The organism is Brenneria nigrifluens DSM 30175 = ATCC 13028, from assembly GCF_005484965.1.
In the GTDB taxonomy this organism is placed as follows: domain Bacteria; phylum Pseudomonadota; class Gammaproteobacteria; order Enterobacterales; family Enterobacteriaceae; genus Brenneria; species Brenneria nigrifluens.
Genome location: NZ_CP034036.1, coordinates 1666531 through 1779209 on the forward strand (window position 1 = coordinate 1666531; position 112679 = coordinate 1779209).

Genomic DNA, 112679 nt, shown 5'->3' on the forward strand with positions numbered 1-112679 from the left:
CGCTGGGGGCGCTGGATGCGCTGACGCGCATCCGGCTGCAGGATGAACTGCTGCATATCTGGCAGCATGAGCGCACCAGCATGATCCTGGTGACCCACGATATTGAGGAGGCGCTCTATTTGAGTCACCGCGTGGTGGTACTGCAGTCGCATCCGGGGCGGATCGCCAGGGTGGTGGAGGTGACGCTGCCTTTACCGCGCGACCGCGCCAGCTATGCGTTTACCGACCTGCGGCGCGAAGTGCTGGCGGCGATGACGCCGGATACCGTGCGCCACGAAGCGGCGGTAGCCGGGTAGTTGACCCCCTCCCGGCCTCCCCCTTGCCAGGGGGAGGAGCCAAACTCCCTCCCCTGCGACTGTCTCTTATACACAAATCCAAGGAACCTCTAGAGGCCATGTGTATTCTGGTCTTGGGTTCATTCTTGGTTCTTTGTTTTTTGCTTTTCGTCGGCGTAAGAAATCACGCTGAGGTGGACGACCCCGCGAATGCGCCGCAGGGAAGCGGCGCAAGCCAGTGCCGCGTCGGACAAAAACGCCGGGAGCGTTTTTGAACAGCGCTTGCGCTGGCCCGGTAGGGCGAGTCTCAGGGATGAGACGAGTATTCCGTCACTGGCGGTTCGGGAAAGGGGGCGACCGCCGAAGGCATCGCGTCAGCGACGTGATTTCAGCCACAGCCCGGGTCCGGAGGGTGGTGGCGCTTGAACCACCCTGCGTCGGGCGCGTGCTGCGACATAGCAGAGAAATGACGGCCTTCTAGCGCACGAAATAGCGCTGAACTCACATATACCGTTAACAGTATATGTGACTAAGAGACAGCCCTTGCCAGGGGGAGGAGCTGACTGACTCTCTCCCCTGCGAAGGAGTGGGGTTAATCACTGCTCCCACCCTTATCCTCCCGCCGCCCAGGTGGGAGAATTACGATCCAGCTCACAATCTTATCGGTCAGGGTTGATCCCTACGACGCCCATGTCGGCGGGGGAGAGCGACAGGATTCCCTGCTTTGGTTTTGACGCCGCGACGAAAATCGAGGCTCTCCGCCTATTCGCGCCCACGCTAAAATGGTTGAAAAATATACAAATGTAAATATTAACAATACTAATGTTAATGATTTATTTGTAACCAATCCTAATGAAAATTATCTTCGGGCTCTCTACATTCAAGAACCCTATACAAAATAGCCAAACAATATTGCGACGTATTTACCTGATTATGGAGGAGATCATCATGCCATCAAGCGGCAACGCGCTGTTGAAAGAGGAAATAGAGTTTTCCCGATCGATTTTCGACGCGGATGGAAAGCTGACCTACGAAGAGAAGGCGGAGCGCGCCTTGCAAGCCGCGCTGGATATCAAGGATCAACTGTTGGATTCGCCCCAAAGGGTGGATACCGAACGCCTGATCCATCTGCTGGACGTCTACCGGAAATACGGCACCGAGCCAGCCATACGGTTAAGAGCTCGCGTGTTCGAGCAGGTTTTGCAAAAGAAGACGCTGTTTCTGGACAATAACCCCCTGGTGGGGTCGGTTACCTCGTATCCCGCCGGGGTCTATGTCTATCCCGAATACGGTTCGGAGTGGATCGCCGAGGAGCTTGACCAGCCGATCGTCTCCCATCTGGGCGAAGTTTCGCTTTCCAGCAGGGACCGGGAGCTGTTGGCCGAAGCGGCCGCCTATTTCGAGGATAAAAACGCCGAAGCCCGTTCCCGCGAACTGGCGCAGCAACTGTTGGGGCTTGATCCCAAAGAGGGCGTGGCGGCCGGACTGTTCACGGAGTCGGCGCGCTACACCGTCGGCGCCGGCAACGTCGATTACGCGAGCTTTATAGATCGCGGGCTGAAAGAGATCATCCGGGAAACCGAAGCGCGCCTGCGCGCGGTTCCCAGAACGGCTGAGGAGTCGGACAGAATCGATTACTACCAGGCCATCCTGATTACCTTCAGAGCGGTGATCGCCTTGGCGCATCGCTACGCCGATCTGGCGGAAAGCGAAGCGGGTAAAACCGGCGATCCCATACGTCGCGCCGAACTTCTGGAGATCGCCGAGGTTGCGCGCCACGTACCGGAAAATCCGCCCAGAAATTTCCGCGAGGCGCTGCAAAGCTGGTGGTTTATCCACCTGGGGATCCAGATCGAGCAAAGCGGCTGCGGTTCGTCCCCCGGTAGGCTGGGACAGTACCTGGATAAATATTACCAGGCGGACAAAAGCCAAAACGGCCTGACCGCCGATCAGGCGAAAAGCTGGCTCAAGGCGCTGTTCGTCAAGATTTTGTCCTACGGTTTCTATTCCGGGGTGATCGCCGCCCGTCAGGGATCGGGCCACACCGGCCATACCATCAATCTGGGCGGGCTGGACGCCGGCGGCCGGGACGCGACCACGGAACTGGATTACATTCTGCTCGATACGCAGATAGAGTTACAGACCATTCAGCCCACCATCACGATTCTTTACCATGACGGCCTGGCGGAGGATTTCCTGCTCAAGGCGGTCGATCTCGAGCGCACCGGTCTCGGCCAGCCGCAGTGGCTGAACAACCGCGTGGTCATCGAACGCCTGCTGACCCGCTACGCCAAGGTCGGCGTCACCATTGAAGACGCCAGAAATTGCATCAACATGAGCTGCGTCGCCACCGGCATCGCCGGCAAAACGGCGTTTCTGCACGAAGGCGGTTCGTTCAATCTGGCCAAGGCGCTGGAGCTGGCGCTTCACGACGGCGTCGATCCCGCCACCGGCCTGACAGTCGGCGCGAAAACCGGCGATCCGCGAAATTTTGCTGATTTCGAACAGCTTTACGCCGCCTACTCGCAGCAGGTTCTTCACCTTTTCCAGCAGATCCGGCCGTTGGGATCGCTGTCCAACAAGGCGTTGGGCGATACGGTTCCCGTACCGTTCCGTTCATCCCTTTACGAAGGCAGCCGCCGGCGCGGCAAGGACATTTACAAAGGCGGGGCGGATTATTACCTCTATTTCGTCATCTCGACGGCGGGGGTGGATGTCGCCAACTCGTTGGCGGCGCTCAAGCAGGTGATTTACGACGAGAAAGAGACCGGATGGGACGAATTGCTGGCCGCGCTGGCCGCCAATTTCGAGGGCTACGACGCGCTGCACAACAAATTAATTAAAGCTCCCAAGCACGGCAACGGCGACGCCGAAACCGACGCCCTGATCCGCCGCGTGTATGACGATGCGTGGACGCTTTTCCACTCGCTCGACGATCAGGATAATTTTTTCGGCGACAACGGCGCCAATCTGGAGGCGTTCTCGCTTTCCATCCACAATTACTTCGGCATCCTGACCGGCGCGTTGCCCAACGGACGCAAAAAGGGCACGCCGTTGACCGACGCCAGCGTCTCGGCCACCCCCGGTTCGGACCGCAAAGGCCCTCTCGCCCTGCTGACCTCCGCCGCCCAGGCTTTGGATACGGTGAAATACGGTTCGAATCATTTCAATATGAAGTTCCATCCGCAGGCGTTGGCGGGGATTGGCGGCGCCCGCAAACTCCTGGCGCTGATCAAGGACTATATGGACCGCAACGGATCGCATATCCAGTTCAACGTGGTGAGTTCGGAAACCTTGCGCAAGGCGCAGGCCAACCCTGAAGACTACAAGGGCCTTACCGTGCGCGTGGCCGGTTTCTCCGCTTATTTCACCCGGCTCCATAAAGGGGTGCAGGACGAAATTATCGCGCGGACCGAACTCTCGTTTTAACGGGGGGGTTAAAAACCGCAGAGGCGGTGCGGCAATCCCGCGCCGCCTCTCCTATCAGGGTTGACGCAATGGAACCGCAGGGCGTTATTTTCGACATTCAGCATTTTAGCTTGCACGACGGGCCGGGCGTGCGCTCGACCGTGTTTTTCAAAGGATGCCCTTTATCCTGCCTTTGGTGCTCCAATCCGGAATCGCAACGTAGAAAACCGGAATTGCTCTATTTCGCGGCGAACTGCGTCAGCTGCGGCGCCTGCGTCGCCGCCTGCAAGTCCGGCGCGCTTTCTTTGGGGGAAAAGGGCGTCGATATCGACCGAACCCTGTGCCAAAGCGGCGGGACCTGTGTTGCAGCCTGCCCCAACGACGCCCGCAGCTTATCGGGGCGCAAGATGAGCGTTGAGGAAATCGCGGACGAAGTGCGCCAGCATTGGCGGATTTTTATGCAAAGCGGCGGCGGCGTGACCTGCAGCGGCGGAGAAATTCTGTCTCAACCGGTTTTCCTGAAAGCGCTATTGCAGAAACTGCACGACGAAATCGGCTTTCATCTCTGTCTCGACACCAGCGGCTACGCGCCCTGGTCGACGCTGGAGCAGCTTTTGCCCCATGCCGATATGATCCTGCTGGATTTGAAACATATGGATTCCGCCCGCCATAAAGCGGCGACCGGGCGCGATAACAGACGCATTCTGGAAAACGCCCGCCATCTCGGCAAGCGCGGATTTCCCATACTGGTGCGCCTGCCTCTGATCCCCGGTTTTAACGACGACGACGACAATCTTTCCCGGCTGGGCGCCTTTATGAAGGAGGTCGCGCTGCCCGTCATCGAGATTCTGCCTTATCACGAATTCGGCTCTTCGAAATACGAAGCGTTGGGAAAAACCTACCACGTTTATACAAATAAACGCCCGCGCGTCAGGGAAGCCGGTGAGATTCTGTCCGCTTTCGGGCTGGAGGTCGTTCTGAGCAAACAGGAAAATAATCAAACCTACGCCTGACGCTTTGGTATGCGAAAGCGCGGGTTGATTCGGGCGGCAATAACCGCCTTCGGCGCGCATTCCTGTTTGCCGCCGTTTATTGCAGGGGGAGTGGGATAGGTAATCCTATAAATAGAGAGTCGCCGCTATCCCGTCATTATTATTTTATTCGTTTACCATGAGGTATTTTTGCCATGTCTAATCAGTCAGTGAATAACAAGAGGCATGCCGCCGCGCTGGTGGCGCTGAGCGCGACGCTGATATTGTGGCTGCAGACGGCGTCCGGCGCCGCGCAGCCGTTGAAAAGCATCACGCTGCAACTCGACCCCGCCACGGCGGTGGCGCAGGAAAAAGGCTTCTTCAAGGAAGCGTTCGACAAGATCGGCATCAACGAAGTGAAGCTGATCGCCTCCGGCAGCGCCGAACTGCTGGGCGCGGAGGCGGCGAACCTTAACCACGGCGGCATCGCGGTGGCGCAGCGCATGATCTATCCGGCGGTGGTGCACCACGCCAACGGGCTGGATGCGGTTATCGTCTGGGAGTCGGAGCCATCCGACAAATACCGTACGCCGATTATCGCCCGGGTGGACAACAAGGAGATTAACCAGGTTCAGGACCTTGACGGGCGTAAATTCGCCAGCAGCCGGGTGAGCTGCTACTGGACGGCGCCCACCGAGATCCTGGCCAAGGCGGGCTTGCCGCTGGACTCCCGTAAGCAGCAGGGGCGGGTGCGCTACCAGTCGATGGATAACAACGCCGCGGTATCCGCTGCCCTGTTAAGCGGCTCCATCGATGCCACGGCGGTGCATCTCGGCGCCTCCGGCGCGGCCGCGCTCTATACCTCCGGTCAGGTGAAAGTGATCGGACGCTCCCCGGACGACGGCGTCTACGTCAACGGCGCCGGCCGGGTCTCCTACTTCGCGATGCGTTCGTTTGTCGAAAACTACCCGCAGGCCATTCAGGCCTTTCTGGTGGCGGTCGATCGCGCCAAAGTCTGGGCGCGGGAGAACCCCGATGAAGCGGCGGTCATCGTCGCCAAAGCCACCCGCGTGCCGGAGCATATCGCCAAGTTCCAAATCACCGATCCGTCGCAGTACTTCTTTATGCGCGGTGAGGAAGACGCCGACAGCGTACGCGGCAATATCAAAACCTTCCAGGCCTGGTACATCGCGCAGGGGGACGACATCCTGAGCGAGCGCAATCTGAGCGATATCCAGGTCGATAAGCTGGTCGACGCGCGCTTTTTCAAAGGCGGCGCTTATTCGGTCTATAACTGACCTCCCTTTACCTAAACAGGACCGAGAACCATGAGCGATAACATTCTTGGCGGCGTGGCGACGGCAAAGCCCGTTCGGCGCCGGCGATCGGGGAACTGGATCGGCTTTATCCTGCCGCTGGCGATCCTGTCCGGCTGGCAGGCCGCGTCCCATTATCAGTGGGTCCCGCCGGTCTTTCTGCCGTCGCCGGGGCGAACGCTCGCCTCGTTCTGGGATCTGCTGACCAAACAGTCGTTCGAGCAGGATTTTTTTATTAGCATCACCCTGGTGTCGCAGTCATTCCTGCTTGGCGCGCTGGCCGCGCTGCTGCTGGGGATCGCCGCCGGCATGTCCCGCAAGGTGGAAAACTTCTTCGGCCCGACGTTCGACACTATCCGCCATATTCCCGGCATCGCCTGGCTGCCGCTGATTATTCTGTGGCTGGGGGTGGGGGCGCCGGCCAAGACGCTGGTGATCGCCAAGTCGGTGTTTTTCCCGGTGTTTCTCAATACGCTGCAGGGGATCCGCAACGTCGATCGCAACTACATTGAGCTGGGGGAGGTGCTGCGCCTGACGCGCTGGCAAACCCTGCGGCGCATCGTGATCCCGGCGGCCTTGCCTAATGTGATGGTAAGCCTGCGTTACAGCGCCGGGCTGGCGTGGGCGCTGGTGGTGGTGGCCGAGGGCATCGCGGGGCAGGTGGGGATCGGTTTTCTGATCTTCCGCGCCCAGTCGCTGCTGCTGACCGACCAACTGCTGGTCTGCATGGCGACCATCGGCATCGTCGGTTTTCTGATCGACCGGTTAATGCTGGCGCTGCAAAAACGCGCGCTGGTATGGAAGCAGGGCTATGAGGGCTAACCCATGACCGAGACACTGCATGTACGCGGCGTGACCAAACGTTATGCGCACGAGGGAGCCGCATCGCACGAGGTGCTGCGCGGCATCGATTTAACGGTGGAGCCGGGCGAATTCGTCAGCATCGTCGGGCCGAGCGGCTGCGGCAAGAGCACCCTGCTGCGGCTGATTGTCGGACTGGATCAGGACTACCAGGGCGAGATTACCCTGGGAAGTCGGCGCATTAGCGGTCCCGGCCCGGAGCGCGGCATCGTGTTTCAGGACCATCGTCTGCTGCCGTGGCTGACGCTGGAGGAGAACATCGCGCTGGCGGTGGAAAACGTCTCCTGGCCGGCGGCGCGCAAACGCGACGCGGTGCGCGAACATATTGAACTGGTCGGGCTGTCGGGCTACGAGCAGGCTTTTCCCCACCAGCTTTCCGGCGGCATGGCGCAGCGTGCCGCCATTGCCCGCGGGCTGGTGGCGCGTCCGGAAGTGCTGCTACTGGATGAACCGCTGGGGGCGCTGGATGCGCTGACGCGCATCCGGTTGCAGGATGAACTGCTGCATATCTGGCAGCACGAGCGCACCAGCATGATCCTGGTGACCCACGATATTGAGGAAGCGCTCTATTTGAGTCACCGCGTAGTGGTGCTGCAATCGCATCCGGGGCGGATCGCCAGGGTGGTGGAGGTGACGCTGCCTTTACCGCGCGACCGCGCCAGCTATGCGTTTACCGACCTGCGGCGCGAAGTGCTGGCGGCGATGACGCCGGATACCGTGTGCCACGAAGCGGCGGTGGCGGGGTAAAAGAGTAGGGAGGCAGAGCGCGGCCTAAGCCGCGCTCTTCGATCGAAAATAACGAGGAGATTAGAACGAGGTGCGTTTGTAGCTGCGGTACTGCGGTTGCCAGAAGTTGTCGGCAATGGCTTTTGCCAGCGCATCGCCGGAGGTCACCACCGCCACGCCCTGCAACTGCGCCGCTTTACCCACTTCCAGCGCAATGCGTTTCGATACTTCCTGAATATCCGCGATATCCGGCAGCAGCGCGCCTTCGCCGTGGTTCGCCAGCGGAGAGCAGTCCGCCAGGGTACGGCTGGCCGCCATCAGCATAACGTCGGTAATGCGGGTCGCGCCCGATGCCAGCGCCCCTAAACCAATCCCCGGGAAGATAAAGGAGTTGTTGCACTGGGCGATGGGGTAAACCTTATCCTGATAGTGAACCGGCGCGAACGGGCTGCCGGTGGCAACCAGCGCGGCGCCGTCCGTCCAGCGGATAATGTCTTCCGGGCGGGCTTCCACGCGCGACGTCGGGTTGGACAACGGCATCACGATGGGGCGCTCGCAGTGACTGTGCATCTCACGGATAATTTCTTCGGTAAACAGGCCGGGCTGACCGGAAACGCCGATCATCACGGTCGGTTTGGCGTTGCGCACCACCTCCAGCAGGGAGATCGCGTCGCTGGCGACTTCCCAGCGGGTCAGCAATTCGCTTTTCTGCACCAGCTTGCTCTGGAAGTCGAGCAGGTTCGGCAGCTTATCGGTCAGCAGGCCGAAGCGGTCCACCATAAATACCCGGGCGCGGGCTTCATCTTCGCTCAAACCTTCAGACTTCATCTGGGCGATGATTTGTTCCGCGATGCCGCATCCGGCGGAACCGGCGCCGAGGAACACCACGGTCTGGTCGCGCAGCTGGCTGCCCGCCGCCCGGCTGGCGGCAATCAGGCTACCGAGGGTAACGGCCGCGGTGCCCTGAATGTCGTCATTGAAGCTGCAAATCTCGTCGCGATAGCGATTCAGCAGCGGGGTGGCGTTTTTCTGGGCGAAATCTTCGAACTGCAGCAGCACGTTCGGCCAGCGGCGTTTAACCGCCTGAATGAATTCATCGACAAACGCATAGTATTCGTCATCGGTAATACGCGGGTGACGCCAGCCCATATACAGCGGATCGTTCAGACGCTGCGGGTTGTTGGTGCCGACATCCAGCACCACCGGCAGGGTATACGCCGGGCTGATGCCGCCGCAGGCGGTGTACAGCGACAGTTTACCGATGGGGATGCCCATTCCGCCGATGCCCTGGTCGCCCAGGCCCAGAATACGTTCGCCATCGGTAACCACGATGACCTTCACATTCTGTTTGGTGGCGTTTTGCAGCATATCGTCGATATGCGCGCGGTTGGGGTAGGCGATAAACAGGCCGCGCGCCCGGCGGTAGATATCAGAGAAGTGCTCGCAGGCTTCGCCGACGGTCGGCGTATAGATGATGGGCATCATCTCGCTGAGGTGGGCGTCCAGCAAACGATAGAACAGCGTTTCGTTGGTATCCTGGATATTGCGCAGGTATACGTGTTTTTCTATATCGTTTTTAAACTCCTGGTATTGACGCCAGGCTCGTTCGGCCTGTTCTTCAATGGTTTCGACGGCTTCCGGTAATAAACCATATAGATTAAAGTCGGCGCGTTCTTCTTCTGTAAAAGCGCTGCCTTTATTCAACAGGGGAAATTCAAGAAGTATTGGACCAGCATAGGGGATGTAGAGGGGACGTTTACTTTCGTATTCTAATTCCATGACTTTTTTACTCTTTGGGTAACAGAAACGAATTCGGGTGAATAATAAAAACGCTGTGGCCCGGATCTTAAATTACCCACAAAATATGTACAGAAAATGTTAATTAAAATAGTTACAGATGGCTTGCATCGGCGAATAAAAAAAGCTGTATCGATTCAATCAGTTCATTTAATCAGCGCCGTCACTGCATGAAATGGCGGATAACATTTTTACAGCCCAGGTCGTTCAGCAGCGCCGCGCACGATTCCCATTGGCTGATGACGGCGTCGCGGCGTTCGACCACGGCGGCCCGGCGTATCGCCGTATGCCGCTCGCCCGCCAGATTCATCAGGTTAAGCGCCCCCTGCAAAGGGGGCAGGCTGGGATTGAACGCCGCATTTTCAGCGTAGCGGCCGGTATAGATGGCGCCGCCGCGCGTTTCCAGCGCCACGCCGCTTAACGCCTGCGTGTATGGCGCGTGGCTGCGGTTGGCGGCATCCAGCGCGGCAAGGACCAGCGCGTCCTGATGCGCCAGCGCGCAGCCATGGTCGACCTCATCCATCAACCTGGCGCTGGTGTTCAGATCGCCGGGGCCGAAGGCGTCCGGCAGATAATGGCCGAGCAGGGCGGGCTGACGGCCCGGCAGTTGAATGCGCAGCGTGGAGGCGGCGTTAAGCTCATTCATAAACTGCCGGCAGTGGCCGCACGGCGTGTAGTTCACTGTTATCGCCGCCAGCCCCGTCTCATTGCGCGACCAGGCGTGGCTAATCGCGCTTTGTTCCGCGTGTACCGTGTGCTGAAGCGGCGCGCCGCTGAACTCCATATTGGCGCCGAAATAAAAATTGCCGCTCACTCCCTGGGCGATGGCGCCCACCTGAAAACGCGAGATCGGCGTCAGCGCACAGGCGGCGGCCAACGGCAGCAAGGCAAAGGCCAGCGCGTTGGTATCCATCCGGCCGGCGTCGGCCAGCCCGGCCGCTTCATCCGCGGTCAGCATGGCGGCAAAATCCTGCCGGTGCAGAATGGGCTCCAGGGCGGATTGCAAACGGGATGGCAACTGTTTCAGGGCGTTTTCAAAGCGTGGAAACATAGCGGCTTGCTCTTTTGTATTGATGAATAGGCATCATATTAAGTAGCAGATTAGCAATATATTGTGATTATTATCTCGTTATATATGTAAGGAATGAAAGGAATATTAAAAATATGTGATGTGTATTGGATTTTATTCTCTTGCGCCTGAGTAAAGAGGGCGGGAATAGGGCCAAAGGGTTAAGGTATCGGCCGCCTTAATCCATAACCGTAAAACGCCAAGCCGCGTTAACCGGCAAAATGAAGCAGCACCGGAAAAATAAACGGTGCCACCAGCGAAGTAATAATCCCGCAGATCACCAGCGCCAGCGAACTGAACGCCCCTTCCTGAAAATCGACTTCCGCGCAGCGCGCCGTGCCCAGGGCGTGTGAAGCGGTTCCCATCGACAAGCCGCGGGCGGCTTTGGTTTTAATGCCGATGCGGTCGAACAGACCGTGTCCCGCCACCGCGCCGACGATGCCGACAAAAATGACGCACACCGCGCTGATGGCGGGAATACCGCCGAGCGAGCTGGCGACCGCCATGGCGATCGGCGTGGTGACGGATTTCGGCAGTACCGAGGCGGCAATCTCCGGGGATGCGCCCATCCACAGCGCCACCAGGGTGCCGGAAACGATGGCGGCGAGGCTGCCGATAAAACAGACGCTGATGATGGATTTCCAGCGCGCGCGGATTTGGTGAATCTGCTCGTAGAGCGGAAAGGCCAGCGCGACCACGGCGGGCTGCAGCAGGCTGTTGAGCACTTCGCTGCCCTTGAAGTAGTGCTCGTAAGGGATACGCAACAGTAGCAGCAGGGGAATGATAATCGCCATCGACACCAACAATGGGTTCAGCAACGATATTTGTGTCACCGCCGCCAGCTTACGGGCGGCGAAAAAGACCAGCAGCGTGAGCGGCAACGACCACCACAAATAGGCGAACATCAGGGTTTGTCCTTGGTTGGCGGGGTATCAGCGGCGATGGCGCGTTCGCGCTGCATCAGCTGGGTGCTGAAACCGACGACGATCATCACCACAAAGGTACTGATCAGGCAGGAAACGACGATCGGCCCAAACTGCTGGCTAAGCAGATCGTAGTAGTTCATCACGCCCACCCCTATCGGCACAAACAGCAGCGCCATATGGCGAATAAACAGATGACAGCCGGGTTTCACCCAGGTGGCCGGCAGGATCTGCGAAGCGAGAAGCGAGAACAGAATCAGCATACCGATAATGCTGCCCGGAATAACCAGAGGGAGTAACGCGGATATCGCATTGCCTGCCAGCAGACAGAGATAAATCAATGCGAAAGCGCGTAAATACCGCCAACAAAGGGTGATCGTATTACGCATGGGAAAGTCCTGATTAACTGATACGGCCATGATAACGCTAATGGAATTAGTGTGCCACAGATCACAGGTTTTCCCGGCCGGTAAATCCGGATGCCGGCTCAGCCGGTAAACAGCCCGCGCTCGGAAACCGCTTCGCCGATGGTGTCGGTAAGGCGGCGTAGCTGTTCGGGCGGAATGATAAACGGCGGCATAAGATAGATAAGTTTGCCGAACGGGCGGATCCATACGCCGCGCGTCACGAAAAAGCGCTGCAGCCGCGCCATATCGACCGGGCGGCGCGTCTCCACCACGCCAATCGCCCCCAGCACCCGCACGTCCGCCACCTCGGGCGCGGCGGATAACGGCTTCAGCGCCTGAAGCAGCTGTTGTTCGATGGCGGAGACCTGGCTCTGCCAGCGGTTCTCCGCCAGCAGCGTCAGGCTGGCGTTGGCCGCCGCGCAGGCCAGCGGATTGCCCATAAAGGTCGGGCCGTGCATAAAGCAGCCCGCCGCGCCGTTGCTGATGGTGTCGGCCACCTGCCGGGTGGTGAGCGTGGCCGAAAGCGTCAGATAGCCGCCGGTGAGCGCTTTGCCCAGACAGAGGATATCCGGCGTGATGCCCGCATGTTCACAGGCGAACAGCCTGCCGGTACGGCCGAACCCGCTGGCGATCTCATCGGCGATCAGCAGCACGCCGTAGCGATCGCACAGTTCGCGCACCCGTTGCAGATAGCGCGGATGGTAAAAACGCATGCCGCCTGCCCCCTGGACGATAGGCTCCAGCACCACCGCCGCCAGTTGCGCGGCGTGTTGCGCCAGCTGCGCGTGCAGCGGGGCGATATCCTCCTCGCGCCATTGGTCGTCGAACCGGCACTGCGGGGCGTCGGCGAACAGATGCGCGGGCAGATAGCCCTGATACAGGCTGTGCATCGAGTTTTGCGGATCGCAGACCGCCATCGCGCCGAAGGTGTCGCCGTGGTAGCCGTGGCGCAGCGTGAGGAAACGCTGGCGCCGCTCCCCGCGCGCCTGCCAGTATTGCAGCGCCATTTTCAGCGCCACCTCCACGGCGACCGAGCCGGAGTCCGCCAGAAACACGCACTCCAGCGCGTCAGGCGTCATCGCCACCAGCCGACGACAGAGCGCCACCGCCTGCGGATGGGTAATGCCGCCGAACATCACGTGCGACATCCGAGACATCTGCTGCTGCAACGCCTGATTGATGGCCGGATGGTTATAGCCGTGGATCGCCGCCCACCAGGAAGACATGCCGTCGACCAGACGCCGTCCGTCGGCAAGCTCAAGTTCGACGCCGTCGGCGGCGACCACCGGATAAACAGGCAGCGGTTGGGTCATGGAGGTATAGGGATGCCAGATATGGCGTTGGTCGAAGGCGAGGTCGTCAGGCGTCATCATTGGTGTTGTAAACTAAAAATGTATTGAGTTGGTTGACAGTATAAAGGGTTAATTTAAACTGATGAAACGTTTTTATTTTGGAGACGCCGCCATGGCCGACCGCATCTACTGGACGCTTGAGCAAGCGCAAGAACTATTCGACAAGCCGTTTCTGGAGCTGATGTTTACCGCGCAGCAGATTCATCGTCAGCATTTTGATCCCCGTCAGGTACAGGTCAGCACACTGTTGTCGATCAAAACCGGCGCCTGCCCTGAAGACTGTAAATACTGTCCGCAAAGTTCCCGCTACCGTACGGGCATTGAAACCGAACGGCTGATGCAGGTGGAGCAGGTGCTGGAGTCCGCCCGTCAGGCGAAAGCGGCCGGCTCGACCCGTTTCTGTATGGGCGCCGCCTGGAAAAATCCGCACGAGCGCGACATGCCCTATCTGGAGCAGATGGTGCAGGGCGTCAAAGAGCTGGGCATGGAAACCTGTATGACGCTCGGCACCCTGGACGGCGATCAGGCGTCGCGTTTAGCCGCGGCCGGGCTGGATTTCTATAACCACAATCTCGATACCTCGCCGGAGTTTTACGGCAGCATTATTACCACCCGCAGCTATCAGGAGCGCCTGGATACGCTGGATAAGGTGCGCGGCGCCGGTATCAAGGTCTGCTCCGGCGGGATTGTCGGCCTGGGGGAAACGGTGCGCGACCGCGCCGGCCTGCTGGTGCAACTGGCCAATCTGCCGACGCCGCCGGAAAGCGTGCCGATCAATATGCTGGTAAAAGTAAAAGGCACGCCGCTGGCCGATAACGAGGACGTCGACGCGTTTGATTTTATCCGCACCATCGCCGTGGCGCGCATTATGATGCCGACCTCCTACGTGCGTCTCTCCGCCGGCCGCGAGCAGATGAGCGAACAGACGCAGGCGATGTGCTTTATGGCCGGCGCCAACTCCATCTTCTATGGCTGCAAACTGCTGACCACGCCGAACCCCAAAGAGGATAAGGATCTGGCGCTATTCCGCAAACTGGGGCTGAACCCGCGGCAGACCGAGGTGGAATACGGCGATAACCAACAGCAGCAGCGGCTGACGCGGCAGTTGACCCACGCCGATACGGAGCAGTTCTACAATGCCGCGCTGTAGCGCTCCGCACGCGCGGCGCCGGCGGCCATGAGCTGGCAACAACGCATTGCGCTGGCGCTGGAACAGCGCCGTCAGGATGATGCCTACCGCACGCGGCGGGCCAATCAGAGCGGCAACGGCCGCTGGCTGATGCAGGACGGGCGGCGCTACCTCAATTTTTCCAGCAACGATTATCTGGGGCTGAGCCGTCATCCGGAAATTATTCGCGCCTGGCGCCAGGGGGCGCAGCGCTATGGCGTCGGTTCCGGCGGCTCCGGCCACGTGACGGGTTATACCGACGCCCATGAGACGCTGGAGCAACAACTGGCGGAGTGGCTGGGCTATGCGCGCGCGCTGCTGTTTATTTCCGGCTATGCGGCGAATCAGGCGGTGGTCGCCGCGTTGACGCAGGCGGGCGATCGTATTCTGGCCGACCGGCTGAGCCACGCTTCCCTGCTGGAGGCCGCGGCGCACTCGCCGGCGACGCTGCGGCGTTTTAGCCACAATGACCATCAAGCTTTGCGGCGCCTGCTGGAAAAGCCAGCCGCGGGTCAAACCCTGGCGGTCACCGAAGGGGTGTTCAGCATGGACGGCGACAGCGCGCCGCTGCCGCAGTTGCATGCGCTGTGTCGTGAACGCGGCGCCTGGCTGATGGTGGATGATGCCCACGGGGTAGGCGTGCTGGGCGAGGAAGGGCGGGGAAGCTGCTGGCGGCGGCAGGTGAGGCCCGAGCTGTTGATCGTCACCTTCGGCAAGGCGTTCGGCGTCAGCGGCGCCGCCGTGCTGTGCGCCGAACCGCTGGCGGAATACCTGTTGCAGTTCGCCCGCCATCTGATTTACAGCACCGCCATGCCCGCGGCGCAGGCCTGCGCGCTAAGCGCCGCGCTGAACTGTGTCCGCCAGGGGGAGGCGCTGCGGGAGGCGCTGCGGCGCAATATCGCCCGGTTCCGCGCCGGTTGCGCTACCTCGCCTTGGCGGCCGATGGACTCCGATAGCGCCATTCAGCCGCTGCTGGTCGGCGACAACGCCCGCGCGCTGGCGTTGATGACGCGCATGCGCGCGCAGGGAATATGGGTAACGGCGATGCGTCCTCCCACGGTGCCGCCCGGCAGCGCCCGCCTGCGGATTACGCTGACGGCGGCGCATCGGCCGGAAGATATTGAGCAATTATTGACGGTGCTGCGCCATGCCGACTGAAACCCACGATAAACCGGCCATCGCCCGGGCGTTCGGCCGGGCGGCGGACAGCTACGACCGCTATGCGGCGCTGCAACGGGCCAGCGGCGCGCGCCTGCTGGAGATGGTCGCGTCGCATCATGGATCGCAGGTGCTGGACGCCGGCTGCGGCACCGGTCACTTCAGCCGCCGCTGGCGGCAGTTGGATAAGACCGTGACCGCGTTGGACCTGTCTTCCGAGATGCTGGCCTACGCCGGCGAGCAGCGGGCCGCGCACCGCTATGTGTTGGGGGATATCGAAAACCTGCCGCTGGCGGACGGCAGCGTGGATATCAGCTACAGCAATCTGGCGGTGCAGTGGTGCGACGATCTGCCGCGCGCGCTGGCCGAACTGTATCGGGTGACCCGCCCGGGCGGCGCCATCGCCTTTTCCACGCTGGCGGACGGATCGCTCAGCGAGCTGGCGCAGGCCTGGCGGCGCGTGGACGGCAGCCGCCGGGTGAACCGTTTTCTCTCCGTTCCCGCCATACGGGCCGCCTGCCGCCCTTACCGCCATCAACTTCACCAGGAGCGGGTGACCCACTGTTTTCCCGACGTGCTGGCGCTGCTGAAGTCGCTGAAAGGCATCGGCGCCACCTGGCTGCATCAGGGACGCGCGCCCGGTTTGCTCAGCCGGGCGCGTCTTGATGCGCTGGCGTCGGGGTATCCTCGGCGCCAGGAGGGCTATCCGCTCAGCTATCAACTGATTTACGGAGTGATTTATCGTGATTAAGCGCTGGTTTGTAACCGGAACGGATACCGAGGTCGGCAAGACCATCGCCAGCTGCGCGCTGTTGCAGGCCGCCAATGGGGCCGGATACCGTACCGCCGGCTATAAGCCGGTGGCCTCCGGCTGCGAAATAACCCCGCAGGGCGCGCGCAACGGCGATGCCTTGCTGCTGCAGGCCAACAGCGGCGTGCGGCTGGATTATCAGCAGGTCAATCCGCTGGCGTTTATCGAGCCGACGTCGCCGCATATCGCCAGCGCGGCGGAGCGGCGGCCTATTCACCTGTCAGCGCTCTCCGCCGGGCTGCGGGCGCTGGAACAGCAGGCGGACTGGCTGCTGGTGGAAGGGGCCGGCGGCTGGTTTACGCCGCTGTCTGGGCAGGAAACCTTCGCCGACTGGGTGGCGCGGGAGCAGTTGCCGGTTATTCTGGTGGTGGGCATCAAGCTGGGCTGCATTAACCATGCGCTGCTGACCGCGGGCGCTATCCGTCAGGCCGGATCAACGCTTGGCGGCTGGATCGCCAACGGCGTTGAAGCGCCGGGAAAGCGCCATCAGGAATATCTGCTCAGTTTGCGGCAGCGTCTGCCCGCCCCGATGCTGGGTGAAATCCCGCATCTGGCGCTGCCGCAGTCGCAGAATCTGGGGCGGTATATCGATCTATCGCGGCTGGGCTGAGGTTTCACCTGCTGATAATAAATACCCGGCTTTATCCCCGGATTGATAATTAGCCTGGTATTTATTCATCAATCAATAGAAAAAATATCTTGATTTTCCCCTTTAGCCCTTGCTACCCCTGAATGCGTTTCTGGAATCCGCGTTCCGTTTTTAGCATTTTTCAGTCTAATACTTATGAGATAAATCGCAGAAAAGGGGTGAAAAAAATCCGTATCGGCAATGATATTAGCTGAAGGTAGTATTTCTGTAACACAGAGCGGGTGCGGGGTTGTGGGAGTTATCCACTATTTCTGTGGATAACTGTGTGCATGAGCACTAGGAAAACTATGCCAGACGAGAGCTGACGCGGGTTTCCGTCGGGTTGACGTTATTCTCTGCTTTTTTTTAAATACCATTAAAATCATTATGTTATTTAAAATCAAGCGCCTTGATTGCGCTTGGCGCCCGCTGACATAAATTAGTAATCAGGCGCTAGCGGCAGGTTACCAAAATTAGCCGTTTGGGGATAAAAAGTCGCTAACTTTTTCTGGTGGATCGGCAACCTTTATGCTAGCGAATCCATGCGTTGGTTAATCATTCAGCCAGGCGATAATTTTCTTGATGCTGTTTTTATATCCAGTATCATGGCGGTGGTAAAGTCCGCGATTGCTTCCCATAATAACCTGAGGGTCAATAACGGCCGTTCAGTTCCATTCGCGCGTCATCCGATAGCCCATTCATGAGTAACGTATTCGACTATGAGTAAAGCATTCAAACTGAATTCCGAATTTAAGCCGGCGGGCGATCAGCCGGAAGCCATTCGTCGTTTAAAGGAAGGATTGGAGGATGGGCTGGCGCATCAGACGCTGCTGGGGGTAACCGGATCGGGCAAAACCTTTACCATCGCCAATGTGATCGCCGACCTGAACCGTCCCACCATGGTGCTGGCGCCCAATAAAACGCTGGCCGCCCAGCTTTACGGGGAAATGAAAGCCTTTTTCCCGGATAACGCGGTGGAGTATTTCGTCTCTTATTACGACTACTATCAGCCGGAAGCCTACGTGCCGAGCTCCGATACCTTTATCGAGAAGGATGCGTCAGTCAACGAACATATCGAACAGATGCGACTCTCGGCCACCAAGGCGATGCTGGAGCGGCGGGATGTGGTTGTGGTCGCCTCGGTTTCCGCCATTTACGGCCTCGGGGATCCCGACCTATATCTGAAAATGATGCTGCATCTGACGCAGGGGATGATTATCGACCAGCGGGCGATTTTACGGCGCCTGGCGGAATTGCAGTATGCCCGTAACGATCAGGCGTTTCAGCGCGGCACCTTCCGCGTGCGCGGCGAGGTGATCGATATTTTCCCCGCCGAATCGGACGAGGTGGCCCTGCGCGTCGAACTGTTTGATGAAGAAGTGGAGCGGCTGTCGCTGTTTGACCCGCTGACCGGGCAGATTCTGCACACCGTGCCGCGTTATACCATTTATCCGAAAACGCACTACGTGACGCCGCGCGAGCGTATTTTGCAGGCGATGGAAGATATCAAGGTGGAGCTGGCCGATCGCCGCAGGATACTGCTGGCGAACGATAAGCTGGTGGAGGAGCAGCGGCTGAGCCAGCGCACCCAGTTCGATCTGGAAATGATGAACGAGCTGGGCTACTGCTCCGGCATCGAAAACTATTCGCGCTATCTGTCCGGGCGCGGCCCCGGCGAGCCGCCGCCGACCCTGTTCGACTACCTGCCGGCCGACGGGCTGCTGGTGGTCGACGAGTCGCACGTCACCATTCCGCAGATAGGCGGTATGTATCGCGGCGACCGGGCGCGTAAGGAAACCCTGGTGGAGTACGGCTTCCGCCTGCCGTCGGCGCTGGACAACCGGCCGATGAAGTTTGAGGAATTCGAGGCGCTGGCGCCGCAGACCATTTACGTGTCGGCGACGCCGGGCAACTACGAGCTGGAAAAATCCGGCGGCGACGTGATCGATCAGGTGGTGCGTCCCACCGGCCTGCTGGACCCGGTGCTGGAGGTGCGGCCGGTGGCCACCCAGGTGGACGATCTGCTGTCGGAAATCCGTCTGCGCGCCGAGGTGAACGAGCGGGTGCTGGTCACCACGCTGACCAAGCGCATGGCGGAAGATTTAACCGAATATCTGGAAGAGCACGGCGAACGGGTGCGTTATCTGCACTCGGATATCGATACCGTCGAACGGGTGGAGATTATCCGCGATCTGCGGCTGGGCGAATTCGATGTGCTGGTGGGCATTAACCTGTTGCGCGAAGGGCTGGATATGCCGGAAGTGTCGCTGGTGGCGATCCTCGACGCCGACAAGGAAGGCTTCCTGCGTTCCGAGCGCTCGCTGATTCAGACCATCGGCCGCGCGGCGCGTAACCTGAACGGCAAGGCGATTCTGTATGGCGATAGAATTACCCCCTCGATGGCGCGGGCGATTAGCGAAACCGAGCGCCGCCGTGAGAAACAGCAGGCGTACAACCTGGAACACGGCATTGTGCCGCAGGGGTTGAACAAGAAAATCGCCGATATCCTGCAACTGGGGCAGCCGAGCAACAGAGGCAAAGGGCGCGGCAAGAAAGCCGCGGAGCCGGCGGCCGACTATCTGGCGCTGACGCCGAAAGCGCTGGAGCAGAAAATCCGCGAGCTGGAAAGCAGGATGATGACCCACGCGCAGAATCTGGAGTTTGAAGAAGCGGCCGGCCTGCGCGATCGGGTACAGGCGCTGCGCGCGCAGTTTATTGCGTTGTCCTGATGGATGATGCGAGCAGAAAGTTTTGAGGGATCGTTATGGATGTTGCTATACCGGGTGTAGATGTCTTGTTTGTTGCAGGTTTTGGCCCCATCGTAAAATCAGCTCCGGCCAGCTATAGGCTCTACGTTGACACGCTGGGCCTGCCGTTAAAGCCGCTGGAGGGCAATAGTGATTATTTGACCACGGATAAGCTGGTCGGCGTGACCCATACGCCCTGACTGCGCGATGGAAAATCTGACGCATAACGAATCTCACCCGTAGCCGCCGCTGCATTTCCATCTACGTAAGCAATCGCAGGAGATTAAGACGTATTGCGTTTTTCCGCCTCTGAGCGCACGCGCCGGGTTGCTTCCTGTTTCAGCGTCTGGCGATCGATTTTGTTGGTGCCGGCCAGCGGAAAACGCTCGAGCAGCCAGATATGGCGCGGATGCAGATAGGCCGCGCCCTCGCGCAGCGTAAAGGCTTTAAGCTCCTCGACGCCGACCTGTTTGCCGGGACGCAGCACCACCCAGGCCGTGGGTTTATGGCCTTTAATCTCGTCGGCGACCGGCACCACGCAGGCCTGCTGCACCGCCGGGTGGCGTTCCAGCAGATGCTCCACTTCGCTCGGATAGATATTTTCCCCGCCGCAGACGAACATATCGTCATAACGGCCGATAAAGGTGTAGAACCCTTGATCGTCCTGACGGAACACGTCGCCGGTAATGTAATAGCCGTCCGGCGTGAAAGGGGCAATATCCGGCCGTTGGTGGTAGCCGAGCATCAGCGCCGGGCTTTTCAGCTCCAGCACGCCGCGGCGGGAAAGCTCTCCGTCTTCGCCGCGCAGCCGCAGCTCAACCTGCGGATGCGGGTAGCCGGCGGCCAGCGGCGGCAGCGGGCGCCCTTGCGGATGCGGGCCGAACACCACCGGCCCGCCCTCGGTGGTGCCGTAGGCGTTGATAATCCGCGCCTGCGGCAACAGCCGGCGGATCTGGCTTATCAGGCTGGCGCTCACCGGCGCCGACCCCATGCGCACCGCCCGCACGCAGGATAGATCGCTTTGCGCCAGCAGAGCTTTTTCCCGCAGCATCATGGCGATCATCGGCGGCACCGCCGTCAGCCAGCTACAGCGATGGTGGTGAATGGCGCGAATATAGTCCGCGGCGCTGAACTGCGGCAGGATCACGGCGGTGACGCGGCTTGCCAGCGCCAGCAGGATCAGCGCCAGCGCGTTCATATGGTAAAACGGGGCGGCGATAAGCACCCGTTCATCATGCAGTTCCCGCGCCGCCAGACGCGTCTCTATCACCCACAGATGGCTGTGGTGGCTCAGTTTGACCCCTTTGGGCACGCCGCTGGAGCCGGAGGTATACAGCAGCAGCGCCACGTCCTTCGGGCCGGCCTGCCAGGGCGTCAGCGGGCCGGGGTCGCTAAATGCCGTCATGGCGTCGTCGTCAAAAGGGATATGCGGCGGCGGGTTGGCGAGGCGCGCCAGCTGCGCGCCGTCGCCGAACAGAAAGAGGGCGCCGCTGTCCTGCAAAATATGCTCGATGGCGGCGACCGGCAGTTTGATATTGATGGGCACCGCCACCAGCCCGGCGCGCAGGATCCCCAGCAGCGCGGCGACATAGTGCGTCGAGTTGAGCGCCAGAATGGCGACCTTGCTGCCGGGGGGAAATCCGCGCGCCAGCAGGGCGCGTCCGATGGCGTTGGCCTGCGCGTCGAGCCGGGCATAGCTGAGCGCCTGCGCAGGCTGCCCGACGCGCGGCGCAATCAGCGCGGGCTGCTCGCCGTCGCGGCGTTCGGTAAACAGTACGCCAAGATTACGACCGTTCATGGCAGAAACTCGAACAGGCTATTGAACGCCGGCAGCGCCACCAGCAGGCGTTGCGGCTGTTCGCTGAGCGGCAGATCGAGCGCGCGGGCCCGGTCGGCGAGCAGCTTGCGGTCGCCGCCGTGCAGGCGCAGCGCGGCAAACCGGCTTTTACGCGCCGGGTCCGGTTGCAGCAGATGCTGATAGTGCCGGGCGAAAGCGTCGTGATGCAGGAAAGCCAGTGCAAAACCCGGCGCCAGCGCGCCCAACGCCTGATAGTCGCCGGCCAGCGCTGCGGGATCGTCGCCGACCACCGTCAGCTGGCTGATGCGCGTCACGCCGTTGCGATGCCGCAGCCACTCATCGCGCCACACCAGCTCCGGCGTGTGATGCTGGCAGAAATAGATCCGCCCGGCGCTGAAACTGCCCGCCGCCAGATGCACCGTGCTAAAGCGCGCCTGCTGCCGCTGCCCGTCGATATCCACCGGGCGGGAGAAGGTGCGCACGGGCTGCGCGGCAAAGCCGGCCTGGCGGATCGCCTGCGCGCTGGCGGCGATATCCTGACTGGCGAACACCAGCCCGTCGAGGCCGGGCGGGCCGTCCAGCAGTTCCCGGCGCTGCACCGGCTCGCCGGGCGGCAGGCCGAGAATTTCCAGATAGTGGCGCTCGAAGATAATCAGATGGTTAATCGACCCCATGGAGTGATAGCCGCGCGGCGTCAGAGTGAACCCCAGTTGCTCCAGTAACGATGCGGCGCGATCGGTCTCGAATTGTGCGTTAAGCACCACATGGTCGAGAGAGAGAGACATGGCCGGCTCCTCAGGCGGTGGCGGTGGAATAGAGGCCGCGTCCGCTGGCGACCAGACGCCCCTCGCTGTCGAACACGTCGGCTTCGGCGCAGGAGACCTGTTTACCGCTTTTGATCACCCGGCCGCGGGCGGTGAGATCGCCGCGCGCCGGACGGTGGTAATCCACATGCAGATTCAGCGTCGGCACCCCCCGGCCGGTAAAGGCCACCAACGCCCAGTCGGCGGCCAGATCGATCAGCGCGGCGAGGATACCGCCGTGGGTATATCCTCCGGCGGCGTTGACCACCCATTCTGCGCGCCAGCGCGCGGTTAATTCGATTTCCCCCTCTCCCAAGGCGGTCACCTGCAGACCGAGCCATTGGTGATAAGGCCCTTGTAGCAAACGCGCCTGCACATCGGCGGCGCTCAGCGGTGTGGATTCAGCCATTAGCATTACCTTTTATCGTGATGATGTTGTTTTCAGGGCGTGACGATAACCTTGCCCAGCACTTCGCGATCGCGGATAAGCCGCAGCCCTTCCGCGGCCTGTTCCAGCGGCAGGACGCGGTCAATCAGCGGATCGATTTCGCCGCGCGCCACCATCTCCAGCAGGGCGGAGAGGTTGTCGGCGTAGAAACTGTTGGAGCCTTTGACCGTCAGCTCGAAGCTCCAGATATAGCGCAGATCTTCCTGCGGGTCGTAACCGGCGGTGGCGCCGCACACCAGCAGCGTTCCGCCGCGTTTCAGGCAGCGCAGCGACGGACGCCAGGTCTCGCCGCCGGTGAAGTTGATCACCACGTCGACGCCCCCTTCATAAGTGCGGCGCTGCGGTTTGCCGTAGGCGGAGATGGCCCATTTGGCAAAATCGGTTTCCCGGTAGTTGACCACCTGGTCCGCCCCCAGCGCTCTGAGCGCCTCGGCTTTTTCCGCGCTGCCGGCGCAGGCGATAACCTCCGCCCCCAGCCGCTTGGCCAGCACCACGCAGGCGCTGCCCACGCCGCCGCTGGCGCCGAGGATCAGCACCCGGTCGCCGGCTTTAATGGTGTTGTGGGTGACCAGCATACGGTGCGCGGTGCCGTAAGCCACCGGCAGGGCCGCCGCCTGCGCAAAGCTGACCTTGTCCGGCAGGGGGATAAGCTGGGCGGCGTCCGCCAGCGCATATTCCGCCATGCCGCCGTCGATCATCTCGCCCATCAGCCCCACGGCCGGTTTCAGCGGATTGACCAGTATGCGATCGCCGATTTTCCAGCCGTCGACCCCCTCGCCGACGGCGCTGATTGTTCCGGCCAAATCCAGGCCGGGCACCACCGGCAGCGGAATGGTAATGCCCGGCATCCCGCGTACGGTAAACACATCGTGATAGTTAAACGATGCCGCCCCGACGCGAATTACCACGTGGCCGGGCTGCGCCGTCGGTCGCGGATGATTATCGATTACCCGCAGCCGATCGAGGTCGCCGTGCTGCGTCAGTACCAGTGCTTTCATGGTGTCGCTCACAAGTTGTCTCCTGTTGGGCTGGCGGTTATTCGGCCAGCGGGGGGATGGATTTCGACTTCTGATAGGGGCCGGTGACAAACAGGCCGTCGCTGAGATCTCCCTTGATGGCGCCGCTTTCAACGAACACCTTATGCTGCAATTTCAAGGTATCGATATCAGCCTGCTCGAACGAAACCCGGTTCATGCTCTCCCAGCGGCTGACGTAGACTTCGGCGTCTTTTTGCGGCAGGTTGGCTTTTTTCTGCAGGATCTTCACTACCTCATCAGGATGCGCCCGTCCCCAGGCCAGGGTGTCGCGCAGCGAGGCGATCACCCGGGCCACGGTATCCGGCTGTTTATCGATCAGCTCGCTGCGCACCGCGCCGATGCCGATATAGGGAACGGCGTCGCTGTGGGTGAGCTTGCGCCACTCATCGGCAAAGCTGCCCAGGGGTTTGACATGCAGCTCATCCAACTGGGCGATGGTCACCGAGCGCAGCGCGGCGGCATCCACCTGCTTCTGCGCCAGGAACTGCGCCAGCCGCGATTCGTTGCCGCCCACCAGCGAGAAATCCGCCGCTTTGATGTCGTAGTTGCCGGCCAGAATGGCGCCGGCGATCACCGCCACCGACGAGCCCGCCGGGGACATGCCGATCTTTTTGCCCTTCAGTTGGGAAAGCTGGGTGATGGGAGAATCGCTCGGCACCACAAACTGCACGTCGGCGGGCTGGGTGGCGGCAAAGATTTTTACCGGCACCCCCTCGGCGGCGGTGCTGAGGATGCCGGCCAGCGGCGCGCCGAACGCCAGATCGATGGAGCCGGAAGCCAGCGCTTTTACCGGCGCGTTGACGTCCGGGAAGTGGATAAACTCGGCGTCGATGCCGTGACGGGCGAGAAAATCGGTGCTTTCCAGCACCGCGCCATAGCCGAGGCTGACGCCGCTGGTCCAGTAGCCGATGCGGACTTTTTCCGCCGCAGCGAGATTTTGGGCAAACAGCGCCCCGGCGACCATCAGGGCCGCTGCAATGATATTTTTCATGGCGTTATTCCTGTGTGAGTTGTTTCCAGCGGAACAGACGGCGTTCCAGCGGTTTCAGAATGCCGCTCTCAAGCAGCAGCATGAGCGCGACCAACAGCACCGTCCAGGCGAACACCTGATCGGTTTGCACCAGATCGCCGGCCTGCCGCAGGCGATAGCCGATGCCGTTTGACGACCCCAGCGTTTCGGCCACCAGCGATACGCGCCAGCCGAAGCCGAAAGCCAGACGGGCGCCGGAGAAGAAATAGGGCAGAATGGTGGGCAGGTAGATTTTCAGCAGCGTCTGCCAGCGGTTCATGCGGAAACTGCGCGCCAGCTCGACGTACTGGGATTCCACCGTCTGCGCCCCTTGCCAGACGTTGGTCAGGATCAGCGGCATGGCGGTCATAAACACCACGAACACCGTGGTGGCGTTGGAGATGCCGAACCAGATGATGGCGAAGATGGCCCAGATGGCCGACGACACGCTGTTAAACACCGCCAGCAGCGGTTCGAAGAACTGCGCCAGACGACGGCTGGCCCCCAGCGCCAGCCCCAGCGGGGTGCCGACCAGGGTGGCGAAGGCGAAGCCCATCGCCACGCGGGAGAGGGTAACGCCGATGTCGTTGAGCAGCGTGCCGTTATGCCACAGCAGTTGCAGCGCCAGCCAGGTTTTTTGCGGGCCGGGCAGGATAAAGGCCGGCATCTGCAGGGCCGCCAGCCACCAGATAAGCAGAAACAGCAGCAACAGGGACAGGCGTTGCAAGAGCAGCGTCGACAGCGAACGGGCACGGGACATATCAGATCTCCAGGCGCAGCAGGCGTATCTGCTCGCTGACCGCCCGGCTGGTGGGCAGGCGAGGGCGCGGCAGCTCAATGGTTTGAATATGGTGGATATGTCCCGGATGGGGTTTGAATATCACCACCCGGTCGGCCAGCACCACCGCCTCTTCCACATCGTGGGTGACCAGCACGATCGACATCCCGGTCAGGCGCTGGATGCGCAGGATTTCGTTATGCATCACGCTGCGGGTTTGCGCATCGAGCTTGGAAAACGGCTCATCCATCAGCAGAATTTCCGGCTCCGTGACCAGACTGCGCGCCAGCGCCACCCGGCTGCGCATTCCGCCGGAGAGCTGGTGTGGCCAGTAGCGGGTAAAATCGGTCAGCCCGACCAGATGCAGCGCGTCCGCCACCCGCCGGCGCCGCTCGGTCTGGCTGAGGGGCAGATTCTCCAGCCCGAAATTGACGTTCTGTTGTACGCTGCGCCACGGCAGCAAGCGATCTTCCTGAAACAGATAGCCAATGCGCTGCCAGTGGCGGAAGTGCGCGGCGTCGGCGCCCTGAATGGTCAGCGATCCGCTGTCGGCGCTCAGCAGGCCGGACAAAATATTCAGCAGCGTGCTTTTACCGCAGCCGGAAGGGCCGAGCAGCGCCAGGATCTCGCCCGGATTAAGGGTTAAATCAACGTCGCGCAGCACCTGCAGCGCGCCGAACGCTTTGCTGATGCCGGTCGCCCGGATCAGCGGCGCGGCGGCGGGTGCTGGCGCCGTCTCCTGCAACAGCGCGCTCATTGCTGCAGCCTCCGTTCCAGAATGGGCAGCACGGCGCCGTCCCGGCTCAGGGTGGCGTAAACCTTTTCCAGCGTCATCGCCTGGAAGGTTTCGATATGGCGGCGGGCAATCAGCTCGACCCGCTTGCCGTCGCCCTGACTGAACGCCTCGATCATGGCGTTGTGGTCGTGCTTGATTTCCGGCTTGGTTCCCTGCACGTTAAAGCCCAGCGCCACCAGACGCGACATTTCGTCCATCAGGCTGGAGAGCGTGCGGATCAGATGGTTGTTGCCGGAAGCCTGGGCGATGGTGAGATGAAAGCGCTTATTGGCGTTCATAAACACGTTGATCTGTTGCGACAGCGGCGCGCGGATCTCTTCCCGGCAGGCGGCCTCCAGCCGGCGCAGTAAATCAATGTCCACGCGGCCCACCGCCAGCCGGGCGGCCAGCGGTTCAAGCTGGGCGCGGATGGTGAAAATCTCTTCCACGTCCTGCACGGTGACCGGCGCGATCTGATACCCCTTGCGCGGGCGCGACCGCAGCAGATTTTCATGGCACAGACGGGCCAGCGCCACGCGGCAACTGCTTTTGCCAATCTCATAACGTTCCATCAGCGCCTGTTCGGTGATCATGGCGCCGGGAAGCAGCCGGCAGCACAGTACATCGTGACGAATACGCAGCCAGGCGGTATCGCCCTGCGACAAGGCGGCATTTTTTTCGGATGAAATCGTAGCCATCTGGAAATCCTTAATACGTGCTGTGAGCAGCTCACAGGAGGAGACTAGGATGCTTAACTGCAGGCAGTTTATGAAGCAGGCTAATAATTAGCCAATATGAAATTTGGCTTTGGATATGAGGAAAAAACATCAACTGAGCTGCTTACTGCAGGGAAAACCCATGAGGGGATTGGCAGAGGGAAGCGGTCGCCGAAGGTAAACCGTGATGGAGAACGGGGGCGACCGGCGAGAGTCAGACTAACGCGGCCAATGCTTTTTCAATGGCGGCGTAAAGTAATTGGCGGTCGTGGCGGTAGGGGATATCGGCGGCTTCCAGCGGCTGTTGAATCAGCATGCGGCCGGACGGCGCGGCGGCCGGGCCGGGAGGTTGGATCACCACGTCAATCCGCCGCCCGCCCAGGTGTTTCTCCATCATCTCCAGCTTCTGCGACAGCGTCATGCCGGCGGCGGACGGGCTGAGCTCGCGGCCGAGATTGTCGATATAGATAATGGGGGCGGCGGTGTCGCGCAGAGCGCGGCTGAGATCGTCGATCAGCAGCGGCGGCATCAGGCTGGTCAGAAAGCTGCCGGGACCAATCAGGATCAGGTTGGCATCGGCCACGGCCTCCAGCGCTTCATTAGGGGCGGAGACCGGAGGATAGAGCGTCAGATCCTGCGGCAACGCGGCGAGCTGATCGATATCCACTTCGCCGTATACCGGGTTGCCCTGTTCATCAATGGCCATCAAATCAACCGGCTGCTCGGACATGGGGATTAAAAAAGCGTCGACTTTTAGCAGATCGCGCAGCAGGTTGATGGCCTCTAACGGGCGAACGCTCAGATGGTCGAGCGCTTTCAGCATCAGATTACCCAGATTATGGCCCGCCAGTTCGCCGCTGCCGTTGAAACGGTACTCAAACATGGCGGAGGCGACGCTCGGGGTGGTAATCAGCTGATTCAGGCAGTTACGGGTATCCCCCCAGGCGATCCCGCCCTCCGCGCGGCGTATTCTTCCCGTCGAGCCGCCGTTATCGGTGGTGGTGACGATGCCGGTCAGGCGCGAGCCGAGGGAGGAGAGTGAAGACATTACCCGACCCAGGCCGTGCCCGCCCCCCAGGGCGACGACCCGATCGACATCGGCCAACGTACGAATGCGCATAATAACCCTTATTGCTGAACTGAGGCGGTAACTGCCGCCGGTAAGGTAGCCGATTTCGCTATAAAAGGCGAAAAATCATCGTGCTGCTGTGAGCTGAGACAATGTCCGCCGCTGATTTTCCACTTATGCTATGCAGGATAAAGTATTGAAAATCCGTTATATATTAAATTATACATCGTTTTTTTAAGTGACTATGCGCCGCCATTGGCGGTAAGCTTTTGATGAAATTCATGGTTCCGCGTCCGCCTTGTCTGACCCTGTTAGTCAAATAATAGACCGGAATCAAACTCCTAGCCCTGGCGCCTAAGTGATGCGTATACGACGCATGATATGGCGCCCCGGCCGTGGCCGGAACGGTCACCAGGGTGCGAGGTAGAAATGCCTGCATCTCCCGTATTTGGAAAGGTGTTTATGGCGAGTCAACTGACCGATGCGTTTGCGCGCAAGTTTTACTATTTGCGCCTGTCTGTAACCGATGTCTGCAACTTTCGTTGCACCTACTGTCTGCCGAACGGCTATAAGCCCGATGGCGCCAACCCGCACCGTTTTCTCTCCCTCGACGAGATCCGCCGCGTCAGCCGCGCGTTCGCCGAATCAGGCACGGAAAAAGTCCGTATCACCGGCGGGGAACCCTCGCTGCGCCGCGATTTCGTCGATATTATCGCCGCCATCCGGGAAAACCCGGCGATCCGCACGCTGGCCGTCACCACCAACGGCTACCGCCTGGCCCGCGACGTGGCCCGCTGGCGCGAAGCCGGTCTGACGGCGCTGAACGTCAGCGTGGACAGCCTCGACGCCCGCCAGTTCCACGCCATTACCGGGCAGGATAAATTCCGTCAGGTGATGGACGGCATCGACGCGGCGTTCGCCTGCGGTTTCGCCAAAGTAAAGGTCAATACCGTGCTGATGCGCGACGTCAACGACGGCAGCCTGCAAACCTTTCTTGAGTGGATCAGAGCGCGTCCGATTCAGCTGCGCTTTATTGAACTGATGGAAACCGGCGACGGCGGCGCGCTGTTTCGCCGCCACCATATTTCCGGCGAGGTTATCCGCAGGCGGCTGCTGCGGCAGGGGTGGTTCGAACAGGCGCGCGGGCGCAGCGATGGTCCGGCGCGGGTATTCAGCCACCCCGATTATCAGGGGGAGATCGGGCTGATTATGCCCTACGAGAAAGATTTCTGCCTGAGCTGCAACCGCCTGCGCGTTTCCGCCATCGGCAATCTGCATCTTTGCCTGTTCGGCGATCAGGGCATTCCGCTGCGCGATCTGCTGGCCGACGACCAGCAGATCGCGGCGCTGAAAATGCGTATTTCCGGCGGCCTGGCGACCAAGAAACAGAGCCATTTTCTGCATCAGGGCAACAGCGGCATTACGCAGAATCTGTCGTTTATCGGCGGCTGACGCCGCCGTTCAACCTATCCGTAAGGAGCTTGCCATGAGTAAGGTCAGTAGCGAATTTATTCCTCTCAATATCGCGGTGCTTACCGTATCCGAGCGGCGCACCGCGGCCGACGATACGTCGGGCGATTATCTGCGCGAAGCGGCGCAGTCCGCCGGGCACCAGATCGTCGCCAGCAGGATCGTCAGAGAAAATCTTTACCAGATCAGGGCGCAGGTATCCGCCTGGATCGCCAGCGACGAGATTCAGGCGATCCTGATCAACGGCGGAACGGGATTTACCGCCGGCGACCTGGTGCCGGAGGCGATCGGCGTGCTATTCGACCGGGAAATCGAAGGTTTCGGCGAACTGTTCCGTATGCTGTCGTATGAAGATATCGGCACCGCCACGATCCAGTCGCGGGCGGTCGCCGGGCTGGCGAATCAGACGGTGATTTTCGCCATGCCTGGCTCGACCCGCGCCTGTCATACCGCCTGGGAGCGCATCATCCAGGAGCAGTTGGATGCGCGCCAGAAGCCCTGTAATTTCCACCCCCATCTGAAAAAGTAACCTGTCTATGTCACAACTGACCCATATCAATGCCGCCGGCGAGGCGATGATGGTGGACGTTTCCGCCAAGGCCGACACCGTGCGCGAAGCGCGGGCGGAAGCCTTTGTCGAAATGGCGCCGCACACGCTGGCGATGATTATCGATGGCCGCCACCATAAAGGCGACGTGTTCGCCACGGCGCGTATCGCCGGTATTCAGGCGGCGAAACGCACCTGGGAGCTGATCCCGCTGTGCCATCCGCTGCTGCTGAGTAAAGTGGCGGTTGAACTGGAGGCGCAGCCGCAATACAACCGCGTGCGCATTGAAACGCTGTGTCGCCTCGCCGGCAAGACCGGCGTGGAGATGGAAGCGCTTACCGCCGCGTCGGTGGCGGCGCTGACCATTTACGATATGTGCAAGGCGGTGCAGAAAGATATGACCATCGGCCCGGTGCGCCTGCTGGCGAAAAGCGGCGGCAAGTCGGGCGACTTCAGGGCGGAGGAATGAGGAATAATGATTAAGGTGCTGTTTTTCGCCCAGGTGCGCGAACTGACCGACACCGATAGTCTGACTCTGGCGGCGGAGTACGCCACGGTGGACGATCTGCGTCAGGCGCTGAGCGCCAGGGGCGACCGCTGGGCGCTGGCGCTGGAGTCCGGCAGGCTGCTGGCGGCGGTCAACCAGTCGCTGGCGGAGCCGCAACATGCGCTGCGGGACGGCGATGAGGTGGCCTTTTTCCCGCCGGTAACGGGGGGATAATCATGACCGAGACGCGAATTCGCGTAGGCGAAGCCCATTTCAACGTCGGCGATGAATATCAGTGGCTGGCGCAGTGCGATGAAGACGGCGCGGTGGTGACCTTTACCGGCAAGGTGCGCAATCATAATCAGGCGCGCGACGTTAGCGCGCTGACCCTGGAGCACTACCCCGGCATGACCGAAAAGGCGCTGGCGGAGATTGTCGGCCAGGCGCGCGAGCGCTGGGCGCTGCCGCGCGTTAGCGTTATCCATCGGGTCGGGGCGCTCTATCCCGGCGACGAGATTGTGTTTGTCGGCGTCAGCGCCGCCCACCGCGGCGACGCCTTTGATGCCGCGCAGTTTATTATGGACTATCTGAAAACCCGCGCGCCGTTCTGGAAACGCGAAGCCACGCCGGATGGCGAGCGCTGGGTGGAGGCGCGCGACAGCGACGAGCAGGCGGCCCGGCGCTGGTAGCGGTTTCGGCCGAATGAACGGTTATGTGTTAAGATAGAGGCAGGTGAGGCGTAACGCCTCTTAGGTATATACCCAAAATAATTCGAGTTGCAGGAAGGCGGCAAGGGAGGGAGTCCCGATGAGCTTACTCAAGTAAGTGATTCGGGTGACTGAGCGTAGCCAACGCATCTGCAACTTGAAGTATGAGGGATATAAATGACTTAATACAAAGGTAGCGTCATGGATAGGTATCCTCGTTCGGGTGATTCGATTGTTGAACGCGCGCAGACTGGCCTTCAGGCTTATATGGCGCAGGTCTATGGCTGGATGACCTGCGGGTTGCTGCTGACGGCGTTTGTGTCTTGGTACGCCGCCAATACGCCGGCGGTGCTCAATTTTATTTTCTCCAGCCAGATTATCTTCTTTGGCCTGATCATCGTCCAACTGGGGCTGGTATTCGTGATTTCCGGCATGGTGCAGCGCCTGAGCGGCGGAGTGGCCACCGGCCTGTTTATGCTCTATTCGGCGCTGACCGGGCTGACCATTTCCAGCATTTTCATCTTGTACTCCGGCGAGTCCATCGCCAGCACCTTTGTGATCACCGCCGGGATGTTCGGCGCCATGAGCCTGTACGGTTATACCACCAAGCGTGATTTAACCGGCCTGGGCAGCATGCTGTTTATGGCGCTGATCGGCATTATCCTGGCGTCGCTGGTGAATATCTGGCTGAAAAGCGAAGCGCTGATGTGGGCGGTGACCTATATCGGGGTGGTGGTGTTCGTCGGGCTGACGGCGTATGACACCCAGAAACTGAAACGCCTGGGCGAACAGCTGTCGGTCGACGACAAGGATAACTTCCGCAAATACTCCATCGTCGGCGCGCTGACGCTCTATCTGGACTTTATCAACCTGTTCCTGATGCTGCTGCGGATTTTCGGCAACCGCCGCTGAGTGCTGCTTTTCCCCTCCTTCCCCGGATACCGTGCGGCGTCCGGGGATGCCATCCCCAATCAGTCTCCGACGCTTTACTCTCTGCGCAGGCAATACTGTATCAGCGCCTCTCTGATGCTTTGTCTGGTACTCAGAAAAAGCATCCCAAAAACCACGCCGTTCGCCGCATCTATACGATAAATCACCCGCAGTTGCAGCTTGGGATACACATAGTCATGGTAATGGGTTAACCCAAGATCCGCGGTTTCTTCGCAGATTGGCGCACTCTGCGGGTAATCAGCGATACGGGCTTCGAAATTGCCGATGAATCTTTCCAGTAGCTCTGCCGATGCCTCCGGCCCGATATGCCTGGTCAGATAGTGGAACCGATCGTACAGCTGATTCTTGAAGGTCTGCGTATAGTGAATTTTATGTGGCGTCACGCTTTACCTGACTCCGCAGACCGTCAAGAAGATCGGCGGATGATACCGTCCGGCCCGCTTTGACATCCTTCTCCGCAAAGGATAAAAGGCGCATCAACGCCATTTGCTCCTGCTGCATCTCAAACTGGCGCGGATCCTGGACGACATACAGAGGCTCGCCATTTTGGGTGACCATCACGGGTTCGGAGACATCCATTGATGCCAGCTCTTTCTTGAATGCCGATACCGTGGTGATGCGCAAACCTGTTGCTGGGGGCATATCAGACTCCTGGTTGAATGGTCGGGGCGGCTATGGACAAGAATACACCAACGGCTGAGCGGTTGTCCAAATATGGACCAAATATGGATAACGCGATTGGCGGCGGATAAAACCCCCATTGTCTTCAGGCGATATTGCGCCGAAATATCCAGTAAGCCGCCGAACCGGTAGTGGCGGTAATCACAAATAGCGGCCACAGGCTGCCCCAGATAATGGCGAAGTCGGCATCCTTGAGGTAGATCTGCTTGGTGATTTCAGTGAAGTGGAGGATCGGATTAATCCAGGTGGCGTTCTGTAGCCACTGCGGCATGTTTTCTACCGGCGAGATATAGCCGGACAGCAGGATCGCCGGCATTAGAAACACGAATACGCCGATAAATGCCTGCTGCTGGGTGGAGCAGAGCGATGAAATCAGCAGCCCGAACCCCACCAGCGACAGGCCGTAAATCAGGATGGTGGGGTAGAACAGCAGCAGCGAACCGGCAAAAGGGATCTGGTAGGCGAAGATGCCGGCCAACAGCACAATGGTGGCCTGGACGATGGCGACGACAAGGGCCGGCACCGCTTTACCCACAAAGATCTGCCAGGTCGACAAGGGGGAAACCAGTAGTTGCTCCAGCGTTCCCTGTTCGCGTTCGCGGGCAACCGACAGCGCGGTGACAATCAGCACGCCGATGGTGGTGATCAAGGCTATCAGCGACGGCACCACAAACCATTTATAGTCCAGATTCGGGTTATACCAGTGACGCACCACCAACTCGCTGTTGTTGCTTTTCGGGCTGTCGGCCAACAATTCCAACTGATAATCGCTGACGATCTTGCGCACATAGTTGGCGGCGATCTGGGCGCTGTTGGAGTGTCGCCCATCCAGTATGATCTGGAGCGCCGCGCTTTCGCCGCGCGCAATATCGCGGGAAAACTGCGGCGAACGGGAACAGGACAACCTGAAGGATCACCGGCAGCATCAGAATGGCGCGCGTTTGCGTTTCACGCAGCAGCGACTGGAGTTCCTTGACGATGAGTGTCCATAAACGATGAAACATATTGGCTCCCTAGTCCAGTCTGCGCTGGGTTTTCCAGGCGGTGAGACCGATGAATACCACGGCGGAGGCAATAAGAAACAGCAGATTGATGAACAGTACGCTGGTGATATTGCCCGCCAGAAACAGCGTTTGCAGCGTGCTGACAAAATAACGGGCCGGGATCAGGTAGGAAACGGCGCGCACCCAGACCGGATGGGGCAACGACAGGGTAAACACCGTACCGCCTGAACTGAGCATACTGCCAGTTTCCACCGCCCTGGTCAGGATGACGCCGGCGGACGGGGAGGTCAACTCGGTATCTTGCAGATCCAGTTCGGCCTGCGCCGGCGATCTCCTGCGGCCGGTTGCCGTTTTCATACTGTTTCAGTTTGTCTTTGGCCCCCTGTAAGGTCGCCAGCGCCTGATTACGGGCGGTTTTGGCATCTTCCAACGTATCGGCGGAAATCGTGCGTTTGGCCCACAGACCCAACTGGCGCTGATAGAAGCTGTTGGCGTAATCATAGGCCGCCTGACTTTGCATCAATTGAGAGCGCACCTGTTCGATCTCTTCGCGGCGATAGCCTTACCATAAATAGCCGCCGCGATCAGGACGATAATCACAATAGCAAAAGCCGGTTTTTTCTTATTCATCACGCCATTTTTCCTTCATCTGCCGGGTATGGTTGTCCCGCAGTCCGTTAAGGAGAATTTCCAGATGTTCCATCAGAACTTGCTGAATCAGCGTCGTTTCTTCATCGCCGATATCTTTCCACCCCGCACACAGCAGAATGGTTTCCCTGGCGACGCGAAAAGATAGCGCCTCGCCGATCAGCGCATGGGTATGAACGATAACCTTGGGATGATTCTGGTCCATCCCGGTATAGCGGGCGACCAGCGTCGTCAACAACCGATGCATGGGGTCGATAACCTGTTGATGGATAATAGGATAGGCTGCCGTTGGGGAGATTTGTTCCTGGGACATGATCCGGCTCAGATTCAGCGTTTCCGCGCGGGTCATCAGACGGCTGAAAGTCAGGATGCCGCGGCGAATATACTCCATAAGCTGTTCCGACGATTGCGACTGCGGCGGAAGTTGCAAAAAGGCATCGATTTCCGCCACCAGGGGGCGGTAGGTCAACTGAATATAATCGGCCATCCAGCCGGCAACGGCCAGATAAAGTCCCTCTTTTGACTGAAAATGATAGGCGATGGCGGCGATATTCTGCCCGGCCCGATTGGCGATATCGCGGGTGGTCGCGGCCTGGGGGCCGTATTCGCCGAAGACTTCCAGTGCGGCATTGATGAGCTGCTGTCGCGTTTGATCGCTGCGGCTGGAAGGGGAGGATTGCTGAACCATAGGCCGACTCGATAAATTTAATCAATCATATGATTAACTTTAGGCCTGTTTTTAGTATTTTTATCGATGCAGATCGCAAAAATTATGTTTAACCCTCGCTATCGGTGTGAATAACAAATTTAGCGATCCACCGATAAATATTCCTTTATCTTCAGAATTTCTGATACAATCGTCGGCAGTTATGCACCGTAGTTTGTGCCCGTTCATCGTGGTTGTTGCTTACGTCGCTATCGTTGAGTTGATGATGGCCCGGCAAACCCGTCTTATTATCCCTCTGAAAACTACACCGGCTATTATCCGGTCAGGGCGGATCTGGAGTTGTTCTCTATTATGTCATTTGATTCTCTCGGCCTGAGCGCCGATATCCTGCGTGCCGTTGAAGAACAGGGCTATCGTGAACCGACGCCGGTACAGCGCCAGGCGATTCCCGTGGTGCTGGCCGGCCGCGACCTGATGGCCAGCGCGCAAACCGGCACCGGCAAAACCGCCGGCTTTACCTTGCCTTTGCTGCAACTGCTGAGCAGCGGCGCGCCGCCGGCGAAAGGCCGTCGTCCGGTTCGGGCGCTGATCCTGACGCCAACCCGCGAACTGGCGGCGCAGATCGATGAAAACGTGCAGGCATACAGCAAATACCTGCGTTTGCGCTCTCTGGTGGTGTTTGGCGGCGTCAGCATCAACCCGCAGATGATGAAGCTGCGCGGCGGCGTCGATATTCTGGTCGCCACGCCGGGCCGTTTGCTCGATCTGGAACATCAGAATGCGGTCGATCTGTCGCAGATTGAAATTCTGGTGCTGGATGAAGCGGACCGTATGCTGGATATGGGCTTTATTCACGATATCCGCCGCGTATTGGCGAAACTGCCGGTTAAACGTCAGAATCTGCTGTTCTCCGCCACCTTCTCGGATGAAATCAGGACGCTGGCGAACAAGCTGTTGACCAACCCCGCGTCGGTTGAAGTGGTGCGCCGCAATGCGCCGTCGGAGCTGGTCACCCAGCATGTGCATTTTGTCGACAAGCGCCGCAAGCGGGAATTGCTATCCCAGTTGATCGGTGAAAATAACTGGCAGCAGGTGCTGGTATTTACCCGCACCAAGCACGGCGCTAATCACCTGGCCGAGCTGCTGGAGAAAGACGGCATCACCGCCGCCGCCATTCACGGCAACAAAAGCCAGGGCGCGCGTACCCGGGCGCTGGCCAACTTCAAGGACGGCGGCATTCGCGTGCTGGTGGCGACGGATATCGCCGCCCGCGGTCTGGATATCGATCAACTGCCGCACGTGGTGAACTATGAACTGCCCAACGTGCCGGAAGATTACGTCCACCGCATCGGCCGCACCGGCCGCGCGGAGTCCACCGGGGAGGCCCTGTCGCTGGTCTGCGTGGACGAACACAAGCTGCTGCGCGACATTGAGCGTTTGCTTAAGCGCGAGATCCCGCGCATTGCCGTGTCGGGCTATGAGCCGGATCCGTCGATCAAGGCCGAGCCGATTATCAACGGTCGCCAGGGCGGACGCGGCGGTGCGCCTCGCGGTCAGACCGGTGCGCCGCGCGGTCAATCCGAGCGCCAGCGCGCCGACGGCCCCCGTCAGCCGCGCAGGTCCGGCGGCAACGGCGCCAGCGCGTGGGCAGGCAACGGAGATGGACAGCAGCGCCGCGCGCCGCGTCCGCAAAATCGCGGCAAACCGGCGGCGAAATAAGCCTTATCAATCTGAGGGAGACTTGCGGCTCCCTCAGACCATCGACAAAGCCTGTTATTAGGGAGAGCGTGGCGAGGGGCCGTAGCGGCGTAAGCCGCCGGAGCGCCCCTCGGTACGGTAGGCCCGGGTATCGCCGACTTACAGGCGACTTTGTCAGCAACCTCAGGGAGCCTTGCGGCTCCCTGTCTTTATTTGGCCGGTGCGGTTTGCGCCGCGCCGCCGCGCGGCCGGTAAAACATCACCGCGTTACCCGCCAGGATCAGCACCAATCCCAGCACGGCGTTGGTTTGCCAATGGTAATCTTCGAACAACGTCGATACCGACAGCGCAACCAGCGGAAACAGCAGCGTGGCGTAGGCGGCCTGGCTGGCGCCGATGCGTCCCACCAGACTGAAATAGGCGCCGAAGCCAATTACCGAGCCGAATAGCGCCAGATAGCCCAGCGACGCCAGATAGCTCGGTGAGTCGTCCAGCGTAAAGTCGTAGCCCTGAAACAGGCTGAACAGCCCCATCCACAGCGCGCCATAGCCCATCCCCCAGCCGTTGGTGGTCATCACGTCGCGCCCCTGGCGCTGATGCTGAAAACTGATCATATTGCCCAGCGAAAAACAGTAGGTGCCGAACAGGCTTAGCCCGACGCCCCACAGCAGATGCGGCTGAGCTTCCATATTCATCAGATCGTGCCAGAACAGCGCCACGATGCCGGCGAGGCCCAGCGGCGCGGCGAGCATCACATTGCGCGTCAGGCGCTGGCCGAAAAACAGCCGGCCGTTAAAGGCGTTGAACAGTACCGCCATGGAAAAAATAACCGATTCCAATCCACTCGAAATCCAGGCGATGGCGTGGTAAAAACAGAGAAAGTTAATGCCGAATACGCAGAGTCCCTGCACCATGCACAGCAGATGGGCTTTAAGCGTCAGCGAACGAAGGCGGCGGGAGATCGCCAGAAATGCCAGTAAAATCGCCGCCGAAATCAGAAATCGCCAGAAAATGGAGACTTCGGCAGCCACGCTGCCCTGTTGCAAGCTGATGGCGATCCAGGTGGTGCCCCAGATCAGCACCACGGAAAGATAAAGAAAAACGTTCATAAGCGGACTCCGGAGGTTAGTATACCTGCCAGTATGCGGTTTTCCCCGGAAGCAGGCTTTCAGCGGATTGCGCTCAATAGCATAATCTTGCGGTTTATTTAACGGGAGGGCGAATGCGCCGCTATAAAGTGTTCGATACGCTGCAACAGCATAAAACGGAGCTGCGGGATACCGTCGAGCTCGGTTCCGGCGTGCGTCTGGCATCCTGGTTTAACCGCCACGATATGGTCACGGTGGAAAACAGCGATCATCACACCCTCAGTCTGTACGTCGCCGACGGCTACGAGAGTTACCATAAAACGCCGGATGGCTGGCACAACGGCGGCGGGCCCGATCGCTTCTGTCTGATGCCGAAACAGAGCGTCTCCGTTTGGGATATCCGCGGCGATCTCTCTTTCGCGCACCTCTACTGCGACGATGGCCATTTCCGCCAGTTGGCGGAACAGACCTGGGATCGCAGTCCGGCGTCGATTCGCACCGAGGAGCGCATTTTCGGTGAGGATACGCAGATCGCCTTGCTGTATCGCCAGTTTCTGCTCAATAACGACTGGTCCGTTCCGGCCAATAAACTGGTGTTGAGCAGTGCGGCGACCTTGCTGATGATCCACATTCTCAGGCAATACACCCAGCTGCGCTGGACGCTGCCGGAGGTGCGGGGCGGGCTGGCGCCCGCGGTGCTGCGCCGAGTAAAAGAGTGGATTGAAATCCGCATCGGCGCGCCGCTGACCTTGTCCGAGCTGGCGACGGAGGCCGGATTGAGCGAATTTCACTTTGCGCGCATGTTTCGCCAGAGCGAAGGCATGGCGCCGCACCAGTACGTGCTGAAACGGCGGTTGGCGAAAGCGGACGAGATGCTGCGCTGCGGCACGCTATCGATAACCGATATTGCCCTGGCCTGCGGTTTCAGCTCCGCCAGCCACCTTAGCCACCGTTTTAAACGCGCGTTCGGCATCACGCCCTCCGCGCTGCGCCGCAGCCTGTCGCGCTGAGGGCGGGAGGTAAACTTATTCCGGGTCGTCGCCGTAATATAATTTCCCAATGCGGATAATGTCGCGGCCCTGAGATTTTCGATGCTTATTGGAATCGCGCAGCGAATAGATACAGCCGCAGTATTCCTGCTGATAAAAACGCTCGCGCTTGCTGATCTCTATCATCCGCGCGGAGCCGCCGCCTTTGCGCCAGTTGTAATCCCAATAGACCACGCCGGGGTATTTTTTAGCCGCGTTGTTTCCGCAGTCATTAATCTGCTGCATGTTTTTCCAGCGTGAAATGCCCAGTGAACTGGAGATGACGCTGAAGCCGTTTTCAGCCGCATATAGCGCCGTGCGTTCAAAGCGCATATCAAAACACATGGTGCAGCGAATACCCCGTTCCGGCTCCCACTCCATGCCTTTGGCCCGTTCAAACCAGTTATCGGTATCGTAATCGGCGTCAATAAACGGCACGTTATGCTGTTCGGCGAAGCGAATATTCTCCTCTTTGCGAATCAGGTATTCGCGTTGCGGATGAATATTAGGGTTATAAAAGAAAATGGTGTACTCGATGCCGGAGGCGGTAATGGCTTCCATCACTTCGCCCGAACAGGGGGCGCAGCAGGAGTGCAACAGCAGCTTGTCTGCGCCGTCCGGTAGTGAGAGCATCGGACGTTGAAAGTCCGAGGTTTTGACATTCGACATGGCAATAATTTCGTTGTGGTCCGCCGGGAACATGGATGTAACATATAGGAAACGAATTATTGATGATAAGACACGCCGTGACAACATTTATAGCCATGTCGGATGCGAAATCGATACTTTCGCGGCCGGCAATGATCGGCGGCGCGCCCATTATCTTTCCCGTTGCGTTAACCTTGCCATGAACAGTACCATGGCGTGCTTTTTTTGCTGACCGAGTAGCGTTATGCGTGTTTTGCTTGCCCCGATGGAAGGGGTTCTCGATTCGTTGGTGCGGGAGCTGCTGACCGAAGTCAACGATTATGATTTGTGCATCACCGAGTTTTTACGGGTGGTGGATCAACGCCTTCCGGTCAAGTCCTTCTATCGTTTATGCCCGGAACTACGTTATGCCAGCCGCACGCCGTCCGGTACGCCGGTGCGCGTGCAACTGCTGGGGCAATATCCGCAATGGCTGGCGGAGAACGCGGCGCGCGCCGTCGAACTGGGGTCGTATGGCGTCGATCTGAACTGCGGCTGCCCGTCCAAACTGGTCAACGGCAGCGGCGGCGGCGCCACGCTGTTAAAGGATCCCGAACTGATTTACCAGGGGGCGAAAGCCATGCGCGACGCGGTGCCGGCGCATTTTCCGGTGACGGTGAAAGTGCGCCTGGGGTGGGATTCCGGCGATCGGCAGTTTGAAATCGCCGATGCGGTGCAGCAGGCCGGGGCGACGGAACTGGCGGTGCACGGCCGCACCAAGGAGCAGGGGTATAAAGCGGAATATATCAACTGGGCGGCGATTGGCGAAATCCGCCGGCGGCTGCGCATCCCGGTGATCGCCAACGGTGAAATCTGGGACTGGCAGAGCGCGCAGGCGTGTCTGGCCGCCACCGGCTGCGATGCGGTTATGATTGGCCGCGGGGCGCTGAACGTACCGAATCTGAGCCGGGTGATAAAATATAACCAACCGCGGATGGCGTGGGACGATGTGGTGAAACTGCTGCAAAAATACGTGCGGCTGGAAAAACAGGGCGATACCGGGATGTATCACGTTGCCCGCATCAAACAGTGGCTGGGCTATTTGCGTAAAGAGTATACCGAGGCCGCAGCGCTGTTTGGCGAAATCCGGGCGTTGAATAGCTCCGCCGATATCGCCCGGGCGATCTGCGCAAGATAAGTCCCGTCGGCCTCTCCTTCTTTAATCTGTATGATGACGCTTATTATGTAACGCAGCTGATTGAAATGCGTAAATTTGCAAAGGGAGTCTACGATGTTGCGGAATAATCCTGTGGCTGAAATGCTGGCGACGGCGCCGGCGATTGTACTGGACGGCGCGCTGGCCACGGAGCTGGAAGCGCGCGGCTGCGATTTGAACGATCCGCTCTGGTCGGCAAAGGTGCTGGTTGAAAATCCGGCGCTGATTTATCAGGTTCATCTCGACTATTTTCATGCCGGCGCCCAATGCGCCATCACCGCCAGCTATCAGGCGACGCCGCTGCGCTTTAAGTCGCGGGGATTCAGTGAACGGCAGTCGCAGGCGCTAATTGAAAAAAGCGTGCGGCTTGCCGTTCAGGCGCGTGACGACTTCCGTAAAACCCATTCTCAGGTCGGGAAACTGCTGATTGCCGGATCGATAGGGCCCTATGGCGCCTATCTGGCGGATGGCTCGGAGTATCGCGGCGATTACTTGTTGCCCCAGAGCGAAATGATGGATTTTCACCGCGTGCGGATGGCCACGCTGCTTGACGCCGGCGTGGATATCCTTGCCTGTGAAACGCTGCCGTCGTTTCCTGAAATCAAGGCGTTGGCGGAATTACTGACCGAGTTCCCGCAGGCGTCGGCATGGTTCTCTTTTACCCTGCGCGACAGCGCGCACCTGAGCGACGGCACCCCCTTGCGCGAGGTGCTGACGCTGTTGAACGCGTATCCGCAGGTGGTGGCCGTCGGCATCAACTGTATCGCGCTGAATAAGGTGACCGCGGCGTTGGCGCAGTTGTCGGCGGAAACTTCGCTGCCGCTGGTGGTATATCCGAACTCGGGCGAGCACTATGATGCGGTCGCCAAAACCTGGGGCGATGGCGACGGCCATACCTGTTCTTTGGCGGAGTATTTACCGCAGTGGCGGGCCGCGGGGGCAAAACTGATCGGCGGCTGTTGCCGGACCACGCCGGCGGATATCGCCGCAATCGCCCGATTCTGCCAACCTCAAGGGAAGGATAATGATGATGGATATTGACGCCGATCCCCGTCGGCAATATGAACAAGCCGGCGCGCGCATTGCGCCGGCCCAGCCTGTGACGTCGCTATTTCACGGCTTTTGATGCCATAAATATCCTGGCGCCGTTCCCTTCCGCGAGCTAAAGCACTAGCAGTTTTTTCCATCTTGATTACTATATAATGGTGAGCATACCGCGCTGCGGACTACATGCCATTGACCACTGCCGGTACTGGCCTGGCGGAGCCTTTTATGTTACCTGCACGATCTGTTTATGGACGGCTGACGGCGCATTTTGCGGGCATTCGCCTCAATGTGCCGACATCTTTGGATAAAGTCGGGCCTGGCGTTCCATAGTGCTTACGGACGGTTCTGTAAGGAGAAAGAACATGGTTGAACATTTTATGGGGAAATATGAAGTTGAACTGAAATTTCGTATCCGGGATATCACTGCTTTCCGCGATACGCTCTTTAGCCATCATCCTGAGGCCTTTGTTTTCGAGAATAAAGAGCATGATATTTATTACGACGGTGCGCAAAACAGCCTGTACCAACAAAACATCAGTATGCTATTACGGCGCATGGCCCCGTCGGGGATTAAGCTGTGGATTGTCAAAGGACCGGAGGCGCAACGCTGTGAGGCCGTCAGTGTCGAATCGTTCGAAAAGACGGATAGCATGTTGCAGACGCTGGGATATAACGCGATCCATGAAGTCTATAAGACTCGTAGCGTTTATTTCATGGGTATTTTTCATATTACGCTGGATTATATCGAGTCGCTCGGCCACTTTGTCGAAATATCCGTGATGACGGATGATGAAGCGAAGCTGAATACGCTGCGGGAACAGTGTCTTGACTGTGCAATTCTCCTGGGGCTGTCAATGGATAATATAGAAAACCATTCTTATCGGCAATTATTGGGGTTTTAGTCCCAGGTCGTAATAAATTGATTAATTATGTCTTTTTTGTGTTATTCGGCTGTTAAATTAAAAATATATTTTAGCTATTCTTACTGCCGCTCAATTGCCGGCCTTATCTTCCTATCTGGTAAAAAGGACGCCTAACGAAAAATTAGGTGTCCTCCCCTATTATCCCGCTGATAACTTTTCCTGATTATATAATTCAGAAATTTATAAATATATGATCAGGTTAAAATTTTTGCATGCTAATCGGAGTAGGATTTAAATTGATGCGTTTTGCATGTGGTTACGGGCGATGGTTTTTCCGTACAGGATGATGAGCATCGGTCTCGTAATCGTAATTCCTTATTGGAAATAACAAAATATAGGTTTATTTATTATGAAGAGACAATTCCTATTATTGAGTGCGTTGGCATTAGCCTTTTCCGCGGCCGTTCACAGCGAAACGACGGATTTAGTCATTATCGGCGCGGGCGGGGCTGGTATGTCGGCTGCCATCGAAGCGCATAATCAGGGCGCTAAAGTCATATTGCTGGAGAAAATGCCTTTCGCCGGCGGCAATACCGCCCGGGCGGAAGCCGGATTAAACGCCGCCGGCACGGATCTGCAAAAGGCCAGAGGCATTGAGGATAGCCCTGAAGCCTTCTATGAAGACACCATGAAAGGGGGGCGCAATATCAATAACCCGGAAGTGGTTAAAACCCTCACGGAACATGCCAGGGACTCGGTTATTTTCCTGAAAGAGAACGGCGCCGACCTGGCGGATCTGACCCGTACCGGCGGCTCTCGCGTCGACCGCACCCATCGTCCCGCCGGCGGCGAGCCGGCGGGAAGTTTTATTGCCGTGGCGCTGATTAAAAAAGTCAAAGCGCTGGACATCGATCTGCGCACCAGCACCTCCGCGACCGATATTGTCAAAAATGACAAGGGTGAAGTCAGCGGCGTAAAAGCCAAAGGCAAAGATGGCAAGGAATTCACCATCGACGCCAAAAAAGTGTTAATCACCTCGGGCGGTTTTGGCGCCAACTTTGACATGATCAAACAATATGATCCCAAGCTGGTGGGGTTTAAAACCACCAATGCGCCAGGTTCTCAGGGCGACGGCATCAAGATGGCGACCAAGCTGAACGCCAAACTGGTGGATATGGAATATATCCAGATCCATCCTTCCACCGTGCCGGGCAAAGGTATCCTGATTACTGAAGCGGTGCGCGGCGACGGCGCTATTCTGGTGAATGAAAGCGGCAAGCGGTTTATCAATGAACTGCTCACCCGTGACGTGGTGTCGCAGAGTATTCTGAAACAGCCGGGCGCGCATGCCTATCTGATTTTTAATGACGCGCTGGTCAAGCAAAATCAGGCGACTCAATCCTACTTTAAGCAAAAACTGGTCGCCGAAGGGAATACGGCTGAGGAATTGGCCAAAGCGATTAACGTCGACGGCAAACAGCTGTCGCAGACCGTCAGCACCTACAGCGGCTACGTTAAAGATGGCAAAGACGCCGAATTCGGCCGCGATAGCCTGAAGCTGTCTCTCGACAGCGGCAAATATTACGCCATTGAAGTCACGCCGGGCATTCATCACACCATGGGCGGGATTGCGATCAACAACAGAGCCCAGGTGCTGGATGTGAACGGCAAGGTGATCCCCAACCTGTTCGCCGCGGGCGAAGCCGCCGGCGGGGTGCATGGCGCCAACCGTCTGGGCGGCAACTCGCTGGCGGATATCGTCACCTACGGCCGCATCGGCGCCGATCAGGCGGTGAAAGAGATTAAAGCAGGTAAATAATCAGAGGCGTTGATCGCAAAAACCATCCTGACGCATTGTCCGGGATGGTTGAGTGGTTATATTGGTTTCACCAACAGCATTACTGTCAGTCGCGCGTGTTTGATGGACGTTTTTATGTGTAATTAACTTATGGGAAAGCTATGAAAAAATTGATTCCGGCCATGATGGCCACGTTGGCTCTTTCGTTCTCTTTTGCCGCCGCCGCCGAGTATAAAGACGGCACCTATACGGGTAAGGCGCCGGGCAAAGAGGGGGAAGTCGAAGTTTCCGTAATTGTTGAAGGAGGAAAAATCACCAACGCCGAGGTGGTCAGCCATGAAGACACCGAAGCGCTGATGATGGGCGTTATTGATAACGTGATACCTGAACTGATTGAAACACAGGATCCTGACCAGGTGGATGCGGTAACGGGGGCCACAGCGTCCAGCGAGGGGGTGATTAACGCCGTGAAGCAGGCTCTGGAGCAAGCAAAATAATATGTTCTCTCACCAGTCCGTGATGGCGTGCTATTGCGGACTGGTCGTTACATACAGTTATTGCCGGGGAGGTTATTGCCCGCCGCCGGCGGACAGTTTTCTGTTCAGAAAATGGCGTACCGCCGCCATGCAGGCCGCGCGCTCCTCGACGTGCGGCATATGGCTGGAGTGTTCAAAGATAATCCACTCGGCATCGCGAATATATTCTGCGAACGGTTCGACAACTTCCGGCGCCGCTTCGTCATAGCGTCCGGAGATCAGCAGCGTGGGGACGTTGATTGCGGACAACCGATCAATGATGCTCCAGTTTTTCATACTGCCGATGACATGGAACTCCGTCGGGCCGTTCATCGCGTGGTAGACGGTCGGGTCGGCGTCCATGGCGTCGAAGGTGCGTTTGACCTCGTCCGGCCAGGGATCGAGGCGGCAGACGTGGCGTTGGTAAAACGCCTGGGTGGCGGCTCGGTACGCAGCGCTGTTGAGCGTACCGGCCTGTTCATGCTGTCGCAGCGCGTTTTGAATGTCGTCAGGTAATGCGCAGCGCAGTCTGGCGGCTGCCGACAACCACAGCGCCATCGATGCCGGCGAGTTGGCGATAATCAGCGCCTTCAGCCCGGCAGGCCGCGTCACCGCGTGTTCCGCCCCTAGCATACCTCCCCAGGACTGTCCCAGCAGAGCATAGTTTCGCTCGATGCCAAGGTGCCGCAACAGGTTATCCAGTTCGTCCAGAAACAGGGCGGGTTGCCAGAAATCGGCGGGTTTATCCGCAAGGTGCGTTGAGCGGCCATTGCCCAACTGGTCGTAGTGGATTACGGCCCGGCCGCTTTCCGCGATATCACGAAACGCGTCGACATAATCATGGGTGCAGCCCGGCCCGCCGTGGGCAATGACCAGCGGTGTTAATCCATTATGACGATCGCCGCAGATTCGATACCAGGTGTGATACTCAAGATAAGGCGCATAGCCTTCTTTGATGTCGTACATGATGTTTACCCTGTTGGTCATGGATGATTTCAGGGTAAACGGCGGCGAGCGGGGAAACAGCTAGTAAAAAAGATAGGTTTAGCTGTCCAGCAACCGGTAGTGCAGGGCGCGAACCACCGCCTGTACGCGATTGCTGGCCCCCAGCTTTCTGGCGGCGGAATTGAGGTGCAGCGCGACGGTGGCGATAGAGCGGTTAAGCTTACGGGCAATCTCTTTGGCCGTCAGCCCTTCCGCCGCCCATGCCAGACATTCTCGCTCGCGTTTGCTCAGGCGGATATGCTGACAGGTCAGGACACGATCGTCGAATAACGGGTAAATCTGTTCCTGAAAGGTATGCGCCAGCAGGCTTAGCTCCGCCAGCACCTGGTCGATGTCCCGTTCGTGCCCGGCGCCGCTGTGGATGCCGGTGACGGTGACAAACCCGCCGCGCGGCAGGTGCAGCGGAACCGTGGCGCCGCAGGGCATATTGTTATCGCGCATATAGTGCGTGACCGGATAATGGCGCTCATCGATGATATTTCTCAATGACGAGCTATCGGGGCGTTGATAAGACCAGATAAAAGGCGCGCAGCTTTCCAGCGCATAAATTTGTACCGGGTCTACCTGATAATACCCGCTCTCGCACCACAGCAGCTGCATATCTTCAGGCACATTGCGCATTTGCAGCACTGATGGCGTGATCAACTCTCCCTCAACCGAGCGCGGTACGGGGGTGTAGTCATAAATCAGCGCGTCAAAGCCGAGCCGGGACGTTTGTCCGTACAACCGTTCGAACGCCGCATCCAGCGTCGCTTGTTGCGGGCGTGCGCCGTTTTCTTTCACTACCCGTTTCATCTTCGCCTCCGCCAGCCAGGGGCCCCTCCGTTCGGGCACGGATCCTGCAAATCCCGATCGCAATCATGCAAATAAAGTGCCATCTCACGATGGAGACAAACCTAGTATTTTTACTAACTACCCCTTTGCGTTAGCGCCGGTTAGCGTAGGCACAAAGGGATGATAACCCTCACCGCGATCGGCCGGAGGAGATATGTGGTACGAAATCAACGCTGACAGGCAGCGCCCCGCTAAGGCGGCACTGGGTGGCGACAATCATAAGGCGGGTAAACGGCGTCTGAATGACGAAGCCGCAATCCCCGGCAACGGTCTGGCGATAATGCGCGCCAAACTGGCGAACGCGCCGGATTTGCACCATCACAGTGCGTCGCGGCGCGCTTTACTCCTCCAGCAGCGTGACGGCGAAAGAGGGTAAACCGATGCATCGCTATCGTTTTCTGCTCTGGCGTCCGTTACAGCTGCTTCCGGTTCTGCTGGGCATCAGCCTGATCACCTTCGTGATGGTGCGCGCTATTCCCGGCGATCCGGTGCGTATTTTGCTTGGCGTGCGCAGCACGCCGCAGGCCGTGGCGCGTATCCGCGCGCAATACGCGCTTGATGAGCCGGTATGGCTGCAATATCTCTATTTTCTGCGCAATCTGCTGCATGGCGAGATGGGCCGATCCATCGTTTATCGCGTCGATACCCTGAAGCTGATCCTGTCACGGATCGAGCCTACGCTACATCTGGTGACGGGCAGCGTGCTGCTGGCGCTGCTGCTTACCCTGCCTCTGGCGGCAACGGCGGCGCGCCGCCGCGGGCGTCTGCCCGATCAGCTTATCCGGCTGTTTTCCACCGCCGGGCTGGGATTTCCCGCTTTTTGGCTCGGCATCATGCTGATCCTGTTGTTCAGCATTACGCTGGGCTGGTTCCCGGTTTCCGGCTATGGCGATGACTGGGCCGAGCGGCTGCATCATCTGGCGCTGCCCTGCCTGACGGTGGCGCTGGCGCTGTCTGCCGTGCTGACCCGCAATCTGCGCGCCAGCCTGCTGATGGAGCTGAAAAATGATTACGTCACCGCCGCCCGCGCCCGCGGGCAAAGCGAGCGGCGCATTTTCTGGCGCCATGTTCTGCCTAACTCGCTGGTGCCCACGGTGAATCTGCTGGCGGTCAATATCGGCTGGCTGATCGGCAGCACGGTGGTGATCGAAAGCGTGTTCGCCATTCCGGGAATGGGGCAACTGTTGGTAAAGGCTATTTTCAGCCGCGACTATATGGTGGTGCAGGGCGTGGTCATGGTATTCGCGCTGGCTACGGTGGCGGTGAATCTGCTGGCGGATTTACTCACCGTAGCGCTGGATCCGAGGGTAAAACAATGAGCCTGACCTCGGTCGTCCATCGCGTTCGTTACCGCTGGCTGCCGCAGCGGCATACCCTGACGGCAGGCGTGCTGATACTGGGGAGTTGGCTATTGCTGGCGCTGCTGGCGCCGTGGATTGCCCCTTACGATCCGATTGCTCAACATCTGGAGGCCAGTCTGCTTCCGCCTGGCTTACCTCATCTGTTCGGCACCGATAATTTCGGGCGCGATATCTTCTCGCGGGTGATCTGGGGGGCCAGAGTCGATCTGCAAATCTGCGTAATGGGGGTGATTTTCCCGTTTGTCATCGGTACGGCGATCGGCGCGCTCTCCGGTTATATCGGCGGGACGGTGGATGCGGTTGTGATGCGCGGCATTGATATTGTGCTGGCGTTTCCCTTTCTGGTGCTGATGCTGGCCATCATCGCCATTCTCGGCCCCGGCCTGAGCAGCTTTTATATCGCGATGGCGATGGTGGGATGGGTTTCCTATGCCCGACTGGTGCGCGCCCAGGTCCTGACGCTGAAGCAGCGTGATTTTATGCTGGCAGCGCGCAGCCTGGGCTATAACCATGCCCGGATCCTGTTTATTCACCTGTTGCCCAATGCGCTGACCGGCTCGGTGGTGTTCGCCATGTCCGACTGCGTACTGGTGCTGCTCAACGGCGCCGCGGTAAGTTATCTGGGGTTGGGAGTTCAGCCGCCGCTGGCGGAGTGGGGCGTGATGGTGGCGGAAGGACAAAGTTTTATTACCACCGCCTGGTGGATCACCGCCTTTCCCGGCCTGGCGATTGTGCTGCTGGCGATGGGCTTCAGCCTGCTGGCTGACGGTCTGGGCGACAAGCTGGGAGAACGGCCATGACGCTATTGACTGTGTCGCAGTTAACCGTTGAAAATCCGCAGGGCATCGCGCTGGTCGATCGTGTCTCGCTGACGCTCGAACAGGGGGAGATTCTCGGTCTGGTGGGCGAAAGCGGATCCGGTAAAACCATTACCTGCCGGGCGCTGATGCGGCTGCTGCCCGGCGACGGGCTGCGTATCGCCGGAGGCGATATCCTGCTGCGCGATAAGTCGCTGTTGACGCTGAGTGAACGGCAGATGACGGCCATGCGCGGACGGCAAATCGGCATGATTTTCCAGAACCCCGCCAGCCATCTCAATCCGGTGATGACCATCGGTCAGCAGATCGCCGAGAGCCGCCGCCTGCACTTTGCGGCCGGTCGCCGTGAAGCCCGACGGCAGGCGGTGGCGCTGTTGCGCCAGGTCGGTATTGCCGATCCGCAGCGGCGGGTGGATAACTATCCCCATGAATTTTCCGGCGGCATGCGCCAGCGGGCGATGATCGCCGTGGCGCTGGCCTGCGAACCCGCCGTGCTGATTGCCGATGAACCGACGACGGCGCTGGACGTCACCGTCCAAATGCAGATCCTACGCCTGCTGAACGAACTGCGCGATCGGCTGGGCATCGCGGTTATCCTGATCACCCACGATCTGGGCGTGGTGGCGCAAACCTGCGATCGCATCGCCGTTATGTACGGCGGGCGGTTATGTGAAATCGGTGATAAGCGTCAGCTGCTGGCCGGGCCGTTACATCCGTATACCCGCGGACTGATTGACTGCCAGCCGGTCAGCGAAGGAGGCTATGGGCGGCTGCGGACCATTGCGGGGCAGCCGCCGCTTGCCGAGCGTTTCCCCTCCGGCTGCCGTTTTCACCCGCGTTGCCAGTACGCTCAAGGGGATTGTCGCCTCACGCAGCCGCCGATGCGGGCACAGCAGACGGCGCACGCCCACGGGGCTGCCTGTCATCATCCCTTGCCGCCCGGCATGCAGGCATGCGACGGGAGGAATAATGGTCAGTAAATCCCACCCGTTACTGGATATTGACGACCTGTCGGTCACGTTCCCCGTTTCCGGCGGCTTCGGCCTGCGAAAACGCCGTTTACAGGCGGTGAATCACGTCTCTTTGCATATCCATGCCGGGGAAACCTTTGGTCTGGTCGGCGAGTCCGGCAGCGGCAAGAGCACGCTGGGACGGGCGATCCTGCATCTGGAAACGCCCAGCGCGGGTCGGGTGCGCTTTGACGGGCACCTGATTACCGGCGGTCTGAAAAGCGATATAGCCCGGCTGCGCCGACAAACGGCGATGATTTTTCAGGATCCGTTCTCATCGCTGAATCCGCGCCAGACCATCGGCGAGAGCATCGCCGAAGTCTTGCGGGTGCATCGAAAGGTCCCGCCGTCGGCCGTGGCCGCACGGGTAAGCGAACTGCTGACGCTGGTGGGGTTGCGGCCTGAACAGGCGGATCGGCGTCCACAGGGACTAAGCGGCGGTCAGTGCCAGCGGGCGGGGATAGCGCGCGCGCTGGCGCTGGAGCCACGGCTGATCGTCGCCGATGAATGCGTGGCGGCGCTGGATGTTTCCATTCAGGGACAGATTATCAATCTGCTGATGGATCTGCGCGAAAAAATGGGGCTGGCCGTCTTGTTTATCGCCCACGATCTGGCGATTGTGCGCCGCCTGTGCGATCGGGTGGCGGTGATGTATCTGGGGCGGATTGTGGAGGAGGGGCCGACCGAAGCCGTCTTTACCCTGCCGCTTCACCCCTATACCGCCGCGCTGGTGGCGGCCATACCTGAGATCGACCCCGAACGGCCGCTGCCCGTCAATCCGTTGCCGGGGGAGCCGCCGAGTCCCGTCGCGCTGCCGGCCGGCTGCGCTTTTCATCCCCGCTGCCCCTATGCTCTACCGTCGTGCCGTCAGGGCGCGGCGCCTGAAATGCGGCATTGTGCCGACCATGCCTTCGCCTGCACGCTGAATCGGCGTGATGGCGTCTGGGTTTATCCGTAGACTGAGGGAAAACGAAATGAAGCAAAAACATTATAATATTGCCGCTGCCGGGCTGCTGCTGGCGCTAAGCGCCGTCGGTGAAATGGCGCAGGCGGCGGGGATCCTGACCATCGGCCGCCGTGAGGACAGCACCACTTTCGATCCGATCAAGTCGGCGCAGAACGCCGATAACTGGGTATTCTCCAACGTATTCGATCCGCTGGTGCGGGTGGATAGGAGCGGGACCAAACTGGAGCCCGGACTGGCGGAAAGCTGGACGGTGTCTGACGATGGCAAGGTATACATCCTGAAAATCCGCGATGCCAAATTCTCCGACGGTACGCCGGTCAGCGCCGGCGATGCGGCCTTCAGCCTGCTGCGTATCCGTGACAACAGCGAGTCGCTGTGGCGCGATTCCTACAGTATTATCGAGAAAGCCGAAGCGACCGATCCGCATACGCTGACGATCACGCTGAAGTCACCTTCGGCGCCATTTCTGTCGCAACTGGCGCTGCCCAATGCGTCGGTTATTTCAGAGAAAGCGTTGATGGCGGCAGGCGAAGAGGCCTTTGCGGAAAAACCCGTGGGTTCCGGCGCCTTCAGCGTCAAGCAATGGACGCGCGGCGAGAAAGTGGTACTGGTGAAGAACCCTCACTTCTGGCAGGCCGACAGCGTCAGTCTGGATGGCGTGGAGTGGCTGACGCTGCCGGATGACAATACCCGGATGCTCAAAGTGCAGGCCGGCGAACTGGATGCCGCGCTGTCGGTGCCGTTTTCACGCATTGCCTCGTTGCAGAAGGATCCTAACCTGACCGTCGAACTGGATCGCTCCACGCGGGAAGATCACCTGCTGATAAATCATGCCCGCGGCGCGCTGGCGAAAGCGGAAGTGCGTCAGGCGCTGGATTTCGCCATTGATAAGGATGCCATCGTCAAGACGGTGACGTTCGGCTATGGCAGCGTGGCGAATTCTTATGTTCCGGTCGGCGCGCTTTATCACTATGGCGATAATCTGCGCCGCCCTTACGATCCCGAAAAGGCGAAAAAGATGCTGGCGGACGCCGGCGCCGGCGGACTCTCGCTGGACTACGTGGTGAACGCCGGTGACGAGGTCGATGAGCAGATAGCTATCCTATTGCAACAGCAATTGGCGCAGGCCGGGATAACGGTCAGGTTGCAAAAGGTCGATCCTAGCCAGAGCTGGGATATGCTGGTGGCGGGTGAATACGATATCTCCGTGATGTACTGGACCAACGATATCCTCGACCCCGATCAGAAAACCACCTTTGTGCTGGGGCATGACGCCAATAACAACTACATGACCCACTACCGAAATGACAAAGTGAAAGCGTTGGTGGCGGCGGCCCGCGTCGAGATGGACCCGAAGAAACGCGAACAGATGTATATCGATTTGCAGAAAACGGCCAAGGCCGACGTTAACTGGATCGATCTCTATTACAGCCCCTACCGCAACGTCAGCCGGAAGAATATCAAAGGGTTTTATCAGAATCCGCTTGGGCGCTTCTTCCTGGAGGACACGGTAAAAGAGTGATAGATCGCCGTCTGAGGGATACCGGATAGGCGGTGAACGCTATCCGGTTTTCCCTGTATTTCAGGTTTTCAGACCGCTGAAACGCCGCTCGACGTCCGCCATTTCCGCTATCAGCCAGTCGCGGAATGCCTGATAGCGGCGATCGCCGTCGATAGGGCGGGCCGACAGAAGAATGTACTGACTGCCGTCCGGCTGAAATGGCGCCAGCGTCGCCAGACGGCCATCGGTTAATTCCTGTTCGACCATAAACAACGAGGCGATGGCGACGCCCAGTCCGCTTTCGGCCGCCTGCAACGTCAGATAAAAATGTTCAAAATAGCGATGCTGCACAGCCTGATGGTCCCGCGGCAACGACGCCTGCGCCTGCCAGATTTTCCAGGCGTCGGGACGCGATGCGGTATGCAAATAGGTGCTCAGCCTTTCACTATGCTCCTGGCGTATCGAACAGACGGGGGCGGTATATTCCGCAATAATCCGCTGTGAAAAATAGTGCTCGTCAAAGACGAAATCATCCCGCCGCAGCGCCATATCGACCCGGCTCTGCGCCAGGTCGATATTGCCTCCGGCCGCCAGCAGATGAATATCGATGTCCGGGTGCGCCTGCTTAAAAGCCGGAAGGCGGGGAATAAGGAAGCGCATGCACAGCGTTGGCTCGCAGGAAACCGTCAGCGGCGCATCGGGTTGCGACGAGAGTTTGTCGATGGCGGCGGAAACCAGCGCCACGGCGCGGCTGCACGCCGGGTGCAGTTCGCGTCCTTGCGCCGTCAGTCGGATGCCTCTGCCGTCGCGTTCAATCAAAGGGAAACCCAGATGAGCTTCCAGCGCTTTAATCTGTTTACTGATCGCGCCGTGGGTGAGGTGCAAATCCCGCGCGGCTTCGGTCACGCTCAGGCGTTTGCCCACCACGTCAAAGGTATGCAATAGATTGAGCGGCGGGAGTTTTTTCGTCATTGGTGAACGCTCGTCACAGGTGGATGTGAGTTATTATCGATTTTCCTGCGCGCCGTTTCCACTTATTACTTTACCTCCGCATTATGCATAACTGACTGAGGATAAAGGACGATATGGTGGAGTTTTTAGCGGTGATGGCGATTACCTGTCTGGCGGTAATCAGTCCGGGGGCGGATTTCGCCATGGTGACGCGCAACAGTTTAACCGGCGGAAGAAGGGCGGGCATACTGACGGCGTCGGGCATTGCCGTGGGCGTACTGCTGCACGTCGCCTATACCCTGTTGGGGGTGGCGGCTATCATGAGCCAGACGCCGCAACTCTATACGCTGATCAAATATCTTGGCGCGGCCTATCTGCTGTATCTCGGCTATAAAACGTTTACCGATACCAGACCGGGTAGGGACAACGCCGTGATAACCACTCAGACGATCGGCGGCTGGCGTTATTTCCGGCAGGGGTTTTTTACTAATGCGTTAAACCCGAAAACCACCCTGTTTGTATTAAGCACTTTTTTGCAGTTGGTCAACCCGCAAACGCCGTTGCTGTATCAACTGGGCTATGGCGCATTTATGTCGCTGGCGCATTTTGCCTGGTTCGCTTTGGTGGCCTTATTCCTGACCACGTCCGCGCTGCGGGAAAAAATCAACCGCGGTTACGCCTGGATTAACCGCACGGTCGGCAGCGGATTAATGATCCTGGCGGGTATGATGATCCTGCGCTGAGCGGTATTATGCGCCTCAGGTGTTTTTATCATGAGTAAATGAATGTTATGGAAAACTATCTGGTTATCATCCGCCATACCCCTTTGTGGGGGTGGATTGTGCTGGCCTATCTGCTTTATGCCGGGATGAAAGCCCGGCGACCGAGGCAACAGTCTCTGAGCCGCCTGCTGGCGCTGCCGCTGGTTTTTCTGTGCTGGGGCGTCGCCGCGATTTTCCATACTTTGGCGATGGTTGAGGCCGCGGCCGGCGGCTTTTTGCTGGCGCTGATAATCGGCTTGGGCCTGGGATGGCGGTTGGGGAAAAACGCCGGCGTTTACCGGGAGGAGATCCGCCGCTTCGAGCGCGCCGGGTCGTCTGTGCCGCTGGCGTTAATGCTGTTGACCTTTGGTCTGCGGTTCTACTTTTCCCTGCAACTGGCAAGGTTCCCTGAGCTGGCCAACAGCGTCCTGTTCTGTGCCCAGTCCGGCGCCGCCGGGGGAATAACGGCGGGGATCTTCAGCGGCATCGGCATTCGTCTGCTAAACCAGATGCGCAACGTGCAGGTTCGCCACTGTTAAAGGAGAGAGCCAGCGGGCTTGTTAAACTTTGTCACAAAGCTTTTTCCTTTGCCTGAGTGCGCGGCGAACGGCGGTAAATTATAATTCGCCGGTCTCTCTCTTTTCATTTAACAGGATACTGTTTAAGCAGTTGAATAATGAATAAAAAATTCAAGCTCTCTTGGTTTGGTATGCTGTTGTTGTCAACCAATATGCTGGTTATCCCGCCGGTCATGGCGCAATCTCCCGCCAGAGCGGCGGTTGCCGCGCATCAGGAAATCGCCTCCGGCAGCGCCATGGTGGTGGATTTACGCGATAACCGCGTACTCTATTCCAGTAATCCGGACGTGGTGGTTCCCATCGCCTCGGTGACCAAACTGATGACTGCGCTGGTGGTGCTGGACGCCAATCAGCCGTTGGACGAGGTGCTCGCCGTTGACATCAGCCAGACGGAGGAAATGAAAGGGGTGTATTCGCGCGTGCGTCTGAACAGCGAAATCAGCCGGCGCGATATGCTGCTGCTGGCGCTGATGTCGTCGGAAAACCGCGCCGCCGCCAGCCTGGCCCACCACTATCCCGGCGGTTATCGCGCCTTTATCGCCGCCATGAACGCCAAGGCGCGCGCGTTGGGTATGAAGCATACGCGCTATGTGGAGCCGACCGGGTTGTCCATTCATAACGTTTCCACCGCGCGCGACCTTACCCGGTTGCTTATCGCCAGCAAACAGTACCCTTTGCTCAGCCAGCTCAGCACCACCCATGAGAAAATGGTGACGTTTTCCCATCCGGCGTACACCCTGCCGTTTCGTAATACCAACCACCTGGTGTATAAGCCGGACTGGAATATTCAGCTGACCAAAACGGGGTTCACTAATCAGGCCGGACACTGCCTGGTGATGCGTACCCTGATTAATCAGCGCCCGGTGGCGCTGGTGGTGCTGGACGCGTTTGGCAAATACACCCATTTCGCCGACGCCAGCCGGCTGCGCAAATGGATGGAAACCGGTAAGGTCAGCGCGGTTCCCGCCGCCGCATTAAGCTACAAAAAACAAAAGGCGCTGGCTTCGCGGCAGCCCCAGGCCATGGCAAGCGCCGATAGCGCGGGGATAGAGTAGCCGCCGGAGCGGCGGCGGTGAGATTTGCAGACCCTGACTCAGGGCCTTATTCGTCAGCCACCGGCCCGTAAATCCTCGATAATCTCCCCGGCGCGGGCGACATCCTCTTCATGCTCCGGTTCACGCCAGGTTTCCGCCAGCGCGTCTTCCAGCCAGCGCCGCATGGCCGGCTGGGCGAGCATATGCCGGCAGTAGGCCGCGGCTTGCGGCGCCACCGGCAACTGGTAGGTGCGAATTCGAAACACCACCGGGGCAAAAAAGGCGTCCGCGGCGGAAAAATCCTTCCCCGCCAGAAACGGGCCGCCGAAGCGGGTTAAGCCCTCCAGCCACAGCTCGTTAAGCCGTTTTAAATCGTTGCTCAACGCCGGGGGGATATCTTTTATTTTGACTTTTACGCCGCAGCTCATGGCGCAGCTGCTGCGCAGGGCGTTAAAGCCGGAATGCATTTCCGCCGCGGCGCAGCGCGCCCAGGCCCGGGCTTTGGCATCGGCGGGCCACACTTCCTTATGCCGCTCGGCAAGGTATTCGGTTATCGCCAGGGAGTCCCAGACGGTGGTGTCGCCGTCAATCAGGCAGGGCACTTTCGCCGAAGGGGAAAAGGCTTTAAAGGCGGGATTCGCCCCGGCGGAGACGAACGTCACCAGCTTCTCGGTAAAAGGAATGGACAGCGCCTGTAGCAATACCCAGGGGCGAAGCGACCAGGAAGAGTAGTTTTTATTGGCGATATACAGCTGATACATATCTTATGCTCCTTGTTATCAGAACATTAGCATTAGCACGAAATACGCCGGAAATCATCTTGGCGGCGTTTAATTCAATGACGATATCGATGCGCCGGGCACAACGTCGCCCCCGGCGCCATCAGGCGATAATGGTCCGCCGGCATTGCGACTGAAGCGACGATAAATCCGCTTTATCGGCCGCCGCCGCGTCGGTGATAATGACGTCGATCTCGGCCAGGGTGGCGTAGATAACCCGGCTGGTGACGCCGATCTTGCCGTGATCGGCCAGAATAATCCGCGTTTTGGCATGTCGCACCATCGCGCCGGCCACGGCCGCCTCATGATGCGCGAAGCTGCTGGCGCCCGACTGGCTGGCGATCCCCACCGGGGACAACAGCGCGACGTCGGCACGATAACGCTGAAGTTCGCTAATGGTTAAATCCCCGCTGGTCGCCTGCACCGACGGCCCCATATGCCCCCCCAGCAAAATCACCTCATGATGCAGTGTGGTTTCCGTCGCCGTAAGCTTAAGCGCCACGTTCAGGCTGTTGGTGATCACCGTCATTCCCGGCATCGACAGCAGCTCGTCGGCCAGCAGCGAGGTGGTGCTGCCCGCATCGATAAACAGCGTCTGTCCGGCCTTTAGCTGCTGCACCGCGGCGCGGGCGATGGCCTGTTTCTCTTTTTCACGTACCGTATTGCGCACGGATAACGGCGCCTCCGGCTCCAGCGTCGTCGCCACAATGCCGCCGTGAACGCGGCGTAATGCGCCTATCGCTTCCAGCTTCAGAATATCCCGCCGCACGGTCTCTCTCGATACGCCGAGATGCTGGATGATTTTCTCCGTGCTAACCCGGTTTAAGGTGGACAAAAGGGCACGGATACGATGTAAGCGCGTTTCTTCTAGCATGAATATAGGTTCTCAGGATTAACGGATCGGACGGCGGCTACTCCCGCTTTCCCGTCAGGGTATGGAGTAACAGCGCCATTATAGCCACAATCCCCATGATGCATGTAGAAAAGGCCGCGGCCTGCGAAGTGAAACCTGCCTCATCCAGCCGCATAACGGTAACCGCGCCCAGCGGCAGGGAGGGCGTGACCAGAAAGATAACCGCCGATAGCGTCACCATCGAACGCATGAATAGGAACATCGCGACGGAAATCAGCGTGATGCGCATGGCGGGAAGGTAAACGTCACGTAAGATCCTGGCGATGCCGCCCCCCAGCACCGTGGTGGCATCCTCCATGGCGCTGGGTACGTTGCGCATTCCCAGCATCATCGTGGTATAGCCCTGGGTGTGATAATGGTAGTAATTGCATAACGCCAGCAGAATGGCCGAACCGTATAGCATCCCCCACGGGAGCGTGGCGCTATTGAAGGTAAACACATAGGACAGACCGAGCACCAAACCGGGAACCCCCACCGGTAATGCGCTAAGTAAGGCGGCGACGGTTGCCCCTTTGCCCGGACTGCGGCGAATGCCGAAGGTTAACAGGAACAGCAGCGTAGTGCCGATAATGGCTGCCAGCGCCGAGATCCAGATCGACGTCCATAAAGGGGCGTAACCGCCGGCAAGATCGATATCATAGTGTCTGAGCGTTAAGTCCAGCCGGTAAGGCCAAAGCCTGATCATGCTGGCGATAATCACGGTAACGATCACCGTGACGATAGTGAGCGCAATGGTCATGGTCGCCAGATAAAAGGGAATATCCCGCGCGGGCAGCGCCTGCGGCACATGGCGCATTGCCGAATGGGTGCCGATCATACTCTGGCGGCGGGAGGCGGCCCGTTCGATCCAAATCGACGCCGCGGCGGGCAGCAAGAGTAAAATGCCTACCACCGCGCCCATGCCAAACTTCATCTGTCCGCTGACCTGGCTATAAATTTCGGTCGCCAATACGGAAAAGTCGCCGCCAATCACAATGGCATTGCCGAAATCGGTAATGGTAATGGTGAACACCACAAAAGCGGCGCTCAATAGCCCGTAACGTACGCCGGGCAAGGTAATATCGAGGAACTGCCGCCAGTCGGCGGCGCCCAGCACGTTGGCGGCTTCGTATTGACGGGCATCGCTGTGGCGCAACGTTGCGCGGATAATTAAAATCGCTTGCGGCAGGGCATAGAGCACGTTGGCGATCAATAATCCCCAAAAGCCGTAAATATCCAGGCGCACCCCGAGCATATTGCCGACGATGCCGTTGCGGCCCAGCAGAAAAATCAATCCCAGGCCCAGGACCAGCGAGGGGGCCAGCACCGGCAACGATGTCGCAAAGGAGATAAAGCGCTTGGCCGGCATGGCGGTAAACTCCAGGCCATAGGCGACGATAAAACCTAGCAGGAGCGTCAATAGGGTGGTGACCACGCCTAATATCAGGCTGTTCAGCGTGGCCCGCCAAATACCGGGGGAGTCAAGGAGCGCCAGATAATTCGACAGACCGAACGCGCCGGTCCGATCGTCAAGCAGGCTGTGCCAGACGATGCTCAGCATCGGTACGCCGAAAAAGGCGATCAGCGCCGCCAACGGCAGCCAAAGGCAGAGACGCGATAGCCAGCGGTCGGCGGCGGTTTGCGGGGGGAGAAGGGATAGACTCATGCTTGTATCCAGGCGCAATCTTGTGCGGCAATAGAAATATGAACGTTCTCGCCCGGTATCCAGTTTATCGCGCTGCCGGTTTCGACCAGCAACGGCTGCTGTTTCCACAGCACCTGTACCCGTTGAATGTTTCCCAGAAAACTGGCATTGATAACCCGGCCTTCCGCTCCCGCCTGTTTATGCAAGGTAATGCGCTCCGGGCGGATAAATAGCTGCGCATCGTCAGGCTGGGATGCGGCCTGCCCGGTATGCAGAAGTTCCGGCATCCATTCGCGCACCAGCGGTTTCGGCAATAAGTTGCTGTGCCCCATAAACTCGGCGACAAAGCGGGAGCGCGGGAGGGTATAAAGCTCTCTGGGCGTACCTTCCTGCACAATGCGTCCGCCGTGCATACAGACGATTTTGTCCGCCATGCTCATCGCTTCTTCCTGATCGTGAGTCACCATCAGCGTCGGGATCCCCAGCCGTTGCTGCACTTCGCGCAGCTCCTGCCGCAGCTCGGCGCGAACCCGGGCATCCAGCGCCGAGAGCGGTTCATCCAGCAGCAACAGCGAGGGATTGACCGCCAGGGCGCGAGCGATAGCCACCCGCTGCTGCTGGCCGCCGGAAAGCTGGTTGGGATAGCGATCGCCGAATCCGCTCAGGTGAACGGTATCAAGCAGGCCGTTTACCCGCTCCCGCACGTCGGCGTCGGGAGCGTTGCGGATTTTCAGTCCATAACCGATATTTTGCGCGATAGTCATATGCGGAAAAAGCGAATAGGATTGGAAAACAATCCCGAAGCCTCTGTCACGCGCCGGCACGTTCACCAGATCCCGTCCGTCGAGGGTGATTTTCCCTCCGTCGCTGCTGAGCAAACCGGCGATAATGCGTAACAGCGTCGTCTTGCCGCAGCCGCTTGGGCCGAGCAGACAGACAAACTCGGCGTTGTCGATCGCCAGGTTGATACGATCAAGCGCGACGTAGCCATCAAAGCTTTTATGAAGATTCTGAATAACCAGAGCCATGATATTACCTCTTATTACCACGGGGTCAGACGCCGGCGTCTGATGGTTTTTTGGGGTCAATAGCGTTTATGCGTATCGTTTCATCGAAAATAATTTTTTACGATCGACCTATTATCGTCCGATGGTTTTTTGCCATTGGCTCAGGATGGTATCCCGCTCCTCGGCGCTTTTGCTAAAGTCGACGGGATACAACAAGGACGACAGATCGCCCGGCAGACCGGCCATTTTGGCCGCATTCGCCTGCTCAACGCCGGGAATGGTGACGATCTCCTTATATTTGGTATACAGCGCGGCCGCATTGTCGGAGAGGGTCCAGTCCAGAAAACGCCGGGCGTCCGGCTTATTTTTTGCGGCGGCCATCAGGCCGGAGGCTTCCAGCTCATAGCCGGCGCCGTCGTTGGGGATCACCATTTTTACCGGGTATCCTTCTTCAATCGATTGCATGGCGGCGAAGGCCAGCGATACGCCAATCGCAAATTCGCCGGTGCGGGCGGCTTTACAGGGGCGGGAGCCGGATTTGGTATATTGGGCGATGTTGCCGTCCAGCGTTTTCAAGAACGCCCATCCCCGATCGTCGCCTTTTGACTGCAACAGCGCCGCAATTTGCAGATAGCCGGTACCGGAGGACACCGGGTTCGGCATGACAATCTCGCCTTTATATACCGGGTTGGTTAAATCCTGCCAGGAGGCGGGAACCGGCAGATTCTTGGCTTTCAGCGCTTCCGTATTGACGCAGAATGCCGCCATATACCCGGTGGCGGCAAACCACTTAGCGTCAGGCGCGCGGTAGGTATCCGCCAGCTTATCGGCGCCTTTGGCGGCATAAGGCTCTAACAGCGCGGAGATGCGCTTATCCATCACGTTGGTCAGCGCCCATCCCCACAGAACGTCATGCTGTGAATTTTTGGCTTCGGCCAGAATGCGCGGACCAAGATCGCCGGTTGATAAACGCAGCACATTCACCTTCAGGTCCGGCATGTCTTTTTTGGCCTGAGCGATATAATCCTTGATTTCGTCTTCCTCCAGCGAGGTATAGACGGTAATCGTGCCGGCCTGGGCGGCGGAGACCAGCGTGGATAGGGCGAGCGCGGCTATCAGACCGGTGCGGCGAAATGAAAAAGTGTTCATGAACGATCCCCTTACGGTTGTAGAAAATATCGACACAATGACGGTGAAAATCCAAAGCAATCTGTTTGGTGTTTGTTGCGCACCGCGCTTATTTGTGCATTTTTTTGCTATTGTTGATTTTCTAGCACTAAACATGCCATTTTCAATTAATGCCGCCATTTTTTATTTTTATTCATTTGAATACAGCCGATTAAAATAATTTGGCGATCGGGTGTCTGCTATTTACCTGCCGTCATGAAGCGATTTCAGCGTCTTTTTAGTTATTTCTTGCTCTTTTTTGGTGTTTTTCGTGCGCTAAAAAAGTGCATTTTTTTGTGTTTGTGTATTTTATTGCTTTTGGTGTATGGTGACATTCAGCCTCAGACCGCCCCCGGTTTTCCGGCCTCGGTTTTAATTGATTATTCACACTGGAGTCATCATGGCGACACGCTCAACCATTATGGATACCAACAGTTTTCGTGCGGAACACGCCGACGCGTTGGATAAGGATGTTCGCAAACTCACTGATAAGCGCAGTAAAGTGCTTGGCGCATCCTATCGTTTGTTTTATCGCAACCCGGTGCATTTAGTCCGCGGCAAGGGGCAATATCTGTGGGACGCGGCGGGTGAGAAATATCTTGACGTGTATAACAATGTGGCCAGTATCGGCCATTGCCATCCGGCGGTGATTGACGCGGTGCACCAACAAATGAGCCTGCTGAACACCCACACCCGCTATTTGCATGAGCGCATTCTGGATTACTCCGCCGATTTGCTGACGACGGTGCCGGATGAAATCAATAAAGCGATGTATATGTGCACCGGCTCCGAGGCTAATGATCTGGCAATCCGCGTGGCGAAAGCCTACAGCGGCGGCACCGGCATTATCGTGAGTCAGGAGGCCTATCACGGCACCAGCGAACTGACCTCCGGGGCGTCGCCGGCGTTGGGCAGCGGGCAACCGCTGGCTTCGTCCACGCGTTTGGTGCCGTCTCCCGATCGCTATCGGGTCAAGGCGCCCGATCTGGGCGTCTGGTTCGCCAATGAGCTGCAAAAACAAATTGACGATATGTCGGCAAACGGCATTAAGTTCGCCGGTTTTCTGGCGGACTCCATTTTCTCATCGGATGGCGTACTGCCGGGGCCGGCGGGCTATCTGCAACCTGCCGTCGACGTCGTGCATGCGAACGGCGGGATTTTTATCGCCGATGAGGTGCAGCCGGGGTTTGCCCGCACCGGTGAATGTTTCTGGGGATTCGGTCGTCATAATATCGTGCCGGACGTGGTGACGCTGGGAAAACCGATGGGCAACGGCATTCCCATCTCCGCGTTGCTGGCAAAGGCGGAGGTATTGGCCGCCTTCAGCGATGAAATACCCTATTTTAATACCTTCGGCGGCAACCCGGTTTCCATCGCCGCCGCCCAGGCGGTTTTAAGCGTGATTAGAGAGGAAAATTTACAGCAACATAGCCGCATCGTCGGGGAAAAGCTGCGCCGCGAGCTGGGGTATCTGGCGCAGCGACACGAGTGTGTCGGCGATGTGCGCGGCGCGGGGCTGTTTATTGGATTTGAACTGGTCAGCGATCGTGCAGCCAAAACGCCGGATAAGGCGTTGGCGCTGGACGTGATTGAGCGGCTGCGCGCCGAGCGGGTACTCACCTCGGTCGCCGGGCCATATGGCAACGTACTGAAGCTGCGTCCTCCGCTGGCTTTTCAGGAACAGGATATTGATTGGCTGGTCGGGGCATTGGATAAAGCGTTAAGCGCGGCGGCGTCTTGATGCCCCTTTCTCAATACGACGACGCCGGAGATCATCCGGCGTTTCAATTTGTGGCCCAACGGGCGGGAATAATTTGTATTCTGCGCAACGAATCGCATTATTTTTACAGTTTTTACTCAATCAAAGGTAAATAAATACACTATGATTACGCGCTGTGTATCCAAGTATGTTGGCGTTGTCGGTGAATGCCGGGTTCGGCGGTCATCATCCTGCCAGAGGTTATGGCGCAGCGGCTGACTTATCTACAAACCCGTCCTGATGCCGGGATTGACGAGATCCGTATAAAGAATGAAATGGCTTACTTCACTGACTATCGCTGTTGGACTTGCCTGTAACCCGCTATTCGCTCAGGAAACCGCGTTCGCACCGCCATATGTTACACCGTCACATCAGCAGCGTGATGCCTTTGTCTCTGATTTAATAGGGAAAATGACGCTGAACGAAAAAATCGGCCAGCTCAGGCTGATCAGCGTCGGGGCGGATAATCCGAAAGAGGCCATTCGCGAGATGATCAGGAACGGTCAGGTCGGGGCGATTTTCAATACCGTCACGCGGCCCGATATCCGTGCCATGCAGGATCAGGTGATGCAGCTTAGCCGCCTGAAAATCCCTCTGTTTTTCGCCTACGACGTGGTGCACGGCCAGCGCACCATTTTCCCTATCGCGCTGGGGCTGGCATCCAGCTGGGATATGGACGCCATCGCCCTGAGCGGGCGTATCGCCGCCTATGAAGCCACGGAAGACGGGCTGAATATGACCTGGGCGCCGATGGTGGATATTACCCGCGACCCGCGCTGGGGGCGGGTATCCGAGGGCTTTGGCGAGGATACCTGGCTAACCAGTAAAATAGCCGGCGTGGTGGTAAAGGCTTTCCAGGGCGACGACCTGACGGCGCGTCACTCCCTGATGACCAGCGTGAAGCACTACGCGCTGTATGGCGCGGTGGAAGGCGGGCGCGACTACAACACCGTGGATATGAGCCCGCAGCGTATGTTTCAGGATTATATGCCGCCCTATAAAGCGGCGATCGATGCGGGCAGCGGCGGGGTGATGGTGGCGCTGAATTCGATTAACGGTACGCCGGCGACGAGCAACAGCTGGCTGCTGAAAGATATTCTGCGCGACCAGTGGCAATTTAAAGGGATCACCATTACCGATCACGGAGCGATTAAGGAGCTGATTAAGCACGGCGTGGCCGGCAACCCGCGCGACGCTTCCCTTCTGGCCCTGAAATCCGGCGTCGGCATGAGCATGAGCGATGAGTATTTTATCCGCTATCTGCCCGAACTGGTCAAAAGCGGCGCGGTGAGCGAGCGGGAAATCGATGATGCCTGCCGCCAGGTGCTGAACGTTAAATATGATATGGGGCTGTTTCAGGATCCGTATCGCCACCTGGGACCGGCGGACGCCGATCCGGCCGATACCAACGCGGAAAGCCGCTTACACCGGCTGGAAGCGCGTGAAGTGGCGCGCAAGAGTCTGGTGCTGCTGAAAAACCGCCTGCAGACGCTGCCGCTGAAAAAGCAGGGGACGATCGCCGTGGTCGGGCCGCTGGCCGATAGCAAGCGCGATACCATGGGGAGCTGGTCCGCCGCCGGCGTTACCCGGCAGACCGTCACGGTTTATCAGGGCATCAGGAACGCGGTGGGCGGCAACGCCAGGATTTTGTATGCCAAAGGCGCCAATATCAGCAATCACCAGGGGATTATTGATTTCCTCAATCTGTATGAAGAGGCGGTTCAGGTGGATAAGCGTCCGCCGCAGGCGATGATCGACGAAGCGGTGCGGGCGGCGCGGCAGGCCGACGTGGTGGTGGCGGTGGTGGGGGAAGCGGCGGGCATGGCGCACGAAGCCTCCAGCCGTTCCAATATCGACCTGCCGCAAAGTCAGCGCGACCTGATCGCGGCACTGAAAGCCACCGGCAAGCCGCTGGTGCTGGTGCTGATGAACGGCCGCCCGCTGGCGCTGGTGCGTGAGGATCAACAGGCGGATGCGCTGCTGGAAACCTGGTTCAGCGGAACGGAAGGGGGCAACGCGATCGCGGACGTGCTGTTCGGCGACTATAATCCGTCCGGCAAGCTGCCGATGTCCTTCCCGCGTTCCGTCGGTCAAATTCCCATCTACTATAATCATTTGCCGTCCGGCCGCCCGTATACGCCGGAAAATCCCGGCAAGTACACCTCGCACTATTATGACGAAGCCAACGGGCCGCTCTATCCGTTTGGTTACGGCCTGAGCTATACCACTTTCAGCGTATCGGACGTGCGCTTGTCCAGCCGGACCATGCCGCGCAACGGCGTGGTAACGGCCAGCGTTACGGTGAAAAACACCGGCGAGCGCGCCGGCGAGACCGTGGTGCAGATGTATTTGCATGATGTGGTGGCATCAGTCAGCCGTCCGGTGAAAGAGTTGCGCGGTTTCCAAAAAGTGATGCTGCGGCCGGGAGAAGCGCTCACCCTCAGTTTCCCTATCGATAGGGGCGCGCTGACATTCTACAACGCCCGTATGCAGCAGGTCGTCGAGCCCGGTGAATATGATGTATTTATCGGTCTGGATTCGCAGCGGGTTAAAAGTCGGCGTTTCACTATGCTATAACTGAACGTCGCGCCGCCGATGCGCCGTCGGCGGCGATCAAGCTCGTTTACGTTTATGGCAATTGCCGAGGGAGGAAGTATGCCGTTGACGGAAGTCATTCTGGTTGATGAAAACGACAGGCCGACAGGCGTGATGGAAAAGCAGCAGGCACACGTACAAGGCGCGTTGCACCGGGCGATAACCGTTTATATTTTCAATTCGCGGCGGCAGCTATTGCTGCAGCGGCGAGCCGGGGCGAAATATCACAGCGGCGGGCTATGGAGCAATACCTGCTGCAGCCATCCGGCTCCGGGCGAGGAGACGCTTCAGGCGGCGCACCGCCGTCTATATCAGGAAATGGGGCTGCGCTGCGCGCTCACGCCGATGTTTACGCTGAGTTACCGATTGCCTCTGAGCAATGGCTTGATCGAACACGAGTTCGGACACGTCTATTTCGGGATTACCGATGACCTCCCTCAGCTCAATCCTGATGAGGCGGAGGAGTATCAGTATTTGGCGCTGGAGCAGATCGAACGGCGTATGGTTACCTCGCCGGAGCTATTCACATCCTGGTTCAAACTGACATTCCCGCGTATCCCGGCTTATTGGACGCAATTTCACGCGGCGCGGCGCCGGGATTAGCCAGTCTGGCTGGCGGGGAACGATTAACCGCCGTGTATGATGATAATGTAACCCACCAGCATAACGCCGCCGATGCCGCCGATGGCGCACAGGGCAAACAGCCCGATAATGCCTGCTTTGCTTAAAGTCATCAGGTTATCCTTTGGTTAATTTCCCTGAATTATAAAGCCTTCGGCGCCTTAAACAAGGCGGGAATGGCATTCAGCGGTTAAACAGCAAGATCAAGCCGAAGCCGAGCAAAATGACGCCGGCGCCGCGTTCGACAGGGTGCAGATAGCGTTCAAGCCGTCGTTGTACCAGCGGCAGGGTCATCAGCGCGGCCACCAGCAGATCCCAGCCAAGCACCACGGAGAACATCCAGCCGCCGCTGACCATCTGCTGGGTTAGGGTGACATGCTGACCGAGGATCGTGGTCATCAGGCTGATGTAAAACAGCATATTTTTGGGGTTCAGCAGCGCGGAACCCAGCCCCAGCAGAATTTGCCGGGCAACGGACGGGCAGCCGTCCGCCTGCCGCATGGACGATAGCCGATGCGACGCGCGGCTTGTCAGCAGTTGATAACCGATCCACAGCAGATAGCAGGCGCCGCCCAGTTCCATAAGGGTAAACAGCCGCGTTGCATGCCGCATACCCGCCCAGCCGATGGCCGCCAGCAGAATATAAATACCGTTTCCCAGCGCAATGCCCAGACAGATCCCGGCGCTGCCGCGTAAACGGTAACGAATGGCGTAAGCGGTTAACAGGAAGAAGTCCGGGCCGGGGCTCAGCAGGGCCACAAAATGAGCCAGCGCCAGCGTGGGAAAATTGGCGGGGAAAAATGTACCGATTAACATAACGATGACCTCGAAAAATGAACGGGGTCAGTCTAGGCCGTTGATGTCGTTATTTATTGTCAAATATTGATCGCCCCTGACGATACTGTCCGGGCGTTGCCGCCGTGTATCGCACGAAGATTTTATGGAAGTGGCTTTGATCGCAAAATCCGCTCTGATAGCCGGCATCGGCCAGCGGAACGCCATTTTTCAGCAGATTTTTGGCGAATTCAATCCGCGCATTATTAAGAAAAGCCATCGGGGTGATGCCGGTATCCTGGCGAAATTGCCGCACGATGGTTTCCCGCCGCACATTCAACTCTTGCGCCAGGGTTTCCAGCGACGGCGCTTGCTGCAGGTTGCTCAACAGACGCTGGCGTACATGGCGGGTGGCAGGCTGCGCGGGCAACGGTTCGGACGGCGCAAGCGGGGAACAGTATTGCAGCAATAGCGGGGTAATCAACTGGTTCAGCGTTTGTTCCGCCGCCGCCACCTCCCCGCGATGCAGCTGGCGGATCAGCCGTTGATAGCGGGCGAACAGCGCCGGGTCGCGCAGGGTGACGCAGCGGCAGTGCAGCGACGTAACCGGATAGCCGCAGCGTTCGGACAGCCGTTTCAGGCACCATGCCGTGTCCAGATACAGCATATGATAGCTGCGGGTTTGACCGGGTAGGGGATTACAGCTGTGCGGCTGGCGCGGATCGATAAAAATCAGATCGCCCGCCCGTAGCCGGCGTATCTCCCCGCGGTAATGGCAGAGCGTCGAACCCTGTTCGATGGCGCCGATGGAGAACTGTTCATGGCTGTGTGTTTTATAGCCATGGCCGCTGCGCCAGGTCGAGCGGCTCTCCACATGCGGCAGTAGCGGTGAAAACCAGTATGCTTGATCGACAGTATGAACGGATGACATGGTGAATGGTCGGCTATCAAAACAGACTGTTACCCTAATCGGCGCGCGGAAATTTGTCGAGCGGCGATATCGGCTGACGTTGTGTCCGGTCTGTGGGACAATGGCGGCCGGATTGACTGAATACAGAGAATGCATGGCGCTGTCCCCCGCAATAAAACTGCAGATCGGCCAATGGTATAAGGCCCTGCAACGGCAGATCCCGGATTTTATTCCCCGCATACCTCAACGACAGATGATTGCCGAAGTGGCGAAAACGCTGGCGGGCGACTACCCGCGTCATCTGGCCATCGAAGCCCCGACCGGAGTGGGCAAAACGCTGTCATATCTGATCCCCGGCATCGCGGTCGGACGGGCGGAAGAAAAAACGCTGGTGGTCAGTACGGCGAACGTGGCCTTGCAGGATCAGATCTTCAGTAAAGATTTACCGCTGTTGCGCACGTTTATCCCCGAACTGACCTTCACCGCGGCGTTTGGCCGCGGACGCTATGTGTGCCCGCGCAATCTGGCGATGCTGGCGACGGACGCTGATGCGCAGGGCGATTTAACCCTCTATCTGGGCGATGAGTTAGCGCCGTCCAGCCGCGAGGAACAGGGCAAGTGCGCGCGTATCGCCCAGGCGTTGCAAGGCCACGCCTGGGACGGCCTGCGCGATCACTATCAGGAATCCATCCCCGACGGCCTGTGGCGCAAACTCAGCACCGACAAGGCCAATTGCCTGGGCCATAACTGCCATTATTTCCGCGAGTGTCCGTTTTTCATCGCCCGGCGCGAGATTGAAAACGCGGATGTGGTGGTGACCAACCACGCGCTGGTGATGGCGGCGATGGAAAGCGAATCGGTGTTGCCGAACCCGAAACATATGCTGCTGGTGCTGGATGAAGGGCACCATATTCCCGACGTCGCCCGCGATACGCTGGAAATGTCCGGCGACGTTACGCCCGCCGCCATCACCCTACAGCTGGAACAGCTGGTGCAGCAGATTGGGCTGTGTATGGCGCAGTTTGCGCCGAAGTCGCCGCCGCGCCTGGCGCACGGCGAACGGCTGACCGCCCATTGCGAGGAGCTGCGCGACGCGGCGCAGTCGTTTGTGCAGCTGTGCGGGCTGTTTTTGCCGCCGGAGAGCGCGGAAAACGAGTACCGCTTTCCGCTGGGAAAAATGCCGGAAGAGATGCGCGAAAACTGTATCCGCCTGTTTAAGCTTACCGATAGCCTGCGCGGGCTGACGGAATATATGCTCAACGACCTCAGCGAGAAAACCGGCAAACATGACGTGGTGCGTCTACACCAGACGCTGCTGAAAATGAGCCGGCTGCTGGGCTATCTGGAGTCGCTGAGCAAACTATGGCGTCTGGCGGCGATGGAAAAATCCTCCAATGCGCCGGTATCCAAATGGCTTACCCGCGATATCCGCGAGGGACAGGAGCACCTATCGTTGCACTGCGCCGGCATCCGCGTATGCGACCAGTTGGAAAAGCTGTTGTGGAACAATGTGCCGCATGTGGTGGTGACCTCGGCGACGCTGCGTTCGCTGAACAGTTTTTCGCGCTTGCAGGAGCTGTCCGGCCTGAATGAGCCGGCCGGCGACCGCTTTCTGGCGCTGGATTCGCCGTTTAATCACCGTGAACAGGGGCGTTTGGTGATCCCGAAAATGCGCCACGAACCGCTGCTGAAAAGCGAACCGCAGCATATTGCCGAAATGGCGCGCTTTTTCCGCACCGAACTGCAACGGGGCAAACATCGCGGCCTGCTGATGCTGTTCGCCAGCCAGCGCGCCATGCAGCTTTTCCTGACGCAGGTCGCCGACCTGCGTCTGATGCTGCTGGTTCAGGGCGATAAACCGCGCTATCGGCTGGTTGAGCTACACCGCCAGCGGGTGGAGGAAGGGAAAACCAGCGTACTTATCGGTTTGCAGTCTTTTGCCGAAGGACTGGATCTGAAAGGCGAGCTGCTTTCCCAGGTGCACATTCATAAAATCGCTTTCCCGCCGATTGACAGTCCGGTCATTCTCACCGAAGGCGAGTGGCTGAAAAGCCTGAAACGTCAGCCGTTCGTGGTGCAAAGTCTTCCCAACGCCTCATTCAGCCTTATTCAGCAGGTTGGGCGGCTGATCCGCAGCCATGAGTGCTTCGGCGAAATCGTCATTTACGATCGCCGCTTGCTGACCAAAGGCTATGGCGTCCAACTGCTGGGCGCTTTGCCCGTCTTCCCGATTGAAGAACGGGAAATGCCGGATAAAGGCTGACAGCGCTTTCAGCCACGCGGCGGACGCCTCGCTTTAACCGCATGGCGGTGCGCGTAAAGTGGTTTCAAATTGGTTAAAAAACTTCCATTTTATGTTTCTTGTCTGTTAAATTGCAGTTTGATTTTCTAGCAAGGAGAACCGACAATGACCCGCCTCACTGCGCAAGACTTTCCTGCGGAACTGCTCGAATTCTATGATTATTATGCCCATGGCAAGATCACCAAACGCCAGTTTCTCGACCTTGCGGCAAAATACGCCGTCGGCGGGGTGACGGCGATCGCGCTCCTCGGCCTGATGAGTCCTGACTATGCCCTCGCCCAGCAGGTTGAATTTACCGATCCGGATATCGTCGCCGAGTACATCACCTATCCCTCCCCCAACGGACACGGCAGCGTGCGCGGTTATCTGGTGCGTCCGGCCAACGCCGCCGGACGGGTCGCCGGCGTGGTGGTCGCCCATGAGAACCGGGGACTTAACCCCTATATTGAGGATGTGGCGCGCCGCGTCGCCAAGGCGGGATTTATCGCGCTGGCGCCTGATGGACTGAGTTCCGTCGGCGGTTATCCCGGCAACGATGATAAAGGGCGCGAACTTCAGCAGCAGGTCGATCCCGCTAAATTGATGAACGACTTCTTTGCGGCGGTCGAGTTTTTGATGCGTCATGAGCAGACCGGCGGCAAGGTGGGCATTACCGGCTTCTGCTATGGCGGCGGCGTCGCCAATGCCGCGGCGGTGGCCTATCCCGAACTGGGGGCGGCGGTGCCTTTTTACGGCAGACAGCCGAAGCCGGAAGATGTGCCGCGCATCAAGGCGCCGTTGCTGATCCACTATGCGGAACAGGATGCCCGCATCAATGAGGGCTGGCCCGCTTATGAGGCGGCGCTCAAGGCGGCAAACAAAAATTATGAAGCCTATATCTATCCCGGCGTTCATCACGGCTTCCACAACGACTCCACCCCGCGCTATGACCAGGCGGCGGCCGAGCTTGCCTGGGAACGCACCATCGGCTGGTTTCGTCGCTACCTGGTATGATAACCGGCAGGTCGCGGCGCGGGAGCCGCGACCGCCGCGCCAACGGCCTGCGTTTTGCGCTTGCCGCTTCGCTACATCGCTTCCCTGCTTCTGCGCATCGCGTCTGCGCGGTATTTGCATTATTCAGACGAAAGCAAAACGTGCTATTTTCGCAGACAGGCTATCAACGGCGTTGCGGTGAATGAGAGGCGGCATGGATTACACCAAAGTGATTAAAGAGGTCGGGCGCGGTAAAAATCATGCCCGCGATTTGGATCAGGAGACGGCGTATAAACTTTATTGTCTGATGTTGAATGGCGATGTGCCGGAGCTTGAGCTGGGCGGGTTGCTGATTGCCTTGCGCATCAAAGGCGAGTCTGAATCCGAGATGCGCGGTTTTTATCAGGCGATGAGCGAGCGGGTGCTGCGCCTGCGGCCGCCGGAGAAGGGGCCGATGCCGGTGGTGATCCCCAGTTATAACGGGGCGAGAAGACAGGCCAATCTGACGCCGCTGCTGGCGCTTCTGCTGGCGAAACTGGGGTATCCGGTGGTGGTTCACGGCGTGAGCGACGATCCCACCCGCGTTACCAGCGCCGAGATATTGCACAATCTGGGGATCTCCGCGGTGGAAAGCGCCGAACAGGCGCAACGGCTGCTGGATAAGGGCGAGCCGCTGTTTATTCCCATCTCGCTGCTGTGTCCGCCAATCGACCGACAGTTGCAGCTGCGCTGGCGTATGGGCGTGCGCAACAGCAGCCATACCTTGGCCAAGCTGGCCACGCCGTTTGCCGAAGGCGGCGCGCTGCGGCTCGCCAGCGTTTCCCACCCGGAGTATATTTCCCGCGTCGCCACGTTCTTTCGCGATATTGAGGGGCGCGCGTTACTGATGCACGGCACCGAGGGTGAAGTGTACGCCAGCCCGCAGCGCTGCCCGGAAATTCATTTTATACATCAGCAGAAAACGCAGGTTCTGCAATTGCGTCAGGATATTGCGCCGGCGCCGGATGGTTTGCCGATAGCGAAAGATGCGGCGACAACGGCGCGCTGGACGGCGCAATGTCTGGCGGGGGAGATAGCGTTGCCGCAGGCGATTCGTCTGCAACTGGCCTGCTGTCTGGTGGCCGGCGGCGACGCGCCGTCGATGGAGCAGGCGGTGGCAAACATCAGAAAACGTCTGGGTTAAGAAGAGGGAAAGCAATCATGCAACAGGCTGTGGATTATTTTAATGCGCTGAACCGCGACTATCTTGCGGTTCACCAAACCAAAGAAGATCTGTTTTGGCAGCTGTATATGGGAACCGGGGACGAGGAGGTATCGGCCCGTTTTTCCGCGGCGGAAAGCGCTTATAAACGTTTTATCGCCCAGCCGCAGCGGCTGGTTGAATTACGCCATCATCTTGCCGCGCTGGAGGATAGCCCGGCGAATGACGAACAGCGGGCGTTGCTGCACGGTCTGCGCGGGTGGTATCGCTTTTTTGACTGCAACGTGATTGAAGATGCCAAGGCCCAGGCGCTGATGGATGAGATCATCGCGGCGGAAAGCGCGCTGTACGCCAAGCGTAAAGGCTATGAAATGACGCATCTGGACGCCAACGGCGAGCGGGTCGCGGCTTCACTGGGCGAACTGCTGACCAACCAGGCGACGAATGATAACGAAGCGTATCGGCAGAGCTCGCAACAGGCGCTGCGCGACCTGGAACAATGGCTGCTTCGTAACGGTTTCCCGGAGCTTATCGGCCTGCGCAACCGCTTTGCCCGCCAGATGGGATACCGTAACTATTTCGATTACAAGGTGAATAAAACCGAGCGCATGACCCCGGAACAGCTTTTCGCCATTCTCGACCCGTTCGAAAAGCAAACCTGGGAGGCGAACGCCCGCAGCCTGAAGGAGTTGGCCGCCGCAAAAGGGCCGCAGGCGTTACAGCCGTGGAATATTCGCTATGCCAGCGCCGGCGACGTAACCCGTCAGCTCGATCCCTATTTCCCGTTCTCCGCCTCGCTGGAACGCTGGATAAACAGTTTCAAGCGTCTGCATATCGGCTTTAACGGGGCGGAAATGCAGCTCGACCTGTTGGTGCGCAAGGGCAAGTACGAAAATGGCTTTATGCACGGCCCGGTGCCGCCTTTTTTTCAGCAGGGAGAGTGGATCCCGGCGCGGATTAATTTTACCAGTCTGGCGAAGCCGGATCAGGTCGGCAGCGGCGCCGGCGGCATCAATACTCTGTTTCATGAGGGCGGACACGCCGCGCATTTCGCCAATATTCGCCAGAACGCCCCCAGTTTTTCACAGGAGTTTCCGCCGACCTCCATGGCTTATGCGGAGACGCAGTCCATGTTCTGCGATAGTCTGCTGCACGACGCCGACTGGCTGAAACGCTATGCGAAAAACCGGCAGGGCGAGGTCATTCCTGATGAGCTGATCCGCGCCGATATCCGCACGCGCCAGCCGATGCGCGCATTTAACGAGCGCCATATTCTGCTGGTGCCCTATTTTGAATGGGAACTCTATTCCTGGAGCGACGAGCAGCGCACGCCGGAGGCGATAACCAAACTGGCGCGGGATATCGAACAACGTATTCTGGGGATTGGCGGCAGCCCGCGGCCCACGCTGGCGATCCCCCATCTGCTGTCGATGGAGTCGGCCTGTTCCTATCAGGGATATCTGCTGGCGCTGATGGCGGTGGAGCAAACGCGGCATTACTTCCTGCAGCGGGACGGTTATCTGAGCGACAATGCGGCGATCGGCCCCGACCTGGCGCGGCATTACTGGCTGCCCGGCAATAGCGTCAGCCATGACGATACCTTGCGCAGTCTGACGGGCGAAGGTTTCAACCCCGCTTATCTGGCGCAGGCGTGCAACCTGACGGTGGAAGAGGCCTGGCAGCGGGCGGAAGCGGCCATCGCGCAGGCGTCGCAGCGCCCGCAGCCCGCGGCGGATTTCGACCTGGCCGCCCGTATCCGCATTGTCGACGGCAGCCGGGTGATTGCCGATAATCAGCAGGGTGACGAGGTGATGTGCCGGGATTTCGCCGCGTTTATCGAACGGGAATATGGTCGGTAACAGGGATGGAAAGGGGGGATTCCCCCCTTTCCAACTTTTTCAGACTCAGGAAACGTGTTGCAGAAACTCACGCAGGCGATCGCTCGGCGGGTTGCCAATCAGCGTTTCCGGGTCGCCATCTTCGGCAATGCGGCCCTTATCGATAAAGATCAGGCGCGAAGCCACCTTATGCGCAAACCCCACCTCATGGGTAACGATAACCATGGTCATCCCTTCTTCCGCCAAATCCTTCATCACCGTCAGCACCTCATGGCGCAGCTCGGGATCCAGCGCCGAGGTCGGTTCATCGAACAGCATCAGCTTAGGTTTCACCGCCAAGGCGCGCGCAATGGCGACGCGCTGCTGCTGGCCGCCGGAAAGTTCGGACGGGTAGTGATGCGTCCTTTCAGAGAGTCCCACTTTCGCCAGCAGCTCCCGCGCCAGCTTTTCCGCCTGCGCTTTACCGGCGCCGCGCACCCGGATAGGGCCGAACGCCACGTTTTCCAGCGCGGTAAGATGCGGAAACAGGTAGAACTGCTGAAATACCATCCCGGCTTCCTGACGGATCAGGCGCTCATCGACCTGCGGATCGCTAACGCTCAGACCGTCGACAATCAGCTCTCCGCTGGTAATCTCTTCCAGCTTGTTGATACAGCGCAACAGCGTGGATTTACCGGAGCCGGAAGGGCCGATAATCACCACCACTTCACCCTGATTAATCTTCAGATCGATGTCGTGTAAAACTTTGGTTTGACCAAAGTGTTTAGAAACATTTTTAAATTCAATCATATAATCTTAAGTCTTCTTTCCAGACGACGCAGGATGAAGCTGAGCACCAGCGTGATAAACAGATAAATCACCGCTACCGCGCTCCAGATTTCCAGCGCGCGGAAATTACCGGCGATGATTTCCTGACCCGAACGGGTCAGTTCCGCCACGCCGATAACGATAAACAGCGAGGTGTCTTTGATGCTGATGATCCACTGATTGCCCAGCGGAGGCAGCATACGGCGCAGCGCCAGCGGCGCGATGACATGGCGCAGCGTATCCCGGCGTGACAATCCCAGCGCCAGTCCGGCCTCGCGGAAGCCATTATGAATCGACAGCACCGAACCGCGGGTGATTTCCGCGATGTAGGCGCCGGAGTTGATCATAATGGTGACCACGGCGGCGGCGAACGGATCGATGCGCACGGAGGTGAAAATCATCGGCAGGGCGAAATAAATAAACATCACCTGCACCACAATCGGCGTACCGCGGATGATTTCAATAAACACCAGTGCGATACGGCTGGAAAACCAGCCGCCGTATGCGCGGGCAAAGCCCGCGAGAACACCGATAACCAAGCCGCCCAGCAGACCCAATACCGAGATCAGCAGGGTCATTTTCGCCCCTTCCAGCAAAAGCGGCAGAGAAGGCCAGATAGCGCTCCAGTCAAACTGCATGGAATATCTCCAGATTAAATCGGCAATTATTTAGGCTCTACGCCAAACCATTTTTTGTAGATCGCCGCGTAGGTGCCATTTTCCTGCAGTGTTTTCAGCGCGCCGTTGACTTTATCACGCAGGTCGCTGCCTTGCGGGAAAGCGATGCCGTATTGCTGGGCCTTGATGGAGTCGCCCACGGCTTTAAACTGGCCGTTACCGGCGGTTTTAATGAAGTAGAGGATATTAGGCGTATCGTGCAGCACGGCGTCGGCGCGGTTGGTGCCTAATTCCATATAGGCGTTGTCAATGTTCGGGAACTGACGCAGATCTTTGGTCTTGATATTCGCTTTGGCGTAATCAACCGAACCGGTGCCGCCTTTTACGGCCAGCACTTTTCCCGCCAGATCTTGCTCGCTCTTGATGTCGTTGTTATCGGCCTTCACCATCACCAGCAGGCCACTGTTGTAATAACCGTCAGAGAAGTCGACGGCCTTTTTGCGCTCTTCGGTGATGGTGATGCCCGCCAAGGCCAGATCGACATTACGGGTTTGCAGCGCGGGGATGATGCCGCCGAAATCCATCGGCTTCAGGGTATAGCTTACATTAAGCTGTTTGGCGATGGCGTCCCACAGGTCGATGTCAAACCCGACATACTTGTCGCCCTGCTTAAATTCAAAGGGAACAAAGGCGGTATCGGTGGCGACGATAAGTTGTTTCTCCGCCGCGTAGCTGGAAATACTCAGGGTCAGCGTCAACGCAGCCAGAGAGGCTTTCAGTAGTGATTTCATTAAATCCTTCCTAGTGTATCCGTTGTGAGAAATTTTTGGCAGACAGGTCATATATCAATAATACTATGGAATAAAAAACCTGTTAGAACAGAAGGTTGTTTACAGAATGCTGTGTTCCACCCGCTATTTTCGCTTAATGACCGAGCCAACGGCATGGTTTATCGCCCATGTCGGTTATGCAAGGCGTGGTTATGATTAACCAATTTGTGCGGCGGATACAACCGTTGTTTGGCGTCGTGGCGGATTATTGAGTGCGGGTGCTAATTTTTTGAGCGCCGCCTCGGGGGATGGTACGACACTTTTACAATAATGATAGGGATTGCTGCTCTCTATAAAAGTTACAAAATGAAATTATCTTTTATTTATTTCACCTTAACATTGAAGTTAGGTAAAAAATGCATGCGTACGCGCCCACTCCAGATATAACGGCCACTCCTGAATTATTCGACAACCTTAGTATTAACAATGTTGTCACCACGCCGACCAGGTAACTTAATTGCGATGAGATACCGATCTCTATTGCGTCCCGTAAACCGGGAATAACGGTCACCACAGTGATTGCTGCTAATAATGACGGACCTAACGCCGCTAGTACCGCTGGGCCATTCTCCCGTTCACCTGTATTTGCCTTGATTTTTTTTCTGATCGCAAAAGGCAAGGCTCGGGTAAGGTAGGTAATAAGCGCCATGCCGATTACCGCAATCCAAGCCAAATCAGACGACAACATCATGATACTTACTCCTTATGAGCACTGCTCCACAGCCACATACCGCACCGGCCAATAACGCCAGCGCCGTCATCCCCTGTAAATAGCAAAAAGAGGCGGCTAACGCTGAAATAACGATCGGTAATTGAGATGAGCGATTAAAACTTTCATGAACCAGTACTATAAACAGTGCTGGCAAAGCAAATGGCATAGCTTCAGCCAAGAGAGGTACGCTCTGGCTGAGTCTGACACCAGCAAAAGCGCCGAGTGCAGTACCCACCAACCATGACAAATAGCTGCTGAGGCCCAGCCAACCTAGCCAAAGATTTCTCTGTTTTTTTTCCACTGCCGACATTCTGACCAACGCGGTGGCAAACACCTCATCAGTCAGGGTAAAAGCCGTCACCAACTGTCGCCGGAGACCATCCGGCAATTTGGGGATCAGTACTGCGCCATACAATAAATGCCTAGCATCCATTAAAGCGCATAGGCCCAGTACCAATAGCCAAGAAGCACCAGAGTGGATAGCTGCCAACAGTACGAACTGGCTGGCTCCAGCAAAAATAAATGCAGACATGCCAAGGAGGAGAGAAGGCGGTAATCCATTCACAACCCCAGCCATGCCGAAGGCAAAAGCAATGGGGAGATAGCCGGTAACAATCGGCAATGATGCTCTGATAGCCCCCCATCGCACCTTGGCCTGAGTCATCATAATGCTCGGAGAACAAACAAGTGCGTCCCCGCCTCCCATTCATCCCGACCACAGGTGGCATACAGCCGTTGATGGTAGCTGATGTCAAAACCAGCGGAACAAGCTAAATCAGCAAAACAGCGCGGGTGGGTTTTCTGTTCAACCTCATAATCCAGGCCAGCGACTAATGCTTCTAATTCCAGAAAATGTAATCGGTAAAATGCAAGTAACGGATGACCAGATTGAGTAGGCAATACCAATTTTTTCAGTAATTCAACCAAATTACGGCAACGATATTCGGCTCTCGCCAAATCGCCAGTACGAGCTTCAAACAGAGCCAGCGGCACATTATGCTGGATGACTCGGACCAAAGATTCTTCCGGCGAAACCAGCTCATCAACGGGAACGGGAGCCAGTGTATCAGCGATGTACTGTAAATGATGGGAAATCAATGCCAGTTTGCGCCCCCGAGCATCACCGAACGGACAGATCATTTCATCGGAGACAATAAATATCCCATCCGGCTTGAGCTGACGACGAACAGACGTCAGAAAATCGAATGTATCAAGATGATGAGAAGCACCAACGGAAATTGCTGCCAAATAGGGATTCTCCGGCACGGGCAGTTCAGTGATACTGGCTTTCAGAGAGTGAACGTTGTCATATCCATTGAAAAGTTTCTGTAGATGATTAAACGCTGTTTCGCTCGGATCGACTGTTGTGGCTTCCAATTGCGGCATCAGTTCCAACACCATCTTGAGCGGTGAGCCGGGACCGGTGCCGACATCAAGAATATGTCCAGCCTGTCCTTGAAAAACCTGTTCCAGATGCAGAGCAATAGCTACAGACTGCTTAGCATAGGCTGGACGCACTAGTTCGTAAGCGGCATAGGAATCAACATTGATCCGATCTTCAAATAGCACTACATCAGTGCTTTTTTCTACCATTTCACTGTGTTCATAGGCGGGTGTCGCCCGCAATGGTACAGCAGGATGACCATGACGGGTCAAAGATTCCGCAGCCAGAGTAGACAAACACGCCAATTTACTCTGAGAAAGCTCACGCAATATCGCTATCTCGGATTCATCCAGAGGGTTCCACAACGAATAGCTACGGTTACAAAGTTCTACAGCTTGTCGCAGCATCGGATTGTTAAGCTTAGGCAACGGTAATAACGTATGCTTACCTTGTCGAGAGAGATAAATCAGCATCAGCCCTTGCTCATCGACAATAAATGTCTGTGAACCTGATGCTCCAGAAAACGCAGGCACATCCAGCTTCTGCATCAATTGGGAAAACGCAGATGGTTTATCAACAGGAAACTGTTTGAAACTAAGACGCACCGCGTTCACTCCCTGGCGACTCTCTAGAGCCATACGGTCGGCTTGTTGCTTCAATCCGGTCCAGTCTTCTTCGGTCTGAGGCCAGTCGCGTTGTACGTCATACGCGCCCAGAGTTATCTCTGATAAAACAGGGTAAATCACGCTAACCATCAGCGAACAGGGTTCGCCTAAACTTTGGTAAAGGTGCTGGCTATCACCTTTGAAGCTATAGCTCTGTCCAGTCGAACGGAACACCGGGGCAGTACTTTGCCCTACCAGCACCTGCCCTTTGAGCACTACTACGCTTTCTTCCACTCCTGTCATATGACTATCAGCATAACGCTTAGTGCGTGGTGCCAGCTCCATGATATAGGTCTCTATCACCCGCGGTGTATTTTGTCGATTAATGAGTCGAACACTGACGCCTTCGGAAACCGAATCAACAGTTTGCTCATTATCAGCGTCAATAAGTTCGCCAAATGGAACATCTAATGCCCTGGCCAATTTCCAAACAGTTTCAATAGTTGGGTTGCCGCGACCGGCTTCGATGCCTGATAAGGTCGCTTTACCTATACCACTAACTTCCGCCAGGCCGGACAAAGTCATACCTCTGGTCTGCCTGACTTTAGTAAGGTTAACTGAAACGGAAGTACGGAATTCACTGGCTAGAGTGGAGAAAGTGTCCATGAATGAAGTTCCTTATACAGAACAATTTAATTCAATATAACGAACAAATTTTGTTGTCGTCAAGAAGTGGTTCTTTAAAAAGAACGCTAAAGAGAGGAGATATGAGGGGCGACGGACGCTAATCCGATACTCACAATGCGCTGTTACTGGATGTTTATCTGTTTTTGACCCAGCAGCCCCAACCAACTATCCCTGCTGTTGATTGCTGGTTTATCCAAAACAATTATTTCTCCTGCGTCGGCTTTCACTTCACGATATCGCCTCACCCTCTCGCCTCATGGTATGAGCCTGAGTAGTGAGGCGAAAGCATGAAGCGATTGCGGTGGCCTTTTTTATGGCGGACGAGGACGCCCGCCATAAAAAAGGCCGCATACGCGGCCCATTTTTTGACTTAAAAGCGAAACTTACTCGATATTGGATTCGATAAACCACAGGAATTTATCCAGATCGCGCGATGCGGCGGTCAGGATATCGGCGCTATCTTCATCTTCGGTTTGGCCGATGCCTTTACGCACCGCGTTAGCGACGAAGGCATAACGTTCCGCCAGCGCCTTAAGGTGATCCTGTACGTTGTGGATATTCGTCGGATAGCTTTTCAGCTCGGTCTTTTCGTTGACGATCTGCACCGTGCCCAGCGCGACGCCGCCTAGCTGAACAATACGTTCCGCCACGGTATCCTGATGGTCGGTAATGGCGGTACGGAAGCCATCAAGCATTTCATGAACGGCGATAAAATTAGCGCCGCGCAGGTTCCAGTGTGCCTGTTTGGTGATCAGGGAAAGATCGATCAGGTCCACTACCAGTTGACTTAACAGCTTGATAGTAGAGGTCTTGACTTCGTCATCCAAATCATTACGCGTGTAGATAAGATCGGAAGATGCGGGGTTTACCAGTTTAGCGGTACGCATAATATTTTCCTCATTATTTAATTGTTCGTAATCTTACTGTTCAACGTGGTCTATTATAGCAGCAATAAACCAAAATTTTAAAAAGAATCACCTATTGAATAAATAGCTATGGTGTATAAAAAATAACTTTTTATTATCAGACTCTTTTATGATGGTGCGCTCTGGCTATAATTACTCGCGGCATCTATTTATGTCAATATTCACGTAAATGATAATTATTTAGGATATGACCGGATAGGTGGTCATTTACATTATCCATCACAACCACTGAAATAGCGCGGCAACGAGACCGGAATGAAAATTAACGTGATAGGCACCAGCGGTAGCGGAAAATCGACCATCGCCAGAGGCCTGGCGCAGCGGCTGGGGATTGCTTACATCGAAATGGATGCCTTGTTCTGGCGGGAAAACTGGCGGGAAAGCCCGGACAGCGAGTTTTTCCCGCGTCTTGAGACGGCATTGACGGCGCAAAGCTGGGTGCTTGATGGCAACTATAACCGCACTCGCGATATCAAATGGCGTAACGTAGATGTTGTTGTCTGGGTGGACTATGGCTTTAGCCGTACGCTTTTTCAGGCGATTTCCCGCGCCTGGCTGCGTTCATGGCGTAAAGAAGAGTTATGGGCGGGAACGGGAAACCGGGAATCGTTTATGCGCAGTTTTTTCAGTCGCGATTCAATTATCATCTGGACGATAAAAACCTATTCAGCGAATCGTAAACGCTATCTGGCGGATCTGTCTGACGCTCGTTACCGCCATATTCGTTTTATATCATTACGCTCTCCACGGGAAAGCGAGGCATTTTTGCATCACTTTGAGCAGCATGCATGTCAGCCGTTATAACGTGGAGTGATTATGTTTTTTGCCGGCGCGTTCTGTCGGTTTAATGGTCAGGATGGCGCCAATAGAGGCGATGATAATAAAAATGAGCGCCATCCATTGGGTAAATGATAAATGTTCGCTGAGAAATAACAGGCCGGAAACGGCGGCGATCGCCGGCTCCATACTCATCAGGGTACTAAATGTCCTGGCCGGCAGGCGAGTTAACGCGACTATCTCAAGAGAATAGGGCAGTACGGTGGAAAGAATAGCCACGGCAATACCCACTGGTAATATGGCGGATGAAAATAACGACGTATCAGAATATATCACGCCGATGGGGCAAAATACCGTTGCCGCAATGAAAGAGCCGACGGCAACGGTGCCGGGGCCGTGAATAGAGCCCGCTTTCTGTCCGAAAAGAATATATAGCGCCCAGCAGGCGCCCGCGCCAATGGCACAGAGCGCACCCGGCATATCGACATTGCCGATATTATGTCCGAGCGGCAATAAGAACCATAATCCCAGAACAGCCAGAATAACCCATAAAAAATCAATCACCCTGCGTGATGATAACATGGCGACAGCAAGCGGGCCGGTGAATTCCAGGGCGACGGCAATACCCAGCGGGACGGTGCGCAGTGAGAGGTAAAATAAGAAATTCATGCCTCCCAGGGTAATTCCGTAAATTAACAGCGGTAAGCGGTTGCTGCCAAAACGCATACGCCACGGTTTAAAAATAAGACACAGGATTGCCGCGCCGATGCCCAAGCGTAGTGCGGTTACCCCGGAGGCGCCAATCAGCGGAAACACGCTCTTGGCCAATGCCGCACCGCTTTGTACCGATACCATCGACACAATAATGAGCAAAACGGGAAGCAATGCTGATAGACGGGGAGAAGAAGGTAAGGTCATTTTTACGGCCTTGATAAAATGTAGAAAGAACGGCCGTTATCAAAACCCGGTGCCGCCAGACTGACCAATTGTAAAGGATTTGTCCCGCTTATGCTTACTTTTATTGACCTTTATTTACGCTATATTTAGTCGATTTGTTTTTTGTGAAATCTCTTTGCGCATAAATTGAACGTAAAGCTAAGAATGTTCTGTTTTGTCGACCTGTTTTGAATTATTTTTTATTCTTACTGTCAACTAAGAAAAGCTTTTATAATTAGTGTGCTAGGGCTATTTGAAAATATTTGTTACATCTAAGTTATGATTGAAAAATATTTATCAGGCGGCAAGTTCACTCTTTTTTTGTTATATTTACAGCGTTAGGTGTTCTTTCAATAAGATGAATTCGAGGCTGTATATATGAAAAAAATCGCGTGTCTTTCAGCTCTGGCTTGTGTATTAGCCGTTAGCGCAGGTTCTGCAGTGGCTGGTCAAAGTACCGTATCGGCAGGTTATGCTCAGGGTGATGCTCAGGGCGTAGTCAACAAGGCAAAAGGTTTTAACCTGAAATACCGTTACGAGTGGGATAATAGCCCGCTGGGTGCCATTGGTTCTTTCACCTATCTGGAAGATAGCAGCAGTGATGCTGATAGATATTATAACAAAGGCCAATATATCGGTATTACCGCCGGTCCTGCTTATCGTCTGAATGACTGGGCAAGCATTTACGGCGTTATCGGTTTAGGCCACGGTAAATATACCTATAACGGCAGCAACGGTTCTGATACCAACAAGAATGACGATTATGGCTTCACCTATGGCGCAGGTCTGCAGTTCAACCCGATTCAGGACGTTGCGCTGGATGTGGGTTACGAGCAGAGCCGTATCCGCAGTGTTGACGTCGGTATCTGGGCTGTTGGCGTAGGTTATCGTTTCTAATCCAGAGCTTCAGGCATTAGCCCTCAAGTTTGGTTGTTAAGAGTGTGTCTGCAAAATCCGCCTTTAGGGGCGGATTTTTTTTTACTGGTTTTGTCAGCGCGATCGATGTAGTGTGCCGCGCCGATCGGCGGATTTGCTTTGACGCCGTCACCCGGATGTAATCCAAAACCTGGAACAAGTTGCTGAGGTTTTTATATGGTTGTGGCATCACCGCGCCGGACCCGCATATTTATTACCGCTATCTTGCTGGGGCTAAATCTGCGGCCGGTGCTGGCGGGAATCGGGCCGTTGCTGACTCAGATCCAGGTCGCCGCAGGATTAAGCGACGCCATGGCTGGGCTACTGACCACGTTGCCGGTATTTGCCATGGGATGGTGCGCGTTGTATGGCGGTAGGCTACAGTCGTGTCTGGGGGAATATCGTGGTATCGCCCTGGGGATTATGATCATCGCCATGGCGCGCAGCAGGCCTGGTTGATTATGACGGTGGGCGTGGTGGTATTAATGATTATCGCCACCCGCTTCGCGCCGTTAAAACGGCGCTATGCCTGAGCGGGAGATATCTCCGCGCAAAGAGAAATAACGGACGGACGCCGCCGGCCGATGCCGATAAGCGGCGAAATGCGCTTATCGTCATGGCGTCTCTTGAGGACGGTAGCGCCACAGCCAGCGTCCGCTCGCCATCCGGCGGTAAAAAAGCACGCCGCGTACAACCCAGTCGAAACACATGCCCATCCACACGCCAATCACCCCAAACCCGAGAATAACGCCAAGAATATAGCCGGCGATAACCCGGCATCCCCACATTCCGGCCATGGCCACCCACATGCTATAGCTGGCGTCTTTTGCTCCTTTCAATCCGGCCGGCAGCACCCATGATGCCGCCCAGATCGGCGTAAATAGCGCATTGAGCCAAATAAGGTGTTTAACCACGCCAATAACTTCCGGTTCATCGGTGTAGAACGATGCCAGAAATCCGGCGCTGGGGATGGAAAATAGCGCCAGGAGGCACGAACCGATATTCGAAAGCCAGAAAATATAGTTCAACTGCCGGGTGGATTGCATTATTTGCCCTTTGCCTAACCGCGTACCCACAATAATGGTGGCGGCGGAGCCCAGCGAATTACCGGGAAGGTTAATCAATCCCACAATTGAAAAGGCGATAAAGTTCCCGGCAATGACTTCGGTGCCCATTCCGGCGACAAAACGCTGGGTTATCAGTTTACCGACGTTGAACATCACGGATTCAATACTGGCGGGAATGCCGATACTGAGCACCTCATACAAAATAGCGGCGGTAAAGGGGGCGAAGTAGGATTTGAATGGTATTCTGAGCGCGCCCTTAAAACCGTGCATCAGCGTCAGGATAACGAACAACGCACCGATATAACGGGCGAGGGTAATCCCGATGCCGGCGCCGATAAAACCGAGTCCATCCCAGCCAGAAAAGCCATAAATCAACAGGCTGCTAATGACAATATTGAGGATATTCATCCCGATATTAATAACCATCGGCAATTTGGTATTACCCGCCCCGCGCAGAGCTCCGCACCCTACCAGCGTAATGGCCAGGGCAGGATAGCCCCACACAGTCCAGCGTAGGAAGGTCAGGGCCAGGCTTTTGACATTGTCATTGGCCTGAGCGGCAATCAGATCGATAACTACCGCGCCGGAAAACTCGACCAAAACCACCAGCAGGAACGACACTAAAACGAGCAGGGAGATGGATTGGCGCGAAGCGGCCCGGGCCTGCTTTCTGTTGCGTTGCCCCAGACTGAAAGCCACGACGACGGCGGTACCCAGCGCGACAGCGGTAAAAAAAGCAATAATCAGCATATTAAAGCTATCGGCCAGACCGACGGCCGCCATCGCTTCTTTGCCCAGCCAGCTCACCAGAAAAGTGCTGAATACCCCCATCAGAACCACGCATAGGCCTTCGATAAAGATGGGAAAAGCAAGCGGCGAGATCTCTCGCCAGAACAGCACGCGGTTTGAATATCGTTTCTTATACCAGTTTGTATCTGTTAGTTTTTTCATGAAACGGTCTTGGTTTTATCCCGAATTTCCCTCGCCGAACGTTAATAACGGCTGCGTAGTACGCCCGCCATTCAGCAAATGGTGTTATCGATGCAAATGGGTTGTCCGTGCGGCAAAAGGCGGCCAATAGGCAGCCCGCAAGCTAAAGCAGCGTAGTGTGCATTGGTCTTACGGTCTAATCCGCATTAAGTGAGTCATCTACTGGCGATCAAATACGGATGACGTTGTCGAGTACACACCATCAATTTTTTGAAAAGTTCGATATTTATGCAACAGAGTATCAGTAGCCGGATCGATGCTCCAGTCAGATTTGGTCATCGCCGATGAAATTGGGCATTCGACCAATAGTCCTGTCTGAATTGCACTAACCGTGCTGATTTCACGAGAGAAATTGAATTTTAATTTCAATTTTTTGATTTATATGTATTTTTTGTTTGATGTTTTTCTATGGTAGTCCCAATTATAGTCCCATAGAGAAAAGTCAGTTTGAAAAATGGCTATATCTCGCCGTTTTATACGCTGATTTTTAGCGCTGGCTGTGTTCTGAATTTAACTTTGCTTGACGACGCTCCAATGCCATCATTTTTCGGGTGTGTTGCCATAAAATTCCATCGAGCAATATAAACTCACGCCACTCGGCTGTACCCAAAGAAAGAGATTTGTGCATCAACTCGCCGACACATTCGGCAAGGAGTAGGTTTCTTACACGTAGCAATTGCAACGGCATGAATCGCCCATTATCTCCCGCCAAAGGAAAGAATGCCGGCGGCTGCGTTTTCCATGTTTTACTGCATTGGTGTTACCAACGGGAGCGCCTGCACCGGCACGTTTCCCACCCCAACTGGATGATCTTGATTGTTGGCTATGTTTTTTATCATTTTTCATGGCTGTGTGGCGGTTAGTTGGTGGATGTGTGTTCGTCAAAATTCAGAAAGGCAGTTGTTCACCATTTCGCGGGTAAACGCCTGTGCGTATGAAAGACGCGCATAATCTGGATCATATTATCTTTTACGCGGTAAGGGATGATGTAGGGATAGTGCGTTAACACCAGCTCACGCGTTCCCGGAACACGGCCAGGTCTCCCCATTGCTGGCTGTTGTGGTAGTAATTCCGTTAACCGTTGGACTTCATCTACGAACTGGCTGGCAGCCAGTGGATCGTCTTGCTCGATATAGAGGTACTCGGTTTCCAAATTGGCCGCAGCTTTACGCAGCCATTTAATTTCCATGTCTTGCCGTACCTAATTTTTTAAATAGGTTGTTCATCTCATCTGACGAGACAAAATCACCCGCATCGGCTTCTCTTATGGCTTGCTCGATCTCCGAAATCTGCCAGGCTTCCCGCGCAAGATAGTCTTCAATGGCCTGTCCAGCCAGAAAAGAGCGGGTACGTCCTGTGGCTTTAGCCAGTGCATCAAGCTGCGCGGTTGTTTCATCATTCAATCGAACGGACATGACACCCATATTACTGCCTCACTATATTGTTTATTTTGTATACATTGTAGTTAGTTGGACTTGATGAGGCAAGCTACCTCTAGATGGTATCTAGTCCTTTGCATGAGAATTTATTTGTTTTCTAGTAGGTTGTGACGTTCAGAAACGAGATAAGATTTATTCTGCGGTTATACAACATACGCAGACTAACTCCTTTGACGGTTTCCTGTTTACCGGTATCGGTTCCAGCGCGTTGATGAAGTGGTAGGCGGTGAGTTGGGTGTGATTGGCATGATTCCGATGAACGGGAACATGTATTTTTCCAGCGAACGCGAGATATCATTAATGGTATTCCCGGCCAACGGTTGGGATTTTTTCACCTCGTACCAGTCAGCGGCAACCTTCTGAAAACGAAGCAAACCGCTAGATAACAGGCAACAAAAAACCCGCAAACTCAGAGAGAATGCGGGTTTCTGTGGGGTTTCCGGTAGTAAAGGATACTAACGGAATATGTATTTGGTCGGCACGAGAGGATTTGAACCTCCGACCCCCGACACCCCATGACGGTGCGCTACCAGGCTGCGCTACGTGCCGATGCTGTGGGTGCTTATACTACCGTTTCCTGTTCCGATTGCAAGAGCCAGACAGAATGACTGCTTTAGTTTTAAGCAGTTAGTTGGCAATAAAGCGTCTTTCATTGGTTAGCACCTGTAAAAGCAGGGCAAGCTGGGGTTTTTCATCATTCAGCTTACGTCCTTCCCGATCGTAGGCGCGATAGCTGCCGTTACTTTCCAGCATAATGATTTGCTCCGGCGTGGTAATGGTTAAATCGCCGCTATTGCCATTCGCCAGCCAGTTATTACTGCGCTGAGCAGAAAACAGATCTTCTCCCTGGGAATAGTCGTCCGCGGCGTTTTTAACGTGCAGCAATCGTTGCATCAGGGTAGTCATGACGTCTTTGTTATCCGTCATTTTGCTAATCGTCTGTGCCGGCGTTCCCGGCCAGTGGACGATAAGCGGAATTTGCCATTGCGCGCGCTGGAAAATCTTTGCCCTATCTTGTTCGCCGAGATTTTTTTGCCTGGAGGTAATAATAACCACGGTTTTATCCAGCACATCCTTTTCCTGTAATGTACTAATAATCCGGTCGATCTGTTGATCGGTATTCTGACGGTTCGCGGTAGTGCGCCGGGATTGTTCCGTCGCGGAAAGCTTTCCGCTTTCCCCGTCCTGTGAGGCAGTGCCCAGCTCGATATAAGAGAACCATGGCGCGGTGTTGCTATCGCGGTTCAGCCATTGCCGCCATTGCTCGGTAATGGTTTCGTCGCTCTGTTTTTGCGGCGCTGGCAGAGAGAAGTCGGACAGCAGCGCCTGGCGGTAAAGCGGATTATCAAAGCCATTGGTGGAGAACAGACCAAACTGATAACCCTGCTGGCTTAACGCGGTCATCAGCGCGGAAGGCTTACGGGCGCTCAGAATACCGTCCATGTACGTCGTCGAGATCCCGTAGAACAGGTTAAATAGCCCGGCATTCGGCTGGGTACCCGAGTCGTAATGATCGCTAAAGCGGATATTCTGCTCGGCAAAGCGCGTCAGGCCCGGCATGCCGTGCTGAATGGCGTCGGTTTCGGCATCGTCTATCACAATCATCAGCAGGTTATATCCGCTGCCGTTATCACGGAAGACGATATCGTTCAGCGGGTATTCCACCGTCATCGCTTCAGGGTTGCCTTGCTGCGCCACACGGCGCTGATATTCCTGCGCGTCAAGCAGGCCGTGTTTTTCCAGAAAACGGCGCGCCGTCATGGGGTAGGACAGAGGCAGGTTGGCGCGCTGCATGGTAATCGGACGATAGAAATTGGCGTCCGCCCAGATGTACATCAGGTGCGACGCGATAAACGCCGAGATAAAAACGCCCGCAAGGGGTTTGCCGAAGCTGCGGCGATTCAGGCTGCGCAGCTTTTGCCAGCACCAGGTGCCGAACAGCATTTCCACCATGAAAATAAGCGGGATACCGATAAACATCAGTTGCCAGTCGCGAGCAAGCTCGCTTTGATCCGGGTTGACCACCAACTCCCAGACGGTGGTGTTGAGATGAAGGTGAAAGCGCGTGAAAACTTCAATATCAACCAACAGCAGCGTCAGCCCCGCCGTCGCCAGCGCAGCGGAAAGAAAGCGTAGCAGACGCTGCGACATGACGATAAACGTCAGCGGGAAAACAATCAGCAGATAGGCGGCAAACCCGATAAAGCTGAAATGCCCGAGCCAGCTTACCAACGCATAAATGCGGCCAAACAGCGAGGAAGGCCAATCGACAACAAACAGGTAGCGGCTACCCAGCCCCAAACTGAGCAAAATATTAAACAATGCGAACCAGTGTCCCCAACTTATCATCTGGGAAACTTTTTCACGGTAGCGCTGACGGTTGGTTACCATAAGTTGGTCAAAACTTAGTGAGCTTTATCTGCTTTTTTAATCGAAGCCTGTAATGCTTCGGCGAAAGAAGCGGCCAGAACCTGACGTTGAGCCGGGGCAACGCTGGTATTAATCAGGTTGGTCACCATATTACCCAGCACCATTAAAGCAAGATCGGTTGGCGCATGGTGCTTTTCCAGAACATTGACCAGCTCGGAGAGCAGTTGTTCAACGTGTTCGTCACTGTAACGGGATGATTGTGGCATAAAATGGCGTTTCTCCGACTGTTAGAGTCGGATATCTTACCGTATAGGCTCATCCTTTTCCGCACTTTTATCATTTTTAGGGTATACGCCTCATGCGTATATGCAACAGGTTAAGCGAGGCTTTTCGGTTGCAGCCACCTCGCTTCGGTGTTTGAATACGCTCCTTGCCAAAAGGAGAGTTTATCATGAGTCTGGATATCGGCCAGATTGCCCTGCATCAGCTAATCAAACGCGACGAGCAAACGCTGGAAATGGTGTTGCGCGATTCATTGTTGTCGACTAATGCGACAGTTGAAGAGATGATGGCTGAATTGCATCGTGTCTATAGCGCCAAGAATAAATCATACGGCTTGTTTAATGAGCAAAGTGAACTGGCGGACGCACTCCGGGCCTGCCGTAAAGGGGATGAGGACTTTCTGAGCTTTACGCGGGCGGCTACCGGGCGCCTGCGCGATGAACTGGCCAAATATCCCTTTGCCGAGGGCGGCATTGTGCTGTTTTGCCAGTATCGTTATCTGGCCGTTGAATATTTGCTGATCGCCGTTCTCAATAGCTGCAACAGCATGCGGGTCAATGAGCAGCTTGATATCAGCAGTACGCATTATCTGGATATCAATCATGCGGATATTGTCGCGCGTATCGATTTGACCGAATGGGAAACCAACCCGGAGTCAACGCGTTACCTGACCTTTTTAAAAGGGCGGGTAGGGCGGAAAGTCTCTGACTTTTTCATGGATTTTCTGGCGGCGGCGGAAGGGCTGGACACTAAAGCGCAAAACCGCGGCCTGCTGAAAGCGGTGGATGAGTACTGCGCCGATGCCCAGTTGGATAAAAATGAGCGTCAGAACTACCGTCAGCAGGTGTACAGCTATTGCAACGAGCAGTTGCAGTCGGGTGAGGAAATTCAGTTGCAGGCGCTATCGCAGGAGTTGGCGCCGCTGGGTGAAAAAACGTTCCAGCAATTCTCAACCGAGCAGGGATATGAACTGGAAGAGAGTTTCCCCGCCGATCGCAGTACGCTGCGGCAACTGACGAAATTTTCCGGCAGCGGCGGCGGCATCAGTTTGAATTTCGATGCATTGTTGCTGGGCGAGCGTATTTTCTGGGATCCGGCAACGGATACGTTGACCATCAAAGGCACGCCGCCGAATCTGCGCGACCAGTTGCAGCGTCGTTTAACCGGCGGCAATCAGTAATCTTGCGGGTCGCCACTGGATAAAAAGCTGGCGGCGGCTGGATTGACTCGCGCCCTCCGTGGTGCTCGCCCGGCGGGCCGCCGTTGGCGGTCCCAAACGGCAGTCCTGCCGTTTTGTCGAACCCTGGCGAGGCTTCTCGTCAGTCCCATCAACGGATAAAAGAAAACGCCCTTACTTGTGGTGGCGGGATTGACTCGCGCCTTCCATGGCACTCGCCCTGCGGGCCGCCGTTGGCGGTCCCAAACGGCAGTCCTGCCGTTTTGTCGAACCCTGCGAGGCTTCTCGTCAGTCCCGTCAACGGATAAAAGAAAACGCCCCTGACTTGCGTCAGGGGCGTTTTCTTTTATATGGCGGTGAGGGAGGGATTCGAACCCTCGATACGTTTTCACGTATACACACTTTCCAGGCGTGCTCCTTCAGCCTCTCGGACACCTCACCGGGGGTTGCCGTTCAGGTGGCAACGGGGCGCTACTATAGGCAGTCGCCCTATTTCGGTCAAGCAGTATTTGCTGGTTTTAGCTCATCTGGTCAAGCATTGAACGCTGGTGGAGGAAGTCGGCCCGGCATAAGGGATATTTATGCATTTAGTTGCGTAAAACATAAACCATGGCCGAAAAAAACCACAGCGCAAATCAGCTGTGGTCTTGTACCGTTGACTTTGGGGACTGCTAAGCCAGCAGCCCCTTAATGTAACCGCTTAGCGCTTCGTCTTTGCTGTTGGCGAAGAAGTATTCCTGGAATTTTGGACCGCTGATGGCGCCTTTAAGCAGATCCTGATCGATCCCCCGCAGAATGGTGATCAGATCTTTGTAGGCAACGGCCTTGACCGCATCCAGAATCTTCTTGTTGCGCTGTTCCGGAATAACGCGGTCGCGCGGATAACCCTGACCGCCTTCACATTCGAACAGTTTTTCGAAGATATATTGCAGGTTCAGCTCCGCGCCCCAGCCAAAACCTTTGGCGAAGGGCAGGGAGATGGCGTTACCGTCGTTGATCTGAGCAAACATATAGCCATCGGAAGGATCAACCACCAGACCGCAGATCACGCCAGGAAAAGAGTTACAGGCCAGCATTGCGCCAGCGCCGGTGCCGCAGCCGGTTACCACGTAATCAGCGGCGCCGGAGTTGAGTAGAATCGCGGCCAGAATACCGTTCTGCACATAGGTCAGCGGTGCGGCATCTTCGGCAGAATATTGACCGTAGTTGAAAACAGTGTGCCCCAGCGGCTCGACAACCTTGGTCAAGGTAGCGGCAATCAGTTCATTCTTGGCAGCCTGGCTGTTCTCATTAATCAGAGCAATTTTCATGTTCGTTCCTTTTTTGTGACAGACAACTACATTTTTTTAAAACCACATTTCAATTTATTGGATTCAGTATACCGTTTCAAAAATAAAGCGCAAACCATCGCAGCAAAGAATGCGGGCGGTGATAAAAGGGTCCTATACTTTTCATTGATATACATAACCTGACAAAAAAACGTCTGCCAGGTTTTACTATGGCATTGCGGTGTGAATGTCTGTAACGCGATTTCCTTGAGGTGGAAAAATGAATAATTGGATACAACAGATTCAGGGGCTATTAAGCTCCGGCTGCTCGAAGCAGGGTAATCATCATCAGAGCGGCAGGAATGGTAATCTGGGCGATATGCTGAAACCTGCCGCACTAGGGGGACTGGCCGGTGTGTTGCTATCGAATAAATCGGCCCGGAAAATAATGGGATCCCTGGGTAAGAACGCATTGATTATCGGGGGCAGCGCCGCGGCCGGCGTTGTGCTATGGGATCAGTATAAAAAGCGGGTTCGGGATACGCATCAGGACGATCCGCAATTTGGCGTGCAGTCATCACCGGACAATATACGTGCGCGGCGTTTGATTCAGGCCTTGGTGTTTGCGGCCAAGAGCGACGGTCATATCGATGACGCGGAAAAACAGCGGATTGATGAAAATATCCGCCAATTACAATTGGGCAGCGAAGCTCAGCGGTGGGTGCAGGAGGCAATAGCGCAGCCGCTCGATCCGGAGTTGTTAGCCAGAGATGTCAAGAATGAGGAAGAAGCGCTGGAAGTCTATTTTCTGAGCTGTGCGGTGATCGATGTCGACCATTTTATGGAGAAAAGCTATCTGGACGCCTTGGCCGCGTCGCTTAAGATCCCTCAGGATGTCCGTCAGTCGATCGCCAATGAAATGAATAATCAGCAACAGGCGGGCCAGTAATAATAGGTCGGAACGCGGCCTCGGTTATCGCGGGCGAACGGCCAGATGGCTTTTCGCCCGCGCATACGATCAGAAGGCGCTTGTATCTTTGAACAAGCCGACCTTCAGTTCATTTGCCGTATAGATTAAGTGGTCGTCTACCAATACTTCACCATCGGCGATGCCCATAACCAGGCGGCGGTTGATGACGCGTTTGAAATGAATACGGTAGGTGACTTTTTTAGCGCTGGGCAAAACCTGCCCGGTGAATTTTACTTCACCCACGCCTAAGGCGCGTCCTTTTCCTTCGCCGCCCAGCCAACCCAGATAGAAGCCGACCAACTGCCACATGGCATCCAGACCAAGGCAGCCAGGCATTACGGGATCGCCGATAAAATGGCAACCAAAGAACCACTGCTCAGGGTTGATATCCAGTTCCGCTTCCACATAGCCTTTGCCGTGATTACCGCCGTCTTCGGTCATTTTTACCACCCGGTCCATCATCAGCATATTGGGCGCCGGCAGCTGTGGTCCTTGCGGGCCAAACAGTTCACCGCGGCTGGAGGCAAGAAGGTCTTCTTTTGTATAGGATTCGCGTTTATCTACCATGTTCTCTGTAAGCCTTGTTTTAGTGAAGCACGCAGGTTAGCGTACAGATGTACGCCGAGCAAGCCCGTTACGTCTGGTTAAACCAGTTTGCTTAACGGAAAAACCACGGGAAACGCCGTCGTTCCTGCGGGTTGAGTTGTCCGATTCTTTCACGGATGGCGGCCAGCAAATTGGGCTGGCGAGTATCGTCATAAGCCAGATTTGTCAGTAATGATATCGCCTCCGGCGCGTTTTCCACCGGGAAAAGATGGAATTGACCTTCACGAACGGCGGCTACGACGTCTTCTTGCAGACATAAGTGACGCAGATTGGCCGCAGGTAGTATTACACCCTGTTGACCGGTTAAACCGCGACGCTGGCAAACTTCAAAGAAGCCTTCAATTTTTTCATTCACCCCGCCGATAGGTTGAACATGACCGAATTGATCAACCGAACCGGTTACGGCAATCTGCTGATTAATCGGCTGCAAGGCGAGAGCGCTGATCAGCGCGCTCAGTTCCGCCAGCGAAGCGCTATCGCCGTCAACTTCGCCATAGGATTGTTCAAAAACAATGGAGGCGGAGAAAGGAAGCTGTTGGTCAAGTTCTAACTCGGATATCAGGAACGCCTGCATAATCATCATGCCTTTGGCATGCAGATTTCCGCCAAGTTCAGCTTTGCGCTCAACATCGGTGAATTCGCCGTCACCGGGATGGACCACACAACTGATGCGGGTCGGTTCGCCAAACGTCAGCGGATAACCAGGATATTCCAGTACGGAAAGCCCGTTGACCTGCCCGATAACATACCCATCCGTTTCAATCAGGATTTGGCCCAGTTCAATTTCATCCTGCATACGTTCTCGCAGATAACCTTCGCGCCAGCGGCGGGCCGTTACCGCGTCGATAAGTGTCTGAGCATTGATTTCCTGACTTTGCGTATATAGCGCGGCGTGCTTAAGCTGGTGGGTCAGCCATAGCGGGCATAATGGCAGGCAGCCCTGATCGCCGCTGTAACGCACGGCCAGCTTAAAGAATTCAGGCCATGCATCGGCAGTCAGCAAAGGCAGATTATTTTCCATACACAGTGAGTTGATATAAGCGCACCAACGCGCCATATCGTCGCTTTCAATCAGCTGTAGCTGTGTTTCAAATTCACCGTATACGGACACCCCGCCTAATTCCGGCTCCATGTCATGGATATCACCTAAGCTTTCCCGATCGCCGAGAATGATTAAGCGAATATCCATCGGCATTGGCGGAATATCGACAGGCAGCGGTTTGCGCTCATCCGGGGAAAGCCAGCGATATACCCCTTCGACAATAATTTGTTTCAGGCGTAACCACATTAACGGCTGTGCCAGTAATGCCCTGGCGGAAAGGATCAGCGTGCCGCCGTTTGCCTGATGGATCAACCCTGGATGGAGGGTGACCTCATCGCGAAAATAACGCACACATCCAAATAATTGCTCTGCTTCAACCCATTCCTGACTGCAACAGGTGCTCTGTGAGGCAAAATTGTCGCTAGCCTGGGTTGCCGGCCGTATCTGAATATCACCGCCTTCTATGATGTATTTACTACCGTACAACGAGTCGGATTCAGGTCGGATGGCTTTCACGGCACGTTCAATCAGCGCTATGTATTCGTTATTCTCCTGTGCCTTCAGCAGCATAAAGCGCGCAGGCGCGCGCGGGTGGCAAAAAAGCATCAAACTGTCGGCCAAACGCGGTTGGATAGCGGAAAATTCAGCAGAAGTAAGCTGTGCGGCCTGATTGAATAACGTTTGATAAGGCGTATGGTTGGGCAGTAAATGCTGCCATGCGAGTTGGTTACTGGTCAAAGTGTCAAATGTAATCGTCTGAAGGAAAAGCGTGATTATACAAGAATAATGCGGGCTGCACATGTGGAGCGTCATATGATAAAAAATGATCGGACTCAATTAGCCTTATTTGGGTAAAAAACAGCCTTAAAAATAGCGGCAAGGGTAGTGAAAGCCGGAAAAAAACTGCTATGCTAAGGTCAACGTTACACGGTCACTGAAGACATAAATATGAAATATCAACAATTAGAAAATCTTGAGTGCGGTTGGAAGTGGAAATATCTGGTGAAGAAGTACCGGGAAGGTGAGCAGATTACCCGTTTCCTGGAGCTTAGCGCTGCTGAGGAGTCGGTGAGTTTACTGCTGAAACTGGAAAATCAGCCGGTTAAGGTATTGGAATGGATCGAACAGTGTATGAATCCAGCACTGGAAAACCGCATGAAGCAAACTATTCGTGCGCGGCGTAAACGTCATTTTGATGCGGAGCATCAGCATACCCGTAAGAAATCGATCGATTTGGAGTATCTTGTCTGGCAACGTCTGGCGGGACTGGCGCAAAGGCGGGGAAGCACGCTATCGGACACCATTGTGCAACTGATTGAGGACGCCGAGCATAAAGAGAAATACGCCAGCCAGATGTCGCTGTTGAAACAGGATCTCAAGGCGATTCTGAATAAAGAAAAAAGCGACTAGTTAAATACGGTTATTTGTTTATAAATAAAAAAACCTCGCCGAAGCGAGGTTTTTTTTCAGCGATAACAATTAAGCCTGAGGCTGAGTTACCACGTCTTTGATGCCTTTAACTTCGATTTCTACACGGCGATCCGGTGCCAGGCAGTCGATCAGCGCAGCGCGTGGTGTCACGTTGTCGCAGGTAGAACCGGTAACCGGGTTTGCTTCACCGTGGCCGCGAGCGGAGATTTTGTCTGCCGGGATACCTTTGGAAACCAGGTAATCGACAACGCTTTGTGCGCGTTTTTCAGACAGCGCCTGGTTGTACTGGTCGGAACCAATACGGTCGGTGAAGCCCAGAACGACAACAGAGCCGTCTTTCGGATCCAGAGAACTCAACTGAGAGTACAGTTGATCCAGTGATTGCTGGCCTTCCGCTTTCAGCGTGGATTTGTTGAAGTTGAACAGTACGTCAGACTTCAGGGTGAAACGCTTGGTTTCAACCACCGGCGCCGGAGCCGGTGCCGGAGCCGGAGCTACGTAGTTGTCATCTTGACCGAAGCGGTAAGAAACACCAACGCTCAACAGGCCATTGTCAGGACGACCGCCAACGGTAGCTGCGTCGCCGATGTTGTTAACCCATTGGTATTCCAGACGAGTTGCCCAGTTTTTGTCGATGGCATATTCCAAACCAGCGGCAGCCAGCGGAGATACGCCGGTGTCGTTGTTGCTGTGACCGAGGTCATCACTGCTATCGACACGCCAAATAAAACCACCCAGACGGGTATAAACGTCCAGATCGGTGGCGACCGGATAGCTCAGTTTAGCTGACAGTTGAACGCCTTGCGCTCTATAGTCGCCGTGGTAAGTGCCGGTATATTTCATACGGCCCAGCCAGTCATAACCCAGTTCAAAGCCTAAATATTGATTGGCTTGGTAACCGAGGAACGCACCAGCACCCAGTTGACTTTCATCCGGGTTGTTGCTTACTCGATAACCATTGCCATACAGAGAGGTATCGTGGTACTGGGACCAGCCCAGTTTACCACCGGTATACCAGGTATTATCTTTAGGTGCGGCTTGAGCTACGGTAGCGAAGCCCGCCAGTGCCACTGCAATTGCGATAGCTGTTTTTTTCATTTTACGCCTCATTATCATCCAAATCGGCAATTAACGCGGGTGGTTAATAGACCTTTGGTTAAAATCCTTTAACAGGAGACCTTGCTCTTATTTATTACTCACTGCCAAGTAGATTGGCATTATAAAAGAGCAACTCCAGCGTGTTAAAGTCTACAACGTGATGAGAAACTTACAAGTATGATGTGATGAGCATCATAGAAAAATTAACGCTTCATACACATTTACTAACAAATAGTAGATGATTTTGACAGATATGACCGGTTTTATTTTTGAATGGAAATATCAGAACCCCCCGGAATGCCAGCGTTGCCGGGTAATATTCTAATTTTACGCCAAACCGGATGAGAATATTCTTAATTTACTTAATGATACAATGTTGAGTGAATTTTCAGGCTGGGAAGCAGTCTATAGGGGCCAAAATTCGTGTTTTCCGGACGCATGATAAAGCCATAAGAGTTTCCTGACAGGGCTGCCTGGCGCAATCTTACCTTCTCTTTTTCCGTCAGATCGTCGGGTAGCCAGCACAGCACCGCACTATAATTTCCCGTCAGCAAAGCTTTTTCCATGGCATCAACCGTCAATAGGGGGTTGATATGATTTAGCTGAACGATTTTATCCAGCGGCAGCCCAGACTGCTGTAACCAGGGGCGGCTAAGCTTCTGTTGGGGAGACAGCCAAAGCAGCCAGCGTGATTGTGCACCCAACTGTTGCAAGAGCGGCAGCAGTATATAGGTGACTATGGGTTGATCGGCGTTGTAAACAATTTCGCTGATCATTCCACCGCCAGACAAAGAAGACGCCGTAGCTGATTGGTTAGCGGAAAATGGCGACGACTGATCGTTGTAAGAATTGAGTGACTGAGTACGCATAATGAGATCCACCCATAGTGTTGCTGTATGCATATACAGTATCTTTTGTGTGGGTGAAAATCAACCTGATTTTTTCAAAGCGCTTCGCATATTCAGCATGCAACGCTCAACAGACCCATTTTATGTTTGAAGCTGCCTTTGCCCTGTGATTAATTACATGTTCCTGTAATTGATAGTCCAATCTGACAGGGACAGATTATTTCAATACTAAGGATTACGGTAATGAAACAGTTAAGCGAAAAAAGGATTTTACAGTCTAAATGTCATTTTGCGTCTTTGGGGGAGATCACCTCGCGCTCCCAATTTGGCGGTTACAGCATCGCAGCAAATAAAATTATTTTTGGGGTGGTGTCGGGGGGCGAGCTCTATCTACGCGCCAGCAAGAACGATGAGAAGCATTTTCGCGATCGCAATATGCCCCATCTGGTTTATACCAAGCGCGGAATGCCATTTCCATTGAATTATTATCTTGTCGATGAGTCCCTATGGGAAAACCATGCGCAGTTGTTGCACTTTGCCGGTATGTCCCTGGCGGGCGCGCAATATGATAAAGCGGCCCAGAACCGATGCGGGCGCTTGAAGGATTTACCCAATCTCAATCACGATCTTGAACGTCTGCTATGGAAGGCGGGCATAAAGAACATCGATGAGCTACAGCAATATGGCGCTAAAACCAGCTATCTGAAATTGCGGGAAGTCAGAGCCAATCTGAGCGTCAATATATTGCTGGCGCTTGCCGGTGCGATATGTGGTACGCATCAGGCGGCATTGCCGAAAGGCATCCGCAAAGAGCTGCTGGAATGGTACGAGCGTCATGCGTCATCCTCGCCTAAAGGGCACGATCGTTGAGGCACAGCGCTTATTCGTTGACTTTTTTTACTGCTTAATCATCTCATTTTTCAATTGAGTAAGTTTGGGTAAGAGTTCAATGAGTAGGCCAATCTGCTGAATAACCAATAGCGCTTTGCTGTCTGGTTCCGGCGACAGGGATTGGATGCGGTCGGTTATAGCATTCAATTCCTGGTTTATACGCGGGTTTTCCATCTCCTGATGATGCAACGCATCGTCAACGTAACCAACGGTATCATCAAGTAATTTAAGAATTTCCGCCGACGAAATTTTTTCTCGATGCGCGCCTAACGTGGAGATATAACTTAGCAAGGTGTGATTAAGGCACATTAAGCGAAAAGCACTGTCCATTTTTTGTTTGATGAGATGCGGTTCCGACGACATGTTGGAAACCACGGACGCTAATTCCGCATCGCAGTTGTGAGCATCCCGGCGGGCAATGCGGTATGCCAGACTATTATCTTTACCCTGGCGGTATTGCGCCATAACCGCGGCAAGATATCGGCAATTGGCATCCAGCGTTTTATTGATAACGGCAGGTAGCCCGCGAAAGCGCCAGTCCGGCCAGATAAAGCTTACCGCCGCCCAGGCGATGGCGCACCCGAGCAGGGTATCGATAACGCGCGGCGCCGCAACCTCAAAACCTTCACCCAGCAGATTGAAACACAGCAGTACCAATAGCGTAATAAACATGGTGGCATGGGCATACTGTACGTGGCGAAAAGCAAAAAACAGCACGCCGCTAATTACGATGAGCGTCAGCTGCCCTTCAAGGGAGGGAACGAAGTATAAAATAGGCAGGCCGAGCAAAATGCCGGTCAGCGTACCGATGATTCTCAGGGCCAGCCGCCGTCGCGTTGCATTATAGTTGGGCTGACAAACAAACAGGCTCGTCAGCAGGATCCAATACCCATGCTGCATGCCGGTAATCTGAATAAAGGCATAGCCGCTGCAAAGCAACACCGACATGCGTACCGCATGGCGAAACAGCGCCGATTGCGGCGTCAGATGGCGACCGAACCTCAGACGAATATCGCTCCAACCGGTAATCTTGTCATCCGCCAGCGTATTTTCCGGATTGTTTTCCTGTTCGATGGTTTGTTCCGATTCAATGGTCGCCAACTGCGCGTCGATGGCCCGCAAATTATTCAGTAGGTACTGTAACGCTTTGATTTGCGAAGCATCGGAACCCTGGCTTGCCGCAATACGCGCCAGCGCTGATTCAAGATAGACGAATGCACGTTCAATACGGCTATCATGCTGATATTTATTATGAAATAAAATTGACTGCGCCAGTTGCTGGCAGGCGCGGGCCTGCATTGAGAGCAAGCGCTGAAAACGAAACAGTACGTCGCTGTAGCGGAATTTTTCCCGCAGGTGCGGGTAATTGACATGTGAGGAGCTGGCTCGTTCATGAATGTCCTGCGCGACGAAGTAGTAGTGCAGCGTGCGACGGGTGCTTCGCTGGCCGCGATCGCCCCGCAGGCGCGTCAGCAATGACGCTTTGGTCTGGTTCAGGGTCGCCACCACCTGGCTGTTGATCATGGTGACTTCAATCAGCGGTTCGTCCGACTCTTCTTCAGCATCGGGATCGAACAGATTGGCTTTGGCGTCGAGATAGCGCGCAAGCTGCTGATAACACTGCGCCAGGTTCTCCTGTAGCGGGCGGATCGGGAAGATCAGGTGTCCGAACAAGGTGAGCAGGTTGTACCATAATGCGCCTATCAGCAGCATGACGGGCTGTTGATACCAGGTGTCGTAAAGCGAAATTCCCAGCATGGTATATACCGCGATCAGCAGAGCGCCGAAGGCGATGGTGGCATAACGTTGTCCCAAGGCGCCGAGCAGGATAAAACCCCAGGTGGAGAGCGCAAGGCCGATGCCGAATAACCAGGGATAGGGGAATAGCAGCTCTATCGAAACAGAGGCGATAAAGAAGCAGAGCAGGGTAATAAACAGGTTGCGCAGGCGCCCGGTCAGGCTATCGTCGAGATCGGCCAGCGCGGCGGCAACCACGCCCAGCGTTAGCGGGATTGTCGCCGTCGGCTGATCGATCCACCAGGGAACGGCCGACGCGCCGGCAAGCGAGATAAATATACGGATGTTATACAGCCAGCCGCTGTTATAGATATAGCGGCGGATCCCGGGCGTGAATGCGAGCAACGATATATCCTCAGGCTCAGTTAACGATAGTGGCGACGGGCGTTTTCTTCTCTGGCGGCCTGGGCCATCTCAACCGATACCACGCGGCGACCGACCGGCCACAGCGCGATGGCGGCGATTTTAAAGTTGGCGATGCCAACCGGAATGCCGATGATGGTGATACATTGCGCAATGCCCGTAACGATATGCGACAGGCATAGCCACCAGCCAAAGAAAATAAACCAGAAGATGTTTAGCACGGCGCCGCCGGTATTTAAAATAACATTCTTGCCATCCGGGCGTAGTTCGTCAACGTGAACGGCCTCGTTGCCATAGGGCAGCAACGACAGCTTGGTGATCTCCCAGCATGAGCGCGTCAGCGGCAGCGTGAAGATCAGCAGGACGCTGACCGCCGTAGCGAGAAGCCAGGATAAGGTGGTGAAAAAACCTCCCAGCACGAAATTAAGGATATTCAATACGGTGCGCATAGGTACTCCTGTATTCCCGGAACGACCAAACTCTATGATGATAAACGAATTATTACATTAACTGGCAAGATATCCTACCCTGTTTTTAGGGCTGGAGACTAAATGCGGATAGCGGGTAAACTAGGGCGATGGACGATAAAAATCTCACAATATTCATGGCGCAAAGATAATGGAACTTAAATCAACAGCTTTAGGTAGACATTTGGCGCAGCACCCTTATAACCGGGTGAGGATGCTTAATGCGGGCGTCGAAGTGAGCGGCGATAGACATGAATACGTTCTCCCGTTCAACCAACTGCTCGATATTCATTGTAAAAGAGGGTTGGTATGGGGAGAACTGGAGTTTGAATTGGCTGCCGGCAAAGTTGTGCGCTTACATGGAACGGAATGGCAGGAAACGCAGGCGTTTTACCGTTATTTGATTAAATCCTGGCAGGCGTGGAGCGAGGAAATGAGCCTGGTAAGCGCCGAGGTGTTGCAAAAACAGGCCAACGAAATCCATACGCTGGAACAGCAGGACGACTGGTTCGATCGTAAGGCGCTGGAGCGGTTGCAGCAGAATATCCGCGCTACGCTGGCCTCGCTTCCGCTGCCGGTCGCCCGGCTGGAATCATTTGAAATTTGCCGGGATAACTATCAGCTTTGCCGGCAATGGCTTGACCACGGAGCCGGAAAACGTACGGAGTGCAATCAGCAATGGATGGAGCGCACGCTGGTGTCACAACAGGAATTTTTTCTGTCGGTAGAAGCGACGGCGTTGAACGTCGCCCAGTGTAAGGCGGTGATGAATGGTGAAGATGCCGTCCTGGTGCTGGCCGGCGCCGGCAGTGGTAAAACGTCGGTGCTGGTGGCGCGTGCCGCCTGGTTGATGCATCGCGGGGACGCCGTTCCCGAACAGATTTTGCTGCTGGCATTTGGGCGCAAAGCGGCGGAAGAAATGAATGAGCGTATTCATGCCCGGCTGCACACGGAAGATATTCAGGCGAAAACGTTTCATGCCCTGGCGTTGCATATCATTGAGCAGTCCAGCCGTAAAATTCCCCAGATTAGCCAGTTGGAAAGCAATGGTAAAAAGCGCCGCGAATTACTGATACGCAACTGGCAGCAACAGTGCGCGGAGAAAAAGACGCAGGCCAAAGGCTGGCGGCAATGGCTGACGGAGGAACTAGCGTGGCCGATTCCCGAAGGCGACTTCTGGCGCGATCCGGCATTGGCCGAACGCCTGGCCGGTCGCCTGGAGCGTTGGATTGGTTTGATGCGCATGCACGGCGGCAGCCAGAGCGAGATGATTGAACAGGCGCCGGAAGCGCTTCGTCCTTCGTTTCAGCAGCGGATCCGGCTGATGTCGCCCTTATTGAAAGCCTGGAAGAAGGCGTTGAAAGATGAAAATGCCGTAGACTTCTCCGGCTTGATCCATCAGGCGGTCAACCTGCTGGATAACGGGCGTTTTATCAGCCCGTGGAAACATATACTGGTGGATGAGTTTCAGGATATCTCCCCCCAGCGCGCCCGTCTGTTATCCGCACTGCGCAGGCAAAACAGCAGAACATGCCTGTTTGCCGTGGGAGATGACTGGCAGGCCATCTATCGCTTCAGCGGGGCGGAACTGTCGCTGACAACCGCATTTGAACAAAATTTCGGCGTTAGTGAACAGTGCGCGCTGGATACGACCTATCGCTTCAATGAGCGTATCGGCGAAATCGCCAACCAGTTTATTCAGCAAAATCCTTATCAGTTGAAAAAACCGCTTAATAGCCTGAGTAAAGGGGATAAAAAGGCGGTAACGATTCTTTCTCAGGAACAGTTGGAACCGTTGCTGGATAAATTAAGCGGTTTCGTTAAGCCAGACGAGCGGGTGTTGCTTTTGGCCCGTTATCACCATTTACGCCCTGAGGTGTTGCAGAAAGCGGCGACAAAATGGCCGAATTTGCCTATCGACTTTATGACGGTTCATGCCAGTAAAGGCCAGCAGGCGGAATATGTGATTATCGTCGGTCTGCACGACGGTAAGGATGGTTTCCCCGCCCCCGCGCGCGAGTCCGTTCTTGAACAGGTGCTATTGCCCGAGACTGAGGACTTTCCTGATGCGGAAGAGCGTCGTTTGCTGTATGTGGCGTTAACCAGAGCCAGGCATCGGGTCTGGTTATTGCAGGATAGTAAAAATCCATCGGTATTCATCGAACAGCTGCGCAAGCTGGGGGTGCCATCGCAGCGCAAACCCTGAGACAGGGCGGCGATGATCCGCCGGCCAGCCGCTGCGAAAAGGCGTTATTTTAACCGTTCCTGAAGATAGCGCTGATAGTCGGGGATGGCGATTTCTACAGGTTGTCTGAACAGCGCCGAGTTGATGAGAAAGTCAGCCGTCGAACGGTTGGTCGCGACCGGAATATTCCAGACCGTGGCCAGCCGCAGCAGCGCTTTAACATCCGGATCGTGCGGCACGGCGTTGAGCGGATCCCAAAAGAAAATCATCAAATCTATTTTCCCTTCGGAGATCAGCGCACCGACCTGTTGGTCGCCCCCCATCGGCCCGCTCAGCATGCTCTTGACGGGAAGGCCGGTTTTTATCTGGATCAGATTGCCGGTTGTCCCTGTCGCATAAAGCTTATGCTCGCCAAGCACGGTTTTATTGGCATCGACCCAGTTCAACAGCGATTGCTTACAGTGATCGTGTGCGACCAAAGCGATATGTTTATGCGCAGCAATGGTGCGGGTGGTGTACTCCATGGTTACGTCCTTCAGTCGGTAGGGTAAAGCTGTCGATATGGCAAGACAGATTACGGAAACCCTGTTTCAGTGCAAAGCGATAAAAAGAAAAAATGCGAACAGCCGCCGGAAATGCGCGATTACTGCGCGTAAAACCACCGCTTTGCCGGCGTGATGGGTATTGGGGGGACGCCCTCTCGCTGGAGTGAGATATAGGATACACTATAGGGAGTGGCGTAAAAGAGGCAGAACATGATGAAAGACAGCGATATCGAGTCCGTACTTAAAACCGTAAAAACCATTGCGCTTGTCGGGGCCAGCGAGAAAACGACCCGGCCAAGTTACGGGGTCATGGCCTATCTGCTTGAGCAAGGTTATGAGGTGATACCGGTAAGTCCGAAACTGGCGGGGCAGACGTTGCAAGGGCAAAAAGCTTATGCCAGTTTGGGTGACATTCCCCATCCTGTTGATATGGTTGATGTGTTTCGTCAGCCGGAAGCGGCTTATGACATCGCCCAAGAGGCGATAGCCATCGGGGCTAAAGTGTTATGGTTACAGCTCGGGGTAATAAATGAACCGGCCGCTGATCTGGCAAAAGATGCCGGCTTGCTGGTGGTCATGGACCGTTGCCCTAAAATTGAAATTCCCCGTTTGGGCTTGGAGAAATAAGCGCCCGCGATATTTAACGCCGTTAGCGTCGCAACGGGTAAATGCTGCCTGACCAGCCATGCCGGCGCAAATCAGTGGCGCAGTTGCGGCGCACGGTTCTGGATGGCTTTAGCCAATTCATCCAATGAGGGATGATCGCCACGGTAGGATTCTTCCTTGATCAACTGGGCTTCTGCCAGATAGGTATGAATAGGCCGCCCTGCGCCATCCTCCATTACCACATGATACCAAGGGGCCGTACGCAGTCTGTCCTGAGCATCCAGTTCCTCCCATGCGGGAGCTTCCAATGAATATTCGGGATCGATATCGATTACCACGCCCGGATACCCCAGCAGCTTATGACGAATCTGTTGCCCGATGCCAAATTTACAGACGATCATATAACCTCCTGACAATCACCAACATACTCTAAATGGGGGGCTGTGGTTTTTTTTCAAGTAGAGGAGGCGGCGGATAAGCTTGTTTTTTGCCCGGTATGCAACGGCAGAATACTATAATAATAGCATGGCGCCATTTTTCAGAAGATGCTATCAGGCAGGTTGGTGAATGGCTGCTTTACATAAGAGAGGGAGGGAGAATGCCGACAGTATCTATTGCCGCCCATGTTTATGGTGTGGTTCAAGGGGTTGGTTTTCGTTACAGCACCCAGCATCGCGCCGCGCAGCTTGGCCTTAGCGGTTATGTTCGTAATAGTAACGACGGCAGCGTGCAGGTTATCGCCTGCGGGGAACATCAGGCGGTTGAACAATTGGTCGAATGGTTGAAGCAAGGCGGCCCGCGCAGTGCCAGCGTTGAAAAAGTTTTCACCGAGCCGCACGGCAAGTTCGATTATAAAGGTTTCAGCATCCGCTACTAAATGCTATATGCATTTGACCGGCTTGGGTAGGCCCGCAATCTTGGTCGCTTGCTTGGCGGGGCCTTTGGGGAACAGCCGATACAGATAACGGCTATTGCCTTTTTCTTCACCGTATTTTTTCGCCATCGCTTTCACCAACATGCGAATGGCCGGTGAAGTATTGAATTCCAGATAAAACGCCCGCACAAATCGAAGCACCTCCCAGTGCGCATCGGTCAGTTTAATACCTTCCCGCTCGGCCAATACCGCGGCCAGCGCTTCGCTCCAGGCGGTGCTCTCCATCAGATATCCTTGCGCATCCGTTTCAATGATACGGCCTTCAAACTCCAACATATTTCCTCAAATACAATATGACTTCGCGCCAGTTTAACAAAAATTTCTTCGGCCAAGAAAAGAATATGGGGCAATAAAACAAAGGCCCCGCATAAGCGCTGAGGGATCCCCAGTAATGGGCAGGTGATAAAAGACAGGCATAGAGTTTTGTGATCTACTGATTGTGCAACAAATTCAATGAGATCACCTCTATGCCTGCTCGTAAAGTATGTCAGAATTTCTTCCGGATGCCTTAGCGCCGTTTCACAAATACCGACAAAATGCTCTGCTGGACGCCACTGTTGTACTAATTAACGGCGCATCATTGACGCTGACCAGCATCGGGCGTTTTTTACCTGGGTACGCCCAGGTTAAAAATAAAATTAAACGTGTGGATCGTCTACTGGGTAATGAATCACTTCAGCATGACATTCCTCTGATTTTTAAAAACATTATTTCGATGCTGACATGTCAGTTATCTCTGTGTGTCATTGCTGTTGACTGGAGTGGCTATCCGTCTCAGGAATATCATGTTCTCCGCGCCAGCCTGATTTGCGACGGACGCTCACTCCCTCTGCTGAGCTGGATAGTTCCTTCAGAAAAACAGCAGCATGCAAAAATCCAAAAAGCGTTTCTTGATACGCTTGCCGAAGCAGTAAACCCGAAGTCCAGAGTACTCATCGTCACGGATGCTGGCTTTCAGAATGCCTGGTTCAGTCATGTAAAATCGCTGGGCTGGGATTTTATTGGTCGTATCCGGGGCAGGGTAAAGTTCAGTCTCCAGAAAACAGGTGAATGCTGGCATGATGTCACTGATATAAAAGAAGAAAAAAATCCTCTTATTAAATCAGGCACTCGGCCGGTATATCTCGGACCTGGTACGTTGGGGCGTACAGAATACAGCACGCTGTAACGGACACTTTTATCTTCACAAAAAACCTTCCCGGAAGCGTAAACATAAACATTCCCGGTGTCGTATCCATCGTAAATCGCAGGTTCGGGATGCCCGAAAAGCGGCAAAAGAGCCCTGGCTGATATTCAGTAGCGCAGATGACTTTAAGCCGCGTGAAGTCATGAAATTATACAGTCGTCGGATGCAGATAGAACAAAACTTCCGGGATGAAAAGAGTGAGCGTTTCGGGTTCGGTTTACGTGTCAGTTACAGCCGTTCAGCAGGGCGTCTTCTGGTCCTGAGTCTGCTAGCGACACTCAGCACAATAGTCTTGTGGCTGATAGGCTACCATGTTGAAAATAAAGGATTACACCTGCGATACCAGGCCAACAGCATTAAATCGCGGCGGGTAATTTCGTATCTGACGTTAGCGGAAAATGTCCTGCGACACTCTCCGCTAATACTAAGACGAACGGTGCTGAGCACTGTTCTTAGCCACCTCGCCAAAACCTACCGAAATAAGGTGTTGGTTTATTAGCGCTGATTTGTGGGGATCCCTCAGCGCATAAGCGAGGCCTGAGCTTGATAACGGGCGATGGTCAATCGTTACGCATAATGCCCAGAATGCTTAACAGGCTGACGAAAATATTATATATCGACACATACAGGCCGACGGTAGCCCGAATGTAGTTGGTTTCACCGCCATGAATGATGTTGCTGGTTTCCCAGAGAATCGCACCGGCAGAAAACAGAATAAACAGCGAGCTGATAGCCAGATGCAGCGCGGGGATTTGCAGGAACAGGTTGGCAATAACCGCGACCACCAGTACCACGAAACCGGTCATCAACATACCGGACAGGAAAGACATATCTTTGCGTGTGGTTAATACATAGGCCGAACAGCAGAAAAAGACCAGCGCCGTGCCGCCAAGGGCGAGCATGATAATGTCGCCCGCGCCGGAAGATATCAGCGTGCTTAATAGCGGGCCCAGCGTGTAGCCCATAAAGCCTGTCAGCGCAAAGGCCGCCAGAATGCCGGCGGGACTATTTGCCAGCTTGTGGGTCAGAAACATCAAGCCATAAAAGCCGACCAGCATTAACAGCAATCCAGGCGCCGGCAGATTAAGCACCGTACTGGCCGTGGCGGTGACGGCGGAAAAGCCTAATGTCAGCGATAGCAGGAAATAGGTATTACGCAGCACTTTATGGGTGCTGAGCAACGAGCTTTCGCGGGTTGATGAAGCAACAATACGATCCATATCAGCGACTCTCTCTTTAAGGGGGCCATATCCAACCTCAAAGAGTAAATAGTTACCGTACGTTATTAAAGGTGTTTTACCCTTCTTTACGCTGTAAATCGCTATATTAATGAACGTTATGGCGCTTTTGCGTCCGCTTGAATCATAAGAGATTATTTTTCAGGCGATTGAACGCAATGATGCTTTACAAGACTCAGCACTCTGTTTATAGTGCGCGTCATTGCGGAGGAGTGGCCGAGTGGTTGAAGGCACCGGTCTTGAAAACCGGCGACGCGAAAGCGTTCTAGAGTTCGAATCTCTACTCCTCCGCCAACAAATTCAACGGGTTAGCGAAAGCTAGCCCGTTTTCTTTTTGCGTTGCTTGAATAGCATCGTAGAACACCTTTCCTGATTGGCGGGCTATCCGGCGTCGGTCGCCTTTTTTTCCGGTCGTAAATCATACCTGACCTTCTATTTTATGCCCCCTGAATAGCTGTTTATCTCTGCTGTTTTCCCCGTAATCAGAAATCCTTATGGATGCAGACAATAATGACCCAGTTTAACCCAGATAGTTAAAAAATATTGTAGAATATCCGTCGCAATATATGAAAAATAAAAGGGTTATGGAATGCTTGAACTATTTGACGTTAGCTATGATGAGCTGACTGGTAAGCACTCTGATGAGCTTTACCGGCTGAGGAAAAAAACCTTCAGCGATCGTCTCGGATGGGATGTGGTGTGCAGTTACGATATGGAATTCGATGAGTTCGATAATCCCGCCACGCGCTATATACTTGGACTGTGTGAAGGGCAGCTGATTTGTAGCGTGCGTTTTACCGGTCTTGACCGGCCGAATATGATAACTCACACTTTCCAGGAATGTTTCGGCGACGTAACGTTACCGGTCTCAGGCGTTGAATCAAGCCGGTTTTTTGTCGACAAGACTCGCGCACGGCAGTTGCCTGGCTTACGTTATCCGGTAAGCCAGGCGCTGTTTCTCGCCATGATCAACTGGGCCCGGCGCCATGAGCGCAGCGCTATTCACACCATTGTGAGCCGGCCGATGCTGACTATCCTGAAGCGTTCGGGTTGGCAGATCAGGCCGCTCAAAGAGGCGTTTCTCAATGAGCGTGAGCGCATCTACCTGGTGTATCTCCCGACCGGTTCTGAAGACCAGGAAAGGATGGCATCCGGATTCGTCGCCTTGCCCGGATGTTCGTCCTTGTCCGTTATCACCTGGCCGCTGTCGCTGCCGGCATAATCAGATCCAGTTCAACGCCTAATCGGATGGCCTGACGGGCGTTGCTGACGCCCAGCTTGATGACGACATTTCCCATGTGAAACTTTACCGTACTGACGGAGATACCTGCGATTGCCGCAATATCCGCGTAGGTTTTTCCCATACTGGCCCAGTAAAGTACCTCATTTTCGCGCGGGGTAAAGATGGCTTTATTCTTGCTTTCGTCATTCTGTTGCCTGTCGGATGATGCAGAGCGGGCAAGCCGGTACATCTGCTCGTTAATATCAATCAGTAACGTTTGCAAAACCCCTCGTTCGGAAGAGAGATACTCTTCCAGCTCCCCCTGTTCGCGGTTGCCAATAATGACAGACAACAAAGACAGATTGTTGAAATGGTCGTGTAGCACAAAGGTAAAGCCGTTGACGATGTTGTACTGACGGGATAGAGAAAAGATTTTGGTGAACTTCAGATCGGACATCAGCGTGATATTTTCATCCCATGCGAAGGCCGAAGAGCGCTTAAAGGCAGTGAGGATAACCGGATCGATGAGCTGGAAATTATTGAGCCGGTAGAGTTCGACCCATTCGTCAGGATAATTGGAAATTATAAGAATTTCTGACGGATTTTTTTTGCTGACGACCGTATAGGCGTACTTCGAACTGCCGGGCAGGGACAGTTTTCTGTCGATATAGTCTCTGAGTGTATCTATTACTATCTGATTTTTAACAAAAACTGAAAACATACTGGCTCCCTGAAGGTCCAATTTCCCCTGGAGGTATAGGGAACTGTACTAAAGTCTAGGGCAGGTGGGTACTTAAGTACAGATTACGGATCTTGATTCGCTATATATAATAAATCTCGCTGTGTTGGAGAAAAAAAACCTGACCGCGACGGTCAGGTTGCCAATACGGCCAACACCAGGGAAAAACTTTCCGGCCAGACGGGACATATAAAAAAGTTACCGATGGCCGGTATTCACATTCTACACAACTGGATCCGCTAATCCTATCCATTCAGTGAACATGTTGTTAAGCGAATCTATCCGATCAGACGCTGGAAATGCGTTGCCTCAAAGCCAAAATTGCTGAACAGGAAGAGCTTACTCAATGTGAGTCATTAACCCAAGCGCAGTCCGCGATCGGCGTACTCACATTTTGCAGATAAATTAACATCATAGAGTGGCGGGTATCAGCTAAAGAGATTTTCGGCGCATGCGGCAGCTCATTGAATCGGCTGTTGGGAAATTTTTCGCCCGACGGCTACCTGCAAGTCGTATGGCGACGTTGGTTTTGCGGATAGAGCGCAACATTGCTTATGCCTTTTTGGCACGGGGCTCCCTTGGCAGAAAAAAGTGACCGCACTTGGGGCAGATAAGGGTGGTGTTATTACGTATTTTGCTCCTTAATTGCATAGTAGCAAAAGAACATTCCGGGCACGCGACGTTAACGGATGTGCTGCTGAAGGTTTTTAGGGCATCAAAGATAGACATATCTTTCACCAATTCGATGTATGGGTAAACATTCTAACACTTAATATGTTTTAATGATGAAATTTTGTTTTTTTGTCCGAAATGCAGCGCATTTAATCTAATCAATGCCGCTTATTTAGCGTATTGTCTGTTTTTTATGGTTATTCCGATTTTTACAATGAGAAATACTAAAAGCAAGAGGCGCTCGAAAAGGAGATTCCCGACTGAACTGTTCAAGGAAATATAAAATATTTCTCTTGATCAGTTTATGCTTTTGATTTTAATCGTGATGCAAGGTAGGTGAAAGCATTGGTTGTAAATAGCCTAACCGGGTTCGTTAAAAACGGATGAATTAATCAAGGATAAAAGTGAATCGCCTGCTGGGTTGTTTTTCAAATCGTTATTCAGAGTCAGAGCATCCTTCCGTGGTGCTCTGATTAGACCAGAAAATCATCCTGCGTCTTATGGACGACCCGTTCCAACAGGGCGCGGTAGCTGTCCAAAGCGTCTATATTGGTTTCGTTCTCAATCTTGCTAACTAACTTTGAAATGATGGATTTGTTGGTAACTGCATGACCAGAATGGATTATTTCATCGACGATATTTCCAAGTAACTCCATCTTACTCATTGGAACTGCGGTTTTATAATAATCAGAAGTATCTTTATCAGTCTGTGGAGAATCTGTATGCATTTATTTCTCCTTTTCAAATTAAATGAGGCATATAATATGGTTAAGTCAATGTGGATGAAATTTTTTGAATAAAAAATGACAACCGCTCGCCTGTTGCAGCACGATACTATTACTCTAGTTCACTATTGCGCATAACGCCAGGAAGTATAAAAAATAAATAGCGGCAGATAAACCAATCTCAGTAAACCTGAAAAACCGGCATGATAATTATGTAGTGGGTGATTTTTACCTTATTACAGTTGCCGATGAGCGTACCTGCCGCTTAATGGATATGATAAATCGTAGATAATCCGATATTTTGTAAGAGGTGAGAAGGTGCCGGTTCTGGTAGTTATTGATATGCAAAATGCCGTGTTTGAGACGCGGCGTTACCATAAGGAACTGATTGTTTCCCGGATCAACCAGCTTTCAGCTGCCGCGCAGCGTACCGTTTTTATCCTGCATGAGGGAAAAGAGATGCCGGCGGGGAGTAAAGGCTGGCAGATATTGCCTGAATTGAATCAGCCGCAAGGGAGCCTGTTTGTTAGCAAAACGGCCTGTGATGCATTTTATCGCACATCGTTTGCCGACCTGCTCGCAGAGTTGGGCGCCAACCACCTGACGGTTTGTGGATGTGCGACTGACTATTGCGTCGACGCGACGGTTAAAAATGGCGCCAGCCGCGGCTATGCGCTGACTATCGCGTCTGACGCCCATACTACCGCCGATCGTGGCGCTTTGCGGGCAGAGCAATTGATCGCCCACTATAATGATGTATGGCGCGATTTCATCATTCCTGATAACGCCATCCGTGTGAAAACAACCCGGGAAATTTTGACGTCCTGGCAAGGCGGTTAAGCAATACGCGTGCGACTTTGCTGGACCTTAACGCACTAAGGTGAACGAGATCATGTTACTTGCCGGTAGGGCGAGCTACTCTTTTGTATAATGGTTCACCTATGTAAGGAG

At 55.9% G+C, this 112679-nt stretch carries 111 protein-coding genes, 3 tRNA genes, 5 pseudogenes and 1 riboswitch (1 of these 120 running past the window's edge); of the genes and pseudogenes, 56 read left to right on the forward strand and 63 right to left on the reverse strand.

The window, feature by feature from the left end:
* The 6 genes from EH206_RS07620 to EH206_RS07650 all read left to right on the forward strand — a co-directional run.
* On the forward strand, positions 1 to 296 hold the 3' end of the coding sequence (locus EH206_RS07620; protein WP_009112203.1) for an ABC transporter ATP-binding protein. 487 nt of this gene lie to the left of the window's left edge; the window shows 296 of its 783 coding nt (coding positions 488–783); its start codon lies beyond the left edge, outside the window; the stop codon is at positions 294 to 296.
* 927 nt (positions 297 to 1223) lie between these two features.
* Positions 1224 to 3704 carry a glycyl radical protein gene (locus tag EH206_RS07630; RefSeq protein WP_009112204.1) on the forward strand — a complete coding sequence of 827 codons (2481 nt, stop codon included), beginning with the start codon at positions 1224 to 1226 and terminating at the stop codon, positions 3702 to 3704.
* 68 nt (positions 3705 to 3772) lie between these two features.
* The gene (locus EH206_RS07635) at positions 3773 to 4696 is read left to right on the forward strand and encodes a glycyl-radical enzyme activating protein (protein WP_009112205.1); all 924 of its coding nucleotides are present in this window, start codon (positions 3773 to 3775) and stop codon (positions 4694 to 4696) included.
* A 173-nt stretch (positions 4697 to 4869) separates the two neighbouring features.
* Entirely contained in the window at positions 4870 to 5952 is a 1083-nt protein-coding gene (locus tag EH206_RS07640; protein ID WP_009112206.1) for an ABC transporter substrate-binding protein, read from the forward strand.
* A gap of 30 nt (positions 5953 to 5982) precedes the next feature.
* Positions 5983 to 6792: an ABC transporter permease gene (locus EH206_RS07645; RefSeq protein WP_009112207.1), complete on the forward strand. Its 810-nt coding sequence runs from the start codon at positions 5983 to 5985 to the stop codon at positions 6790 to 6792.
* Between the two features lie 3 nt (positions 6793 to 6795).
* Positions 6796 to 7578 (forward strand): ABC transporter ATP-binding protein, encoded by a 783-nt coding sequence (locus EH206_RS07650; RefSeq protein WP_009112208.1) that lies wholly within the window; start codon positions 6796 to 6798, stop codon positions 7576 to 7578.
* A 60-nt stretch (positions 7579 to 7638) separates the two neighbouring features.
* On the opposite strand, the gene EH206_RS07655 is transcribed toward EH206_RS07650, so the two are convergent.
* The 5 genes from EH206_RS07655 to bioA all read right to left on the reverse strand — a co-directional run bounded on the left by EH206_RS07655 (position 7639) and on the right by bioA (position 13123).
* On the reverse strand, positions 7639 to 9336 hold the full coding sequence (locus tag EH206_RS07655) for an NAD-dependent malic enzyme (RefSeq protein ID WP_009112209.1): 1698 nt from the start codon (positions 9334 to 9336) through the stop codon (positions 7639 to 7641).
* A gap of 181 nt (positions 9337 to 9517) precedes the next feature.
* Positions 9518 to 10405: a cytidine deaminase gene (gene cdd, locus EH206_RS07660; RefSeq protein ID WP_009112210.1), complete on the reverse strand. Its 888-nt coding sequence runs from the start codon at positions 10403 to 10405 to the stop codon at positions 9518 to 9520.
* A 227-nt stretch (positions 10406 to 10632) separates the two neighbouring features.
* Positions 10633 to 11328 carry a CidB/LrgB family autolysis modulator gene (locus tag EH206_RS07665; RefSeq protein ID WP_009112211.1) on the reverse strand — a complete coding sequence of 232 codons (696 nt, stop codon included), beginning with the start codon at positions 11326 to 11328 and terminating at the stop codon, positions 10633 to 10635.
* On the reverse strand, positions 11328 to 11735 hold the full coding sequence (locus EH206_RS07670; protein ID WP_009112212.1) for a CidA/LrgA family protein: 408 nt from the start codon (positions 11733 to 11735) through the stop codon (positions 11328 to 11330). Before EH206_RS07670 ends, EH206_RS07665 begins: the two co-directional genes overlap by 1 nt.
* Before the next feature lie 98 nt (positions 11736 to 11833).
* Complete coding sequence (bioA, locus tag EH206_RS07675; RefSeq protein WP_040343748.1) at positions 11834 to 13123, reverse strand: adenosylmethionine--8-amino-7-oxononanoate transaminase; 1290 nt, start codon at positions 13121 to 13123, stop codon at positions 11834 to 11836.
* A gap of 94 nt (positions 13124 to 13217) precedes the next feature.
* Between bioA and bioB the strand changes: the two genes are divergently transcribed.
* The 6 genes from bioB (at position 13218) to EH206_RS07705 (ending at position 19817) form a co-directional block, all read left to right on the forward strand.
* Complete coding sequence (gene bioB, locus EH206_RS07680; protein WP_009112214.1) at positions 13218 to 14255, forward strand: biotin synthase BioB; 1038 nt, start codon at positions 13218 to 13220, stop codon at positions 14253 to 14255.
* A gap of 27 nt (positions 14256 to 14282) precedes the next feature.
* Positions 14283 to 15431 carry an 8-amino-7-oxononanoate synthase gene (bioF, locus tag EH206_RS07685; RefSeq protein ID WP_009112215.1) on the forward strand — a complete coding sequence of 383 codons (1149 nt, stop codon included), beginning with the start codon at positions 14283 to 14285 and terminating at the stop codon, positions 15429 to 15431.
* Positions 15421 to 16182 (forward strand): malonyl-ACP O-methyltransferase BioC, encoded by a 762-nt coding sequence (bioC, locus tag EH206_RS07690; RefSeq protein WP_009112216.1) that lies wholly within the window; start codon positions 15421 to 15423, stop codon positions 16180 to 16182. The genes bioF and bioC overlap by 11 nt, the downstream gene beginning before the upstream one ends.
* Positions 16175 to 16852, forward strand: coding sequence for a dethiobiotin synthase (gene bioD, locus EH206_RS07695; protein WP_009112217.1), 678 nt, complete (start codon positions 16175 to 16177; stop codon positions 16850 to 16852). The genes bioC and bioD overlap by 8 nt, the downstream gene beginning before the upstream one ends.
* 737 nt (positions 16853 to 17589) lie before the next feature.
* Entirely contained in the window at positions 17590 to 19599 is a 2010-nt protein-coding gene (gene uvrB / locus EH206_RS07700) for an excinuclease ABC subunit UvrB (protein WP_009112218.1), read from the forward strand.
* A gap of 35 nt (positions 19600 to 19634) precedes the next feature.
* Positions 19635 to 19817, forward strand: a complete 183-nt coding sequence (locus EH206_RS07705) for a hypothetical protein (RefSeq protein WP_009112219.1) — start codon at positions 19635 to 19637, stop codon at positions 19815 to 19817.
* A gap of 83 nt (positions 19818 to 19900) precedes the next feature.
* Here EH206_RS07705 and EH206_RS07710 read toward each other — a convergent pair whose 3' ends face one another.
* From EH206_RS07710 to EH206_RS07750, 9 genes are all read right to left on the reverse strand, one after another.
* On the reverse strand, positions 19901 to 21415 hold the full coding sequence (locus EH206_RS07710; RefSeq protein WP_009112220.1) for a class I adenylate-forming enzyme family protein: 1515 nt from the start codon (positions 21413 to 21415) through the stop codon (positions 19901 to 19903).
* Positions 21412 to 22200, reverse strand: a complete 789-nt coding sequence (locus tag EH206_RS07715; RefSeq protein WP_009112221.1) for a VOC family protein — start codon at positions 22198 to 22200, stop codon at positions 21412 to 21414. The genes EH206_RS07710 and EH206_RS07715 overlap by 4 nt, the downstream gene beginning before the upstream one ends.
* Before the next feature lie 10 nt (positions 22201 to 22210).
* Positions 22211 to 22627, reverse strand: coding sequence for a PaaI family thioesterase (locus tag EH206_RS07720; RefSeq protein WP_009112222.1), 417 nt, complete (start codon positions 22625 to 22627; stop codon positions 22211 to 22213).
* Positions 22628 to 22659: 32 nt separating this feature from the next.
* On the reverse strand, positions 22660 to 23676 hold the full coding sequence (locus EH206_RS07725) for a quinone oxidoreductase family protein (RefSeq protein WP_009112223.1): 1017 nt from the start codon (positions 23674 to 23676) through the stop codon (positions 22660 to 22662).
* Between the two features lie 25 nt (positions 23677 to 23701).
* A complete protein-coding gene (locus tag EH206_RS07730; protein ID WP_009112224.1) occupies positions 23702 to 24694 on the reverse strand; it encodes an ABC transporter substrate-binding protein in 993 nt (330 codons plus the stop codon).
* Between the two features lie 4 nt (positions 24695 to 24698).
* Positions 24699 to 25472 (reverse strand): ABC transporter permease, encoded by a 774-nt coding sequence (locus tag EH206_RS07735; protein ID WP_009112225.1) that lies wholly within the window; start codon positions 25470 to 25472, stop codon positions 24699 to 24701.
* A 1-nt stretch (position 25473) separates the two neighbouring features.
* A complete protein-coding gene (locus tag EH206_RS07740) occupies positions 25474 to 26247 on the reverse strand; it encodes an ABC transporter ATP-binding protein (RefSeq protein WP_009112226.1) in 774 nt (257 codons plus the stop codon).
* A complete protein-coding gene (locus EH206_RS07745; protein WP_009112227.1) occupies positions 26244 to 26963 on the reverse strand; it encodes a GntR family transcriptional regulator in 720 nt (239 codons plus the stop codon). The genes EH206_RS07740 and EH206_RS07745 overlap by 4 nt, the downstream gene beginning before the upstream one ends.
* 232 nt (positions 26964 to 27195) lie before the next feature.
* A complete protein-coding gene (locus EH206_RS07750; protein ID WP_009112228.1) occupies positions 27196 to 28101 on the reverse strand; it encodes a gluconeogenesis factor YvcK family protein in 906 nt (301 codons plus the stop codon).
* Positions 28102 to 28376: 275 nt separating this feature from the next.
* Positions 28377 to 28524, forward strand: a riboswitch (molybdenum cofactor riboswitch).
* Here EH206_RS07750 and moaA point away from each other — a divergent pair.
* The 6 genes from moaA (at position 28513) to EH206_RS07780 (ending at position 32173) form a co-directional block, all read left to right on the forward strand.
* The gene (gene moaA / locus EH206_RS07755; protein ID WP_040343039.1) at positions 28513 to 29502 is read left to right on the forward strand and encodes a GTP 3',8-cyclase MoaA; all 990 of its coding nucleotides are present in this window, start codon (positions 28513 to 28515) and stop codon (positions 29500 to 29502) included. (Overlaps the previous riboswitch by 12 nt.)
* A gap of 34 nt (positions 29503 to 29536) precedes the next feature.
* Positions 29537 to 30049: a molybdenum cofactor biosynthesis protein B gene (moaB, locus tag EH206_RS07760; RefSeq protein ID WP_009112230.1), complete on the forward strand. Its 513-nt coding sequence runs from the start codon at positions 29537 to 29539 to the stop codon at positions 30047 to 30049.
* 7 nt (positions 30050 to 30056) lie between these two features.
* Positions 30057 to 30536, forward strand: coding sequence for a cyclic pyranopterin monophosphate synthase MoaC (gene moaC / locus EH206_RS07765; RefSeq protein ID WP_009112231.1), 480 nt, complete (start codon positions 30057 to 30059; stop codon positions 30534 to 30536).
* A 6-nt stretch (positions 30537 to 30542) separates the two neighbouring features.
* Positions 30543 to 30788: a molybdopterin synthase sulfur carrier subunit gene (gene moaD / locus EH206_RS07770; protein ID WP_009112232.1), complete on the forward strand. Its 246-nt coding sequence runs from the start codon at positions 30543 to 30545 to the stop codon at positions 30786 to 30788.
* Between the two features lie 2 nt (positions 30789 to 30790).
* The gene (moaE, locus tag EH206_RS07775) at positions 30791 to 31243 is read left to right on the forward strand and encodes a molybdopterin synthase catalytic subunit MoaE (RefSeq protein ID WP_009112233.1); all 453 of its coding nucleotides are present in this window, start codon (positions 30791 to 30793) and stop codon (positions 31241 to 31243) included.
* A gap of 219 nt (positions 31244 to 31462) precedes the next feature.
* Positions 31463 to 32173 carry a Bax inhibitor-1/YccA family protein gene (locus tag EH206_RS07780; protein ID WP_009112234.1) on the forward strand — a complete coding sequence of 237 codons (711 nt, stop codon included), beginning with the start codon at positions 31463 to 31465 and terminating at the stop codon, positions 32171 to 32173.
* Positions 32174 to 32247: 74 nt separating this feature from the next.
* Here the strand turns inward: EH206_RS07780 and EH206_RS07785 are convergent, their stop codons facing one another.
* From EH206_RS07785 to EH206_RS07805, 5 genes and pseudogenes are all read right to left on the reverse strand, one after another.
* A complete protein-coding gene (locus EH206_RS07785) occupies positions 32248 to 32595 on the reverse strand; it encodes a type II toxin-antitoxin system RelE/ParE family toxin (RefSeq protein ID WP_009112235.1) in 348 nt (115 codons plus the stop codon).
* Positions 32582 to 32854 carry a type II toxin-antitoxin system Phd/YefM family antitoxin gene (locus tag EH206_RS07790; protein ID WP_009112236.1) on the reverse strand — a complete coding sequence of 91 codons (273 nt, stop codon included), beginning with the start codon at positions 32852 to 32854 and terminating at the stop codon, positions 32582 to 32584. Before EH206_RS07790 ends, EH206_RS07785 begins: the two co-directional genes overlap by 14 nt.
* A 124-nt stretch (positions 32855 to 32978) precedes the next feature.
* Positions 32979 to 33897, reverse strand: a pseudogene (locus EH206_RS07795) (ABC transporter permease).
* 9 nt (positions 33898 to 33906) lie between these two features.
* Positions 33907 to 34459 (reverse strand): annotated as a pseudogene (locus tag EH206_RS23540) (hypothetical protein); the annotation flags it as partial.
* A gap of 60 nt (positions 34460 to 34519) precedes the next feature.
* Positions 34520 to 35233, reverse strand: a complete 714-nt coding sequence (locus EH206_RS07805) for a CerR family C-terminal domain-containing protein (protein WP_136163960.1) — start codon at positions 35231 to 35233, stop codon at positions 34520 to 34522.
* A gap of 330 nt (positions 35234 to 35563) precedes the next feature.
* Here EH206_RS07805 and rhlE point away from each other — a divergent pair, with 330 nt between their 5' ends.
* A complete protein-coding gene (gene rhlE, locus EH206_RS07810; protein WP_009112238.1) occupies positions 35564 to 36931 on the forward strand; it encodes an ATP-dependent RNA helicase RhlE in 1368 nt (455 codons plus the stop codon).
* Between the two features lie 188 nt (positions 36932 to 37119).
* Here rhlE and EH206_RS07815 read toward each other — a convergent pair whose 3' ends face one another.
* On the reverse strand, positions 37120 to 38019 hold the full coding sequence (locus tag EH206_RS07815) for a DMT family transporter (RefSeq protein WP_009112239.1): 900 nt from the start codon (positions 38017 to 38019) through the stop codon (positions 37120 to 37122).
* Positions 38020 to 38132: 113 nt separating this feature from the next.
* Here EH206_RS07815 and EH206_RS07820 point away from each other — a divergent pair, with 113 nt between their 5' ends.
* Positions 38133 to 39008, forward strand: a complete 876-nt coding sequence (locus EH206_RS07820; protein ID WP_009112240.1) for a helix-turn-helix domain-containing protein — start codon at positions 38133 to 38135, stop codon at positions 39006 to 39008.
* Positions 39009 to 39023: 15 nt separating this feature from the next.
* Here the strand turns inward: EH206_RS07820 and EH206_RS07825 are convergent, their stop codons facing one another.
* Positions 39024 to 39695: an epoxyqueuosine reductase QueH gene (locus EH206_RS07825; RefSeq protein WP_040343755.1), complete on the reverse strand. Its 672-nt coding sequence runs from the start codon at positions 39693 to 39695 to the stop codon at positions 39024 to 39026.
* 223 nt (positions 39696 to 39918) lie between these two features.
* On the opposite strand from EH206_RS07825, the gene dusC reads away from it, so the two are divergent.
* The 5 genes from dusC to EH206_RS07850 all read left to right on the forward strand — a co-directional run bounded on the left by dusC (position 39919) and on the right by EH206_RS07850 (position 45074).
* Entirely contained in the window at positions 39919 to 40851 is a 933-nt protein-coding gene (gene dusC, locus EH206_RS07830; RefSeq protein ID WP_009112242.1) for a tRNA dihydrouridine(16) synthase DusC, read from the forward strand.
* A gap of 93 nt (positions 40852 to 40944) precedes the next feature.
* Positions 40945 to 41910, forward strand: coding sequence for a homocysteine S-methyltransferase (gene mmuM / locus EH206_RS07835; protein ID WP_009112243.1), 966 nt, complete (start codon positions 40945 to 40947; stop codon positions 41908 to 41910).
* 368 nt (positions 41911 to 42278) lie between these two features.
* A complete protein-coding gene (gene cyaB / locus EH206_RS07840) occupies positions 42279 to 42818 on the forward strand; it encodes a class IV adenylate cyclase (protein WP_009112245.1) in 540 nt (179 codons plus the stop codon).
* A gap of 370 nt (positions 42819 to 43188) precedes the next feature.
* Positions 43189 to 44598, forward strand: coding sequence for a flavocytochrome c (locus tag EH206_RS07845; protein ID WP_009112246.1), 1410 nt, complete (start codon positions 43189 to 43191; stop codon positions 44596 to 44598).
* A gap of 140 nt (positions 44599 to 44738) precedes the next feature.
* Entirely contained in the window at positions 44739 to 45074 is a 336-nt protein-coding gene (locus EH206_RS07850) for an FMN-binding protein (protein ID WP_009112247.1), read from the forward strand.
* 72 nt (positions 45075 to 45146) lie between these two features.
* Here the strand turns inward: EH206_RS07850 and EH206_RS07855 are convergent, their stop codons facing one another.
* The gene (locus tag EH206_RS07855) at positions 45147 to 46058 is read right to left on the reverse strand and encodes a proline iminopeptidase-family hydrolase (protein ID WP_009112248.1); all 912 of its coding nucleotides are present in this window, start codon (positions 46056 to 46058) and stop codon (positions 45147 to 45149) included.
* 78 nt (positions 46059 to 46136) lie between these two features.
* Positions 46137 to 46892 (reverse strand): LuxR family transcriptional regulator, encoded by a 756-nt coding sequence (locus EH206_RS07860; RefSeq protein ID WP_009112249.1) that lies wholly within the window; start codon positions 46890 to 46892, stop codon positions 46137 to 46139.
* 193 nt (positions 46893 to 47085) lie between these two features.
* On the opposite strand from EH206_RS07860, the gene EH206_RS07865 reads away from it, so the two are divergent.
* The 6 genes from EH206_RS07865 to EH206_RS07890 are packed head-to-tail and all read left to right on the forward strand — an operon-like array spanning position 47086 to position 52609.
* Complete coding sequence (locus EH206_RS07865) at positions 47086 to 47307, forward strand: hypothetical protein (protein WP_009112250.1); 222 nt, start codon at positions 47086 to 47088, stop codon at positions 47305 to 47307.
* 4 nt (positions 47308 to 47311) lie between these two features.
* Positions 47312 to 48250 carry an ABC transporter permease gene (locus EH206_RS07870; RefSeq protein WP_009112251.1) on the forward strand — a complete coding sequence of 313 codons (939 nt, stop codon included), beginning with the start codon at positions 47312 to 47314 and terminating at the stop codon, positions 48248 to 48250.
* Complete coding sequence (locus tag EH206_RS07875; protein WP_009112252.1) at positions 48247 to 49092, forward strand: ABC transporter permease; 846 nt, start codon at positions 48247 to 48249, stop codon at positions 49090 to 49092. The genes EH206_RS07870 and EH206_RS07875 overlap by 4 nt, the downstream gene beginning before the upstream one ends.
* Positions 49089 to 50090 (forward strand): ABC transporter ATP-binding protein, encoded by a 1002-nt coding sequence (locus EH206_RS07880; RefSeq protein WP_009112253.1) that lies wholly within the window; start codon positions 49089 to 49091, stop codon positions 50088 to 50090. Before EH206_RS07875 ends, EH206_RS07880 begins: the two co-directional genes overlap by 4 nt.
* A complete protein-coding gene (locus EH206_RS07885) occupies positions 50080 to 51078 on the forward strand; it encodes an ABC transporter ATP-binding protein (RefSeq protein ID WP_009112254.1) in 999 nt (332 codons plus the stop codon). Before EH206_RS07880 ends, EH206_RS07885 begins: the two co-directional genes overlap by 11 nt.
* A 16-nt stretch (positions 51079 to 51094) precedes the next feature.
* Positions 51095 to 52609 carry an ABC transporter substrate-binding protein gene (locus tag EH206_RS07890; protein WP_009112255.1) on the forward strand — a complete coding sequence of 505 codons (1515 nt, stop codon included), beginning with the start codon at positions 51095 to 51097 and terminating at the stop codon, positions 52607 to 52609.
* A gap of 60 nt (positions 52610 to 52669) precedes the next feature.
* Here the strand turns inward: EH206_RS07890 and EH206_RS07895 are convergent, their stop codons facing one another.
* Positions 52670 to 53560 carry a LysR substrate-binding domain-containing protein gene (locus EH206_RS07895; RefSeq protein ID WP_009112256.1) on the reverse strand — a complete coding sequence of 297 codons (891 nt, stop codon included), beginning with the start codon at positions 53558 to 53560 and terminating at the stop codon, positions 52670 to 52672.
* Between the two features lie 113 nt (positions 53561 to 53673).
* Between EH206_RS07895 and EH206_RS07900 the strand changes: the two genes are divergently transcribed.
* From EH206_RS07900 to pbpG, 3 genes are all read left to right on the forward strand, one after another.
* On the forward strand, positions 53674 to 54282 hold the full coding sequence (locus tag EH206_RS07900; protein ID WP_009112257.1) for a LysE family translocator: 609 nt from the start codon (positions 53674 to 53676) through the stop codon (positions 54280 to 54282).
* A 47-nt stretch (positions 54283 to 54329) separates the two neighbouring features.
* Positions 54330 to 54839 carry a DUF6622 family protein gene (locus tag EH206_RS07905; protein ID WP_009112258.1) on the forward strand — a complete coding sequence of 170 codons (510 nt, stop codon included), beginning with the start codon at positions 54330 to 54332 and terminating at the stop codon, positions 54837 to 54839.
* 137 nt (positions 54840 to 54976) lie between these two features.
* Entirely contained in the window at positions 54977 to 55933 is a 957-nt protein-coding gene (gene pbpG / locus EH206_RS07910; protein ID WP_009112259.1) for a D-alanyl-D-alanine endopeptidase, read from the forward strand.
* A gap of 53 nt (positions 55934 to 55986) precedes the next feature.
* Here the strand turns inward: pbpG and EH206_RS07915 are convergent, their stop codons facing one another.
* The 5 genes from EH206_RS07915 to EH206_RS07935 form a co-directional block, all read right to left on the reverse strand.
* Entirely contained in the window at positions 55987 to 56673 is a 687-nt protein-coding gene (locus EH206_RS07915) for a glutathione S-transferase family protein (protein WP_009112260.1), read from the reverse strand.
* A gap of 121 nt (positions 56674 to 56794) precedes the next feature.
* The gene (locus EH206_RS07920; protein WP_009112261.1) at positions 56795 to 57565 is read right to left on the reverse strand and encodes a DeoR/GlpR family DNA-binding transcription regulator; all 771 of its coding nucleotides are present in this window, start codon (positions 57563 to 57565) and stop codon (positions 56795 to 56797) included.
* 37 nt (positions 57566 to 57602) lie between these two features.
* Entirely contained in the window at positions 57603 to 59249 is a 1647-nt protein-coding gene (locus EH206_RS07925) for an ABC transporter permease subunit (protein ID WP_009112262.1), read from the reverse strand.
* Complete coding sequence (locus EH206_RS07930; RefSeq protein ID WP_009112263.1) at positions 59246 to 60256, reverse strand: ABC transporter ATP-binding protein; 1011 nt, start codon at positions 60254 to 60256, stop codon at positions 59246 to 59248. The genes EH206_RS07925 and EH206_RS07930 overlap by 4 nt, the downstream gene beginning before the upstream one ends.
* A 111-nt stretch (positions 60257 to 60367) precedes the next feature.
* A complete protein-coding gene (locus EH206_RS07935) occupies positions 60368 to 61384 on the reverse strand; it encodes an ABC transporter substrate-binding protein (RefSeq protein ID WP_009112264.1) in 1017 nt (338 codons plus the stop codon).
* Here EH206_RS07935 and EH206_RS07940 point away from each other — a divergent pair.
* From EH206_RS07940 to idi, 4 genes are all read left to right on the forward strand, one after another.
* Positions 61383 to 61583, forward strand: a complete 201-nt coding sequence (locus tag EH206_RS07940; protein WP_040343048.1) for a hypothetical protein — start codon at positions 61383 to 61385, stop codon at positions 61581 to 61583. The genes EH206_RS07935 and EH206_RS07940 overlap by 2 nt on opposite strands.
* A gap of 219 nt (positions 61584 to 61802) precedes the next feature.
* Complete coding sequence (locus tag EH206_RS07945) at positions 61803 to 63143, forward strand: aspartate aminotransferase family protein (protein WP_009112265.1); 1341 nt, start codon at positions 61803 to 61805, stop codon at positions 63141 to 63143.
* A gap of 288 nt (positions 63144 to 63431) precedes the next feature.
* Positions 63432 to 65738: a beta-glucosidase BglX gene (gene bglX / locus EH206_RS07950; protein ID WP_009112266.1), complete on the forward strand. Its 2307-nt coding sequence runs from the start codon at positions 63432 to 63434 to the stop codon at positions 65736 to 65738.
* Positions 65739 to 65816: 78 nt separating this feature from the next.
* Complete coding sequence (gene idi, locus EH206_RS07955) at positions 65817 to 66359, forward strand: isopentenyl-diphosphate Delta-isomerase (RefSeq protein ID WP_009112267.1); 543 nt, start codon at positions 65817 to 65819, stop codon at positions 66357 to 66359.
* Positions 66360 to 66382: 23 nt separating this feature from the next.
* Here the strand turns inward: idi and EH206_RS23360 are convergent, their stop codons facing one another.
* From EH206_RS23360 to EH206_RS07965, 3 genes are all read right to left on the reverse strand, one after another.
* The gene (locus EH206_RS23360; protein WP_009112268.1) at positions 66383 to 66490 is read right to left on the reverse strand and encodes a membrane protein; all 108 of its coding nucleotides are present in this window, start codon (positions 66488 to 66490) and stop codon (positions 66383 to 66385) included.
* A 70-nt stretch (positions 66491 to 66560) separates the two neighbouring features.
* Positions 66561 to 67193, reverse strand: a complete 633-nt coding sequence (locus tag EH206_RS07960) for a LysE family translocator (RefSeq protein ID WP_009112269.1) — start codon at positions 67191 to 67193, stop codon at positions 66561 to 66563.
* 49 nt (positions 67194 to 67242) lie between these two features.
* Positions 67243 to 68082, reverse strand: a complete 840-nt coding sequence (locus EH206_RS07965; protein WP_009112270.1) for an AraC family transcriptional regulator — start codon at positions 68080 to 68082, stop codon at positions 67243 to 67245.
* 133 nt (positions 68083 to 68215) lie between these two features.
* On the opposite strand from EH206_RS07965, the gene dinG reads away from it, so the two are divergent.
* The 4 genes from dinG (at position 68216) to EH206_RS07985 (ending at position 74395) form a co-directional block, all read left to right on the forward strand.
* Positions 68216 to 70324, forward strand: a complete 2109-nt coding sequence (dinG, locus tag EH206_RS07970; RefSeq protein ID WP_009112271.1) for an ATP-dependent DNA helicase DinG — start codon at positions 68216 to 68218, stop codon at positions 70322 to 70324.
* Positions 70325 to 70468: 144 nt separating this feature from the next.
* The gene (yghX, locus tag EH206_RS07975; RefSeq protein WP_009112272.1) at positions 70469 to 71356 is read left to right on the forward strand and encodes a YghX family hydrolase; all 888 of its coding nucleotides are present in this window, start codon (positions 70469 to 70471) and stop codon (positions 71354 to 71356) included.
* Positions 71357 to 71549: 193 nt separating this feature from the next.
* Positions 71550 to 72518, forward strand: coding sequence for a DNA-binding protein YbiB (gene ybiB, locus EH206_RS07980; protein ID WP_009112273.1), 969 nt, complete (start codon positions 71550 to 71552; stop codon positions 72516 to 72518).
* A 17-nt stretch (positions 72519 to 72535) separates the two neighbouring features.
* Positions 72536 to 74395, forward strand: a complete 1860-nt coding sequence (locus EH206_RS07985) for a M3 family metallopeptidase (protein WP_009112274.1) — start codon at positions 72536 to 72538, stop codon at positions 74393 to 74395.
* Between the two features lie 45 nt (positions 74396 to 74440).
* On the opposite strand, the gene glnQ is transcribed toward EH206_RS07985, so the two are convergent.
* The 7 genes from glnQ to dps form a co-directional block, all read right to left on the reverse strand.
* Complete coding sequence (gene glnQ / locus EH206_RS07990) at positions 74441 to 75163, reverse strand: glutamine ABC transporter ATP-binding protein GlnQ (RefSeq protein WP_009112275.1); 723 nt, start codon at positions 75161 to 75163, stop codon at positions 74441 to 74443.
* Positions 75160 to 75819 (reverse strand): glutamine ABC transporter permease GlnP, encoded by a 660-nt coding sequence (gene glnP / locus EH206_RS07995; protein WP_009112276.1) that lies wholly within the window; start codon positions 75817 to 75819, stop codon positions 75160 to 75162. Before glnP ends, glnQ begins: the two co-directional genes overlap by 4 nt.
* A gap of 26 nt (positions 75820 to 75845) precedes the next feature.
* Positions 75846 to 76589, reverse strand: a complete 744-nt coding sequence (gene glnH, locus EH206_RS08000; RefSeq protein ID WP_009112277.1) for a glutamine ABC transporter substrate-binding protein GlnH — start codon at positions 76587 to 76589, stop codon at positions 75846 to 75848.
* A 367-nt stretch (positions 76590 to 76956) separates the two neighbouring features.
* A complete protein-coding gene (locus EH206_RS08005; protein ID WP_009112278.1) occupies positions 76957 to 77319 on the reverse strand; it encodes an AzlD domain-containing protein in 363 nt (120 codons plus the stop codon).
* Positions 77303 to 78007: an AzlC family ABC transporter permease gene (locus EH206_RS08010; RefSeq protein WP_040343052.1), complete on the reverse strand. Its 705-nt coding sequence runs from the start codon at positions 78005 to 78007 to the stop codon at positions 77303 to 77305. Before EH206_RS08010 ends, EH206_RS08005 begins: the two co-directional genes overlap by 17 nt.
* Positions 78004 to 79995, reverse strand: coding sequence for a helix-turn-helix domain-containing protein (locus tag EH206_RS08015; RefSeq protein ID WP_009112280.1), 1992 nt, complete (start codon positions 79993 to 79995; stop codon positions 78004 to 78006). Before EH206_RS08015 ends, EH206_RS08010 begins: the two co-directional genes overlap by 4 nt.
* Before the next feature lie 404 nt (positions 79996 to 80399).
* Positions 80400 to 80903, reverse strand: a complete 504-nt coding sequence (gene dps / locus EH206_RS08020; protein ID WP_009112281.1) for a DNA starvation/stationary phase protection protein Dps — start codon at positions 80901 to 80903, stop codon at positions 80400 to 80402.
* 294 nt (positions 80904 to 81197) lie between these two features.
* Between dps and EH206_RS08025 the strand changes: the two genes are divergently transcribed.
* Positions 81198 to 81746, forward strand: coding sequence for a shikimate kinase (locus EH206_RS08025; protein WP_009112282.1), 549 nt, complete (start codon positions 81198 to 81200; stop codon positions 81744 to 81746).
* Here the strand turns inward: EH206_RS08025 and rhtA are convergent.
* Positions 81741 to 82637, reverse strand: a complete 897-nt coding sequence (gene rhtA / locus EH206_RS08030) for a threonine/homoserine exporter RhtA (RefSeq protein WP_009112283.1) — start codon at positions 82635 to 82637, stop codon at positions 81741 to 81743. The genes EH206_RS08025 and rhtA overlap by 6 nt on opposite strands.
* Before the next feature lie 396 nt (positions 82638 to 83033).
* Here rhtA and ompX point away from each other — a divergent pair, with 396 nt between their 5' ends.
* On the forward strand, positions 83034 to 83552 hold the full coding sequence (gene ompX / locus EH206_RS08035; RefSeq protein WP_009112284.1) for an outer membrane protein OmpX: 519 nt from the start codon (positions 83034 to 83036) through the stop codon (positions 83550 to 83552).
* 195 nt (positions 83553 to 83747) lie between these two features.
* A pseudogene (locus EH206_RS08040) lies at positions 83748 to 84017 on the forward strand (MFS transporter); the annotation flags it as partial.
* Between the two features lie 167 nt (positions 84018 to 84184).
* Here the strand turns inward: EH206_RS08040 and EH206_RS08045 are convergent.
* From EH206_RS08045 to EH206_RS08080, 8 genes and pseudogenes are all read right to left on the reverse strand, one after another.
* Entirely contained in the window at positions 84185 to 85588 is a 1404-nt protein-coding gene (locus EH206_RS08045) for an EmmdR/YeeO family multidrug/toxin efflux MATE transporter (RefSeq protein WP_009112286.1), read from the reverse strand.
* A gap of 526 nt (positions 85589 to 86114) precedes the next feature.
* A complete protein-coding gene (locus EH206_RS23365; protein WP_232216576.1) occupies positions 86115 to 86315 on the reverse strand; it encodes a hypothetical protein in 201 nt (66 codons plus the stop codon).
* Positions 86316 to 86531: 216 nt separating this feature from the next.
* The gene (locus EH206_RS08055; protein WP_009112287.1) at positions 86532 to 86816 is read right to left on the reverse strand and encodes a type II toxin-antitoxin system RelE/ParE family toxin; all 285 of its coding nucleotides are present in this window, start codon (positions 86814 to 86816) and stop codon (positions 86532 to 86534) included.
* The gene (gene relB / locus EH206_RS08060; RefSeq protein ID WP_009112288.1) at positions 86806 to 87051 is read right to left on the reverse strand and encodes a type II toxin-antitoxin system RelB family antitoxin; all 246 of its coding nucleotides are present in this window, start codon (positions 87049 to 87051) and stop codon (positions 86806 to 86808) included. The genes EH206_RS08055 and relB overlap by 11 nt, the downstream gene beginning before the upstream one ends.
* A gap of 192 nt (positions 87052 to 87243) precedes the next feature.
* A pseudogene (locus tag EH206_RS23370) lies at positions 87244 to 87431 on the reverse strand (phage integrase central domain-containing protein); the annotation flags it as partial.
* 107 nt (positions 87432 to 87538) lie between these two features.
* Positions 87539 to 87615: transfer RNA gene (locus EH206_RS08070), tRNA-Pro, on the reverse strand.
* Positions 87616 to 87693: 78 nt separating this feature from the next.
* On the reverse strand, positions 87694 to 89457 hold the full coding sequence (yejM, locus tag EH206_RS08075) for an LPS biosynthesis-modulating metalloenzyme YejM (protein WP_009112289.1): 1764 nt from the start codon (positions 89455 to 89457) through the stop codon (positions 87694 to 87696).
* A 14-nt stretch (positions 89458 to 89471) separates the two neighbouring features.
* Positions 89472 to 89702: a YejL family protein gene (locus tag EH206_RS08080; RefSeq protein WP_009112290.1), complete on the reverse strand. Its 231-nt coding sequence runs from the start codon at positions 89700 to 89702 to the stop codon at positions 89472 to 89474.
* Positions 89703 to 89887: 185 nt separating this feature from the next.
* Between EH206_RS08080 and yejK the strand changes: the two genes are divergently transcribed.
* A complete protein-coding gene (gene yejK, locus EH206_RS08085) occupies positions 89888 to 90898 on the forward strand; it encodes a nucleoid-associated protein YejK (protein WP_009112291.1) in 1011 nt (336 codons plus the stop codon).
* Positions 90899 to 91246: 348 nt separating this feature from the next.
* On the opposite strand, the gene EH206_RS08090 is transcribed toward yejK, so the two are convergent.
* Positions 91247 to 91336, reverse strand: a tRNA-Ser gene (locus EH206_RS08090).
* A gap of 230 nt (positions 91337 to 91566) precedes the next feature.
* Positions 91567 to 92205 (reverse strand): RpiB/LacA/LacB family sugar-phosphate isomerase, encoded by a 639-nt coding sequence (locus EH206_RS08095; RefSeq protein WP_009112292.1) that lies wholly within the window; start codon positions 92203 to 92205, stop codon positions 91567 to 91569.
* A 238-nt stretch (positions 92206 to 92443) separates the two neighbouring features.
* On the opposite strand from EH206_RS08095, the gene EH206_RS08100 reads away from it, so the two are divergent.
* Entirely contained in the window at positions 92444 to 93112 is a 669-nt protein-coding gene (locus tag EH206_RS08100) for a tellurite resistance TerB family protein (protein WP_009112293.1), read from the forward strand.
* A gap of 69 nt (positions 93113 to 93181) precedes the next feature.
* Here EH206_RS08100 and fabA read toward each other — a convergent pair whose 3' ends face one another.
* Positions 93182 to 93700 (reverse strand): bifunctional 3-hydroxydecanoyl-ACP dehydratase/trans-2-decenoyl-ACP isomerase, encoded by a 519-nt coding sequence (fabA, locus tag EH206_RS08105; RefSeq protein ID WP_009112294.1) that lies wholly within the window; start codon positions 93698 to 93700, stop codon positions 93182 to 93184.
* Between the two features lie 91 nt (positions 93701 to 93791).
* Positions 93792 to 95519, reverse strand: a complete 1728-nt coding sequence (locus EH206_RS08110) for an AAA family ATPase (RefSeq protein WP_040343758.1) — start codon at positions 95517 to 95519, stop codon at positions 93792 to 93794.
* A 210-nt stretch (positions 95520 to 95729) separates the two neighbouring features.
* Here EH206_RS08110 and matP point away from each other — a divergent pair, with 210 nt between their 5' ends.
* A complete protein-coding gene (gene matP, locus EH206_RS08115; RefSeq protein ID WP_009112296.1) occupies positions 95730 to 96191 on the forward strand; it encodes a macrodomain Ter protein MatP in 462 nt (153 codons plus the stop codon).
* Between the two features lie 69 nt (positions 96192 to 96260).
* Here the strand turns inward: matP and ompA are convergent, their stop codons facing one another.
* Together ompA and sulA are read right to left on the reverse strand one after the other, a co-directional pair.
* Entirely contained in the window at positions 96261 to 97310 is a 1050-nt protein-coding gene (gene ompA / locus EH206_RS08120) for a porin OmpA (RefSeq protein WP_009112297.1), read from the reverse strand.
* Between the two features lie 362 nt (positions 97311 to 97672).
* The gene (sulA, locus tag EH206_RS08125; RefSeq protein WP_009112298.1) at positions 97673 to 98179 is read right to left on the reverse strand and encodes an SOS-induced cell division inhibitor SulA; all 507 of its coding nucleotides are present in this window, start codon (positions 98177 to 98179) and stop codon (positions 97673 to 97675) included.
* A gap of 222 nt (positions 98180 to 98401) precedes the next feature.
* Between sulA and EH206_RS08130 the strand changes: the two genes are divergently transcribed.
* Positions 98402 to 99028: a TfoX/Sxy family DNA transformation protein gene (locus tag EH206_RS08130; RefSeq protein ID WP_009112299.1), complete on the forward strand. Its 627-nt coding sequence runs from the start codon at positions 98402 to 98404 to the stop codon at positions 99026 to 99028.
* A 27-nt stretch (positions 99029 to 99055) separates the two neighbouring features.
* On the opposite strand, the gene yccS is transcribed toward EH206_RS08130, so the two are convergent.
* A complete protein-coding gene (gene yccS, locus EH206_RS08135) occupies positions 99056 to 101191 on the reverse strand; it encodes a YccS family putative transporter (protein WP_009112300.1) in 2136 nt (711 codons plus the stop codon).
* Between the two features lie 20 nt (positions 101192 to 101211).
* A complete protein-coding gene (locus EH206_RS08140; protein ID WP_009112301.1) occupies positions 101212 to 101658 on the reverse strand; it encodes a YccF domain-containing protein in 447 nt (148 codons plus the stop codon).
* Positions 101659 to 101827: 169 nt separating this feature from the next.
* Between EH206_RS08140 and helD the strand changes: the two genes are divergently transcribed.
* On the forward strand, positions 101828 to 103882 hold the full coding sequence (gene helD / locus EH206_RS08145) for a DNA helicase IV (protein ID WP_009112302.1): 2055 nt from the start codon (positions 101828 to 101830) through the stop codon (positions 103880 to 103882).
* 44 nt (positions 103883 to 103926) lie between these two features.
* Here helD and EH206_RS08150 read toward each other — a convergent pair whose 3' ends face one another.
* Positions 103927 to 104385 carry a methylglyoxal synthase gene (locus EH206_RS08150; RefSeq protein ID WP_009112303.1) on the reverse strand — a complete coding sequence of 153 codons (459 nt, stop codon included), beginning with the start codon at positions 104383 to 104385 and terminating at the stop codon, positions 103927 to 103929.
* Positions 104386 to 104619: 234 nt separating this feature from the next.
* Between EH206_RS08150 and EH206_RS08155 the strand changes: the two genes are divergently transcribed.
* Positions 104620 to 105033, forward strand: coding sequence for a CoA-binding protein (locus EH206_RS08155; RefSeq protein WP_009112304.1), 414 nt, complete (start codon positions 104620 to 104622; stop codon positions 105031 to 105033).
* A gap of 71 nt (positions 105034 to 105104) precedes the next feature.
* Here EH206_RS08155 and hspQ read toward each other — a convergent pair whose 3' ends face one another.
* Entirely contained in the window at positions 105105 to 105413 is a 309-nt protein-coding gene (hspQ, locus tag EH206_RS08160; RefSeq protein WP_009112305.1) for a heat shock protein HspQ, read from the reverse strand.
* A 197-nt stretch (positions 105414 to 105610) separates the two neighbouring features.
* Between hspQ and yccX the strand changes: the two genes are divergently transcribed.
* Positions 105611 to 105889: an acylphosphatase gene (yccX, locus tag EH206_RS08165; protein WP_009112306.1), complete on the forward strand. Its 279-nt coding sequence runs from the start codon at positions 105611 to 105613 to the stop codon at positions 105887 to 105889.
* Positions 105890 to 105892: 3 nt separating this feature from the next.
* On the opposite strand, the gene tusE is transcribed toward yccX, so the two are convergent.
* A complete protein-coding gene (tusE, locus tag EH206_RS08170) occupies positions 105893 to 106222 on the reverse strand; it encodes a sulfurtransferase TusE (RefSeq protein WP_009112307.1) in 330 nt (109 codons plus the stop codon).
* Positions 106223 to 106413: 191 nt separating this feature from the next.
* Between tusE and EH206_RS08175 the strand changes: the two are divergent.
* Positions 106414 to 107631 (forward strand): annotated as a pseudogene (locus tag EH206_RS08175) (IS4 family transposase).
* A 61-nt stretch (positions 107632 to 107692) separates the two neighbouring features.
* Here the strand turns inward: EH206_RS08175 and yccA are convergent.
* On the reverse strand, positions 107693 to 108352 hold the full coding sequence (yccA, locus tag EH206_RS08180) for an FtsH protease modulator YccA (protein ID WP_009112308.1): 660 nt from the start codon (positions 108350 to 108352) through the stop codon (positions 107693 to 107695).
* A gap of 224 nt (positions 108353 to 108576) precedes the next feature.
* On the opposite strand from yccA, the gene EH206_RS08185 reads away from it, so the two are divergent.
* Positions 108577 to 108664, forward strand: a tRNA-Ser gene (locus EH206_RS08185).
* Positions 108665 to 108959: 295 nt separating this feature from the next.
* Positions 108960 to 109592: an acyl-homoserine-lactone synthase gene (locus EH206_RS08195; protein ID WP_009112309.1), complete on the forward strand. Its 633-nt coding sequence runs from the start codon at positions 108960 to 108962 to the stop codon at positions 109590 to 109592.
* On the opposite strand, the gene EH206_RS08200 is transcribed toward EH206_RS08195, so the two are convergent.
* The 3 genes from EH206_RS08200 to EH206_RS08205 all read right to left on the reverse strand — a co-directional run bounded on the left by EH206_RS08200 (position 109564) and on the right by EH206_RS08205 (position 111731).
* A complete protein-coding gene (locus tag EH206_RS08200) occupies positions 109564 to 110313 on the reverse strand; it encodes a LuxR family transcriptional regulator (protein WP_009112310.1) in 750 nt (249 codons plus the stop codon). The genes EH206_RS08195 and EH206_RS08200 overlap by 29 nt on opposite strands.
* A gap of 570 nt (positions 110314 to 110883) precedes the next feature.
* Positions 110884 to 111060, reverse strand: a complete 177-nt coding sequence (locus EH206_RS23375) for a YnfU family zinc-binding protein (RefSeq protein ID WP_232216577.1) — start codon at positions 111058 to 111060, stop codon at positions 110884 to 110886.
* Positions 111061 to 111476: 416 nt separating this feature from the next.
* Positions 111477 to 111731, reverse strand: a complete 255-nt coding sequence (locus tag EH206_RS08205) for a biofilm development regulator YmgB/AriR family protein (RefSeq protein WP_009112311.1) — start codon at positions 111729 to 111731, stop codon at positions 111477 to 111479.
* A 315-nt stretch (positions 111732 to 112046) separates the two neighbouring features.
* Here EH206_RS08205 and EH206_RS08210 point away from each other — a divergent pair, with 315 nt between their 5' ends.
* Positions 112047 to 112568: an isochorismatase family protein gene (locus EH206_RS08210; protein WP_009112312.1), complete on the forward strand. Its 522-nt coding sequence runs from the start codon at positions 112047 to 112049 to the stop codon at positions 112566 to 112568.
* Positions 112569 to 112679 lie beyond the last annotated feature (111 nt).

Coding starts and splice junctions, on each gene's coding strand:
- yejM (WP_009112289.1), bottom strand. CDS start 89,457: ATGGTAACCAACCGTCAGCGCTACCGTGAAAAAGTTTCCCAGATGATA.
- mmuM (WP_009112243.1), top strand. CDS start 40,945: ATGTTGCGGAATAATCCTGTGGCTGAAATGCTGGCGACGGCGCCGGCG.
- moaD (WP_009112232.1), top strand. CDS start 30,543: ATGATTAAGGTGCTGTTTTTCGCCCAGGTGCGCGAACTGACCGACACC.
- bglX (WP_009112266.1), top strand. CDS start 63,432: ATGAAATGGCTTACTTCACTGACTATCGCTGTTGGACTTGCCTGTAAC.
- EH206_RS23365 (WP_232216576.1), bottom strand. CDS start 86,315: ATGCCGTTGCAATTGCTACGTGTAAGAAACCTACTCCTTGCCGAATGT.
- EH206_RS23360 (WP_009112268.1), bottom strand. CDS start 66,490: ATGACTTTAAGCAAAGCAGGCATTATCGGGCTGTTTGCCCTGTGCGCC.
- EH206_RS07930 (WP_009112263.1), bottom strand. CDS start 60,256: ATGGCTCTGGTTATTCAGAATCTTCATAAAAGCTTTGATGGCTACGTC.
- EH206_RS08015 (WP_009112280.1), bottom strand. CDS start 79,995: ATGGACACTTTCTCCACTCTAGCCAGTGAATTCCGTACTTCCGTTTCA.
- dps (WP_009112281.1), bottom strand. CDS start 80,903: ATGCGTACCGCTAAACTGGTAAACCCCGCATCTTCCGATCTTATCTAC.
- EH206_RS07850 (WP_009112247.1), top strand. CDS start 44,739: ATGAAAAAATTGATTCCGGCCATGATGGCCACGTTGGCTCTTTCGTTC.
- hspQ (WP_009112305.1), bottom strand. CDS start 105,413: ATGATCGTCTGTAAATTTGGCATCGGGCAACAGATTCGTCATAAGCTG.
- EH206_RS07665 (WP_009112211.1), bottom strand. CDS start 11,328: ATGTTCGCCTATTTGTGGTGGTCGTTGCCGCTCACGCTGCTGGTCTTT.
- EH206_RS07845 (WP_009112246.1), top strand. CDS start 43,189: ATGAAGAGACAATTCCTATTATTGAGTGCGTTGGCATTAGCCTTTTCC.
- EH206_RS08025 (WP_009112282.1), top strand. CDS start 81,198: ATGAAAATTAACGTGATAGGCACCAGCGGTAGCGGAAAATCGACCATC.
- EH206_RS08150 (WP_009112303.1), bottom strand. CDS start 104,385: ATGGAGTACACCACCCGCACCATTGCTGCGCATAAACATATCGCTTTG.
- EH206_RS08045 (WP_009112286.1), bottom strand. CDS start 85,588: ATGAAAAAACTAACAGATACAAACTGGTATAAGAAACGATATTCAAAC.
- sulA (WP_009112298.1), bottom strand. CDS start 98,179: ATGCGTACTCAGTCACTCAATTCTTACAACGATCAGTCGTCGCCATTT.
- EH206_RS07670 (WP_009112212.1), bottom strand. CDS start 11,735: ATGCGTAATACGATCACCCTTTGTTGGCGGTATTTACGCGCTTTCGCA.
- EH206_RS08005 (WP_009112278.1), bottom strand. CDS start 77,319: ATGATGTTGTCGTCTGATTTGGCTTGGATTGCGGTAATCGGCATGGCG.
- EH206_RS07655 (WP_009112209.1), bottom strand. CDS start 9,336: ATGGAATTAGAATACGAAAGTAAACGTCCCCTCTACATCCCCTATGCT.
- ybiB (WP_009112273.1), top strand. CDS start 71,550: ATGGATTACACCAAAGTGATTAAAGAGGTCGGGCGCGGTAAAAATCAT.
- yejK (WP_009112291.1), top strand. CDS start 89,888: ATGAGTCTGGATATCGGCCAGATTGCCCTGCATCAGCTAATCAAACGC.
- EH206_RS07780 (WP_009112234.1), top strand. CDS start 31,463: ATGGATAGGTATCCTCGTTCGGGTGATTCGATTGTTGAACGCGCGCAG.
- EH206_RS07815 (WP_009112239.1), bottom strand. CDS start 38,019: ATGAACGTTTTTCTTTATCTTTCCGTGGTGCTGATCTGGGGCACCACC.
- EH206_RS07865 (WP_009112250.1), top strand. CDS start 47,086: ATGTGGTACGAAATCAACGCTGACAGGCAGCGCCCCGCTAAGGCGGCA.
- bioC (WP_009112216.1), top strand. CDS start 15,421: ATGCCGACTGAAACCCACGATAAACCGGCCATCGCCCGGGCGTTCGGC.
- dinG (WP_009112271.1), top strand. CDS start 68,216: ATGGCGCTGTCCCCCGCAATAAAACTGCAGATCGGCCAATGGTATAAG.
- cyaB (WP_009112245.1), top strand. CDS start 42,279: ATGGTTGAACATTTTATGGGGAAATATGAAGTTGAACTGAAATTTCGT.
- bioF (WP_009112215.1), top strand. CDS start 14,283: ATGAGCTGGCAACAACGCATTGCGCTGGCGCTGGAACAGCGCCGTCAG.
- EH206_RS08100 (WP_009112293.1), top strand. CDS start 92,444: ATGAATAATTGGATACAACAGATTCAGGGGCTATTAAGCTCCGGCTGC.
- yccA (WP_009112308.1), bottom strand. CDS start 108,352: ATGGATCGTATTGTTGCTTCATCAACCCGCGAAAGCTCGTTGCTCAGC.
- EH206_RS07705 (WP_009112219.1), top strand. CDS start 19,635: ATGGATGTTGCTATACCGGGTGTAGATGTCTTGTTTGTTGCAGGTTTT.
- pbpG (WP_009112259.1), top strand. CDS start 54,977: ATGAATAAAAAATTCAAGCTCTCTTGGTTTGGTATGCTGTTGTTGTCA.
- EH206_RS07750 (WP_009112228.1), bottom strand. CDS start 28,101: ATGCGCATTCGTACGTTGGCCGATGTCGATCGGGTCGTCGCCCTGGGG.
- EH206_RS08080 (WP_009112290.1), bottom strand. CDS start 89,702: ATGCCACAATCATCCCGTTACAGTGACGAACACGTTGAACAACTGCTC.
- glnQ (WP_009112275.1), bottom strand. CDS start 75,163: ATGATTGAATTTAAAAATGTTTCTAAACACTTTGGTCAAACCAAAGTT.
- EH206_RS07635 (WP_009112205.1), top strand. CDS start 3,773: ATGGAACCGCAGGGCGTTATTTTCGACATTCAGCATTTTAGCTTGCAC.
- EH206_RS07985 (WP_009112274.1), top strand. CDS start 72,536: ATGCAACAGGCTGTGGATTATTTTAATGCGCTGAACCGCGACTATCTT.
- EH206_RS07730 (WP_009112224.1), bottom strand. CDS start 24,694: ATGAAAAATATCATTGCAGCGGCCCTGATGGTCGCCGGGGCGCTGTTT.
- yghX (WP_009112272.1), top strand. CDS start 70,469: ATGACCCGCCTCACTGCGCAAGACTTTCCTGCGGAACTGCTCGAATTC.
- EH206_RS07920 (WP_009112261.1), bottom strand. CDS start 57,565: ATGCTAGAAGAAACGCGCTTACATCGTATCCGTGCCCTTTTGTCCACC.
- EH206_RS07870 (WP_009112251.1), top strand. CDS start 47,312: ATGCATCGCTATCGTTTTCTGCTCTGGCGTCCGTTACAGCTGCTTCCG.
- uvrB (WP_009112218.1), top strand. CDS start 17,590: ATGAGTAAAGCATTCAAACTGAATTCCGAATTTAAGCCGGCGGGCGAT.
- cdd (WP_009112210.1), bottom strand. CDS start 10,405: ATGTTTCCACGCTTTGAAAACGCCCTGAAACAGTTGCCATCCCGTTTG.
- EH206_RS07860 (WP_009112249.1), bottom strand. CDS start 46,892: ATGAAACGGGTAGTGAAAGAAAACGGCGCACGCCCGCAACAAGCGACG.
- EH206_RS07855 (WP_009112248.1), bottom strand. CDS start 46,058: ATGTACGACATCAAAGAAGGCTATGCGCCTTATCTTGAGTATCACACC.
- ompA (WP_009112297.1), bottom strand. CDS start 97,310: ATGAAAAAAACAGCTATCGCAATTGCAGTGGCACTGGCGGGCTTCGCT.
- yccX (WP_009112306.1), top strand. CDS start 105,611: ATGCCGACAGTATCTATTGCCGCCCATGTTTATGGTGTGGTTCAAGGG.
- moaB (WP_009112230.1), top strand. CDS start 29,537: ATGAGTAAGGTCAGTAGCGAATTTATTCCTCTCAATATCGCGGTGCTT.
- EH206_RS07710 (WP_009112220.1), bottom strand. CDS start 21,415: ATGAACGGTCGTAATCTTGGCGTACTGTTTACCGAACGCCGCGACGGC.
- EH206_RS08200 (WP_009112310.1), bottom strand. CDS start 110,313: ATGTTTTCAGTTTTTGTTAAAAATCAGATAGTAATAGATACACTCAGA.
- relB (WP_009112288.1), bottom strand. CDS start 87,051: ATGGGTGTCATGTCCGTTCGATTGAATGATGAAACAACCGCGCAGCTT.
- EH206_RS07735 (WP_009112225.1), bottom strand. CDS start 25,472: ATGTCCCGTGCCCGTTCGCTGTCGACGCTGCTCTTGCAACGCCTGTCC.
- EH206_RS08010 (WP_040343052.1), bottom strand. CDS start 78,007: ATGATGACTCAGGCCAAGGTGCGATGGGGGGCTATCAGAGCATCATTG.
- EH206_RS07825 (WP_040343755.1), bottom strand. CDS start 39,695: ATGTCGAATGTCAAAACCTCGGACTTTCAACGTCCGATGCTCTCACTA.
- EH206_RS07945 (WP_009112265.1), top strand. CDS start 61,803: ATGGCGACACGCTCAACCATTATGGATACCAACAGTTTTCGTGCGGAA.
- fabA (WP_009112294.1), bottom strand. CDS start 93,700: ATGGTAGATAAACGCGAATCCTATACAAAAGAAGACCTTCTTGCCTCC.
- ompX (WP_009112284.1), top strand. CDS start 83,034: ATGAAAAAAATCGCGTGTCTTTCAGCTCTGGCTTGTGTATTAGCCGTT.
- EH206_RS07720 (WP_009112222.1), bottom strand. CDS start 22,627: ATGGCTGAATCCACACCGCTGAGCGCCGCCGATGTGCAGGCGCGTTTG.
- glnP (WP_009112276.1), bottom strand. CDS start 75,819: ATGCAGTTTGACTGGAGCGCTATCTGGCCTTCTCTGCCGCTTTTGCTG.
- moaE (WP_009112233.1), top strand. CDS start 30,791: ATGACCGAGACGCGAATTCGCGTAGGCGAAGCCCATTTCAACGTCGGC.
- bioB (WP_009112214.1), top strand. CDS start 13,218: ATGGCCGACCGCATCTACTGGACGCTTGAGCAAGCGCAAGAACTATTC.
- EH206_RS07645 (WP_009112207.1), top strand. CDS start 5,983: ATGAGCGATAACATTCTTGGCGGCGTGGCGACGGCAAAGCCCGTTCGG.
- EH206_RS07940 (WP_040343048.1), top strand. CDS start 61,383: ATGAACGATCCCCTTACGGTTGTAGAAAATATCGACACAATGACGGTG.
- glnH (WP_009112277.1), bottom strand. CDS start 76,589: ATGAAATCACTACTGAAAGCCTCTCTGGCTGCGTTGACGCTGACCCTG.
- EH206_RS07820 (WP_009112240.1), top strand. CDS start 38,133: ATGCGCCGCTATAAAGTGTTCGATACGCTGCAACAGCATAAAACGGAG.
- EH206_RS07895 (WP_009112256.1), bottom strand. CDS start 53,560: ATGACGAAAAAACTCCCGCCGCTCAATCTATTGCATACCTTTGACGTG.
- EH206_RS07905 (WP_009112258.1), top strand. CDS start 54,330: ATGGAAAACTATCTGGTTATCATCCGCCATACCCCTTTGTGGGGGTGG.
- EH206_RS07885 (WP_009112254.1), top strand. CDS start 50,080: ATGGTCAGTAAATCCCACCCGTTACTGGATATTGACGACCTGTCGGTC.
- bioA (WP_040343748.1), bottom strand. CDS start 13,123: ATGACGCCTGACGACCTCGCCTTCGACCAACGCCATATCTGGCATCCC.
- EH206_RS07875 (WP_009112252.1), top strand. CDS start 48,247: ATGAGCCTGACCTCGGTCGTCCATCGCGTTCGTTACCGCTGGCTGCCG.
- EH206_RS08130 (WP_009112299.1), top strand. CDS start 98,402: ATGAAACAGTTAAGCGAAAAAAGGATTTTACAGTCTAAATGTCATTTT.
- EH206_RS07890 (WP_009112255.1), top strand. CDS start 51,095: ATGAAGCAAAAACATTATAATATTGCCGCTGCCGGGCTGCTGCTGGCG.
- EH206_RS07925 (WP_009112262.1), bottom strand. CDS start 59,249: ATGAGTCTATCCCTTCTCCCCCCGCAAACCGCCGCCGACCGCTGGCTA.
- EH206_RS23375 (WP_232216577.1), bottom strand. CDS start 111,060: ATGTCTATCTTTGATGCCCTAAAAACCTTCAGCAGCACATCCGTTAAC.
- helD (WP_009112302.1), top strand. CDS start 101,828: ATGGAACTTAAATCAACAGCTTTAGGTAGACATTTGGCGCAGCACCCT.
- EH206_RS08155 (WP_009112304.1), top strand. CDS start 104,620: ATGAAAGACAGCGATATCGAGTCCGTACTTAAAACCGTAAAAACCATT.
- EH206_RS08205 (WP_009112311.1), bottom strand. CDS start 111,731: ATGCATACAGATTCTCCACAGACTGATAAAGATACTTCTGATTATTAT.
- EH206_RS07715 (WP_009112221.1), bottom strand. CDS start 22,200: ATGTCTCTCTCTCTCGACCATGTGGTGCTTAACGCACAATTCGAGACC.
- EH206_RS07805 (WP_136163960.1), bottom strand. CDS start 35,233: ATGGTTCAGCAATCCTCCCCTTCCAGCCGCAGCGATCAAACGCGACAG.
- matP (WP_009112296.1), top strand. CDS start 95,730: ATGAAATATCAACAATTAGAAAATCTTGAGTGCGGTTGGAAGTGGAAA.
- EH206_RS08195 (WP_009112309.1), top strand. CDS start 108,960: ATGCTTGAACTATTTGACGTTAGCTATGATGAGCTGACTGGTAAGCAC.
- EH206_RS08055 (WP_009112287.1), bottom strand. CDS start 86,816: ATGGAAATTAAATGGCTGCGTAAAGCTGCGGCCAATTTGGAAACCGAG.
- EH206_RS07935 (WP_009112264.1), bottom strand. CDS start 61,384: ATGAACACTTTTTCATTTCGCCGCACCGGTCTGATAGCCGCGCTCGCC.
- dusC (WP_009112242.1), top strand. CDS start 39,919: ATGCGTGTTTTGCTTGCCCCGATGGAAGGGGTTCTCGATTCGTTGGTG.
- EH206_RS07790 (WP_009112236.1), bottom strand. CDS start 32,854: ATGCCCCCAGCAACAGGTTTGCGCATCACCACGGTATCGGCATTCAAG.
- idi (WP_009112267.1), top strand. CDS start 65,817: ATGCCGTTGACGGAAGTCATTCTGGTTGATGAAAACGACAGGCCGACA.
- EH206_RS08140 (WP_009112301.1), bottom strand. CDS start 101,658: ATGCGCACCGTATTGAATATCCTTAATTTCGTGCTGGGAGGTTTTTTC.
- EH206_RS07650 (WP_009112208.1), top strand. CDS start 6,796: ATGACCGAGACACTGCATGTACGCGGCGTGACCAAACGTTATGCGCAC.
- EH206_RS07960 (WP_009112269.1), bottom strand. CDS start 67,193: ATGTTAATCGGTACATTTTTCCCCGCCAATTTTCCCACGCTGGCGCTG.
- EH206_RS07630 (WP_009112204.1), top strand. CDS start 1,224: ATGCCATCAAGCGGCAACGCGCTGTTGAAAGAGGAAATAGAGTTTTCC.
- rhlE (WP_009112238.1), top strand. CDS start 35,564: ATGTCATTTGATTCTCTCGGCCTGAGCGCCGATATCCTGCGTGCCGTT.
- EH206_RS07915 (WP_009112260.1), bottom strand. CDS start 56,673: ATGTATCAGCTGTATATCGCCAATAAAAACTACTCTTCCTGGTCGCTT.
- moaC (WP_009112231.1), top strand. CDS start 30,057: ATGTCACAACTGACCCATATCAATGCCGCCGGCGAGGCGATGATGGTG.
- EH206_RS08095 (WP_009112292.1), bottom strand. CDS start 92,205: ATGAAAATTGCTCTGATTAATGAGAACAGCCAGGCTGCCAAGAATGAA.
- EH206_RS07640 (WP_009112206.1), top strand. CDS start 4,870: ATGTCTAATCAGTCAGTGAATAACAAGAGGCATGCCGCCGCGCTGGTG.
- rhtA (WP_009112283.1), bottom strand. CDS start 82,637: ATGACCTTACCTTCTTCTCCCCGTCTATCAGCATTGCTTCCCGTTTTG.
- EH206_RS07900 (WP_009112257.1), top strand. CDS start 53,674: ATGGTGGAGTTTTTAGCGGTGATGGCGATTACCTGTCTGGCGGTAATC.
- EH206_RS07740 (WP_009112226.1), bottom strand. CDS start 26,247: ATGAGCGCGCTGTTGCAGGAGACGGCGCCAGCACCCGCCGCCGCGCCG.
- EH206_RS07880 (WP_009112253.1), top strand. CDS start 49,089: ATGACGCTATTGACTGTGTCGCAGTTAACCGTTGAAAATCCGCAGGGC.
- EH206_RS07745 (WP_009112227.1), bottom strand. CDS start 26,963: ATGGCTACGATTTCATCCGAAAAAAATGCCGCCTTGTCGCAGGGCGAT.
- moaA (WP_040343039.1), top strand. CDS start 28,513: ATGGCGAGTCAACTGACCGATGCGTTTGCGCGCAAGTTTTACTATTTG.
- tusE (WP_009112307.1), bottom strand. CDS start 106,222: ATGTTGGAGTTTGAAGGCCGTATCATTGAAACGGATGCGCAAGGATAT.
- EH206_RS07965 (WP_009112270.1), bottom strand. CDS start 68,082: ATGTCATCCGTTCATACTGTCGATCAAGCATACTGGTTTTCACCGCTA.